This is a genomic window from Paenibacillus sp. S25, assembly GCF_019454085.1.
Lineage (GTDB): Bacteria > Bacillota > Bacilli > Paenibacillales > Paenibacillaceae > Paenibacillus > Paenibacillus polymyxa_B.
Genome location: NZ_CP073683.1, coordinates 3,547,531 through 3,662,873, shown reverse-complemented (window position 1 = coordinate 3,662,873; position 115,343 = coordinate 3,547,531). Strand labels below are relative to the sequence as shown.

The 115,343-nt window shown below is 45.6% G+C and carries 113 protein-coding genes, 1 pseudogene and 1 riboswitch (2 of these 115 only partly in view); of the genes and pseudogenes, 94 read left to right on the top strand and 20 right to left on the bottom strand.

Features of this window, described 5'->3' with window-relative positions:
- The 4 genes from KAI37_RS16145 to KAI37_RS16130 all read left to right on the top strand — a co-directional run.
- On the top strand, positions 1–343 hold the end of the coding sequence (locus tag KAI37_RS16145) for a DAK2 domain-containing protein (protein ID WP_220029822.1). Its footprint begins 1,442 nt before the window's first position; 343 of the gene's 1,785 nt are visible here — the last part of the coding sequence; its start codon lies beyond the left edge, outside the window; it ends in the stop codon at positions 341–343.
- A gap of 49 nt (positions 344–392) precedes the next feature.
- Positions 393–1,262: a DegV family protein gene (locus KAI37_RS16140; RefSeq protein WP_220029821.1), complete on the top strand. Its 870-nt coding sequence runs from the start codon at positions 393–395 to the stop codon at positions 1,260–1,262.
- A gap of 1 nt (position 1,263) precedes the next feature.
- Positions 1,264–3,312 carry an ATP-dependent DNA helicase RecG gene (gene recG, locus KAI37_RS16135; protein WP_220029820.1) on the top strand — a complete coding sequence of 683 codons (2,049 nt, stop codon included), beginning with the start codon at positions 1,264–1,266 and terminating at the stop codon, positions 3,310–3,312.
- Positions 3,313–3,423: 111 nt separating this feature from the next.
- A complete protein-coding gene (locus KAI37_RS16130) occupies positions 3,424–3,711 on the top strand; it encodes a stage VI sporulation protein F (RefSeq protein ID WP_013310877.1) in 288 nt (95 codons plus the stop codon).
- Positions 3,712–3,861: 150 nt separating this feature from the next.
- Here KAI37_RS16130 and KAI37_RS16125 read toward each other — a convergent pair whose 3' ends face one another.
- Positions 3,862–5,130, bottom strand: a complete 1,269-nt coding sequence (locus KAI37_RS16125; protein ID WP_220029819.1) for a DNA polymerase IV — start codon at positions 5,128–5,130, stop codon at positions 3,862–3,864.
- A 215-nt stretch (positions 5,131–5,345) separates the two neighbouring features.
- Between KAI37_RS16125 and KAI37_RS16120 the strand changes: the two genes are divergently transcribed.
- The gene (locus KAI37_RS16120; RefSeq protein ID WP_220029818.1) at positions 5,346–7,871 is read left to right on the top strand and encodes a transglycosylase domain-containing protein; all 2,526 of its coding nucleotides are present in this window, start codon (positions 5,346–5,348) and stop codon (positions 7,869–7,871) included.
- A 14-nt stretch (positions 7,872–7,885) separates the two neighbouring features.
- On the opposite strand, the gene KAI37_RS16115 is transcribed toward KAI37_RS16120, so the two are convergent.
- From KAI37_RS16115 to KAI37_RS16100, 4 genes are all read right to left on the bottom strand, one after another.
- Entirely contained in the window at positions 7,886–9,007 is a 1,122-nt protein-coding gene (locus tag KAI37_RS16115; RefSeq protein WP_071641545.1) for a Ger(x)C family spore germination protein, read from the bottom strand.
- Positions 9,004–10,095, bottom strand: a complete 1,092-nt coding sequence (locus KAI37_RS16110) for a GerAB/ArcD/ProY family transporter (RefSeq protein WP_220029817.1) — start codon at positions 10,093–10,095, stop codon at positions 9,004–9,006. Before KAI37_RS16110 ends, KAI37_RS16115 begins: the two co-directional genes overlap by 4 nt.
- On the bottom strand, positions 10,088–11,551 hold the full coding sequence (locus KAI37_RS16105) for a spore germination protein (protein ID WP_071641542.1): 1,464 nt from the start codon (positions 11,549–11,551) through the stop codon (positions 10,088–10,090). Before KAI37_RS16105 ends, KAI37_RS16110 begins: the two co-directional genes overlap by 8 nt.
- A 218-nt stretch (positions 11,552–11,769) precedes the next feature.
- A complete protein-coding gene (locus KAI37_RS16100; protein ID WP_071641541.1) occupies positions 11,770–12,171 on the bottom strand; it encodes a YhjD family protein in 402 nt (133 codons plus the stop codon).
- Positions 12,172–12,478: 307 nt separating this feature from the next.
- Here KAI37_RS16100 and KAI37_RS16095 point away from each other — a divergent pair, with 307 nt between their 5' ends.
- Together KAI37_RS16095 and KAI37_RS16090 are read left to right on the top strand one after the other, a co-directional pair.
- A complete protein-coding gene (locus tag KAI37_RS16095; protein ID WP_220029816.1) occupies positions 12,479–13,369 on the top strand; it encodes a DMT family transporter in 891 nt (296 codons plus the stop codon).
- A gap of 462 nt (positions 13,370–13,831) precedes the next feature.
- Complete coding sequence (locus tag KAI37_RS16090) at positions 13,832–14,536, top strand: YitT family protein (protein ID WP_013310869.1); 705 nt, start codon at positions 13,832–13,834, stop codon at positions 14,534–14,536.
- Between the two features lie 66 nt (positions 14,537–14,602).
- On the opposite strand, the gene KAI37_RS16085 is transcribed toward KAI37_RS16090, so the two are convergent.
- Entirely contained in the window at positions 14,603–15,052 is a 450-nt protein-coding gene (locus KAI37_RS16085) for a DUF2188 domain-containing protein (RefSeq protein WP_071641539.1), read from the bottom strand.
- 151 nt (positions 15,053–15,203) lie between these two features.
- Here KAI37_RS16085 and KAI37_RS16080 point away from each other — a divergent pair, with 151 nt between their 5' ends.
- On the top strand, positions 15,204–16,007 hold the full coding sequence (locus KAI37_RS16080; RefSeq protein WP_071641537.1) for a lipid II flippase Amj family protein: 804 nt from the start codon (positions 15,204–15,206) through the stop codon (positions 16,005–16,007).
- A gap of 108 nt (positions 16,008–16,115) precedes the next feature.
- Here the strand turns inward: KAI37_RS16080 and msrA are convergent, their stop codons facing one another.
- Together msrA and KAI37_RS16070 are read right to left on the bottom strand one after the other, a co-directional pair.
- On the bottom strand, positions 16,116–17,087 hold the full coding sequence (msrA, locus tag KAI37_RS16075; RefSeq protein ID WP_028540577.1) for a peptide-methionine (S)-S-oxide reductase MsrA: 972 nt from the start codon (positions 17,085–17,087) through the stop codon (positions 16,116–16,118).
- Between the two features lie 179 nt (positions 17,088–17,266).
- Positions 17,267–17,884, bottom strand: a complete 618-nt coding sequence (locus tag KAI37_RS16070) for a TVP38/TMEM64 family protein (protein WP_104496815.1) — start codon at positions 17,882–17,884, stop codon at positions 17,267–17,269.
- A gap of 351 nt (positions 17,885–18,235) precedes the next feature.
- On the opposite strand from KAI37_RS16070, the gene KAI37_RS16065 reads away from it, so the two are divergent.
- From KAI37_RS16065 to KAI37_RS16045, 5 genes are all read left to right on the top strand, one after another.
- On the top strand, positions 18,236–18,925 hold the full coding sequence (locus KAI37_RS16065; RefSeq protein WP_025722249.1) for a TerC family protein: 690 nt from the start codon (positions 18,236–18,238) through the stop codon (positions 18,923–18,925).
- Between the two features lie 163 nt (positions 18,926–19,088).
- On the top strand, positions 19,089–20,033 hold the full coding sequence (locus KAI37_RS16060) for a Gfo/Idh/MocA family protein (RefSeq protein WP_220029815.1): 945 nt from the start codon (positions 19,089–19,091) through the stop codon (positions 20,031–20,033).
- Positions 20,034–20,105: 72 nt separating this feature from the next.
- Positions 20,106–20,426 carry a hypothetical protein gene (locus tag KAI37_RS16055; protein WP_013310862.1) on the top strand — a complete coding sequence of 107 codons (321 nt, stop codon included), beginning with the start codon at positions 20,106–20,108 and terminating at the stop codon, positions 20,424–20,426.
- Positions 20,427–20,522: 96 nt separating this feature from the next.
- Entirely contained in the window at positions 20,523–20,801 is a 279-nt protein-coding gene (locus tag KAI37_RS16050) for a DUF6171 family protein (RefSeq protein ID WP_023989282.1), read from the top strand.
- A 320-nt stretch (positions 20,802–21,121) separates the two neighbouring features.
- A complete protein-coding gene (locus KAI37_RS16045; RefSeq protein WP_220029814.1) occupies positions 21,122–22,606 on the top strand; it encodes an alpha-N-arabinofuranosidase in 1,485 nt (494 codons plus the stop codon).
- Between the two features lie 83 nt (positions 22,607–22,689).
- Here the strand turns inward: KAI37_RS16045 and KAI37_RS16040 are convergent, their stop codons facing one another.
- On the bottom strand, positions 22,690–23,508 hold the full coding sequence (locus KAI37_RS16040; protein WP_023989280.1) for an AraC family transcriptional regulator: 819 nt from the start codon (positions 23,506–23,508) through the stop codon (positions 22,690–22,692).
- A gap of 166 nt (positions 23,509–23,674) precedes the next feature.
- On the opposite strand from KAI37_RS16040, the gene KAI37_RS16035 reads away from it, so the two are divergent.
- The 6 genes from KAI37_RS16035 (at position 23,675) to KAI37_RS16010 (ending at position 29,031) form a co-directional block, all read left to right on the top strand.
- Entirely contained in the window at positions 23,675–24,781 is a 1,107-nt protein-coding gene (locus KAI37_RS16035) for a Gfo/Idh/MocA family protein (protein WP_220029813.1), read from the top strand.
- Between the two features lie 18 nt (positions 24,782–24,799).
- Entirely contained in the window at positions 24,800–25,567 is a 768-nt protein-coding gene (locus KAI37_RS16030) for a sugar phosphate isomerase/epimerase family protein (protein ID WP_220029812.1), read from the top strand.
- Positions 25,560–26,642, top strand: a complete 1,083-nt coding sequence (locus tag KAI37_RS16025; RefSeq protein ID WP_013310855.1) for a Gfo/Idh/MocA family protein — start codon at positions 25,560–25,562, stop codon at positions 26,640–26,642. The genes KAI37_RS16030 and KAI37_RS16025 overlap by 8 nt, the downstream gene beginning before the upstream one ends.
- 77 nt (positions 26,643–26,719) lie before the next feature.
- Positions 26,720–27,688 (top strand): sugar phosphate isomerase/epimerase family protein, encoded by a 969-nt coding sequence (locus tag KAI37_RS16020; RefSeq protein ID WP_013310854.1) that lies wholly within the window; start codon positions 26,720–26,722, stop codon positions 27,686–27,688.
- A gap of 20 nt (positions 27,689–27,708) precedes the next feature.
- A complete protein-coding gene (locus KAI37_RS16015) occupies positions 27,709–28,440 on the top strand; it encodes a ThuA domain-containing protein (RefSeq protein ID WP_071641523.1) in 732 nt (243 codons plus the stop codon).
- A gap of 246 nt (positions 28,441–28,686) precedes the next feature.
- Positions 28,687–29,031, top strand: a complete 345-nt coding sequence (locus KAI37_RS16010; RefSeq protein ID WP_071641521.1) for a winged helix-turn-helix transcriptional regulator — start codon at positions 28,687–28,689, stop codon at positions 29,029–29,031.
- A gap of 125 nt (positions 29,032–29,156) precedes the next feature.
- Here the strand turns inward: KAI37_RS16010 and KAI37_RS16005 are convergent, their stop codons facing one another.
- A complete protein-coding gene (locus KAI37_RS16005; RefSeq protein ID WP_233901737.1) occupies positions 29,157–29,456 on the bottom strand; it encodes a hypothetical protein in 300 nt (99 codons plus the stop codon).
- A 318-nt stretch (positions 29,457–29,774) separates the two neighbouring features.
- On the opposite strand from KAI37_RS16005, the gene KAI37_RS16000 reads away from it, so the two are divergent.
- Complete coding sequence (locus tag KAI37_RS16000; protein ID WP_071641517.1) at positions 29,775–30,542, top strand: DODA-type extradiol aromatic ring-opening family dioxygenase; 768 nt, start codon at positions 29,775–29,777, stop codon at positions 30,540–30,542.
- 139 nt (positions 30,543–30,681) lie between these two features.
- Here KAI37_RS16000 and KAI37_RS15995 read toward each other — a convergent pair whose 3' ends face one another.
- Positions 30,682–31,398: a Crp/Fnr family transcriptional regulator gene (locus tag KAI37_RS15995; RefSeq protein WP_013310849.1), complete on the bottom strand. Its 717-nt coding sequence runs from the start codon at positions 31,396–31,398 to the stop codon at positions 30,682–30,684.
- Between the two features lie 258 nt (positions 31,399–31,656).
- Between KAI37_RS15995 and adhE the strand changes: the two genes are divergently transcribed.
- The 8 genes from adhE (at position 31,657) to KAI37_RS15955 (ending at position 44,461) form a co-directional block, all read left to right on the top strand.
- Positions 31,657–34,269, top strand: coding sequence for a bifunctional acetaldehyde-CoA/alcohol dehydrogenase (gene adhE / locus KAI37_RS15990; RefSeq protein ID WP_071641515.1), 2,613 nt, complete (start codon positions 31,657–31,659; stop codon positions 34,267–34,269).
- Between the two features lie 326 nt (positions 34,270–34,595).
- Positions 34,596–36,857, top strand: coding sequence for a formate C-acetyltransferase (pflB, locus tag KAI37_RS15985; protein WP_071641513.1), 2,262 nt, complete (start codon positions 34,596–34,598; stop codon positions 36,855–36,857).
- A 51-nt stretch (positions 36,858–36,908) separates the two neighbouring features.
- Positions 36,909–37,667, top strand: a complete 759-nt coding sequence (gene pflA / locus KAI37_RS15980; RefSeq protein WP_013310845.1) for a pyruvate formate-lyase-activating protein — start codon at positions 36,909–36,911, stop codon at positions 37,665–37,667.
- A 219-nt stretch (positions 37,668–37,886) separates the two neighbouring features.
- Positions 37,887–40,109: a copper amine oxidase N-terminal domain-containing protein gene (locus KAI37_RS15975; protein ID WP_220029811.1), complete on the top strand. Its 2,223-nt coding sequence runs from the start codon at positions 37,887–37,889 to the stop codon at positions 40,107–40,109.
- Between the two features lie 253 nt (positions 40,110–40,362).
- Entirely contained in the window at positions 40,363–40,854 is a 492-nt protein-coding gene (locus KAI37_RS15970) for a Fur family transcriptional regulator (RefSeq protein ID WP_013310843.1), read from the top strand.
- Between the two features lies 1 nt (position 40,855).
- Complete coding sequence (yidD, locus tag KAI37_RS15965) at positions 40,856–41,146, top strand: membrane protein insertion efficiency factor YidD (RefSeq protein WP_220029810.1); 291 nt, start codon at positions 40,856–40,858, stop codon at positions 41,144–41,146.
- A gap of 412 nt (positions 41,147–41,558) precedes the next feature.
- Positions 41,559–43,577 carry a methionine--tRNA ligase gene (gene metG / locus KAI37_RS15960; RefSeq protein ID WP_071641507.1) on the top strand — a complete coding sequence of 673 codons (2,019 nt, stop codon included), beginning with the start codon at positions 41,559–41,561 and terminating at the stop codon, positions 43,575–43,577.
- Between the two features lie 167 nt (positions 43,578–43,744).
- Positions 43,745–44,461, top strand: coding sequence for a cytochrome c biogenesis CcdA family protein (locus tag KAI37_RS15955; RefSeq protein WP_220031492.1), 717 nt, complete (start codon positions 43,745–43,747; stop codon positions 44,459–44,461).
- Here the strand turns inward: KAI37_RS15955 and splB are convergent.
- A complete protein-coding gene (splB, locus tag KAI37_RS15950; protein ID WP_023989268.1) occupies positions 44,454–45,518 on the bottom strand; it encodes a spore photoproduct lyase in 1,065 nt (354 codons plus the stop codon). The two genes, KAI37_RS15955 and splB, sit on opposite strands and share 8 nt — an antisense overlap.
- A 252-nt stretch (positions 45,519–45,770) precedes the next feature.
- On the opposite strand from splB, the gene mntR reads away from it, so the two are divergent.
- From mntR to KAI37_RS15935, 3 genes are all read left to right on the top strand, one after another.
- Positions 45,771–46,196 (top strand): transcriptional regulator MntR, encoded by a 426-nt coding sequence (gene mntR, locus KAI37_RS15945; RefSeq protein WP_007430946.1) that lies wholly within the window; start codon positions 45,771–45,773, stop codon positions 46,194–46,196.
- Positions 46,197–46,332: 136 nt separating this feature from the next.
- Positions 46,333–48,075, top strand: coding sequence for a family 10 glycosylhydrolase (locus KAI37_RS15940; protein ID WP_076292995.1), 1,743 nt, complete (start codon positions 46,333–46,335; stop codon positions 48,073–48,075).
- Between the two features lie 95 nt (positions 48,076–48,170).
- Positions 48,171–49,160 (top strand): patatin-like phospholipase family protein, encoded by a 990-nt coding sequence (locus KAI37_RS15935; protein ID WP_023989266.1) that lies wholly within the window; start codon positions 48,171–48,173, stop codon positions 49,158–49,160.
- A gap of 117 nt (positions 49,161–49,277) precedes the next feature.
- Here KAI37_RS15935 and KAI37_RS15930 read toward each other — a convergent pair whose 3' ends face one another.
- The 3 genes from KAI37_RS15930 to KAI37_RS15920 all read right to left on the bottom strand — a co-directional run bounded on the left by KAI37_RS15930 (position 49,278) and on the right by KAI37_RS15920 (position 51,850).
- Entirely contained in the window at positions 49,278–49,598 is a 321-nt protein-coding gene (locus tag KAI37_RS15930; RefSeq protein ID WP_023989265.1) for a hypothetical protein, read from the bottom strand.
- 7 nt (positions 49,599–49,605) lie between these two features.
- Complete coding sequence (locus KAI37_RS15925; RefSeq protein ID WP_220029809.1) at positions 49,606–50,598, bottom strand: DUF1385 domain-containing protein; 993 nt, start codon at positions 50,596–50,598, stop codon at positions 49,606–49,608.
- Between the two features lie 250 nt (positions 50,599–50,848).
- Positions 50,849–51,850 carry an ABC transporter substrate-binding protein gene (locus KAI37_RS15920; protein WP_220029808.1) on the bottom strand — a complete coding sequence of 334 codons (1,002 nt, stop codon included), beginning with the start codon at positions 51,848–51,850 and terminating at the stop codon, positions 50,849–50,851.
- Between the two features lie 286 nt (positions 51,851–52,136).
- On the opposite strand from KAI37_RS15920, the gene KAI37_RS15915 reads away from it, so the two are divergent.
- The 33 genes and pseudogenes from KAI37_RS15915 to KAI37_RS15755 all read left to right on the top strand — a co-directional run bounded on the left by KAI37_RS15915 (position 52,137) and on the right by KAI37_RS15755 (position 82,167).
- Positions 52,137–52,718 (top strand): YqhR family membrane protein, encoded by a 582-nt coding sequence (locus KAI37_RS15915; protein WP_071644328.1) that lies wholly within the window; start codon positions 52,137–52,139, stop codon positions 52,716–52,718.
- Positions 52,719–52,799: 81 nt separating this feature from the next.
- Positions 52,800–53,873: a M24 family metallopeptidase gene (locus tag KAI37_RS15910; protein ID WP_053325698.1), complete on the top strand. Its 1,074-nt coding sequence runs from the start codon at positions 52,800–52,802 to the stop codon at positions 53,871–53,873.
- A gap of 33 nt (positions 53,874–53,906) precedes the next feature.
- Positions 53,907–54,464, top strand: a complete 558-nt coding sequence (efp, locus tag KAI37_RS15905) for an elongation factor P (protein WP_023989259.1) — start codon at positions 53,907–53,909, stop codon at positions 54,462–54,464.
- A gap of 197 nt (positions 54,465–54,661) precedes the next feature.
- Entirely contained in the window at positions 54,662–55,915 is a 1,254-nt protein-coding gene (locus tag KAI37_RS15900) for an aspartate kinase (protein WP_028540593.1), read from the top strand.
- A 410-nt stretch (positions 55,916–56,325) separates the two neighbouring features.
- Positions 56,326–57,321 (top strand): stage III sporulation protein AA, encoded by a 996-nt coding sequence (gene spoIIIAA, locus KAI37_RS15895; protein ID WP_071641498.1) that lies wholly within the window; start codon positions 56,326–56,328, stop codon positions 57,319–57,321.
- Complete coding sequence (spoIIIAB, locus tag KAI37_RS15890; protein WP_220029807.1) at positions 57,314–57,832, top strand: stage III sporulation protein SpoIIIAB; 519 nt, start codon at positions 57,314–57,316, stop codon at positions 57,830–57,832. Before spoIIIAA ends, spoIIIAB begins: the two co-directional genes overlap by 8 nt.
- Positions 57,833–57,844: 12 nt before the next feature.
- Complete coding sequence (gene spoIIIAC, locus KAI37_RS15885; RefSeq protein WP_010345636.1) at positions 57,845–58,048, top strand: stage III sporulation protein AC; 204 nt, start codon at positions 57,845–57,847, stop codon at positions 58,046–58,048.
- An 8-nt stretch (positions 58,049–58,056) separates the two neighbouring features.
- Complete coding sequence (gene spoIIIAD, locus KAI37_RS15880) at positions 58,057–58,446, top strand: stage III sporulation protein AD (protein ID WP_013310826.1); 390 nt, start codon at positions 58,057–58,059, stop codon at positions 58,444–58,446.
- Between the two features lie 12 nt (positions 58,447–58,458).
- Positions 58,459–59,649, top strand: coding sequence for a stage III sporulation protein AE (gene spoIIIAE, locus KAI37_RS15875; RefSeq protein WP_023989255.1), 1,191 nt, complete (start codon positions 58,459–58,461; stop codon positions 59,647–59,649).
- 38 nt (positions 59,650–59,687) lie between these two features.
- Positions 59,688–60,458, top strand: a complete 771-nt coding sequence (gene spoIIIAF / locus KAI37_RS15870; protein WP_220029806.1) for a stage III sporulation protein AF — start codon at positions 59,688–59,690, stop codon at positions 60,456–60,458.
- A 16-nt stretch (positions 60,459–60,474) separates the two neighbouring features.
- Entirely contained in the window at positions 60,475–61,116 is a 642-nt protein-coding gene (gene spoIIIAG, locus KAI37_RS15865; RefSeq protein ID WP_071641494.1) for a stage III sporulation protein AG, read from the top strand.
- 62 nt (positions 61,117–61,178) lie between these two features.
- The gene (locus KAI37_RS15860; RefSeq protein ID WP_071641492.1) at positions 61,179–62,003 is read left to right on the top strand and encodes a SpoIIIAH-like family protein; all 825 of its coding nucleotides are present in this window, start codon (positions 61,179–61,181) and stop codon (positions 62,001–62,003) included.
- Between the two features lie 138 nt (positions 62,004–62,141).
- Entirely contained in the window at positions 62,142–62,633 is a 492-nt protein-coding gene (accB, locus tag KAI37_RS15855) for an acetyl-CoA carboxylase biotin carboxyl carrier protein (protein ID WP_071641490.1), read from the top strand.
- A gap of 61 nt (positions 62,634–62,694) precedes the next feature.
- Positions 62,695–64,038: an acetyl-CoA carboxylase biotin carboxylase subunit gene (accC, locus tag KAI37_RS15850; RefSeq protein WP_023989250.1), complete on the top strand. Its 1,344-nt coding sequence runs from the start codon at positions 62,695–62,697 to the stop codon at positions 64,036–64,038.
- Positions 64,039–64,163: 125 nt separating this feature from the next.
- Positions 64,164–64,577, top strand: a complete 414-nt coding sequence (locus KAI37_RS15845) for an Asp23/Gls24 family envelope stress response protein (RefSeq protein ID WP_013310820.1) — start codon at positions 64,164–64,166, stop codon at positions 64,575–64,577.
- A gap of 73 nt (positions 64,578–64,650) precedes the next feature.
- Positions 64,651–65,190 (top strand): alkaline shock response membrane anchor protein AmaP, encoded by a 540-nt coding sequence (gene amaP, locus KAI37_RS15840; RefSeq protein ID WP_071641488.1) that lies wholly within the window; start codon positions 64,651–64,653, stop codon positions 65,188–65,190.
- Between the two features lie 15 nt (positions 65,191–65,205).
- The gene (locus KAI37_RS15835; protein ID WP_023989248.1) at positions 65,206–65,439 is read left to right on the top strand and encodes a DUF2273 domain-containing protein; all 234 of its coding nucleotides are present in this window, start codon (positions 65,206–65,208) and stop codon (positions 65,437–65,439) included.
- A 135-nt stretch (positions 65,440–65,574) separates the two neighbouring features.
- On the top strand, positions 65,575–66,024 hold the full coding sequence (gene nusB, locus KAI37_RS15830) for a transcription antitermination factor NusB (RefSeq protein WP_013310817.1): 450 nt from the start codon (positions 65,575–65,577) through the stop codon (positions 66,022–66,024).
- A gap of 37 nt (positions 66,025–66,061) precedes the next feature.
- A complete protein-coding gene (gene folD, locus KAI37_RS15825; protein ID WP_071641486.1) occupies positions 66,062–66,919 on the top strand; it encodes a bifunctional methylenetetrahydrofolate dehydrogenase/methenyltetrahydrofolate cyclohydrolase FolD in 858 nt (285 codons plus the stop codon).
- A gap of 12 nt (positions 66,920–66,931) precedes the next feature.
- Positions 66,932–68,296 (top strand): exodeoxyribonuclease VII large subunit, encoded by a 1,365-nt coding sequence (gene xseA / locus KAI37_RS15820; protein ID WP_023989246.1) that lies wholly within the window; start codon positions 66,932–66,934, stop codon positions 68,294–68,296.
- Positions 68,286–68,546 carry an exodeoxyribonuclease VII small subunit gene (xseB, locus tag KAI37_RS15815; RefSeq protein ID WP_013310814.1) on the top strand — a complete coding sequence of 87 codons (261 nt, stop codon included), beginning with the start codon at positions 68,286–68,288 and terminating at the stop codon, positions 68,544–68,546. Before xseA ends, xseB begins: the two co-directional genes overlap by 11 nt.
- Complete coding sequence (locus KAI37_RS15810; RefSeq protein WP_076293000.1) at positions 68,518–69,441, top strand: polyprenyl synthetase family protein; 924 nt, start codon at positions 68,518–68,520, stop codon at positions 69,439–69,441. The genes xseB and KAI37_RS15810 overlap by 29 nt, the downstream gene beginning before the upstream one ends.
- A gap of 107 nt (positions 69,442–69,548) precedes the next feature.
- The gene (dxs, locus tag KAI37_RS15805) at positions 69,549–71,447 is read left to right on the top strand and encodes a 1-deoxy-D-xylulose-5-phosphate synthase (protein WP_220029805.1); all 1,899 of its coding nucleotides are present in this window, start codon (positions 69,549–69,551) and stop codon (positions 71,445–71,447) included.
- A gap of 76 nt (positions 71,448–71,523) precedes the next feature.
- Positions 71,524–72,375 (top strand): TlyA family RNA methyltransferase, encoded by an 852-nt coding sequence (locus KAI37_RS15800; RefSeq protein ID WP_025723025.1) that lies wholly within the window; start codon positions 71,524–71,526, stop codon positions 72,373–72,375.
- A gap of 155 nt (positions 72,376–72,530) precedes the next feature.
- The gene (locus KAI37_RS15795; RefSeq protein ID WP_220029804.1) at positions 72,531–73,007 is read left to right on the top strand and encodes a hypothetical protein; all 477 of its coding nucleotides are present in this window, start codon (positions 72,531–72,533) and stop codon (positions 73,005–73,007) included.
- 16 nt (positions 73,008–73,023) lie between these two features.
- Positions 73,024–73,473 (top strand): transcriptional regulator AhrC/ArgR, encoded by a 450-nt coding sequence (gene ahrC, locus KAI37_RS15790; RefSeq protein WP_013310809.1) that lies wholly within the window; start codon positions 73,024–73,026, stop codon positions 73,471–73,473.
- Between the two features lie 56 nt (positions 73,474–73,529).
- Positions 73,530–75,248, top strand: coding sequence for a DNA repair protein RecN (gene recN, locus KAI37_RS15785; RefSeq protein WP_028540598.1), 1,719 nt, complete (start codon positions 73,530–73,532; stop codon positions 75,246–75,248).
- A 123-nt stretch (positions 75,249–75,371) separates the two neighbouring features.
- Positions 75,372–76,532: a SpoIVB peptidase gene (gene spoIVB, locus KAI37_RS15780; protein WP_023989240.1), complete on the top strand. Its 1,161-nt coding sequence runs from the start codon at positions 75,372–75,374 to the stop codon at positions 76,530–76,532.
- Between the two features lie 216 nt (positions 76,533–76,748).
- Positions 76,749–77,551: pseudogene (spo0A, locus tag KAI37_RS15775) on the top strand (sporulation transcription factor Spo0A).
- Positions 77,552–77,977: 426 nt separating this feature from the next.
- Positions 77,978–78,727, top strand: a complete 750-nt coding sequence (locus KAI37_RS15770; RefSeq protein WP_220029803.1) for a class I SAM-dependent methyltransferase — start codon at positions 77,978–77,980, stop codon at positions 78,725–78,727.
- 300 nt (positions 78,728–79,027) lie between these two features.
- Positions 79,028–80,728: a methyl-accepting chemotaxis protein gene (locus KAI37_RS15765; protein ID WP_071641476.1), complete on the top strand. Its 1,701-nt coding sequence runs from the start codon at positions 79,028–79,030 to the stop codon at positions 80,726–80,728.
- A 168-nt stretch (positions 80,729–80,896) separates the two neighbouring features.
- Positions 80,897–81,400 (top strand): hypothetical protein, encoded by a 504-nt coding sequence (locus KAI37_RS15760; protein ID WP_076293097.1) that lies wholly within the window; start codon positions 80,897–80,899, stop codon positions 81,398–81,400.
- 362 nt (positions 81,401–81,762) lie between these two features.
- The gene (locus tag KAI37_RS15755) at positions 81,763–82,167 is read left to right on the top strand and encodes a hypothetical protein (protein WP_071641474.1); all 405 of its coding nucleotides are present in this window, start codon (positions 81,763–81,765) and stop codon (positions 82,165–82,167) included.
- Positions 82,168–82,276: 109 nt separating this feature from the next.
- Here KAI37_RS15755 and KAI37_RS15750 read toward each other — a convergent pair whose 3' ends face one another.
- Positions 82,277–83,053 (bottom strand): sporulation protein, encoded by a 777-nt coding sequence (locus KAI37_RS15750; protein ID WP_220029802.1) that lies wholly within the window; start codon positions 83,051–83,053, stop codon positions 82,277–82,279.
- A 171-nt stretch (positions 83,054–83,224) separates the two neighbouring features.
- Entirely contained in the window at positions 83,225–83,821 is a 597-nt protein-coding gene (locus tag KAI37_RS15745) for a thymidine kinase (RefSeq protein WP_023989232.1), read from the bottom strand.
- A 209-nt stretch (positions 83,822–84,030) separates the two neighbouring features.
- On the opposite strand from KAI37_RS15745, the gene KAI37_RS15740 reads away from it, so the two are divergent.
- The 6 genes from KAI37_RS15740 to lipB all read left to right on the top strand — a co-directional run bounded on the left by KAI37_RS15740 (position 84,031) and on the right by lipB (position 90,191).
- Positions 84,031–84,264 carry a hypothetical protein gene (locus tag KAI37_RS15740; protein ID WP_220029801.1) on the top strand — a complete coding sequence of 78 codons (234 nt, stop codon included), beginning with the start codon at positions 84,031–84,033 and terminating at the stop codon, positions 84,262–84,264.
- Positions 84,265–84,390: 126 nt separating this feature from the next.
- The gene (gene lpdA, locus KAI37_RS15735) at positions 84,391–85,812 is read left to right on the top strand and encodes a dihydrolipoyl dehydrogenase (protein WP_076293005.1); all 1,422 of its coding nucleotides are present in this window, start codon (positions 84,391–84,393) and stop codon (positions 85,810–85,812) included.
- A 140-nt stretch (positions 85,813–85,952) separates the two neighbouring features.
- The gene (locus KAI37_RS15730; protein ID WP_220029800.1) at positions 85,953–86,981 is read left to right on the top strand and encodes a thiamine pyrophosphate-dependent dehydrogenase E1 component subunit alpha; all 1,029 of its coding nucleotides are present in this window, start codon (positions 85,953–85,955) and stop codon (positions 86,979–86,981) included.
- 2 nt (positions 86,982–86,983) lie between these two features.
- Positions 86,984–87,970 (top strand): alpha-ketoacid dehydrogenase subunit beta, encoded by a 987-nt coding sequence (locus KAI37_RS15725; RefSeq protein WP_076293007.1) that lies wholly within the window; start codon positions 86,984–86,986, stop codon positions 87,968–87,970.
- Between the two features lie 88 nt (positions 87,971–88,058).
- Complete coding sequence (locus KAI37_RS15720; RefSeq protein ID WP_071641464.1) at positions 88,059–89,447, top strand: dihydrolipoamide acetyltransferase family protein; 1,389 nt, start codon at positions 88,059–88,061, stop codon at positions 89,445–89,447.
- A gap of 45 nt (positions 89,448–89,492) precedes the next feature.
- Complete coding sequence (gene lipB / locus KAI37_RS15715) at positions 89,493–90,191, top strand: lipoyl(octanoyl) transferase LipB (protein WP_071641462.1); 699 nt, start codon at positions 89,493–89,495, stop codon at positions 90,189–90,191.
- A gap of 120 nt (positions 90,192–90,311) precedes the next feature.
- Here lipB and prli42 read toward each other — a convergent pair whose 3' ends face one another.
- The gene (gene prli42, locus KAI37_RS15710) at positions 90,312–90,416 is read right to left on the bottom strand and encodes a stressosome-associated protein Prli42 (RefSeq protein ID WP_023989226.1); all 105 of its coding nucleotides are present in this window, start codon (positions 90,414–90,416) and stop codon (positions 90,312–90,314) included.
- An 85-nt stretch (positions 90,417–90,501) separates the two neighbouring features.
- On the opposite strand from prli42, the gene KAI37_RS15705 reads away from it, so the two are divergent.
- Positions 90,502–91,635, top strand: coding sequence for a tripeptidase T (locus KAI37_RS15705; protein WP_025723037.1), 1,134 nt, complete (start codon positions 90,502–90,504; stop codon positions 91,633–91,635).
- A 71-nt stretch (positions 91,636–91,706) separates the two neighbouring features.
- On the opposite strand, the gene mciZ is transcribed toward KAI37_RS15705, so the two are convergent.
- Entirely contained in the window at positions 91,707–91,850 is a 144-nt protein-coding gene (gene mciZ / locus KAI37_RS15700; protein WP_071641458.1) for a Z-ring formation inhibitor MciZ, read from the bottom strand.
- Between the two features lie 125 nt (positions 91,851–91,975).
- Between mciZ and KAI37_RS15695 the strand changes: the two genes are divergently transcribed.
- The 7 genes from KAI37_RS15695 to KAI37_RS15665 all read left to right on the top strand — a co-directional run bounded on the left by KAI37_RS15695 (position 91,976) and on the right by KAI37_RS15665 (position 97,583).
- Positions 91,976–92,587 carry an NUDIX domain-containing protein gene (locus KAI37_RS15695; RefSeq protein ID WP_071641456.1) on the top strand — a complete coding sequence of 204 codons (612 nt, stop codon included), beginning with the start codon at positions 91,976–91,978 and terminating at the stop codon, positions 92,585–92,587.
- A gap of 4 nt (positions 92,588–92,591) precedes the next feature.
- The gene (locus KAI37_RS15690; protein ID WP_071641454.1) at positions 92,592–93,788 is read left to right on the top strand and encodes an endonuclease Q family protein; all 1,197 of its coding nucleotides are present in this window, start codon (positions 92,592–92,594) and stop codon (positions 93,786–93,788) included.
- Positions 93,789–93,976: 188 nt separating this feature from the next.
- The gene (spoIIM, locus tag KAI37_RS15685) at positions 93,977–94,630 is read left to right on the top strand and encodes a stage II sporulation protein M (protein WP_023989222.1); all 654 of its coding nucleotides are present in this window, start codon (positions 93,977–93,979) and stop codon (positions 94,628–94,630) included.
- A gap of 99 nt (positions 94,631–94,729) precedes the next feature.
- A complete protein-coding gene (fur, locus tag KAI37_RS15680; protein WP_013310789.1) occupies positions 94,730–95,227 on the top strand; it encodes a ferric iron uptake transcriptional regulator in 498 nt (165 codons plus the stop codon).
- 166 nt (positions 95,228–95,393) lie between these two features.
- Positions 95,394–95,636: a YqzK family protein gene (locus KAI37_RS15675; protein WP_023989220.1), complete on the top strand. Its 243-nt coding sequence runs from the start codon at positions 95,394–95,396 to the stop codon at positions 95,634–95,636.
- Between the two features lie 105 nt (positions 95,637–95,741).
- Positions 95,742–96,686: a site-specific tyrosine recombinase XerD gene (gene xerD, locus KAI37_RS15670; RefSeq protein WP_071641452.1), complete on the top strand. Its 945-nt coding sequence runs from the start codon at positions 95,742–95,744 to the stop codon at positions 96,684–96,686.
- 72 nt (positions 96,687–96,758) lie between these two features.
- Complete coding sequence (locus tag KAI37_RS15665) at positions 96,759–97,583, top strand: purine-nucleoside phosphorylase (RefSeq protein WP_013310786.1); 825 nt, start codon at positions 96,759–96,761, stop codon at positions 97,581–97,583.
- A 123-nt stretch (positions 97,584–97,706) separates the two neighbouring features.
- On the opposite strand, the gene KAI37_RS15660 is transcribed toward KAI37_RS15665, so the two are convergent.
- Complete coding sequence (locus tag KAI37_RS15660; RefSeq protein ID WP_071644326.1) at positions 97,707–98,918, bottom strand: O-antigen ligase family protein; 1,212 nt, start codon at positions 98,916–98,918, stop codon at positions 97,707–97,709.
- Between the two features lie 205 nt (positions 98,919–99,123).
- Here KAI37_RS15660 and KAI37_RS15655 point away from each other — a divergent pair, with 205 nt between their 5' ends.
- From KAI37_RS15655 to ribH, 16 genes are all read left to right on the top strand, one after another.
- Positions 99,124–100,767 (top strand): glycosyl hydrolase family 28-related protein, encoded by a 1,644-nt coding sequence (locus KAI37_RS15655; RefSeq protein ID WP_220029799.1) that lies wholly within the window; start codon positions 99,124–99,126, stop codon positions 100,765–100,767.
- Positions 100,768–100,980: 213 nt separating this feature from the next.
- A complete protein-coding gene (locus KAI37_RS15650) occupies positions 100,981–102,174 on the top strand; it encodes a D-alanyl-D-alanine carboxypeptidase family protein (RefSeq protein ID WP_076293012.1) in 1,194 nt (397 codons plus the stop codon).
- Between the two features lie 96 nt (positions 102,175–102,270).
- Positions 102,271–102,624, top strand: a complete 354-nt coding sequence (spoIIAA, locus tag KAI37_RS15645) for an anti-sigma F factor antagonist (protein WP_013310782.1) — start codon at positions 102,271–102,273, stop codon at positions 102,622–102,624.
- Positions 102,621–103,076, top strand: a complete 456-nt coding sequence (spoIIAB, locus tag KAI37_RS15640) for an anti-sigma F factor (RefSeq protein WP_013310781.1) — start codon at positions 102,621–102,623, stop codon at positions 103,074–103,076. Before spoIIAA ends, spoIIAB begins: the two co-directional genes overlap by 4 nt.
- A gap of 11 nt (positions 103,077–103,087) precedes the next feature.
- Positions 103,088–103,843 (top strand): RNA polymerase sporulation sigma factor SigF, encoded by a 756-nt coding sequence (gene sigF, locus KAI37_RS15635; RefSeq protein ID WP_023989213.1) that lies wholly within the window; start codon positions 103,088–103,090, stop codon positions 103,841–103,843.
- Between the two features lie 176 nt (positions 103,844–104,019).
- Positions 104,020–104,673: a stage V sporulation protein AA gene (locus tag KAI37_RS15630; RefSeq protein ID WP_025723046.1), complete on the top strand. Its 654-nt coding sequence runs from the start codon at positions 104,020–104,022 to the stop codon at positions 104,671–104,673.
- Positions 104,670–105,092 (top strand): stage V sporulation protein AB, encoded by a 423-nt coding sequence (locus tag KAI37_RS15625; protein WP_023989211.1) that lies wholly within the window; start codon positions 104,670–104,672, stop codon positions 105,090–105,092. Before KAI37_RS15630 ends, KAI37_RS15625 begins: the two co-directional genes overlap by 4 nt.
- Positions 105,093–105,118: 26 nt before the next feature.
- Positions 105,119–106,813 (top strand): spore germination protein, encoded by a 1,695-nt coding sequence (locus tag KAI37_RS15620; protein ID WP_220029798.1) that lies wholly within the window; start codon positions 105,119–105,121, stop codon positions 106,811–106,813.
- Positions 106,814–106,923: 110 nt separating this feature from the next.
- Positions 106,924–108,291, top strand: a complete 1,368-nt coding sequence (gene lysA, locus KAI37_RS15615; RefSeq protein WP_076293015.1) for a diaminopimelate decarboxylase — start codon at positions 106,924–106,926, stop codon at positions 108,289–108,291.
- Between the two features lie 161 nt (positions 108,292–108,452).
- Entirely contained in the window at positions 108,453–108,887 is a 435-nt protein-coding gene (locus KAI37_RS15610) for a peptidylprolyl isomerase (protein ID WP_013310775.1), read from the top strand.
- A 251-nt stretch (positions 108,888–109,138) separates the two neighbouring features.
- Positions 109,139–110,152 carry a 2-oxoacid:acceptor oxidoreductase family protein gene (locus KAI37_RS15605; protein WP_023989209.1) on the top strand — a complete coding sequence of 338 codons (1,014 nt, stop codon included), beginning with the start codon at positions 109,139–109,141 and terminating at the stop codon, positions 110,150–110,152.
- The gene (locus tag KAI37_RS15600) at positions 110,152–112,440 is read left to right on the top strand and encodes a thiamine pyrophosphate-dependent enzyme (protein WP_220029797.1); all 2,289 of its coding nucleotides are present in this window, start codon (positions 110,152–110,154) and stop codon (positions 112,438–112,440) included. Before KAI37_RS15605 ends, KAI37_RS15600 begins: the two co-directional genes overlap by 1 nt.
- A 218-nt stretch (positions 112,441–112,658) precedes the next feature.
- Positions 112,659–113,126 (top strand): IDEAL domain-containing protein, encoded by a 468-nt coding sequence (locus KAI37_RS15595; RefSeq protein ID WP_071641441.1) that lies wholly within the window; start codon positions 112,659–112,661, stop codon positions 113,124–113,126.
- 68 nt (positions 113,127–113,194) lie between these two features.
- Positions 113,195–113,367: riboswitch (FMN riboswitch) on the top strand.
- Between the two features lie 331 nt (positions 113,368–113,698).
- On the top strand, positions 113,699–114,364 hold the full coding sequence (gene ribE, locus KAI37_RS15590; protein ID WP_220029796.1) for a riboflavin synthase: 666 nt from the start codon (positions 113,699–113,701) through the stop codon (positions 114,362–114,364).
- A 60-nt stretch (positions 114,365–114,424) separates the two neighbouring features.
- A complete protein-coding gene (ribB, locus tag KAI37_RS15585) occupies positions 114,425–115,108 on the top strand; it encodes a 3,4-dihydroxy-2-butanone-4-phosphate synthase (RefSeq protein ID WP_104496855.1) in 684 nt (227 codons plus the stop codon).
- 77 nt (positions 115,109–115,185) lie between these two features.
- Positions 115,186–115,343: the start of a 6,7-dimethyl-8-ribityllumazine synthase gene (ribH, locus tag KAI37_RS15580; protein ID WP_071641437.1), read on the top strand. Its footprint extends 307 nt past the window's final position; 158 of the gene's 465 nt are visible here — the first part of the coding sequence; the start codon lies at positions 115,186–115,188; its stop codon lies off the right edge, out of view.

Sequence of the window (115,343 nt, the reverse complement as noted above, 5' to 3'; positions counted from 1 at the left end):
TATGCGTGACGCAGTCACCCGGGTGAAGTCTGGGCAAGTGACCTACGCGGTACGGGATACGACGCTTGATGACCTGCATATTACAGCCGGGCACTACATCGGTATTCAGGATTCCAAGATTGTAGCGACCGAGGAACACTTAATGGCAACGTCCCGTCTTTTGCTAGCGAAAATGCTGGTGAATGGCGATGAAATTGTTACGATTCTCACAGGTTCAGACGCGAATCAAGAAGACACAGATCAGCTTGTTGCATGGCTTGAAGAAAATTATGCGGATGCTGAAGTGGAAGTTCATGAAGGTGGTCAGCCGATTTATCCTTATTTGTTCTCAGTGGAAACCTGATGTGCTTTAGCACGCCCATGGAAGTCCACAACAAAAGGAGGTCTGACTGATGAGCAGTACCATCATTTTGACGGATAGCACGGCTGATATTCCACCGGAATTAGCAGACCGTCTCGGTATAGTTGTTGTACCATTGACCGTGATGTTCGGCAGCACAGCTTACCTGGACGGCATTGAGATGTCAGCGTCGCAGTTTTACACCGAACTAGTACGGGCTGATGAGCTACCTACGACATCACAGCCTTCACCAGCCCGTTTTTTGGAGACATACACGACGCTGTTGGAGCAATACCCCGAGAGCCAGGTTATCTCTATCCATTTATCCTCGGGTGTGAGCGGAACGTATCAGTCTGCTCTGCTGGGCAAATCCATGCTGGAGAAGCATGAACATAGAGTGACTGTGGTAGATTCCAAATCAGCTTCATACGGATACGGCATGCTAGTGGTTTATGCGGCAGAGCTGGCGGCTGCCGGGCACTCCCCGGCTGATATCGTTCGGGCTGTGGAACGTCGTGGGGAGCGCCGTCGTTTGTATTTCCTGGTGGATACCCTGGAATACTTACAAAAAGGCGGACGTATTGGCAAGGCAGCGGCAATGGTTGGTACGTTACTTAACATTAAGCCGATTCTTTCGATTGACAAAGAAGGCACTATTTATTCGGTTGATAAGGCGAGAGGGCATAAAAAAGCGACAGCACGTATAATTGAACTACTGGAGCGGGATTTAAAAGGCCAAAAAATTAATATTGCTGTGGGTCATACGGCAGATCGCTCAGCGGCAGAAGCGTTCGTGGCTCAGCTGGCAGAGCATTTTGAGCTGGGAGATCGAATATATACTGAACTTGGCGCTGTGATTGGGACCCATGTAGGGCCAGGAACGATTGGCATTTTTGTATGGCCGGCCGGAGATGAGAGGTAATATGCTGCAATTGGATCAAATACCTTTAAAACAAATACATGGCGTGAGTGCTCTCAAAGAGGGAGAGCTTCACGCTTTTGGCATTTCTAACATACAGGACATGCTGGAATATTATCCGTTTCGGTATGAAGATTACCGATTGCGCTCGCTAAGCGAAGTGAAGGATGGAGATAAGATTACAGTACAGGCCAAAATTATGGGCATTCCGGTGCTTCAGCGTTACGGGCGCAAATCAAGGTTGACTTGTAAATTGATGGCCGAGGATTGGATGTTTACCGCGACGTGGTTTAATCGGCATTTCATGAAGGAGCAGCTAACCTCAGGTCGTGAAATTGTGGTGACTGGTAAATGGGATCTCAAACGGATGCAGATGACTGTTGCAGATTCTGAGTTTTCTGATAAAGGAGTAGCCCGCTCGGGGACACTTCAACCTGTGTACTCTATAGGCGGCAAGATTACGCAAAGCTGGATGCGAAAAACAATGAGCCAGACACTCCAGCAGTTTGGTGAAATGATCCCCGAAATATTGCCTGAGTTGCTTGTGCGTAAATATAGTATGATGCCGCGCAAGCAGGCTATTGCAGGTATACACCAGCCTCAGGACAACCGCGAGGGGCAAGAGGCTCGTCGGCGGATGGTGTATGAGGAGCTATTTTTATTTCAGCTGAAAATGCAGGCATTCCGGGCGCTAAATCGTGGTCGAGCGGACGGGGTGGTACATACCGTGGATAACGCCACGATTCGTGAATTTGTAAGGGCTTTGCCTTTTGAATTAACGGATGCACAGAAGAAGGTAGAGCTTGAAATACTGCACGATCTACGCTCACCTTATTGTATGAACCGTCTGCTTCAGGGAGATGTTGGGTCAGGTAAAACAGTTGTTGCTGCCATCGGTTTATTTGCCACAGTACGTTCCGGTTTTCAGGGAGCGCTGATGGTGCCAACCGAAATATTGGCCGAGCAGCATATGCGATCGCTTCACAAGCTATTTGAGCCCTTTGGAATCAGTGTGGGCCTACTGACTGGGAGTACAACCGGGAAGAAGCGTAAGGAGCTGCTAGCTGCTCTCCAAATGGGTCTGCTGGACATTGTGGTAGGCACCCATGCTCTCATTCAGGAGGATGTATATTTTCGCCAGCTTGGGCTTGTTGTAACGGATGAGCAGCATAGATTCGGAGTGAATCAGCGTAGTGTACTGCGTCGCAAAGGCTATAATCCCGATGTGCTGACGATGACGGCCACACCGATCCCCCGTACGCTGGCCATCACTGCGTTTGGCGATATGGATGTTTCTACGTTGTCAGAGCGGCCGAAGGGGCGTATTCCAATTTCCACCTATTGGGTGAAGCACGAACTGATGGATCGGGTACTTGGTTTTATTTCCCGCGAGGTAGATCAGGGACGGCAGGCTTATCTGATTTGCCCGTTGATTGAAGAGTCGGAGAAGCTGGATGTACAGAATGCCATCGATTTGCATATTCAAATGCAACAGGCTTTTCCACATTACCGCGTTGGGCTATTACATGGACGAATGACTCCCGCAGAAAAGGAAGAAGTAATGCGTTCTTTCTATGCGAATGAGGTTCAGTTGCTCGTTTCAACGACGGTTGTGGAGGTGGGGGTAGACGTCCCAAATGCGACGCTAATGATCATTATGGATGCGGATCGTTTTGGATTATCCCAGTTACATCAATTACGTGGACGAGTCGGACGGGGAGCACATGCCTCGTATTGTGTACTGATCGCTGATCCTAAGTCGGAGGTTGGTCAGGAGCGGATGAAGGTTATGACCGATACGGACGATGGTTTTGAGGTTGCTAGACGCGATCTGGATTTGAGAGGGCCAGGTGACTTTTTTGGCACCAAGCAGAGTGGGCTACCCGAGTTTCGTTTAGCAGATATGGTAGCGGATTTTGAGGTGCTGGAAAAGGCGCGGGAGGATGCAACCGATCTGATCAAGGATGCGTCCTTTTGGACATCTCCGCAGTATGAAGGACTGCGTGGTTATTTGCAAAAAGAACAGATTTTCCAGGGGGATCTCATCGACTAATTCACCATGAATCATGAGGTTGTTCTAAACGTTTTAAACAGATAGGCACAATGGACAGGCTGGCCGTCATATATTTGGGAATGACCGAATGATATGGGAGGTGTGGCAACATTGAGCTATCAGCAATATGGAATCAGTCCGCAACTGGTGGAGCGGATTAAGTTGAAAATGAAGAATCGTGCGCTCAAGGAGCGGGTTAAGCAGCAGATTGAAGGGGTGACTAAAGCGGACCTGCAAAATAAAGCTAAGGTGCGTCATCTTGTGAAGTCCACTTCTGCTATTTTAAACGAGCGTTTGACAGCTGCGCAGGAGGAGCAATTGACCGCCTTCGTATTGGCACAAAAAATTGATCCGTCCAATACATTCCATCTAATCAAGCTGTGGGGAATGTTCCGTTGATTGCTATTTGAAGAGGTGCTTCAAAGCGCTCTCCATGTTTTTTTTGTGAAGCGCAGATAAAAAAAGGATTGCCTGATATCAGGCGATCCTTTTTGGTTTGTATTAGTTCATTCCCCGGGCAATAGCTAGTGTGTGCTTATCATGAGACTTTCATTTGTAATGACCGCCAATTTTAATAGACCGTTCCATGGCCTGCCCGGCATCTGTTAACGACGATGCGCGCATGATGATGGACTGACCGTACCGATACTTTAAAGTGTCCGTCACCTTTTCCAAAGCACGGGATCGCTCCTGATCCTCAAAAAAATCCAGCTGATACAGTTGATCATCCACCAATCCGCTTAAAGTAACCCCTGCGCGCTTCACGGGCATATGATTCCAAAAAGCATAAAAGATTTTTTTAACGGTTTCATATACCTTTTGGGTATGGTTTGTAGGATCGGGTATCTTCATTTGTCGGGAAAATCCGGTTGGTGCCTCGTAGGGACTGCATATACAATGAACAGTCACAACCGAGCCCATATATCCTTTGCGGCGAGCGTCCCGACACACCTCCTCTGTTAGTTCAAGCAGGATGGTTTCCACTTCCGCGGGCTGGAGATAGTCGCGGGGAAGAGTCATCATATGACCGATGGATTTGGGAGGTGTATTAAATGTTTCCGGCTTGACCGGGCTGTGATCGATCCCGTTAGCAGTTCGCCATATCACCTCTGCCTGAATATCGGACTGCTTGCCGAAATGAGACCGGAATCTGTCTTGTAGCCGGGGTAAGGGAGTACGTGCGATATCTCCAATGGTGTGTAGTCCAAGCTTCTCCAAATGCCGTTCCATGCGCGAACCGATGCCGAACATAAGGCGTACTGGCTGAGGCCACAGCAATGCTGCAATATCGGATGTAGGCAACAAGAAAATGCCACTGTCATTTTTTTTAGCCCATATATCTGTTGCGGTTTTAGCCAGCATTTTGTTGGAGCCGATGCCAATTCGAATCCATACTCCTGTTTGTGCCAGTACCTTTTGCTGAATTTCACTTGCAATACTCACCGGATCCCCGAACAGGGAGAGGCTTCCGCTCATATCCAGAAACTGTTCATCAATGCTGAAAACCTCAACCAAATCCGTATATTCATTATAGATTTCTGTTATTTTTAATGAGACATCGATATAATGCTGCATACGTGGGCGTACAATGATAAGGTCAGGACATTTTTTCACCGCTTCTCCCAGACGTTCTGCTGTAGATATACCGTATTTTTTTGCCAGCGGACACGCAGCTAAAATAATGCCTGAACGAAGTGCAGGGTCACCGGCCACAACGAGTGGCTTATGTTGGTATTTGGGATCATCTGCTTTTTCAATGCTGGTATAAAAACTTTGGCAGTCCGATAAGAATATGGTTCTATTTCTGCGTTCCTTCAAAAATCCGACCTCCTCTCCTGATATGTGTGGATCATCCTTCCAAAATATTCTTGAATGTATACTCTTATAGTAGTATTATATACAGAACAAGTGTTCCTAATACAAATGTATTTTTTGGAACGTTACAGTTTACGTAAAACCTAACATGGCGTATCATAATATCTTGAGCAAAAACAAGTGGAAATGAATGCATATTGAGGGGAGAAACCATTTTTATGAACCCAAAACGTCGACCATCATCTCAAAAACGCAGTAGGTGGCGTATTTTTGGCAGAGTTTTGCTTATTAATATCAAGTGGTTCTCGTTTGCGGGTGTACTTGGAGTGCTGTTTGCTGGAGGTCTTATATCCGGTTATGTAGCGGCACTGGTTCATGATGAACCTGTACGATCACGTCAGTTGATATATGAAAAGGTAAATGAGAACGCTCTGACCAGCTTTGTATTTTTTAATGACCAGGTAACTCCGGTTGGAAGAATGCGCATGGAGGAGGATCGACAGCTCGTTGATCTGAAGGATGTTCCTCAGTCTATTGTGGACGCCCTCATTTCAACGGAAGACAGCCAATTTTATGAGCATAGTGGTGTGGATTTAAAGGGAACAGCTCGTGCCGTTAAGCAGAAGCTTTTGAATGAAAACCGCCAAACAGGCGGCAGCACACTGACGCAGCAGGTAGCCCGAAGGGTTTTTCTTAGTCTGGATAAGACGGACAGTCGCAAGGTGAAGGAAATGCTGCTGGCACTGCGTATGGAGCGGTTTATGGGCAAGGATAAAATATTAACGGCTTACTTAAACAAAATGCCTTTTGGTAATGGTTCCGCTGGTTACAATTTATATGGAATCAAGTCTGCTTCGTTAGGGATTTTCAATGTAAGTGATCTACATAAGCTTCATATTGCTCAGGCGGCTTATTTGGCAGGTCTCCCGCAACTGCCATCTGTTTATTCCGCTTTTGATGGTAAAGGGAACTTTGATGAAGAAGGCTTCAATAAAGCGATGGAGCGCCAACGTGTCGTGTTGGGAAGAATGCTGGCAACAGGTAAACTTACGCTATCCGAATATAACGAGGCGCTTCAATTTGATGTGAAAGCCACTCTTGCGCCACATCGCGAAAAAAGTTATAACACATTTCCTTATTTGATGCTGGAGACAGAGCGGGAGGCCGCCCAATTGTTAGCGCTCCAGCAAAATCCCGATATCACGGCAGCCGAGATTTCCAAGCCTGAGCATGCCGAGCTTCTTCAAAATACGCGAGAAGAGTTGCAACGGTCCGGATATCGAATTTATACAACGATAAATAAGAAAATTTATAACAATATGCGGCAGATTGCAGCCAATCCACAAAATTTTTCTCCATACAGCAAGAAGAAGGGATTAGAGCAGATTGCAGCAATCATGATTGATCATAAAACAGGGGCTATACTCGGTATGATCGAGGGCAGGGATTTTAATACCGAGCAAATGAACTATGCAACTCAAATGACACGTCAGCCCGGTTCTGCCATGAAGCCTATTGCTGCTTATTTACCTGCTTTGGAAAAGGGCTACACTCAGCCAGCCGGTCTTATTGATGATTCACAAATCATATTGAAAGACGGGCGTAAAGGTTATCATATTCCTAAAAATTATAACAGACGGTACGAGGGGCTTATGACAGCCCGTGAAGCACTCAATCGGTCAATCAACATCCCTGCGCTGAGGCTGTTCTTATATGAAGTTAAAATTCCAAACGCTTGGAATTTTGTGCGTTCTCTTGGAATTACGACGATTCAGCCGCAGGATGAACATGCTCAGACAGGGGTTTTGGGTGGACTAAGCAAAGGGGTATCCGTGGAGGAACTGACCGCAGCATATGGAACGATTCCCAATATGGGTGTATATAATGCACCTCATCTGATCAGCAAAATTACGGATGCCGACGGGAAGATCGTGTATGAATTTAAACCGCAGACGAAGCGTGTATATTCGCAGCAAACCGCATTTTTGATGACGGATATGCTCAAAACGGTTATATCAGATCCGAGGGGAACTGGTAAACGCCTGCAAAATGCTTTTAAAAGCTACGGTGCCATTGATATCGCCGGTAAAACCGGTACGACACAAAACTTTGGTGATGTGTGGTTTATGGGGTACACACCTGACGTTACACTAGGCGTCTGGGCTGGTTACCGTCAACAGGTTAATACATTATCTCAAGAAGGCCATTCCAGAGCACAGTCAGTGTGGGCACTGATCATGAATGAAGCGGTCAAGGACCAGCCTGAGCTTTTTAAGAATAAGCACTTTATACGGCCGGAAGGTGTTGTAAGAGTTACGGTTTCTAGCCTTACAGGTAAGCTGCCAGGGCGTTATTCCCGCCAATCGGGTCAACTCGTGACTGACTGGTTTAATCAAAAGTATGTGCCTACCGAAGTTGGAAGAGAACAGCTTCCGCGTTCTGCTAGACCAGTGGCCCCTTCCAAACCAGATATCAAGGAAAAAGAAGTCCCAGAGGTTGAGGTACCTGCAATAGATCAAGAGAAAATTCCAGCAGAGGAAACGGATCCTGCTGTTCCTGACGCAGACACAGAGCTAGATATGCCTAATGAGAATAACGATGTGCCATCAACAGATACTTCGCAACCTTCTGTTGAAAACGAACAGGGGACTCCTTCTGAATCGGAAAGCCAGAGTGAGACTCCAAAAACCCAATCTGACGAAGTTATTTATCCAGAAATAATATCTGATCAACCCAAAAACTAAACGACAGGAACGGTTTAGTTTAAAATGCCGTTCCCGACAATGTCTACAGTGACCTGCGGATGAAAACGGACATTGGGGTATTCTTTATTCCAATCCACACTTTTCCATACTGCTGGATGATGGGCGATCAACTGTCTGCCTACGCCAAAGGCATCACATCCATTTTTCTGAAGTGTACGGATAATTTGTTCCGCATCCTGGGTCATGATTTCGGAAAGCTGACGGTTCAGACGCTGTACGTTAGCTTTATCTTGAAGATGGTTTCGTGCATATTCAACAATATTGATTGGCAATTTCAGGTTAAGATCCACATCAATTTGTCCATCGCGCTGAACTTTCACTTTAAGGCTACGTTTGAGATTCTGAATGTTAGCCTGATACGTAATAAAGTTTTGCACATCACCGACAGGTCCTGGATGTATCCTTTTTACAAAGCGAGCTGTATTTTTCCACTTTCCAGTCATCAGGACATATAAAACACCTTGCTCACTACTTAGGCTTCCTGTGAACTTTTGTCCGTGAAATAAGGCAATTCCACGTGCTGTAATATCTTCTCCTTCTTTGGAAAGATAGGGAAGCACAAAATCTTGACCCGGATCTAGCATTGGGGGGAGCAGGGTCTCCAGTGTCATTTCCGGGAACATACACATTTCCTCAAGGCTTCTGATTTTTTTGGTTATAAATTCGCCAATCAAGAGGCTACCTATGCTTTTTTGATCTATTATTTCTCCAGCTAATCCATCTACAATAGCTACCTTGACATGGGAAGTCGGATGGTCAGGCTCACGATACAGCACATCCAGATAGGGATATAGATCTTTTCGGGCCAAGCTTGTACCGTACAAAATAACTCCGTATTTGAAAAAGCGGATATCCCCGGTTACTTTGGCCCGGATTTTGTCTGTACTTTGCCGAACGGAATAGCCGGTGCCTGAATGAATTTCATTGGTGCTTTTACCTTGAGTGTTTTGAGAATCGTCTACTACTTCTAGCGTTTGCAACAACACGCCTTCAGGAGTGAGATCATAAGCCGATGCATTTGCCAATCGGGCATCCTTCAAACTGTCCTGATCCCAGCAGCCTGTTATAAAAATGAGTAGAGTCAGCATTCCAAGCGCTCTGCTCTTTTTTTTCATGTTTCAGGTCCCTCCTTTTTTTTGAAGAGATAGGATAGGATCAGCAGCAGAAAAGGGAGTGCAATTAGGAAAATATAAGCAGAATTATTGGCTATGGAACCAATAAGCTCGAAATCTTCTCTTCGTTGAGGCAAATAGGCAATACAACATGAGGCGAGCACAACAAAGGGAACCGCTTTTTTGTGACTTTTCTGCTTGAATAGATAGCTTATTCCGTAAGACGCCGCATAATAATAACCACTTATAGCGCCAAAGATCGAAATGAGCCAAATCGGCAGAAAAATAAAATCGACCCGATCCATCGTTCCCAGCGGAATGGACCTGAGCAAATAAATGACTGGCTCCGGCATTAATTCAAGCTGTTGGGGGCTGAATACGGTTGTACAGGTAAATACGGTAAAACAATACAATAGTACCACGATCGCGTTAGCTGCCAGGATTGACTTGAGCTTGCCTATACTTTTTCCCTCAACCATGGGAAAGACGACAAGAATGAACTCAAAACCAAACATTGCTAGGAGCGTTTCTTTTGAACCGGCAATAATACGGGGCCATCCCGCCTCAGTCAGAGGTAGCAGATAAAGTGGGTTGGACTGCTTTATACCATAGCTAATTAACAGTATCATGGGCAAAATCAGAAATGAGATTAAAACAAGTACTCGGGCAATCGTTCTTAAATTTTCGCGAACCAGGTATATACTGCTAAACAAAAACAGGGCGAGTATAGCCCAACGGGGAGTATATTGCAGCATCCAGCGGTTAATGACGTCATAAGCGTTCACAAGAACCGAGGTACCCATGAGCAGATAGTAAGCAATGTAAGCCACAGTCAATCCTTTTCCAATCCAGGAACCAGTAATCTGGGTTAATATTTGATAAATCGAAGACGAGGGAAAACGTCTTAGCAGGAGCCAGCACATTAAAATAATGAGTTGAATCAGAAGGCCGCCAATAATGACAGATATCCAACCTCCTCCTTTAGCTGAAAGGTGCATCTGGTAAGGAAGTGACAAAATGTCTACGCCAATCTCAAACTTGATAATGAGAAAAAACAGTTGACCCGATGCAATGGTACTTTCTTTATTCACGTCGTTTCCAGCTCCTAGAGTCGTTCTGCTGCTTCAATTTTTGGGCTTGGGAATCATATGGTCGCTGATGGAATGTCCAAATCGGAAAGCGGATAAAAACATCTTTCATATCACCGAGCCGGAATGGTGCAAGAGGAGCAAAATAGGGCGTACCAAAGGTCTCCAGCTTGCAAAGGTGGATGGTAAGAAAAAGTAAACCGAAAGCAATGCCAATGTATCCAAACAAGGCTGCAGCAATCATCATCGGAAAACGAAGGATACGAACCGCTGAGCTCATTTCATGAGAAGGCACTAAAAAAGAAGAAATGGCTGTTAACGAGACGACGATGATCATCGTATATGACACGAGACCTGCCCGAACGATAGCATCTCCGATGACGAGACCGCCAACGATTCCAATAGTTTGACCAACCCGACTGGGTAGACGAACCCCAGCTTCGCGCAGTACCTCAAAGATCAATTCAAGCAGCATAGCCTCCACAATCGCTGGAAATGGAACGTTTTCCAGTGATTTTTTGATGGTATGCGCCAGCTCTAATGGCAAAATAGCTGAATGAAAAGCAATGGTCGCAATGTAAACGGCAGGCAGCGTAAAAGCGATCAAAAAGCTCATCATTCGAATCGTTCTTAGAAATGAACTAATAATCCAACGACCGTGATAATCATCTGGGCTTTGGTAAAATGCAAAAAAAGAAACGGGAGCTATTAAAGCAGTAGGGCTGCCTTCGGCCAAGATCGCTATTCGTCCCTCCATTAGATTGGCGGTCACACGATCCGGTCGTTCCGTGCTGAGCTGTTGAGGGAAGAGGGAAAAAGGGTTGTCCTCAATAAACTCTTGAATAAAACCGGGGGGGAGCACCATATCGGAGGAGATCGCTTTAATTCTCGTTTTCACTGCTTCCACTAGCTCAGGATTAGCCAAGTCTTGAACATAGACAATAGCGATTTTAGTCCGGGTTTTAGATCCCACATAAAAGTAGCGTACAACCAGTGACGGTGTGACAATTTGTTTGCGAATCAGATTCAGATTAATGGATAACTGCTCAATGAATCCATTGTGCGGTCCGCGAATAACCCCTTCGTTTTCTGGTTCGTCCGTACTGCGAGCATACGTTTTTTCGGAAGAAAGGATAAAAAATTCCTCCGCTCCATTTATCATAAAAATGCAATATCCCTGAATAAGTGAATCAGCAGCATTTTGAAGGTCGGTGTCTTTTTGACTGCTCAAGGTGGTGAACATTTGATGAGAGACTGAATCGATTTTCTCATATAAGGCACTCAGGATATGAGTTTGAATCATCTCCTGATCTACGAGCGAATCCATATAGAGCAGCATACCGTCTTTGCCGTCAACGGAAATCGCCTGCTTTTTTAAATCATCCGTGTAAAAAAGTGCTTGCTCAATAAAGGAAACATTCCTACTTAATTCACCCGAAGCTGCGTCATGTCCAGCCAAGAGAGCACCTCCTTTTTGGATGAGATAGGCATAATGTGTGTCAAATGGATTGAGTTTATCCATGATCTGGTGACTTATCCATTCTCGAATCAACTTCACTTCACGTAACGCAATAGTTTTATACTAGAATTTAGGTTGATAAATGGGAGGTGGGTTGGTTGTTTTGCAGGGATTGAAAATTAATCGTGCAAGAACTAGAGACGAGATTACAAGGGGGCTTAATCTTGAGTGGGGTCAATTCCCAGATAATGTCCCAGTTTCCGTCGGACCTCGCTGCGAGCAAAGGATGAAAGCATGAAAAATCGCCTTTGATAGCCGCGGCACACATACAAAACCTCTATGCCTTCATGATTTCGGATTTCGCTGTAAATTTTAACCCCTAGTGTTTTCATTCGCGCCTTTGTCTCTGCTAATTGAACAGCTACGCGCTGTTGTACTCCAGTCAGGCTACGAACATACAAATCGGGCATTTTTAGGGGAGAGGTATTTATAATACGAATGTCTCGTTCCAGCACATCCAGCACAAGAGTTAGAAGTACACAGATCTTGATCAGCCCTGCGTCTTCTTCAGAAGGCAAAGGAGCTTTATTCTTGTGGTTCAGTATCTTTTGGTTTGGCATAAAAATCTCCTTTACTCCGAGTAAGAATACAATATATAATTAGTATATAGAACATATGTTCTGTTTATGCTTCCCTCATCATAGGAATTTTTCCATTGCTTAAGCAATCATCAATTATTGGAAAAGTGGTAGGGAGCGATATCCTATGTGCCATTGTGTAAAGAATTCATGCGTTTATCGCCAATGACAGTCAAACAGAATTTATGTTAAGCTATTGGATAAAAACTTACATAAAAGGGGAGATCGTTCTGGCTGCGGTCAGCCTTTACTATTTAAATTAAGAAAGTGGAGAAAGAAGGTATACATATTGTCACGTTCGTTATATGCAGCTTTATTATTGTTGAGTCTCATTTGGGGCGGTTCGTTTATGTTTATCAAGGTGTTGTTGCTACATCAAGTAGGGCCGTGGACGATTGTATTTCTCAGATCCAGCTTTGGATTTATTTTTATCGTCTTATTAATGCTACTTATGCGCAGGCCGTTTAAAATCAAAAGCATTCCGTGGAAATCGGTTATTCTGGTAGCTTTGGTCAACATGGTTTTGCCATGGACATTGATCGGTTTTAGCGAGACCAGAATAGCTAGTAGCATGGCTTCTGTATTGAATGCCACCACGCCAATATGGACCATGTTGGTGGGGCTTGTTTTTTTCGGGGCTATTTTTCATCGAATGCAGTGGTTAGGAATGGGTCTCGCTTTTGTAGGAATCATTATTTTATTGGGTATTAATCCTGCATCTATTATTTCTGTTGATCCTGTGGGTTTTGGATGTATGCTGCTTGCGACTCTCTGCTACGGATTTGGAACACAGCTCTCCAAACGTTTTCTCTCCAATCTTTCCATGTATCAGGCTACTTTTTCGACACTGTTTGGTGCTGCGGTAGGGGGTGGCATTATGATGGCAATTGTGGAGAGACCTGATTTGTCGATTGTTTCTGACCCAGGTGTATTGGGTTCTCTTATAGGACTGGGAGTTTTGGGATCAGGAGTAGCATATATTTTGTTCAACTACATGATTTTGCGGGGGAGTGCGGAATTTGCTTCTTCGGTGACGTATTTTGTACCAGTAAGTGCCATTGTATGGGGCTTTTTGCTCTTGAATGAACATATCGGCTGGAACGTTCTGACCGGGTTGGTTCTTATACTTGGAGGCGTGTTTATGGCCAACCAGCGTAAAACCGCCAAATTAAGTGGATAATAATCTAAACAGAAATAAAATACGCTTTGGTTATTATATTAAATGTGCATTCGCCAAACCTTCGGTATAATGCGTTAATTCGCACATACAATAAAGCATGCTCACACATAAAATAAAATATGGTGCAGCAAAAAAGCAAGCTGTTTAGCAGGTGACAAGGTGTGGTATAATAAATTATAGAATTATATGCACCACAGAAATGTCGGAGTTTTATTCCACAAAAGAAAGGATCAGGATACCATGTGTCCCCGAAGGATACTTCCCCAAAGGACGATTTGGAAACGATTTGATCTGTCTTATACTTAGCTTTTCCGCGGAGTAACGTCAAGTTGCGAAAGCCAACTCTGCGGAAGAGGGGATTGTACATGCGAAGGACCAAGTCCTCCAGGCACATCTTATCCGGTAGCTTCCGTAAGAGTGGGTTCATCCACATCAAACTTACGAGAAACCGAGGGAGCCTGTATGAGGAAAACTTACGAATCTATCGTGAACAATGGAGCACTGAGACAGATTGCTGTCATGTTGCTCGGAACATGCATTTTAGCTTTTACGTACTATCACATTAATGCTCAAAATCATTTGTCAGAAGGCGGATTTGCAGGCTTGGCCCTGCTGGGACATTACGCGTTTGGCATATCTCCAGCATGGAGTATGTTGCTGCTTGATATTCCCGTCATATTGCTGGCATGGGTACTGAAGGGCAGAAGATTTATGCTGCTTGCGTTAATCGGAGCCGTCGCTTTTTCACTGTTTTATGCAGGATTTGAGAAGTATTCGACTCTGGTTATAGATCTACATGGAAATCTGCTGATAGCTGCTCTACTTTGTGGGGTGCTTACAGGTTTGGGAGCCGGAATCGTACTGCGATTCGGTGGAGCAACCGGGGGCGATGATATCTTATCTCTGCTGATCAGTGAGTGGCGCGGGTGGAAAATCGGCAACGTGTTTATTGTCAGTGACATCATCGTACTGGGATTATCATTGTTGTATCTGCCTATGAAGGAAACAATGTTTACAATACTGGCTGTGTGGCTTGCCGGAAAAATAATTACATGGACGACCACGTTCCAACTGCACCGACCTGTGAAAAAGGTACTGCCAGCGGCTATTCCCGCTAAAAAGGTGGTTGCCAAAACAGTGCCGGTCGTCCACAGCCTTCGTCAATAAGGAAAGGGTGTTACGTCAGGAGAGAAATCTTCTTACGTAACACCCTTTCGCTGTATTCAGCTTCTATCAGGAAGGCTTTAAAGTTGAATGAATGCGTCCATTCCGGTCATGAATAATTGCAGAAATCTGTTGGCGTTCTACAAAACTTTGAGCTTCGTCAATCGCCTCATTTTTGTGTTTAAAGGTTGAAATGGACTGATTGTGTCCCTCTTCTTTGATTGCCCAGTGATCCTCGTGCGGCACCACATGAATGGGTTCCTTTGCATCGGAAGAAGCGGAATGATGGTTGTGCAGATTTTCGCTTGAATGCTGTTTTTCATGTTTTGTCGGTTTCTCATCTTGCTCGGCTGGATGATTATCGTTCCATTCCTCGGCTTGGGAAGTGGCAATCGCAATCGAGCGCCCTTCTTCATAGCCGTCACGGAGTAGGGCGTTAGCAATATCGACGGCTTTTTCTCGCACACGAGGCTCTAGGTTTTTCATGGACGGAGGGTAATCATGTTTGTTCCAAGGCATAGTTGCACACTCCTTATAACAGATGATGTATTATGTATTACCCGTTGTCGGCTTAAACAAACGGAAATCAAAGAAATGAATATATTGTAAAATGTATCTTGAGAAAAAGCGTATAATGGTGTGCAGAATACCAGAAAAAGGAGTGAAGCATTTGCTTGCCTGGGGTTTTGTTTTTTTGCTGACTATCATCATTCATACTACAGATAGCTTGTCCTATGCTCTTCGGCTTGGTGGTTTGCGAGCGCGTCGGATTGGATTGGCGTTAACCGTTGCGGGAATGCTGCTGTTGGTATCACGCACCTCTAACATGGCGCAGGGGCCTTTACTCGGAGGGATGGTCGATCAGGCTAAAGCTGCAGCACAAGTAGGCGGAACGGATATTAGACTGGAACTATATATGCATGGGGTACTGCTGGCAGCAACCGTTGGAACCGTGCTTGCTATATTACTGTATCCAACAGTGGTACGCATGTCAGCCAGATGGATTGTGCATTTGGAGCATACCGGATCTATTCCGGCTTTGATGCGTCATTTAATGCTGCGAAGTCGCTGGAAACATGCAGGCTACTACATAAAGCGCCCCACCTGGTCAATGCTTACTTCACTGATTAGCGGAGCGATACCCAAGCGTCTAATTATTCTGAATATAGCTGTCACTGCGATTTATACAACAGGAGTAGTATCCGCTTTATATGCATCATTTCTGTGGCCTGCTCAAGGTACAGCAATGTCAATGTCGTCAGGTCTAATCAATGGCGTCGCAACGGTATTACTGACCTTGTTAATTGATCCAAGATTGGCGGTTCTGTCGGAGAAAACACTACGAGGGGAGCTACCCTTAACTCGGATGAACAGCATGTACGGCTGGATGATCATCTCGCGCTTGGCAGGTACTTTATTAGCCCAGCTATTGCTAGTACCGCTAGCAATTTGGCTTGGATGGGTAATGAGTTAAATTGCTAGCTTACGTAATGATGTGCTGCCACATCCCAAAAAAGGCTGGCCCGTGATCATCTATTAAAGATAGATGATCACGGGCCAGCCCCAATGATTCTATGGCTATTTACTGTTCAAATAATGACTTATATGCTCCGTATCCTTCACGTTCCAAGTCTTCTTGAGGCACAAAGCGGAGCGCGGCGGAATTTATGCAATAACGCAAACCATCTGGACCAGGACCATCATCGAATACATGCCCTAAATGGGAGTCGGCTTCACGACTTCGCACCTCGGTACGGATCATAAAATGGCTGAGATCAGTTTTTTCTTTGACATTGTAGCTGCGCAATGGACGGGTAAAGCTGGGCCAACCGCAACCTGCGTCAAATTTGTCCAATGAACTGAACAAAGGCTCTCCTGATACGATATCCACGTAAATACCTTCACCCTCATGATCCCAAAACTCATTTTGAAAAGGGCGCTCGGTCGCGTTTTTTTGTGTTACTTCGTATTGAATAGGCGTCAGCCGATCTTTAAGATCGGATTTATCAATCTTGCCGGACCAATTTTGCTCGATAAAATCTTCACGTCCCGAACCTTTGCGGTAGCGCTTGTAATGAGCGGGGTTCTTCTTATGATAGTCCTGATGATATTCTTCTGCTTCATAAAAAGTGGCCGCAGGCAGGATCGGTGTAGCAATGGGCTTGTCGAAGCGGCCACTTTGAGCCAAAGCTTCTTTAGAAGCTTCTGCCTTGATTCGCTGCTCTTCATTATGATAGAAAATAGCCGTTTGGTAAGATGAACCTCTATCGTGAAACTGTCCACCTTCATCCGTCGGGTCAATCTGCTGCCAGAATAGCTCCAACAGTTTTTCATACGGGAAAACTTGCGGATCAAATGTAATCTGTACGGCTTCCACATGCCCCGTTGTTTCAGAACACACCTCTTCATAGGTTGGATTTTCGGTATGTCCCCCTGTGTATCCAGATCTAACCTTCAAAATACCGGGTAATTCCTCAAAAGGGGAAACCATGCACCAGAAGCAGCCACCTGCAAAAGTTGCTTTTTCTACTGTGTGTGGATTGTTGGTGCTCATATTTGTCACTCCAATCTGAGAATATTTAATTAGTTGTTATTTAAATAGCTTACAATTAAATTATATACGAGATTTTTGCAAAATCCAACGAAACGTCAGAAACCAAACAGCAGTGTAACTGGCTCTGTCCTCAAAAATCGCAACGAAACATCCTACAGAGACGGTGGCAAACTATCGCATTATATTCTATTGGCGCGTTGAAGCCTTTTTCGGTAGAGTATAAAGCCGCCGCCCACCAGTGCAGTATATAGCACCAAAATGAGCAAACCGGTGATTGGATGTTCTGCAAAGGTGCCGCCTGCATAAGCATACACCGCAATTGCGGGAAGCTTGCCAATAGCTGTACCTAGGATAAAACTCCAGAACGGAAACTCTGCTACTCCAGCGTATACATTTACCGCTGCCTGGGGGATGACCGGAATCAGACGAGCCAGCAGCACAGCAGCAAAAGGCTCTTTCTCCATGACCCGATTGAAGCGCTCCAATGCGGGAACCCGCTCCAAATAGGCACGTCCTTTGTCACGGAACAGGGTACGTACGGCACTATAAACGACCAGCGCAGCCAAGGTAGTGCCCAGCCAGCAGATCAGAGCACCTTGCCAGGGGCCTGCGGCATAAGCAATAGAAGCGATAATCAGCTTGTACGGCACAAACGGTATTAACGCGAATAAAAATGCGAGCAGTAGCAGAACTGGAAAGGAGGTTTGCTTGTCCGCCCAGGCGAGCCAATCATACCTGTAGATAAACGCGATGCAAAGCAGCGAAACATAAGCCGCGACGAGTAGCCATTTTTTCATTTACATACCTCTTTCAATATCCCTGTTCGGCTTATCGCTTATACAGAAAAAAATAGGGTTCACATTCCCAATAATGTGTGCTATACTGCCACTAATAGAATAGTTCCCAAAGGGGAGTAGCTCAACGAGTAAAGTCGTCATTACGGGATTTTTAATCCCCGGCTTTATTGGCAACGTAATGTTGTAAGCGAGACCTTTGCCAGGATTTTAGGAATCCGGGTAAATGGTCTTTTTTTGATGCCAAATTTGGGTCAAGCGCCGTTTCCGGATTCCGTGAAATGGCGCTTTTTTAGTATAAAGCGCTGAACTATGTACAGTATAACAAATAAATAAAAAAGGTGGGAGAAACGTATGGATTTTTTGTCAATTGAGTTTTTAACCGCATTAGTATCCATCATTATCATTGATCTGGTGCTAGCTGGTGACAATGCCATCGTAATCGGTTTGGCGGCTCGCAATGTTGATAAGGCCAATCAAAAGAAGGTCATTATTTGGGGGACGGTCGGAGCGGTCATCATTCGTGTGATTGCTACAGTGCTGGTCACGTATTTATTGCAAATTTATGGATTGCGTTTGATTGGGGGACTCGCACTTATCTATATTGCCTATAAGCTGCTGGTCGAAGAGAAAAAACATGAAATTTCAGCTACGAATCAAATGTGGGCAGCGATCCGCACGATTATAATCGCGGATACGATGATGGGCCTCGACAATGTACTTGCTGTTGCGGGAGCAGCTCATGGAAACATGCTGCTTGTTATACTGGGTCTGGCAATCTCCGTTCCAATCATGGTGTGGGGAAGTACGATTATCTTGAAGCTGACTGAACGTTACCCAGTAGTTATTACGATTGGTGCTGCTGTACTGGCTTATACTGCCGCCAAAATGGTGGTGGCGGAACCGCTGATTGCACACTGGTTTATGAACGGGGTCGTTAAATACGGCTTTGAGGTTCTGGTTGTGGTTCTGGTTGTAGCCATTGGGATGCGTGTTAAAAAAATTAAAAGTGAAAAAACAAGAAAGCAAGCGCAGCACGCCTAAGCTAACTTACATTAAGTAAACTTAGCTGAAGCTGAGCGTTCATGCCGTAGAGGCTGTTCTGTTAGGTCCAACTGGACCCGGAGCAGTCTCTTTTCTTTGCTTGTCAGCAGACTTCCATGTAAACTAGACAACAGATGAATGAGTGATTAAAGGTGGGAGCGAAATGGACAAGCAAACGAAGATAAGAGTAGCTATTGCAGGACTGGGTGGTATTGCTCGAAAAGTATACTTACCGTTACTGGCAGCACACCAAGGTATAGACATTGTAGGTGTCATGAACCGTTCACAGAAGCCGGTGAGTTCCATTATGGAGCAATATAGGTTGCCAAGAGGAACGACTGATGTGAAGGAGATGCTAGCATGGGAACCGGAAGCTGTATTTATACATGCCGCGACCGAAGCTCATTTTGATCTAGTTATGGCGTGTATTGAAAAAGGGATTGCTGTGTATGTGGATAAACCGTTGTCCTATGATGTTCGTCAGAATCTGGAAATGACCGCTTTTGCGGAAGCGCAGGCTGTGCTGCTGGCGGTAGGCTTTAATCGACGTTTTGCCCCGCATTATGTAGCTGCTAAAGCATGGTTAGAGGAAGCAGGTGGATTCAGTCAATGTGCGGCCATTAAACACCGCACTGGATATGATCGAAGACCGGCGGCACAGACGGTTTATGATGATTTAATTCACATGCTTGATTTGCTTTTGTGGCTGGGTGGCGATGATTATGAGCTGCTGCATAGTAGTCTGAATACGACGAGTGATGGATATATGGATGCTGCGTTCGGGACCGTACGTTTGGGGAATGCTACCGGAAGCTACAGTATGAGTAGACAGGCAGGGGCTGACATAGAGAAGCTGGAGCTTCACGGGGCAGGACGGTCTGTTGAAGTAATAAATATGGAACAGGCTGTCTTTATGCAAAAAAATCATTCACCGCTAACGCAAGCTTTTGGAAGCTGGGATACGATTTTGGAAAGACGAGGATTCACCGGAGTCGTGAATCATTTTCTGGAGCATATTCATCGTCCGGAGGAGTGTGCTGTACGGGCTGGAAAAGTATTGGAAAGCCATATGCTAGCTGACGAACTGATCAGCCGTTTGAGTGTTTAATATGGAACGTCCGAACGTGATATTAACAGTCCAGACAGACATCAAGAATTAGGTTGAAGGAGAAATGAATGAATGGAAGAAGATAACCGTGGTAAACAGCTAGAAGAAGCCATCATTGAGAATTATAAGCAAGAAGAAGATATGATGATCCTTGTATTTGCGCAATGGTGTATTAATCACGGGTTGGAGCCAGAGGAATTATATCGGGTAGCGTATCCGCATCAGGATAGCAACGAGCGTCTGCTACGAGTACGCAAGTTGACTGTATCGCGTGAAGAAGCGGGTGATATTCCGCTGGATACGGTATTAGGGGTACTGTCCATGTTCGGAAATGAGGACTTGGCGATGGTCGTATCTGAGGCGGCTGCCAGCCTTCCGTCGGAACGGAAATAGGGCTAGCCAGAATAAAGAATATACTGTTATCATTTATGGCATCATGGACTAACTGTATTTACTTAAGACATTGTTGATGAGGAGGGTAAGCTTACGATGGAAGATATACCTATGCCAAGTACCTGTAAAGGCTGTGAAAGAGATATCTCGATATCGGAAGAGCAGATTACCAGAATTCTAACCAACATGAGACCCAAAATGGAATGTGTAAACGATGAAGTGTACGAAGCCAGACTGTTGGCCTGCTCACAATGTGAAGAGTTGATGTCCGGGCATACATGTGGCATCAGCGGAAGTATTGTTCGTGTACGTGCTTTGGCGGCAGCTCAAAATTGTCCCAGTTATCATGGTTCACGCTGGATAGGAACAGCCTAAAAGATACAATGCTCTGGCTCGGCTGAACCTAGATTACGGGTTAAAGTAGTCATACCTTGGTCTGCCTTAATGGCAGGCTTTTTGGTTTGATTGGCCCTTTTCTTAACGATTGACAAAAAGTAGGCAATAAAATATATTAAACACGTGAAATGTTTTTATTTAATCATTAATATTTATATTAATGTTTGCTAGATGTGATGATGCGTAAAAATTAAGATCCAAAGAAGATCGGTGGTATGAGTAATATTTAGACCAAAATGAAAGCGCAAACATTCGTGCGGGTGTTCCAACAATCTTAATATTTTCGGGGAGGGTTTGTTGTGAAGGGTTCTATTGTTGTTAATACCGATTGGAAACAAGGCATTATTAATAAAAATATTTATGGGCAATTTGCTGAGCATCTTGGACGTTGCATTTATGAAGGTATATGGGTTGGAGAGGACTCACCGATTCCAAACACAGACGGAATTCGAAATGATGTGGTGGAAGCCCTGAAAAAGCTGAACATTCCTGTGCTGCGCTGGCCGGGAGGTTGTTTTGCCGATGAATACCATTGGAAAGATGGTATCGGACCAAAAGAAAACCGTAAGAGAATGGTAAATACGCATTGGGGCGGTGTGGTTGAAAATAATCATTTTGGCACACATGAGTTTTTTCAATTGTGTGAACTGTTAGATGCAGAGCCTTATATTTGTGGAAATGTCGGCAGTGGTACAGTTCAGGAAATGTCGGAATGGGTAGAGTACATGACCTTCGATGGAGAGTCCCCTATGGCTAGATGGCGTCAGGAAAACGGTCGTGAGAAACCATGGAAGCTCAAATATTTTGGAGTGGGTAACGAAAACTGGGGTTGTGGCGGTAACATGCGCCCAGAATATTATGCCGACCTGTATCGCCGCTATCAGACATATGTCCGTAACTTTGGCGAGAACCGCATATATCGCATCGCAGGTGGGGCGAATGTGGATGATTATCGTTGGACCGAAGTGTTGATGCGCGAAGCTGGGCATCTTATGGACGGTTTGAGCCTGCATAACTATACGATCCCAGGAAACTGGGAAGGGAAAAGGCAAGCAATCGGCTTTGATGAAGCGGAATGGTTCGAGACGATGAAAAAATCATTGCACATGGATGAATTGATTACTCGTCATTCAGCCATTATGGACCAATATGATCCTAACAAAAGGGTCGGACTGATCGTTGATGAATGGGGAACCTGGTTCCTGACTGAGCCGGGGACCAATCCGGGCTTCCTGTATCAGCAAAACACGATGCGCGATGCGCTGGTAGCTGGGCTTCACCTACACATTTTCCATAATCACCATGACCGAGTACAGATGACGAATATCGCTCAAATGGTCAATGTTTTACAGGCAATGATTCTGACCGAAGGCCCTGCTATGCTGTTGACGCCGACATACCATATATTTGAAATGTTTAAAGTGCATCAGGATGCGCAAGCACTAGCTGTTCATGTAAAGGTGGACGATTATGAATATGATGGGGATTCCATCCCACAAGTAAGCGTGTCCGCCTCCAAGGCGCAGGATGACAATATTCATATTAGCTTTTGCAACGTCCATCCGGGCGAGTCGGCAAACTTAAATTTGGAGCTAAGAGGACTGGAAGAGGTTAAAAAGATCAGCGGTGTTGTTCTTGCCAGTGACGATATGCAGGCACATAATACCTTTGATCAGCCAGAGCGTGTGAAAAAGGAAGCTTTCACATCCTATCAGCTGCAAGGTCAGCATTTGAATGTTACACTGCCACCAATGTCGGTAGTGATGCTGACAATTGCTCCGTAAAAAAGCTGGATCGTGGTATGTAAGCAGTATCCACTATTATTGGTTATGACAAAGAGAGCGTTCAGGTGAACGCTCTCTTTTACCTACAGTTGCTCGCGGTGAATCACCCTGAATTCCTTGGGCGACATACCGAAGCGGGAACGAAATACACGGTGAAAATACGTGTAATTTGCAAATCCTGAAGATTCGGCGGCTTGTTCCAGTGACATGGGACTGAAAATGATTCGTTCTCTCGCCATGTTAAGCCTGATGTCCAGCGTGTACTGCATAATACTCGTATCGAATGTTTCCTTAAACAGATGTACTGCTCGGGATACGCTGATACCTACGTGTGAAGACACGTCATCTAGCTTGAAGTTAGAGGATGCATTTTCTTCAATATAATTTTTAATCTGATAAGCAAGATAGTTATGATGGGTAGCGATAGGATGATCGGATAGCATACGGTCAAACTCCAAACATAAAATGCGCATATAATAACTTGATATTTCCGGGTAAGGATTAGAAATACGTCGTTGCTCCATCACAAGCTGACGAAATAGGCCAAGCAGGGCTTCTGTGAGCTGAACCTTAATTCTGTTGGGTCGTTTATGATGGTTCCACCACTCATCTACCCAGGAACCACCGAAAAAAATGTGATAATCTCCACTTTCCACGACCAGATCTCCCATGGGATTTAACTCACTATGAATATCCAGTTCATAAGGCTCGGTAGGATTGAATAGCAGTAGGTCACCCGCCTCAATCCGTGTCATTTCCCCGTTAATGCGGGCCTGGCAGCGTCCATCTGTTTGCAAACGGAATAAATAATTTTTAATCCCATCAGGCTGGTTCGAATAAAAGGGCTTTCGATGGAAGGAATAGCCTGCGGTAAGAACCTGACAAGGCTCGACGATAGACATGATGATGACTCCTTTGGGCATATGGCTGTTTCAAATATTGACCAGATTGTTCATGTTTTAATCATATTATTCATTTTAAACGAAACAGAAATAGAATACTATGTGAACTGTAAAGCTTACATGTTAGATGAGAAAGTACATGTTGGAGGCCAAGGAGTGTGACGACGTGGAACGAATGAAGGCCGGGATTATCGGATGCGGTACTATTAGCTCGGTATATCTTGAAAATCTCCAAAAGAGCCCACTTATTGAAGTGGTGGCCGTCGCTGATTTACTAGATGAGAGGGCCAAGGAGAGGGCCGATGAATTCAACATTGAAAACGTATACAAGGTGGATGGATTGCTTCGTCAGCCTGAGATTGAGCTTGTATTTAATCTGACCGTGCCTGGCAGCCATGCACTGACAGATGTGGCGATACTAGAGGCAGGTAAGCATGTGTACAGTGAAAAGCCTTTGGCGGTTTCTTTGGAGGACGGAAAACGCGTTCTGGATTTAGCCAAAGAAAGAAATCTGCGTGTCGGCTGTGCTCCTGATACTTTTCTTGGGGCGGCTATTCAGACCGCACGTCATGCCATACAGACTGGAATGATTGGTCAGCCAGTAGCCGCTACTGCCTTTTTAATGAGTAGAGGCCCTGAATGGTGGCATGAGAATCCGGAATTTTTCTATGCAGCTGGAGGAGGACCGATGTTTGACATGGGACCTTACTATTTGGCCTCGTTGATCCAAGTGCTGGGGCCGATCCGGCGAATTAGCGGCTCCGTAGGAATTCAGATTCCAGAACGTCATATACATTTCGGTCCCAAAAGCGGCACGCCATTACGGGTGCAAACACCAACGCACTTGGCCGGGACCATGGATTTTCATAACGGAGCCATCGCAACCTTGATTACCAGCTTTGATATTCAGGGAGCATCAGACCTGCCACGTATTGAAATTTACGGAACGGAAGGGACTTTGAACTTGCCGGACCCGAACTTTTTTAACGGAGATGTCAAAATGCGCCGACCTGGCGAGGAAAACGCAGAGCTGTTAAAGCCCCTTTTTGAATGCGGGAAAAACGAACGTGGAATAGGCGCGGGCGAGATGGTGAGAGCCATACGCAGTGAAAAGAACCATCGTGCTAATGCTGAGCTGGCCTACCATGTGTTAGAAGCCATGCATGCTTTTCAGCGCTCATCATTGGAAGGCAATCACATTACGATGGAAAGCACGTTTAAGCCGGACGAGGATTTGTATTATGGAACAGATATGATGGAAAATTCATCCTAATTAAAGAGGTGAAGGGTAATGGCTAAAGTAGGATTGCAATTGTACACAGTAAGGGAAGAGCTTGAACAGGATTTTGAAGGTACATTGCGCAAGGTAGCTGAGCTTGGCTATAAAGGGGTAGAATTTCATACCTTTTTCGGACGCAATGCCAAGGATGTCAGAGTGCTTTTGGATGAGCTAAATCTGGAAGTTGTCGGAACTCATATACAGTATTCTCGATTGTTGGATCATTTGGATGAGGAGATTGCATACCACAAAGAATTGGGCAATAAGTACCTAATCGTTCCTTATTTAACCGAAGAACAGCGACAGTGGGATGAAATTTTTGCTAATTTGAATCGTATTGGTGAAAAAGTGAAAGAACAGGGCTTGATACTGGCTTATCATAATCATGATTTTGAATTGACAGAAAAAATCAATGATCGCCCGGTATTCGATGCTTTATATGATGCGGTTTCCGATGATTTGTTACAGGTCGAAATGGATACTTGTTGGGTATACTATGGGGGCTATGATCCAGTGGAATACATCGGACGTTATAATGGACGCCTGCCTATCATTCACTTAAAGGATATGGCACGTGACGAGCAACAAAAAGCAGTGACTGTAGAGCTTGGCAAAGGCGAAGTGCAGCTTCAGGCCATTACAGACGCCGCTATTCAGGCAGGTGTGGATTGGGTCGTCGTGGAACAGGATTTCTGCTCAAACCCTCCAATCGAAAGCATTGAAACCAGCATTAAATGGCTCCAACAATACGCAGCTCAGGGAGGAAATATTCATGTCTAAAACACTCAAAATCGGGATTATTGGTTGTGGAGGCATTGCCAACGGCAAACACTTACCGAGTCTTGCCAAGCAGAAGCGTGCAGAAATCGTTGCATTCTGTGACATCATTCAGGAGCGAGCTGAAGAGGCAGCAGAAAAATTTGGAGTTGAAGGGTCGCAAGTTTATAGTGATTACCGCCAGTTGCTAGAAAATAAAGACATTGAAGTCGTACATGTGTGTACACCTAATGACTCGCACTCAGAAATTACCGTAGCGGCGCTTGAGGCAGGTAAGCATGTGCTGTGTGAAAAGCCGATGGCTAAAACTGCTGAGCAAGCACGGGAGATGCTCGATGCAGCCAACCGCACAGGTAAGAAGCTGTCTATTGCGTATCAAAACCGTTATCGTGATGACAGTTTGTATCTGAAACAATTGGTTGAGCAAGGAGAGCTTGGAGACATTTATCTGGGCAAAGCCATTGCTCTACGCCGTCGCGCGGTTCCGACTTGGGGAGTATTCTTGGATGAAGAGAAGCAGGGTGGTGGTCCTCTTATTGATATTGGCACGCATGCACTCGACCTGACACTCTGGCTGATGGATAATTACAAGCCTAAAAGTGTACTAGGTTCAACCTTCCATAAGCTAGGGGATCGTAAAGATGCGGCAAATGCCTTTGGGCCTTGGAATCCTGAGGAATTTAAGGTAGAGGACTCAGCTTTTGGTTTTATTACGATGCAAAATGGAGCTACGATTGTACTGGAATCCAGCTGGGCATTGAACGTTGTAGAGTTTGGCGAAGCGAAGACGCTGTTATGCGGAACCGAAGGCGGAGCCGATATGCAGGATGGATTGCGCATTAACGGGGAAAAGAACAGCCGCTTGTTTGATACGAAAATAGATCTGGATGCAGGCGGTGTTGCCTTTTACTCTGGAGAAACGGAAAATGAAGCAGACCGCGAAGCCCGTCTGTGGATCGAATCTATTCTGGACGACAAAGAACCTCTTGTGAAGCCGGAACAGGCACTGGTTGTTACTGAAATTTTGGAAGCTATCTATGAATCGGCCCGTACCGGGAAAGCTGTCTATTTTGACTAAGCCCGTAATTATCCCGAATAGACCATCATTATAATGAAAGCAGCTTTTTTCACATATGATATAGGGAGGGATTTCTTTTGAAACTTGGAGTATTTATGGTGTTGTTTGGCGGACGTTCGCTGGAGGAGGCGCTGGATTATGTGGCTTCTCAAGGATTGGATGCTGTAGAAATCGGTACAGGCGGCAACCCAGGAGATAAGCATTGTAAGCCGGATGAGTTGCTGGAGAATGATACAGCGCTCAAAAATTTTAAAAAGGCAGTAGAGTCCCGCGGACTAACGATTAGTGCGCTTAGCTGTCACGGCAATCCTCTTCATCCGCAAAAGCATTTGGCCCAAGCTGATCATGAAACGTTTCTTAAAACCGTTCGATTGGCAGAAAAGCTGGAAGTTCCAGTTGTGAACACTTTCTCTGGCTGTCCGGGTGATCATGAGGATGCGAAATATCCAAACTGGCCTGTGGCTCCGTGGCCTAATGATTTTCAGGAAGTGTTGAAGTGGCAATGGGAGAATAAAATTATTCCTTACTGGACTGAGACGGGAAAATTTGCAGCAGATCATCATGTTAAAATTGGGCTGGAGCTACACGGAGGCTTCTCCGTTCATACACCAGCGACCTTGCTTCGTTTGCGTGAAGCTGCGGGAGAGGTCATTGGTGCTAATCTGGATCCGAGCCATATGTGGTGGCAGGGAATTGACCCAGTGCAGGCGGTTCAAATTTTGGGCCGAGAGGGAGCCATTCACCATTTTCATGCCAAGGATACGACGATTGATCCGGTCAATGTAAATAAATATGGACTTACCGATATGCAGGAATATACGAAAATGCTAGATCGCGCTTGGCAGTTCCGTACTGTGGGTTATGGACATGATGTAAAAACCTGGGCAGATATTATTAGTGCTCTGCGTCTGGTGGGATACGATTATGTAGTGAGTATTGAGCATGAAGATGGCCTGATGTCCGTGGAGGAAGGCTTTACTAAGGCTGTCCACAATCTTCGCCAGGTATTGATTGAAGAACCGCTGAGCGAGATGTGGTGGGTCTAACTTAATAGGGGGAAATGTTGATGATTAACGTCACCATTTGGAATGAATTTTTGAACGAAAAGTTGAATGATGAAGCCAAACAGATATATCCTGACGGGATACACAAAGCGTTGGCTGACGGCCTGGCAGGAGAGGGATTTGCCATTCGAACAGCTACTCTTCGTGATGATGCCGAGCATGGTTTGGGAGAAGAGATCCTGAATTCCACAGATGTGCTGCTGTGGTGGGGGCATAAAGCCCACGATCAGGTGAGCGATGAAGTTACAGCGCGTGTTGTAAAGCGAGTGCAGGAAGGAATGGGCTTGATCGTGCTGCACTCGGGCCATTTTTCAAAACCATTCAAAGCCCTAATGGGCACTAGCTGTGATTTGAAATGGAGGGTGGCAGGTGAACAGGAGATTATTTGGTCGGTGAATCCGTCACATCCTATTGCAGAAGGCATAGACGCCAAAATTTTGTTGAAGCAGGAAGAGATGTATGGCGAGTTCTTTGATATACCAGCGCCGGATGAATTGGTATTTATTAGTAACTTTGAAGGCGGCGAAGTATTTAGAACCGGATGTACTTTCCGCCGAGGTAGCGGTAAGATATTCTATTTTCGCCCAGGTCATGAGACCTATCCAACTTATTACCAGCCTGATATTTTGAAAGTTATCGCCAACAGCATTCGTTGGACTTCTCCGACAAGTATTAACAAACCAATATATGGTAAAAGCGAACCTGTAAGACCTCTCGGTGGAGTGTTGGTATAATGACAATCATCACATTTTGATGAGCTGTATAATGAACAGATTGATAGGCGGAACCTCTTGGGATTCCGCCTTTTTGTATTTAACGATTTAGACATATACCTGCTGTGTTGGTTTGTTGTATAATCAGTTTTGGTCATGGCAACTTTATCAGCGCAGGTATTTAATTTAAGAAGAAAGTGTTTTCTTTCGGGATAAAGTATGCTAAAATGATATATACTAACAAAAGGAAAGCTTTATCAAACCGAAATGCAAAAGAAGGTGAAAAATTTGGAGAGTCAACCGCAATGTGCAAAAATGTGTCCGCGTTTTGAAACCGCCTTTTCATGTTTGGGTAAGCGTTGGAATGGATTAATTATTCAATCCATGATGAGCGGTCCTAAGCGGTTTAAGGATATTTCCAATCTGATTCCCACAATGAGTGACAAAATGTTATCAGAGCGGATGAAAGATTTGGAAAATGAAGGAATTCTTACACGTCATGTATATCCGGAAACTCCTGTCCGCATTGAATACGAGCTAACAACCAAAGGCCGTGCACTTCAGCCGGTTATGGAACAAATTCAATTTTGGGCTGAGGAATGGATTAGATGAGCACCAAACTAAATAAGCGTTTCTCATAGCAAAACAGCCTTTTCCTAGGAAAAAGGCTGTTTTTTTATTTTGTGTATAGGACTACTTATCCATTTTACAGAAATGATGTGCATAGGCAGCACGGCTTAATAGCCTTTGATGCGCCCTGCAACTGAGAACAATCCTGCTGTTGCACGGCGGGGCACACGGGTTTGAATATCCAGCGCGGCCGAACGAAATGTACCCAAGCATGAATGGCATAGTCTTCCTGCATAAATGGGGGAACGGCAGGATTCACAAGGATAATCAAGCTGACTGTAGGTGGAGGGAAATTTGCCTGCTCTTACCCAATCTGTAAGCAATTCTATAGGTGTGCCGGTTACGTCACTGAGCTGGCGAGTATGAGTAGAAGGATGCTTCCATAGATAGTTAGAACAGCGGTCCAAGAATATATTTTCTTCCTGAATACAAGAACTACACAGGTTTCTAAGGTTTTGACGAAAAACGGAACCACATTTTGGGCAATTAGAAGTATGTATCTCCATAGAAACCAGTCCTTTGTATCGAAATATAGTGAAATCTTAAAATTTATTAGTTACATATTACTATGACCTTATACCTATATCAATCTTTATTTATGGAACCTCTGATCTTTAAGTGTATGTTGAAATCTGTGTTGACATTACTCTGTTACTTATGTATTATAACTTACATAAAGTTACTTAATGAATAAAGTAAACTAATGATGATAAGGGGATATTTATATGATGCCATCTTTATTTTTGGCCCACGGCTCACCGATGCTTGCTATTGAACAGACGGACTATACTTCATTTTTAGAGCAACTGGGGAAAAGCATTCGCCCTAAAGCGGTTGTTATCTTTACTGCTCATTGGGAAGCGCAAACGTTGACGATCAGTTCGATGGATGACGTGTACGATACCATTTATGATTTTGGCGGTTTCCCACCGGAACTGTACACGGTGAAATATCCAGCACATGGTTCTGTGGAACTGGCCAATAAGCTAGAAAAATTATATGAACAAAAGGGCATTGACGTACAAACTGACCGGGTGAGGGGACTGGATCATGGATCCTGGACATTGTTGCATCGTATGTATCCTGAGGCAGACATTCCGGTAGTTCAGATCTCTGTAAATCCATATCTTTCGCCCAAAGCACAATATGCCATTGGTGAAGTGCTGCGTGGACTGGGAGAACAGGATATTCTGGTCATTGGCAGTGGAGTGACTGTTCATAATCTGCGTATCGTCAAATGGGGGGAAACGAAAACAGAACCTTGGGCTATAGATTTTGATGATTGGATTATCGAAAAAGTGCAAAGTAGAGATATAGAGGCTTTGGATCACTATGAAAGCGAAGCACCTTATGCTCGCCAGGCCGTACCAAGAGCAGAGCACTTTGTACCGTTGTTTATTGCAATGGGGAGTGGCAATCCTGCAAACAAAGCCAAGGTCATCCATAGAAGCTATGAGATGGGGAATTTAAGTTATCTATGCTTGCAGTTTTAAAAAGTGTGTTGCCAGAAGAAAGACTAGTGTTAAAATGCTTCGCAACTGCTTCTGTATAAGTAGAGGAGTGGAAATAAATTAGGGAGTGTTATAAGCTATAATGGCTTATAACACTCCCTTTTACATAAAAAACGATTTATTATATCCGGCAAATCTCACGAGGACACAATTCACAATGACATACGCCTTGCAGCATTTCCAAATCCTTGACAACAATCATGCCATTATCGTATTCTACTGCATTTTTCTTACGTAGATCACTAAGCATCCGGTTTACGCTTTCCCGGGTCGCACCGATCATATTAGATAAGTCAGTATGAGTAATTTTCTTATGAATCAGGATATGTTCGCCGTGAGGCTCACCATAGGTATTGCATAGACGGATGAGTGTTGAACATAAAGCGCCAGGCTTGCCGTACATCATCAAATCGCGGAACTTAGTCTGCGTAATGCGGTGATGCGAACCCATCCATTTCATAAAGTCAATCGCAAAATCACAATGCTGGCAAATAAGCAACTCCAGATCTGTATGATCGATTACGCCAATATCACTGTCTTCCAAAACCTCAGCAGAAAAGGAATGCTTAGTACCGAAAAATGGATCGGCTTGACCAACAAGATCGCCGCTTTGATACATATATAGTATAAGTTCCTTACCCTCATCCGTTGTTTTGGTTACTTTCACGCGTCCGCGCTTAATATAAAACAGCTTATCCGCTGTATCTCCTTCCCAGAACAGATGCGAGCTTTCAGGCATAACTCGATCTTTCATCATCACTTGCAACCGGTTGAAGCTGGCCTCCGAGAAGCAACAGGTGTTGCCGCGGGCTTCCATTACATTTGTAGGGTTTCTCATCGTCCATTTCCCCTTTGTATCCTATGTTTTTTATCTGCAACTTGATCAATTCAAATTCATTATATACCTGCGCAATGCGTTTTTGGGGCAAGAAGAGGGGGTAAAAGTGGCAGAATTCCAAACTTTGTGATTTAATTCACTTCATAAAATAAAATTTTAAATAGATTGTGAAAAAAATCACAATATATCTTGAAAAGCTGTGTTACGATCAGTGCGTGAACAAGAGATAGTACACGAGATAACAGGAGGATGAGGGAAATGGCTGTTAAAAACGAGGTTATCCAAAAAGAGCAAAGCGCAGAGCAGTATATTCAAACGCTGATTGACCGGGGGAACCGGGCACAGCAAGCTTTCATGAGTATGAATCAGGAACAGATTGACGAAATCGTACAAGCTATGGCACTCGCAGGGATGGATAAACACATGTACCTGGCGAAGTTGGCTGTTGAAGAAACAGGACGCGGTGTGTACGAGGACAAAATCACCAAAAACATGTTTGCAACAGAATATATCTATCATAGTATCAAAAATGAAAAAACCGTCGGTGTCATTGAAGACAATGATTTTGACAGTTTTCAAAAGATAGCAGAGCCAGTCGGCATTATCATGGGGATCACTCCAGTGACAAACCCGACTTCGACTACGATGTTCAAAGCGTTGATTGCCATTAAAACACGTAACCCAATCATTTTCGGTTTCCATCCATCTGCTCAATCGTGTAGTGCGGAAGCAGCCCGCGTCTTGCTCGAAGCAGCCGTCAAACATGGTGCTCCAGCTGATTGTATTCAATGGATTGAAGCTCCATCGATGGATAAAACAAATTCACTCATGAATCACCCGGATGTGGCTCTGATTCTGGCAACTGGTGGATCAGGCATGGTTAAGGCGGCATATAGCTGCGGTAAACCTGCTCTGGGTGTAGGCCCAGGTAACGTGCCTTGCTTCATTGAAAAAACAGCAGACATCAAGCAGGCCGTGAACGATCTCATCCTCTCTAAATCTTTTGACAACGGTATGATTTGTGCTTCCGAGCAAGCGGTTATTATCGAAGAGCCAATCTTCGAACAAGTGAAAAAATTGATGATCGCTAACGGCTGCTATTTTGTAAATAAAGAAGAAGCAGCTAAGCTCACTCAAGGAGCTATGAATGTCGAGAAATGTGCAGTGAACCCAGCAATCGTCGGGCAGTCTGCTGTGAAAATTGCTGAAATGAGTGGTATCACAGTACCAGCAGGAACTAAAATTTTAGTCGCTGAGATTGAAGGGGTAGGAACAAAATTCCCATTGTCTGCGGAAAAATTGAGTCCTGTATTGGCTTGCTATAAAGTAAAAAATGCGGAACAAGGTATTCAACGCGCTGCTGAAGTCGTGGAATTCGGGGGCATGGGCCACTCGTCCGCTATTCATTCGAACGATGAGGACGTTATCGCTCGCTTCGCAAACCGTCTGCAAACAGGACGTATCATTGTAAATGCACCTTCCACACATGGTGCGATTGGCGACATTTACAACACCAACCTTCCTTCATTGACACTCGGTTGCGGTTCGTACGGTCGTAACTCGACTTCGTCGAACGTATCGGCAGTCAATTTGATTAATGTGAAAAGGGTGGCGAAACGGACGGTGAATATGCAATGGTTCAAAGTACCTTCCAAAATCTATTTTGAGAAAAACTCGACACAGTATCTTGCTAAAATGCCTGATATCACACGTGTAGCCATTATCACGGACCCTATGATGGTACAACTGGGATATGTAGATCGTGTTATTCATTATCTGCATCAACGCCAAACACCGGTAGCTATCGAAGTGTTCTCTGAAGTAGAGCCAGATCCATCGACAGTTACGGTAGAACGTGGTACAGAAATGATGAGACGTTTCCAACCGGATTGCATCATCGCATTGGGCGGCGGTTCGCCAATGGATGCGGCTAAAGGCATGTGGATGTTCTATGAATATCCAGATACTGATTTCAATAACTTAAAACAAAAATTCATGGATATCCGTAAACGGATTTACAAGTACCCACGTCTGGGCCAAAAAGCGCAATTTGTAGCTATCCCTACAACCTCGGGTACAGGTTCCGAAGTTACATCGTTCGCAGTAATTACGGACAAAAACCTGGGTAACACGAAGTATCCGCTGGCTGACTATGAGCTGACTCCTGATGTGGCAATTATTGACCCAGTGTTTGTATATTCGCTGCCTAAAACAGCTGTAGCGGACACAGGTATGGATGTTCTGACACATGCTATCGAAGCTTACGTGTCCGTAATGGCTAATGACTACACAGATGGTCTGGCAATTAAAGCCATTCAATTGGTATTCCAATACCTAGAACAATCGGCTCTGACTGGTGATAAACTGGCTCGTGAGAAAATGCATAATGCTTCTACACTTGCTGGTATGGCTTTTGCTAATGCATTCTTGGGTATTAACCACAGTCTTGCACATAAATGGGGTGGACAATACCATACAGCGCATGGTCGCACGAATGCCATTTTATTGCCGCACGTCATTCGCTATAATGCGAAAAAACCGACAAAATTTGCTTCGTTCCCTAAATATTCGCACTTTGTTGCGGATGAGCGTTATGCAGAAATTGCACGCATACTGGGACTGCCTGCACGCACCACCGAAGAAGGGGTTAACAGCTTGATCGAAGCGATCCGTAAGATGAACAAAACACTTGGTATCGAGGAATCGTTCCAACAAATCGGTTTCGATGCGAAGGATTTCGAATCACGTGTAGACTATCTGGCTGACCGCGCATTTGAAGATCAATGTACAACTGCGAATCCGAAACTGCCACTGGTTACTGAGTTGGCTGATGTCTATCGCAATGCCTTCTACGGACGTTTTGATCAATAATATAATAGGTACGAAGAGGCTTGTGAAAAAGCATTTTCTCGTTCAATACCGATGCAGGCTCTCTATATAGAGGGCCTGTTGGTTTGGGAAGGGAGGTGAACGGCAAGGCTAAGGATAGGCGCGCAGCTAGGGAAAATAAAGTGATAAAAATCACTCATATTGTGATTTTTATCACATACTACACTCTATCATTATTCTACAATAAGGGTGTAAGAAAGGTCCCGACACTGAGCGTAAGGCATCGGTGAACAGGCCGGGCTCAAGAAATAGCTTTATCGTGAAAAAAATCACAAGTCCGGAAGACCAAACAATTTGGAGGGATTTACATGTCGGTGATTGAGAGAGAATTACAAGAGCAACAATCTGGCTGGAGAGGTTTTAAAAAAGGCAAATGGACTAAAGAAGTCAACGTCAACGATTTTATTGAAACCAATATCTTACCTTATGTTGGCAATGAAGAATTTTTGGTTGGTCCTACCGCCAACACAACTGCATTGTGGGATATTGTATCCGATCTTACCAAAAAAGAGTTGGCAAACGGCGGCGTGCTTGATGTAGACGTGAATACGCCATCCACTATTATTTCACATAAGCCGGGTTATCTGGACCGGGATAAAGAGCAAATTGTCGGTGTACAAACAGATGCTCCATTCAAACGCTCTTTGCAGCCGTTTGGTGGAATTCGGATGATGATCGACGCTTGCAAAGCCTATGGTTTTGAAGTACCAGAAAGTATCATTGATATCTTCACTCATATTCGTAAAACTCACAACCAAGGTGTATTTGACGCTTATACAGATGAAATGAGAGCAGCTCGTAAAGCTGGTATCATTACTGGTCTGCCAGATGCATACGGTCGTGGTCGTATTATCGGTGACTATCGTCGTGTAGCTTTGTATGGTGCAGACTTCTTGATCCAAGATAAAAAAATGCAACTGAAAAGCCTTGAAGTTGATTCCATGGAAGAAGACGTAATTCGTCTGCGTGAGGAAATTTCCGAACAAATTCGTGCTTTGAATGAACTGAAACAAATGGCTGCTGAACACGGTTTTGATATCTCAAAACCTGCTAACAATGCGAAAGAAGCTTTCCAATGGGTATATTTTGGATATCTTGCAGCAATCAAAGAACAAAATGGTGCAGCAATGTCCTTAGGACGTGTATCTTCCTTCCTTGATATTTACTCTCAACGTGATATGGAAGAGGGTACAATGACAGAAGAACAAGCTCAAGAACTGGTCGATCATTTTGTTATGAAATTGCGTATTGTTAAGTTCTTGCGCACACCTGACTATAATGAACTGTTCAGTGGAGATCCAACATGGGTTACTGAGTCCATTGGTGGTATGTCCGTAACTGGAGAAACTCGGGTAACTAAAAACAGCTTCCGTTTCCTGCATACCCTCTACAATCTGGGACCTGCACCGGAGCCGAATCTGACTGTACTGTGGTCGGAAAAATTGCCTGAAGGCTTCAAAAAATATTGTGCGAAAGTTTCTATTGAAACTAGCTCCATTCAGTACGAGAATGACGATCTGATGCGTCCGATTTATGGAGACGATTATGGTATTGCTTGTTGTGTATCGGCAATGAAAATCGGTAAACAAATGCAATTCTTTGGTGCTCGTGCCAACTTGGCTAAAGCTCTGCTGTATGCAATTAACGGTGGTAAAGATGAAAAATCTGGCGTCCAAGTAGGGCCTGAATTCCCAGCCATTACAGGTGAAGTTCTGGAATATGAAGAAGTGTTGAGCCGCTTCAAACCTATGATGGAATGGTTGGCAAAACTGTACATGAACACTTTGAATGTTATTCACTACATGCATGATAAATATAGCTACGAACGCATTGAAATGGCGTTGCATGATCGTGATATTCTCCGCACCATGGCATGTGGTATTGCGGGTCTGTCAGTTGCTACCGACTCCTTGAGTGCCATTAAATTTGCAAAAGTTAAACCAATCCGTAACGAAAAAGGGATTGCTGTTGACTTTGAAATCGAAGGCGAATACCCTTGCTACGGTAACAACGATGACCGTGTAGATAACATCGCTGTGGAACTGGTAGAAAGCTTCATGAGCATGATTCGCAAGCATAAAGCTTATCGTAATGCGGTTCCTACTCAATCTGTACTGACTATTACTTCCAACGTGGTTTACGGTAAGAAAACAGGTACAACACCGGATGGACGTAAAGCAGGCGAACCGTTTGCACCAGGGGCAAACCCAATGCACGGTCGTGATAAAAAAGGTGCTTTGGCATCTCTGAGTTCCGTAGCCAAATTGCCATATGAACACAGTCTGGATGGTATCTCGAACACCTTCTCCATCGTGCCTAAAGCACTGGGTAAAGAAGAAGAAACACGCAAAACAAACCTTGTTTCGATGATGGATGGCTACTTTGGAAGCCACGCACATCATCTGAATGTCAATGTGTTTGCTCGCGAACAACTGTTGGATGCAATGGAGCACCCAGAAAACTATCCACAGCTGACGATTCGTGTTTCCGGCTATGCCGTTAACTTTATCAAGCTGACTCGTGAACAACAATTGGATGTTATTAACCGTACTTTCCACGGTACAATGTAAATAAGTATTACAATGACGCACGCATAGCGGATGCGGGAAGGATGATGCAACATGTTGAAAGGTCACATACACTCATTGGAAACCTTCGGGACCGTCGATGGTCCCGGCATCCGCTTCGTGCTCTTTATGCAAGGATGCTTGTTGAAATGTCAATATTGCCATAACCCGGACACTTGGGCCTTGAATGAAGGTAATCCGATGACGTTGGAGGAGGTATTGGCTGAGATTGAGCCGTATTTAGCCTATTACCGTTCTTCAGGAGGCGGATTGACCGTATCTGGTGGAGAACCGACGCTGCAAGCTCATTTTGTCGCAGAGCTGTTCAAAGAAGTGAAACGTCGGTGGAATTTGCACACGACACTGGACAGTAACGGCTTTAATGACGCGGGCCGTATCCATGAACTGCTGGACGTAACAGACTTGGTGCTACTGGATATTAAGCATATTGACAATGACAAGCATATTAAGCTTACAGGCAAGTCTAACGATCGTATGCTAAGTACGGCTCGCTGGTTGTCTGAGCAAGGGCGCAAAATGTGGATTAGACACGTATTTGTACCGGGTATTCATGATGACGAGCAAGATTTATTGAATTTGGGACGGTTTATCGGAACGTTGAACGGAGTCGAGAAATTCGAAATCTTGCCTTACCATCAAATGGGTGTTTACAAGTGGGAAATGCTCGGTAAGGAGTATCCGCTGGAGGGAGTTCCATCTCCTACAGATGAAGAAGTTCAACGTGCTTACCGACTCATTGAAGAGGGTCGTCTGGAGACTGCAGGAAAGAATGCTGTCTGTCGTCCATCATAATGTAAATGGTTCAAAAGCTATTTCCTAGTAATGAAGCCGCCGCCACATCAGGTCAGATGGGCGGCGGTTTTTTGTTGTTGAATTTTTTGCAGTCACAGGAGAAAGTTCCCTTTTTTTCATGATCAGCAAAATTTCCAGAAACTTTTTAACAACTGACGCGTCTAATAGTATGACTTTTTACGGGAATGATAATAATTTGGTGATAGAAGGAGACAGACAATGAATTTCAAGAAATGGACCATGCTCACCGCCCTTGCGGTGGCTCAGGTGGCTGCAGTAGCCCCTGTAGGAGCAGAAGCAGCATCAACAACCGTTCAATCCACCGATTCGGTTAGCGCACAGCAGGCTCAAACCAATGTTGCTGATTCCAGCGTTCAGAATAGTATCGGAGATCAAGAGGGAACAGGCACACAAAACAACACAGTAACACCTGATAACACAGGCGTATCTAATGATCCATTGACTGGTCTGCCTACAGATACCAACAACGGATCGAACGTGTCCAATGATGTATACGGTGGAGACGGAACGATCACCAATCCTGGTGGAGCTCCAACAACTATGGGTGCTAATCAACTGATTTTGTATTTAAACAGTGCGAAAATGGAACAAAACGGACAGGTGTATACGGCAACTCAGCCGATGACTGTTAAGGATGGAGTCTCCTATGTAGCTATTCGTTCTCTTGTCAGCCGTGTCGGATTGCAGTTTAGTTATGACACTGCTACCAAAGAAACCGTAATCACACAAGGAACAAATGTCATGCGCTTCAAAACAGACAGCAAGGTTTATACGGTTAACGGTGGAGCCAGACAAATGAAGGGACCGGCTTTTCAGCAAAAGAACGTATTTATGGTGCCATTGACCTCGATTACACAGGCCTTAAATATTCCTTATACTGTGAATAATACGACTAAACAAGTTATCATGGATTTGAATCAGAAGCCTAAAGCTTCCTTTACGGTTCAACAAAAAGATATCTATGCAGGCGAAACCCAGGTTACGTATTTGACAAAGGAATCCTCTCCTACAGGTCTACCGATTGTGAACCAACGTTGGGAAGGGAAGCAGGACGTATTCCAGGAGCCGGGTACATATGTAGTTACCTATTCTGTTCTTGACTCTGCTGGGAACTGGAGTGATCCTTACTCAGTTACACTTACAGTAAGACCACCAAATCAGCCGCCAGTGGCTCTGTTTACAACTGATAAAAAAGAGTACAAGATGGGTGAGAAAATCACCATTACCGACCTGAGTACAGATGATGAGAATGCTATCACTAAACGTGATTGGGAGAATAAGAAACTTGCTTTCTTCCAACCAGGTGATGTAACAATTACGCTCACCGTGACTGATAAGCACGGCGCAACAGATACCAAAAGTGAAACGATTAAAATTACGAATGAACTGCTGTATAACGAAGATGATTTTAATAAAATCTTCACACCATATGGTGATAAATATACAGTAGACGGCAGTCAGGTGCCTACCATGGCTACCATTCCATTAACTAGCACGTCTTCACCACGTCTTTTGATTCGTGCTAACAGTCCGGAACGTGTGTTCCAGGATGGTATCGTGTATCAGGAAACCGGATCAGGCAGCACACGCATACTCGTCCATCATGTTAATGAAACGGGTAGAGATGTGAAGATGTACGTGATTGCGACTAACAACAATATCACTCCTGCCAATATAAATGTCGAAAATTCCGGTTTTGCCGGACCATCTGAATTTGCCACGGCTGCAGGTAAAGTTTCGATTCAACGATACTTCCAATCCATGCAAGATGGAAGCAAGCGTTCTAGTACAGTTCTAAATCCTGGCGAAAGCCGCATTGTTTTACAGGATCTGAACGCACAAAAAATCAAACAAAAACAAGTCATTTCTCTGTTATCCGATTTATATACGGATCAACCTATTCAATACACGGTTATTGTGTTAGATGCAAATGCAGATCCGTTGACCGTATTACCTACTTTGGCAAAACTGCCTAAGGACGGTATTCATAACCGTGGAACGTACGCTAATGCGGATATCTCGCTCAATTATACCGAAGAGGTTGGTAAAACAGCTCAACGTATCGTTCTTGGTGATAATAAGGTAGACCCGAACCTGATTGGTACGGACGGTCTGGACGGCTCTTCTGCTTCCAATGCTGGTAATTTTGGTGTTGTATATAAAGTTAAGTTGGATCATGTAGCGCCGTATTCACTGATTACGTTCAACCCGCGTGGGGGCGAATATTCTGGCTATGCGATGGTAAACAATCAGGTTGTGGGTATCCCGACGAACGGCGCAGTATGGGCTCCAAATGAGATGAGTGTGCTGTATCGCACAGGGCATATCGAGGAAAGTGTAGAGATGTATTTCACTGCTGCAGCAGGAAGTAACTTGCCGGTTTCCGTAGTAGTTATGCCTTTACCAGCTATTAAAAATTAATATGAATTAACCGGTGCTGTTTACCGGCTTAGACCTTGGGTCTCGTCATTCACCGTTTAAAAGTCGATGTCACTTGCAGAATATAGGCGTTCTCCTGCTGCGAATTTAATCGTAGCGCCGGAGAGCGTCTTTTTCTTATGTATTGATACGAATATCTCTTATAATATTGACTTTAATCGTGGTATAATAAATAGATGCAAGCCTAAGCCTGCATCAGAAAACCTGAAACTACAGACAGGGGAGGGTGAAACGCATGCTGACAAAGGATGAAATTATTGCAACAATGTCCGCTCAGGGGCTTCGTATTACAGATCAGCGCAAGACGTTGGCCACGTTATTTTCCGAGAATGAAGGGTATCTGTCCCCCAAAGACGTTTATGAATATATGGGTAAGAAGTACAGTGGACTTAGTTTTGATACGGTTTATCGTAATCTGCGTGTAATGCAGGAATTGGGTGTGCTGGAACAGGTATCTTTTGAGGATGGGATGAAGTTCAAGGTGAGCTGTAATGAGCATCATCACCATCACCATATGATTTGCTTGAGCTGTCAGAAAACATTACCGATTTCTTTTTGCCCAATGCAAATGACGGATACAACGGATCAATTCCAAATCGTCGAGCACAAGTTTGAAATTTTTGGTTATTGCAAAGATTGTCAACAGAAGAATGGGCATACTGACAGTAATTCGGATGGGGGATTCAGACAGACGAGCAGTCACACTCACAGCCACGGGGGCTACTGAAATGAAAATCACCACACGCAGAGTGGTACAGGCTCCGATTAAGTTTTATCGTTCCTATATTTCACCGTTAAAGCCGGCTACCTGCCGATTCTATCCAACGTGTTCGGCGTACGCGTTGGAAGCGGTAGAGGTGCATGGTGCGCTCAAAGGTTCATGGCTTGCTGCTAAGCGTATAGCCAAGTGCCATCCCTTTCATCTGGGCGGCGTAGATTTGGTCCCTCCTGCAAAAAAGGGAACAGATAAGTCTAGCGAAGATCGTTTGGTTACCCACTCTGAAAAGGGTCTGACTTGACAGCGCTATGCGGATTTGGTTATATTTTGGTTAATATTGTTTTCCTGCGAAGGGATGAGTAGGGTAAATTGTCCAGTACAGAGAGCCGGGGTTAGCTGCAAACCGGTCTGGAGCGAAGCCTGAATATGGTCCTGGAGGAACCTTTTTCGAGCGTATTTGCCACAGTTATTAGTGTTTGGGAGGCAAGCGTAAGGGGGAGGCGTGTTCCAGCGTTAATGGGCGGTCAGATGTGACCGGTGAAGCCTGTAGTCTGCGAGGATACAGGAAAATTGGGTGGTAACGCGTGAGGTGACTCTCGTCCCATAGGGGCGGGGGTCTTTTTTGTGCCCAATTTGTGCCAAATACATGAATTGGAGTACCATCATGTCAGCAGGTCTTATAGCTGCCGTGAACAAAACAGGAGGCAACACACATGTCCAATGAGAACACATTTTACATTACGACACCGATCTATTATCCGAGCGACAAGCTACATATAGGTCATGCTTACACGACGGTTGCGGGAGATGCAATGGCCCGTTACAAGCGGCTACGCGGTTATGAAGTGCGCTATTTGACAGGAACGGATGAGCATGGTCAGAAGATTGAGCAGAAAGCGAGTGCAGCAGGCAAAACGCCGCAACGTTTCGTAGATGATATTGTGGCAGGTATTCAAGAACTGTGGCGGAAGCTCGACATTTCCAATGATGATTTTATCCGTACTACGGAAGAACGCCATAAGGCTGTCGTACAAGAAATTTTTGATCGTTTGCTGAAGCAAGGCGATATTTACAAGGGAGAATACGAAGGCTGGTACAGCATCCCTGACGAGACGTACTACACAGAAACTCAGCTGGTTGACGTGGTGAAGGACGCCGAAGGCAATGTGGCTGGAGGAAAAAGCCCGGATAGTGGACACCCTGTAGAACTGGTTAAGGAAGAGTGTTACTTTTTCCGTATGAGCAAGTATGCTGATCGGTTGCTGCAATTTTATGAAGAGAATCCGCAGTTTATCCAGCCAGAATCACGTAAAAAAGAGATGATCAATAACTTCATCAAGCCGGGTCTGGAGGATTTGGCTGTATCTCGTACTACCTTCGATTGGGGCATTAAGGTGAAGGGGGATCCGAAGCATGTCGTGTATGTGTGGATTGACGCACTTTCCAACTACATCACAGCCTTGGGTTATGGCTCTTCCAATACCGAGCTGTATGATAAATTCTGGCCTGCAAATGTGCATATCGTAGGTAAAGAGATTGTAAGGTTCCATACGATATATTGGCCGATCATGCTGATGGCGCTGGATCTTCCGTTGCCTAAAAAAGTATTTGCACATGGTTGGCTGCTCATGAAAGACGGTAAAATGTCGAAATCTAAAGGCAATGTTGTAGACCCAGTGACGTTGATTGACCGTTATGGTCTGGACCAACTTCGATACTACTTGCTGCGCGAGGTGCCTTTTGGGGCAGACGGAACCTTTACACCAGAAAGCTTTGTAGATCGAGTTAATTCGGATTTGGCAAATGATCTGGGCAACTTGTTGAATCGTACCGTGGCGATGGTAGATAAATATTTTGATGGCAAGGTTCCGGCTTATGAAGCGAATGTAACAGCATTCGACGGAGCTTTGGAAGACATGGCAACATCGACTTATAGTAAAGTAGAAGAAGCCATGGAAAACATGGAGTTTTCCGTGGCATTAACGGCGATTAGCCAATTTATTAGCCGTAGCAACAAGTATATTGACGAGACGCAACCATGGAATTTGGCTAAGGATGAGGCAAAACGTCGCGAATTGTCATCTGTTATGTTGCATTTGGTAGAAAGCTTGCGCATCGCTTCCATCTTACTCCAGCCATTCTTAACCCGTGCTCCTCATAAAATTTGGGAACAGCTCGGTATTAGCCAAGGTGAGTTGACTACATGGGATAGCGGCAAGCAATTTGGTCGTATTCCGGAAGGAACGCAGCTGGTCAAAGGTAATCCGATCTTCCCGCGTCTGGATTCAGAGCAAGAGGTTGCTTTTATCGTGGAAGCAATGACTGGGGGTAAGAAACAGGAAGAAGCTACAGCACAAGTTCAACCGCAGAATGCATCTGAGGCGAGCCAGGAAGCGTCGGAGGTAAAGGAAGAGATTGGCATTGAGGATTTTGCCAAGGTAGAACTGCGCGTTGCTCAGGTCGTCGCCTGCGAGCCTGTGAAGAAGGCCGATAAACTGTTGAAGCTCCAACTTGATCTTGGTTATGAGCAGCGGCAGGTAGTATCAGGGATTGCGAAGTTTTATACACCTGAAGATATCATTGGGCGCAAGGTGATCTGTGTGACCAATCTGAAGCCAGTAAAACTTCGGGGAGAGTTGTCGCAAGGTATGATTTTGGCAGCATCACATGGAGATCAGCTTACGCTGGCCACCGTACCGGAAGGTATGCCGAATGGTGCAGTTGTAAAGTAGAACGCTATGTAGAAATAAAAAGAACGTAATGAGCGTATGTCCGGGAATCATTCTTCCTGGGCATACGCTTTTTGGCTTGCATCATATTTTGCTCCCGCTATACGTATGTTTTAGTAGGTAGGGCTTGTTTGCTCGTGTTTACTTAAGACAGGTGGGAGGAAATGATGATGACAAATATCAACGCCGGGTTGGCGATCATAGCCGGACTGGTTTCTTTTTTTTCACCGTGTTGTTTACCGCTGTATCCATCTTATTTATCGTATATGACAGGGATGTCTGCGCGTGAACTGGCTGAAGGACGGCACAAGGCTGAGGTTCGTTATCGTACGATGGGACATACGCTTGCTTTTGTATTGGGCTTTTCGGTCGTTTTCTATTCACTGGGTGCAAGTGTCGGGTTGCTTGGAGACTGGTTTGCCAATTATGGGGATGCGCTAAGAGTGGTAGCGGGGTTACTTATTTTACTAATGGGACTGGTATCTCTTGGTGTGGTGCGTCCTTTGATTTTAATGAGGGAGCATAAGCTTCGCTGGACATGGAAGCCTGCCGGGTACGCCGGTTCCTTTGTAATCGGAATTGGGTTTGCGGCAGGCTGGTCGCCCTGTATCGGTCCCATGCTAACAGCTATTATCGCTTTGGCGGCAGTAGAGCATCACATTTGGTTCAAACTGATTACAGGCTATGCACTTGGCTTTGCGATTCCATTTTTTGTATTATCTTTGCTGGTAGGTTCTGTTCGACTATCCTCTCGCTATACCTCCATCCTCATCAAAACAGGTGGCATACTACTAGTTATTACGGGCATTTTACTGGTAACGGATCATATGACCGATGTAACGCTATTTTTACAACGGATTACCCCAGATTGGATGCTAGTTATGTGAAATATTCAATACGACTTAAAGGGAAATGTTCAAAAATGCGCTCTGTGATAAACTCTCGCAGTGCATTTTGCTGTTCATCGGGATAAACATATTTGTTTTGTCCCCAGCGGCCCCATTTTTTCTTTCGTTTCTCTATGTCCATCTCCAGCTTGGTTTTCGGATAACGTTTCTCGATGACAGCTTTGGATGTTTTGGTGAACCGATGCTGAATTAATTCGAACGTCAAATCTTTTGTAGCATGCTGTGGCAAGGTTTCTCCCAATTTGCGCAGCAACTCGCCGTAACCTTCTTCCCAGCCGTCATACCAGATGATGGGTGCGATGATGAAACCCAGTGGATAACCGGCTCGTGCGATTTTGCCAGCGGCTTCAATACGTTCCTCGAAGCGTGAGGTTGCAGGTTCAAACTGTTTAATAACATAATCGGAATTAATGCTAAAGCGGATGCGAGTATGACCATTATGTTTAATATCTAGCAATGGATCAACATGATGATATTTAGTAACAAAACGCAGACGACCAAATTCTTCATCTGCCATGAAACGAATCAAGTCTCCAAGCGTTCCGGTGATATGCTCCAAACCAACCGGATCGGAGGTGCAAGCTGCTTCAAAACGGGTAATTTCAGGCGCACGCTCCTCGATATAAGCTTTAGCTGCTGATAAGATATCGTCAGTGTTGACATATACACGAATATACGGCTTTGCTCCCAAGGTTGTTTGTAAATAACAGTAGTGACAATGCCCCATACAACCAGTCGAAATGGGGATGGCGTATTCGGCAGAGGGCTTGGATTGGTCAAAAGTTAACGTTTTACGGATACCGACTACCAAAGTTTTTTTTGCCATTCGGTACTTTTCAACTTCAGTTTCACCTGGTAAATTGGTAATTCGATTGTGAGAGGTAGTCATCCGATACGGAATATCCTTGGCTTTAACCCAATCCATAATACGCTGGCCCTTGGGATAATTCAGTGCGTCTGGCTCAAAAAACACCAGGTCAGGCAAAAATGGCTTGGTTCCTCTGGTTTGGACAGGAGTACGCTCAAGCGTAGACATGGCTAACGCTCCTTTCGAAATAAATCCACAGTGCTCTGGTGTCCAACTTTAACATATTGCCGCAGAAATAAACGATACAGGGACGACGATATTAGTGTGCCCCGCTTAAATTGAACAAATCGTGGCAATAGCTGTGAGTGGAGGGATGAGACTTGCCAATGGGCAATGATAACATGTATCATTACATAGTAGGTTTAACGCAGGAAATGAAGGCGGTAAGCGCCCGTTCAATAACAGAAAAGAGGGAAACAAGTGCCAACGCCAAGCATGGAAGATTATTTGGAACGCATTTACCAACTGATTGATGAGAAGGGATATGCTCGTGTCTCGGATATCGCAGAGGGTTTAGAGGTGCATCCTTCGTCCGTCACCAAAATGATTCAGAAGTTGGATAAGGACGATTATCTTGTATATGAGAAGTATCGGGGACTGATTTTGACACCGAAAGGGAAAAAGGTCGGCAAACGGTTGGTTGATCGCCATCAGTTATTAGAGCAATTTCTGGATATGATTGGGGTTGACAAGGACCTAATATATAAAGATGTGGAAGGTATTGAGCATCATTTGAGCTGGGATTCCATCACCCGTATCGAAACATTGGTTGAGTATTTTCGTCGGGATGAAGATCGCTTGCGCCAGCTTCATGACATACACAAGGAATTGAGTGGAGATTCCTAAAAGCATCTGTCCTTACGGACGATGCTTTTTTATTTGTACCGACCGCAACAAATATCCGGTTATTAGCGTCTATCCATTATATAGCAGGACAAGATAGGGGTTAAAATTAACAGGGTTAGCGGAGGATTGTAATAATATGAATCGAAAGAAAATAGTGGCATTGGCTGCAGGCCTACTCTTAGCAGTGCAGACTGCCATCGTTCCTGGAGTTCAAGCAGCTCCAACTGGTGATATTGAAATTATATTGGACGGACAGTCCCTGCAAAGTGACGCGTCACCGTATATTGTACAGGGAGCCAATGTTACGATGGTTCCTTTGCGAGTGATTAGTGAGGGATTGGGCGCTCAGGTCAACTGGTCGGAATCGTCCGGTACGGTAACGATTACAGCACAGAACAAAAATATATCTATGGAGAACGGTGCACAAAGCGCTACGGTGGATGGCAAGTCAGTTCGACTGGATGCATCTGCCCGTATGACAAGCGGGAGAGTCATGGTGCCTCTGCGTTTTGTTGGGGAAGAGTTGGGATTAAAAGTGGATTGGCAAGCTTCAGAGCGAGTCATTACGTTAAGCAGTGTTAAGGAAGGTGTCTCTACTGGCGGCAACACTTCTTCGGGAAGCAGCGGCTCTATATCAGATACGTCTTCATCTGGCAATCAGGACAGTGTAAGTACAGATCAGGGAGCCATCGATGATGAGCAGGCGGTTGTCGCTTCACCGTCAACGTCTACTAGTGAGAACGGTTCAAGTTCTTCACAGGCAAATGTGGTTCAGGTAAAGGCTTCAACTTCCATGCGTGGAGCATGGATTTCTACCATTAACGGAGATTGGCCTTCTTCCGCTGCCCGAAGCAGCTCCGAGAAGCAAAAGCAGGAGTTTACTAAAATGCTCGATGATTTGCAGGGGATGGGCATCAATGCGGTATTTGTTCAGGTTCGTGCCAGCGGTGATGCGCTCTATCCATCGAGTCTTGTACCATGGAGCAAGTATTTGACCAACACGCAAGGAAAAAATCCAGGCTATGATCCCTTGAAATTTATGATTAGCGAATCGCATAAGCGAGGGATGGAATTCCATGCCTGGTTTAATCCGTTCCGTGCGAATTCTACAGGAACAACCAGCGGTTTGGCTGCAAACCATGTGGCTAATCAACATCCGGACTGGATTGTTAAGAATGGTAGCCAATTGTACATCAATCCAGGAATTCCGGCTGCACGTCAGCATGTCATTGCGGCGATTATGGAGGTCGTGAACGGATATGATATTGACGGCGTCCATTTGGACGATTATTTTTATCCTTACAGCGGGACTTTTGATGATGATGCGACCTTCAAAGCATATAATGCCAACAAAATCTCTAACAAGGGCGACTGGCGTAGAGATAATGTGAACAGTTTTGTTCGCGATTTGGGCAAAAGCATTCATGCCAGCAAGTCTAAAGTTCAATTCGGAATTAGTCCTTTTGGGGTATGGCGTAACAAATCTCAGGACTTAACGGGTTCAGACACGAAGGCAGGCGTTACAGCGTATGATACGACGTTTGCGGATGTAAGAACCTGGATTAACAAAGAGTGGATTGATTATGTAGCCCCACAAATTTACTGGAGTATCGGTTTCCCAGCGGCGGGATATGACAAGCTTGTCGCATGGTGGTCCAATGAGGTCAAAAACTCAGATGTTAAGCTGTATATCGGTCATTCTCCTTATAAGATAGGCACCCCTGAAAAGGGCTGGCAAACGGCTCAAGAGCTAATTAAGCAGCTTGAACTGAACGAAGATTATAAACAGGTTAAAGGGGATATTTACTTTAGTGCACAGCATTTGCGTAAAAATCCATACGGACTCATTCAGCTTCTTCAAAATTATTATCAAATGTGATATAAATTGGATCATATAGGTTCTATTTGGGCCTCCGTTCTCATACATAAGCAGTAGAACTGCTTACTCCCAAGAGAACGGAGGTTTTTTGATCTATGCTGATCAATGCTGTGTTCCAGGGTGGAGGGGTTAAGGGAATTTCGCTGGCGGGTGCAGTTAAGGCTGCGGAGGAGCATGGAATTGTATTCAATCGTTTGGCAGGTACATCATCAGGTGCTATTGTAGCTGCTTTATTGGCTGCGGGATACTCTGCGGATGAAATGAAAGCTGTAATTGAGAAAACCCCTCTGGTCAAGTTGTTACGACGTTCTCCAGTGTTCAATATTAAGTGGGTTGGACCAGCAGCTCGTATCTTTCTTAAAAAAGGGCTCTACTCAGGGGAGGCACTGGAGCACTGGGTACGTGAGCTGTTACGAGCTAAGGGAGTGCGTACGTTCGCGGATTTACCTCCTGGCAAACTGCGCATTATTGCATCAGATATTACGAATGGACGCATTCTGGTGCTTCCTGAGGATATCAAACGTTTTGGTATCAATCCCTCTTCACTGGAGGTAGCTAAAGCCATTCGCATGAGCACAAGTATCCCTTATTTTTTTGATCCCGTTATGTTAAGGCTTGATTCTGCACTTGCCAAGGGAAAGACTTTTTCTCAGCAATTTGTATTTGTAGTTGATGGGGCTTTACTAAGCAATTTGCCGTTGTGGCTTTTTGATGAGCCTGTAAATGAACGTGAGGCCAAAACGATTCCAACGGTAGGGTTTCAAATGGTGGGCAAAACGGGGACGGAGACCAAAGTTTCTTATATACGGGGTCCATTGACCATGCTGCAGGCTATTTTTGATACCATGCTATCAGCGCACGATGAACGATATATTGAGCAGGAGAATCGGTATCGGACGATAAAAATTCCAACATTGGGTATCCGCACTGCACAATTTAACATTTCTACAGAGCAAAGTGATTTGTTGTATGCTTCTGGTGTGCAGGCAGGGGATGCTTTTTTCCACAAATGGAGCATCACTTCTTACCAGCAGCAGTATAGCAAGTACCAATTGATGAAGGATACCATGTACGCTATGAAATAAACACTAACTCGCAGTTAAAGTTAATTTAAAAGGGTGTAAAAAAGGAGCCTCTTCCCGGTCATATTTGAATACGCGGGTGACGGCTCCTTTGTGCTACATTTTAAAGGATGATTATCATTAATGATATTTAGGTTGTTCTTCTTCATTTTTGCCCTTGGAACCTTCAATCACATGAAAAGGATACGCTTTGCGCTTGCCTGTAGTCTGCTGCTTACGTGCGTTGGCTGTTTTGGCCATGGTGCGCACAGAGGGTTTGATTTTGGGAGTACGATTGCGTTGCCCTGGCAGGTATTTGTATAGCAGAAATATAACTGCAAAAACAAGGACGGGAATTAGTAAACTCATGAGAAAGCCCCAGCTTCCTCTCCATAGCATATCCACAATCCCATATGCACCCAAAGCAAGGGTAAGCCAGAAAATAACGGCATGTCTGTTCATTATTCACTCATCCTTTCACAGGATCAAGGACCGGACTGTTGAAGGTCTCCTTTACAGGTACGTTTTCCAACTCAGCATCCAATTCAAGCATACGCTTAAATGAGGCAATGGATACCTCCACTTGATCATCAGTCGGTTCTTTGGTGGTAAGTAGTTGCAGCCACAGACCGGGGTAACCTAAATAACGAAGTACCGGAATTTCACGAAGAGCATTGGTCAGCTTGAGAAATTCAAAAGAAAGCCCCAGTACGATCGGAAGCAGTAGAAGCCGTTGCCCCATGCGTTCCCACAGATTATCGTAGGTAAATAAGGAATAGACAAGCACCCCGATGATCACAGTCAGCATAATAAAGCTACTACCGCACCGGTAATGCAGACGGCTGTATTTTTGCACATTGACCGGGGTTAGTTCTTCTCCAGCTTCGAATGCCGTAATTACTTTATGCTCTGCTCCGTGATATTGAAACAGTCGTTTGATCAATGGAGTTTGGGAAATGCCCCATAAATAAGCCAGCAGCAGAATCAGCTTAATGGCTCCTTCGGCGAGGTTATGCAAAATTTGACTGTGAAACAAGCCGTCGAACAGGAAGTCTTCTACAACAACCGGAACGAGGGTTAACACAATTTTGCCGAACAAAAAGGAGATAATCCCGACTGCCGCTACACCGATCATCATACTCAGACTCCAACGGGACTCTTCTTTTTTCTTTTGTTCAGCGCGTTCTTCCGGATCTACTTCATCATCAGCATACGCATCGGCTGAATAGTTCAAATGCTTGGTACCCTTGGCGCTGGAGTCGATGATGCTTACAATCCCCCGCAATAAAGGAATTCTGCGGAATTTGGATACCCAGGATTGCTCCTTGCGTGGTACTTCCAAATATGTGATTTCGCCAGTTTTGCGGCGAACTGCCGTGACATTGACACGCTTGCCGCCGAACATGACACCTTCAATGACTGCCTGACCGCCGTAGCTCACAGGCTTGGATGCTTGTGACAACCGTCTCACCTCTCTTAATACATGCTTTTTTGTATATTGTATCGAATTTGGAAGGGAATATCTAGTTAGATGAAACTGAGTGTAGTAATTAGGCCGCTCCAAGCTAAGATTCTGCTTTTAACGGAGAGGGTAGAAATTCTTATCGTAGAGAAAGCTCATGCCACAGGCTTATAAAAAAAGCATTTATGGAGCTCAGACTGCTCACATAAATGCTACTCATTATAAAACCGAATGAATATTCGGAGACAACTTATTGCGTAATTGCCCCGACAACCTGGTCAACCAGCCCTTTTGAAGAGAGAGGGCCGCCAAATGTCCATGTCGTACCGCTCAGTGAATAGGTACGTTTTTCTTTAACGAAATTCAGACCATTCCAGACCGAATTATTTTTCATGGGTGCGCCGAAAACATTATCGTCCGGCTGAACAATATAGATAAAGTTGCTGTCCTGAACGGCAGACAGAGCTTCAATGCCTACGGTTGAAAAGCCATACTGTTCAACTTTGCTCGGTTTCCAATCGTTAATCATGCCGATCTTCGCCAGTGTTGCCACGACGACTGAATTATCTGAAAACATACGAAGGCTGGCCGCATTTTGCGAAGTGAAAGCCTGTGTCAGTATATAATGATAATCCGACTTGCCAGCAGCGGCGAGCTTTTCTTTGGCTTCAGCATAATGCTGATCCAGTTCGGCAAGCACCTGCTTAGCTTTGTCTTCTTTTCCAAGAGCACCTGCGATGCTATTAAAAATTTCTACCATTTTATCATGATCGTAGCCGTTACCATCGTTCAGATTAAATTCGATCGTCGGAGCGATGGCCTTGAGTTGCTCATAGATAGCTTCATTCCCATCAACATTGGAAATGATCAGATCCGGCTTTAATGCAGCAATCGCTTCCAGATTCGGCTCGTTACGCGTGCCGACATCGACCACGCTACTATCGAGAGCCGCCTCCGGTGTCACGTACACCTTGTAGTTGGCATTGTCTGCATTACCAACCGGCTGAACGCCCAGCGCAATCAAATCCTCTGTAAATGTCCATTCCAGCACTACGACACGCTGTGCGGGCTTGTTGAGCGTGGCCTCACCACGATTATGCTTTACCGTCACAGGACCAGTCGCTGTGTCAGTCGGTTTGCTATCCGACGTGGCTGCCTGATCTTTATCCGATGCTTTGTCGGCTGCTCCGCAACCTGCCAGAGTGAGCGTAAAAACCATTAACAATAAAATCCCGATTAATCCCTTTTTCATAGAAGCGTTCTCCCGTATATAGGTTTTTATAAAATGATAATGATTATCATTTTCATCATTATATTATGATAGAGGATTGAAATTTTGTCAATGTATAAAACGGGTCCGTACCCTCAATTGGAAAGCTGCCATTATTCAGCATTCCTGTTCATTGTTAAACTATTCCCCCTTGGAGCATACTACTTAGCAAAATGGAATGCAGAATCCGGTGGACGTACATGCATTTCCGATTGCAATTGTCTTTACGATGGGAAAAAGTTTGCATTTTGAAAGGGGATTAAACAACATGAGTGAAACCTACTCTATACCCAAGATAGGACATGAACAGGAGCAGTCTCGCGGATCTCAGGATCAACGTAATCATAACGACAGTGGCAGAGGCAGGCAGCAATCAGGCAAAATACATACGCCTCTCATTCCTTTTGCACTTGAGTTGGGTTTTTTTGCGGGTTTGCTCTGGGGATTGCTGCGCTGGCTGTTTTATAAGTTGCACTTTACGGTAGTAGCGCCTGGCTTTCTCGCAGAGCCTTTTTTCAAGCATTCGTTTATGAACACCATGGCGGGACATCTGGTAGGGCTACTTTTTTTTATTGGATTATCCGTCGTAGCTTCACTGGTGTACACTCTGTTGCTGCGCAGATTTAAGGGTCCTATACCCGGAATTGTGTATGGTCTGATTTGGTGGGTTGTTTTATTTGTATTAACAGGTCCTAAGCTAGGGATGATGAATGCTCCTGATCGGTTAACATGGAATTCCTTATATACGGAAATTTGTGTGTTTATACTGTGGGGACTATTTATCGGATATACCGTTGCTGTCGAGTATACGGATGAAAGAAAGCGCGAGCCTGAGAAAGCTGAGGGCTGAACGTAACAAAAACTTCTCAAGCGCCTATCCCCTGTGTTAAAATAGCATTTGGTTATTTGACAGAGGGGAGCGGAATGAAAGATGAAGAATGACCGGGTGTTAAAGCTGCGGCAGGCGCTGGGCGAGCATAATCTGCGGGCTATGCTGATTACTAGCCCTGTCAATCGTCGATATTTGACAGGCTTCACAGGTTCGGCGGGTTATGTGCTGATTACGGAATCCCATAGCTATTTGCTGACTGACTTTCGCTATATGACACAAGCGACCGAACAAGCCGAAGGCTTCACGGTGGTGCAGCACGCTGCACAGGTCATGGAAACGGTGAAAGAATTGCTGTCTTCCCATCAGATCAGCGAAACAGGCTTCGAGCAAGACGCTGTAACTGTTGCGACGCATAAAGCTTATAGCGAAGATTTGTCACCTATTTCACTGGTTCCGGTGTCGGGCATTGTGGAGAAGCTACGGGTGTACAAGGATGCAGAAGAGCTGGAAGTGATGCAGCGGGCAGCGGATTTGGCAGATGCTACATTTGCACACATTTTACCTTACATCAAGCCAGGTGTCAGCGAGCGTGAGCTGGATCTGGAAATGGAATTCTTCATGCGCAAGCAGGGAGCTACATCCTCTTCATTTGACACAATTGTGGCTTCCGGGGTTCGTTCGGCATTGCCTCATGGCGTAGCCAGTGCTAAGTTAGTACAAGCAGGCGAGCTAATTACGTTTGATTTTGGTGCGTTGCTGGATGGCTACTGCTCCGATTTGACACGTACAGTGGCTACACAAGGGGATTTAGCGCCTCAGTTGCGTGAGATCTACGATATTGTACTTAAGGCGCAGCTTCACGCACTCGAACATATTAAGCCGGGCATGACAGGCCGTGAAGCGGATGCACTGACCCGGGATATTATTGCTGGTCATGGCTATGGAGACAATTTCGGTCACAGCACAGGTCATGGTCTGGGTCTGGAAGTACATGAATCTACCCGCCTGTCGAAGGCAAGCGATGATATTCTGGAGCCGGGCATGGTTGTAACGGTCGAGCCAGGTATTTATGTGCCTGGATTGGGCGGTGTACGGATCGAGGATGATATCGTTATTACAGATAGCGGCATCAAGGTATTAACACATTCGAGCAAAGAATTTACAGTCGTTTAATAACGATAACAGTCCTGTAGGAGGGGTATTTTAGTGATTAATGTTAATGATTTTAAAACAGGATTGACCGTCGAGGTAGACGGAGATATTTTTACGGTGCTGGATTTCCAACACGTAAAACCGGGTAAAGGTGCGGCATTCGTACGCTCCAAGCTTAAAAACCTGCGTAACGGCAACACTGTTGAACGTACATTCCGTGCGGGTGAAACGATCGGCCGCGCGCAAATTGAAAACCGTGGTGTGTCTTACCTCTATGCGAGCGCAGACGAGCATACATTCATGGACAACGAAACCTACGATCAATTCACACTTTCCAGCGATCAACTGAAATGGGAACTTAACTTCCTGCAAGAAAACATGAATGTAAACATCATTAGTTATAATGGTGAAATTCTCGGGATTAACCTGCCTAACAGCGTAGAGCTGAAGGTTATTGACACTGAGCCGGGTATTAAAGGTAACACCGCTACAGGTGCTACTAAAAATGCAAAAGTTGAAACAGGACTGAATGTTCAGGTTCCATTGTTTATCAACCAGGACGATGTATTGCTGATTGATACACGCGATGGTAAATACATTTCCCGCGCATAAATTTTGCAGCTTTTAGATATCCTCTGTCCTTGTTAAGGGCAGGGGATATTTTTATAAACATTAATATTAAAAAACAATGGCTCCGCACAGCACTTTCGTATTATACTGTACTAAAGTTATGCCGCAGGATGTCACGTTCAAGTCGTTTGGTGCCATCTCAAGGTTACATACTGTTGAGTCTGAAGGAGTGAATATCGTTGTCATTGTATGTCATGAAATTCGGAGGCAGTTCCGTCGGTGACACGGAGCGCATGAAACGCGTGGCAAAACGCGTTGTGGAGAAACAGAGTGAAGGGCATCAATGTGTAGTGGTCGTTTCCGCAATGGGAGACACGACAGACGAACTGATTGACCAGGCCAAATTGTTGAATGAGCAGTTGCCTGCACGTGAGTTGGATATGTTGATGACGACAGGTGAGCAAATTTCAATCGCCTTGTTGTCGATGGCTATTCAGCAGTTGGGTCATGAAGCGGTATCGTTTACGGGATGGCAGGCTGGTTTCCGTACTGAATCTGACTTTGGTCGAGCACGGATTACGGATATTCAACCTCAGCGTGTGCTGGATGCACTGAGCAGCAACAAGATCGTTGTTGTAGCTGGTTTCCAGGGGATGTCTGCAGAGGGAGACATTACGACGCTGGGACGTGGTGGATCTGACACGACGGCGGTTGCGCTGGCGGCAGCGATTCAAGCAGATGCCTGTGAAATTTACACGGATGTGGACGGCATATATTCAACAGATCCACGGATCGTGAAGGTTGCTCGTAAGCTAAAAGAAATTTCTTATGATGAAATGCTGGAATTAGCTAATCTGGGTGCCGCTGTATTGCATCCTCGTGCGGTAGAATATGCCAAACATAACCGGGTACCGCTGATTGTGCGGTCCAGTTTTAACCATAATGAAGGAACGGTCGTAAAGGAGGATGCAGTAATGGAACAAGGCGTTGTAGTCAGTGGGATTGCATATGATAAAAATGTAGCAAGAATCAGTATTTTGGGCGTCGCCGATATCCCCGGTGTACTGGCGAAAGTATTTGGAACACTGGCGGCAGCCAAAATTGATGTAGACATTATTGTACAAAGCGGGGTTGAAGCTGGTAAAGCGGATTTCTCCTTTACAGTAGCTCTGACGGATCGTGAAGCAGCACTGAAGACGCTGGAAGGTATTCGTGGAGAGCTTCCGTACCGTGAAGTAACGTCTGAGGAAAACCTAGTGAAGGTATCCATTGTAGGTGCAGGAATGGTTAGCCATCCGGGTGTTGCTGCGCAAATGTTTGCCGTACTGGCAGAGCAAGGCGTTAGCATTAAAATGGTAAGCACATCGGAAATTAAAGTATCGTGTGTAATTGAAGCGGGTAAACTTCATGAGGTTATTCAGGCGTTGCATACAGCTTATAACCTGGACACCGAGGAGCAAGCGTTTGTGGGTGGACCGCAGGATCGTCGTTAATAACTGCAACGTGAGATCTAGACACTGAATATGTCTAATGTGAACGATGCTTATGATAGGTAAAGGTTGATACAGGCCCTCTATTTATAGTTTGATAAATCATAGAATACAGCAGTAGGTTAAGAGGTTGTTCCATCAGTGAGAGTTAGACTGAGGGGCAGCCTCTTTTTTTGCTGAATCTATCTTTTCTACCCAAGGGTATCCCTTAGCCGACAAGGCTTTGAGAGGCCCTTTTTTATTTGTGCGAATTAGAGAATGGTGCGTAAACAAGCGGGAGAAAGGTCTGTTGAGTGTTGATAGGAGTTAGCAAAAGTTTGCCTAGGTTTTCAATATATTTTCGGCATAAAAAGCGAGAGTCAACCATAGACTTGTCTTAAAGAAAAGGACAACTGTGAGGGGGCGGCATCGGTATGGAATGGCTGGAATTATTTCCCGAACCGCTGCACGGTATACTCGGAAGGCTTCCAGAAACGGTATTTAAGCAACTGGAAGAAGTCCGGGTCAGGGAAGGAAGGCCGTTGGAAATTAATGCAAATGGTGATCATCATTTTGTAACGTCTGCTGGTCGGCTGACTTTGAACCATGTGGAAGCCTATAAGCCTGACCGTGAGGATGCCCACCGACTGCTGGATTTTATCAGCAATCATTCCCTGTATACCATGGAAGAGGAGCTTCGTAAAGGGTTTATTACGATCCCTGGCGGTCATCGTATTGGCTTGGCAGGAAGAACCGTGCTCAACCGAGGACGAGTGGAGCATTTGAGGGATATAAGCAGCTTTAATGTAAGAATTGCTCGTGCAATTCCCGGTATAGCTGATCGGATATTGCCTTATGTAGCAGATCGAATGTCCGGGAAAATCCGGCACACCCTCATTTTGTCCCCTCCTCAGCATGGCAAAACGACACTGCTTAGGGACTTGGCTCGGCAACTCAGTTACGGAGGGATGGAAAGCAATGGGGGGCGACGGAATGGACTCAAGGTAGGCATTATAGATGAACGCTCTGAGATAGCTGGTAGTCACAAAGGTATCCCCGGTTTTGATGTCGGGCCTCGCACCGATGTATTGGACGGATGTCCAAAAGCAGAAGGCATGATGATGATGATCCGCTCGATGTCACCGGATGTCCTCATTGTTGATGAAATCGGACGACCGGAAGATGCGGAGGCGGTGCGCGAAGCGCTTCATGCAGGCATTGCAGTCATTGCTTCCGCACATGGTCGCGATGTGGCTGAAATGGCGACCCGGTCTGCGTTTGCTGGATTAACTACAGGACAAGAGCTGTTTCAACTCTACGTCATGCTGGAGCGGACGAGCCGGGGCGTCTCATTTCGACTGGCAGATGCCAAGCAGCGCAGGCTTACACTGCCTGGAGAAGGGCAGAATGGAGGCATCTCCTATGCTTAAGCTGCTGGGTGCATCCTTGGTTATACTGGCCGCTACGCTGGCAGGCTGGCAGCGGGCAAGGCAGTTTGCGATGAGGCCACGGCAAATCAGGGAGTTGATTCTTGCGCTGCAAAGATTGACCACCGAGGTTTCCTACGGGGTGTCTCCGCTACCAGATGCTTTCGCCAAGACAGGAGAGCCCTTGCGAGAGCCGCTGCGCACTTTGTTTCAGCAAGCCTCACGCTGGATGCACCCCTCTTTTGGCCTGACTGCCAGAGAAAGCTTGCATAAAGCCATTGAAGACTCGTGGAGCCGTTCCTCTATGAAGCAAGCCGAGAAGGAAGCGATGCGGCAGCTTGCCTACAGTCTTGGAACCAGCGACCGTGAAGACCAGATCAAGCACATTGCGCTGACCATCCAGCAGTTATCCCATGAGGAAGCGCAGGCGCAGGCAGATCAGGTGAGGTACGAGCGTATGAGCAGGAGCCTGGGACTGCTGATCGGAGCATTGATCGTCATTTTGATCTATTAGCGGGGTGCTCGAATGAATTTAGAAGTGAACGCAATTTTCCAGATTGCCGGAATTGGCATTATTATCGCTATGATTCATACCGTATTAAAGCAAATGGGCAAAGAAGACATGGCCCACTGGGTAACGGTCATTGGTTTCGTCGTGGTCCTGTTCATGGTGGTGCGAATGCTGGATAACCTTCTGCAAGAGATCAAATCTATCTTTCTTTTTCAGTAGGTGGACACATGGAAATCATTCAGGTGGTGGGCTTCGCCCTCATTGCCACAGTCCTCATTTTAGTCATTAAGGAACAGAAGCCAATGTTTGCCTTTTTGATTGCAACAGCTGCTGGAATCGTCATTTTTTTGCTGCTGATTGGCAAGATCGGATCTGTGGTTGCTGTACTGGAGCGACTGGCCCGGTCTTCAGGCATGGATATGATCTATTTTAAAACCGTATTGAAAATAATTGGTATTGCTTATATTGCTGAATTTGGAGCGCAAATCGTTCGGGATGCAGGACAAGACGGGATTGCTTCCAAAATTGAGCTTACCGGAAAGGTACTCATTATGGTGCTCGCAATCCCGATTATCAGCATTATTATTGATACCATTCTGAAGCTGATGCCCGCCTGAGGGGGTGATGCCATGAAAAGGCTAGGGGGCATGCCGAATCTCAAAGTAATTGCAATGTTGTTGCTATGCCTCTGGTGTGCCTCAGCTGCGGTCCTCTTTGCAGATACACCGACAAACGAATGGATCAGACAGCAGGCAGAGCAAATGCCCAAAGATGAAGTAGAACATTATTGGGACGGGCTCATGCAGCAATACGGCGGATTTTTCCCTGATCAGAAAACGCCTTCCTTCATGGACATGCTGCTTCCAGGCGGTGAAGGGTTCAGCATAAAGGGTGTATTGAGCGCTATAGCTGATTTTTTCATCCATGAAATCCGGGTAAATGCCAAGTTGCTCGTCACCATCGTCATGCTCAGCATTATGAGTATGGTGCTGGAAACGCTGCAAAGCGCTTTTGAAAGCAAACAGGTCAGCAAAGTGGCCTACGCTATCGTATACATGGTCATTATCATTCTGGCGATTAATAGCTTTAGTGTAGCGATTGGTTATGCCAAAGAAGCGATTGATAGCATGATTCACTTCATGATGGCAATGTTGCCTTTGTTGTTTACCATGTTAGCCTCGATGGGCAACGTCGTAACAGTTTCGGTGACCCACCCGCTGATTGTATTTATGATCAACACGGTTGGAACAGTCATTCATACGCTGGTTTTCCCGCTGCTGTTCTTCTCGGCTGTGCTGTACTTGGTCAACTCGCTGACGGGCAAATACAAGCTGACCCAGCTAGCCGATCTGTTGCGGAACGCTGGAGTAGCAGTGCTGGGAGTGTTGCTGACCATATTTCTAGGAGTCATTTCGGTACAAGGCTTGACATCGTCAGTTACTGACGGATTAACGATCCGCACAGCCAAATATATTACAGGTAGCTTTGTTCCGGTGGTCGGCAAGGCGTTGGCAGATGCGACAGATACAGTCATTTCGGCTTCGCTGCTCGTTAAAAATGCCATTGGTCTGGTAGGAGTCATTATTATTTTGTTCCTATGCGCATTTCCTGCTCTCAAGATTCTGACACTGGCTCTCATTTATAAAGTGACAGCAGCGATCATGCAGCCTTTGGGTGATACGCCTATCGTGGAATGTCTGGATGCGATCGGCAAGAGCATGATTTATGTTTTCGCGGCACTGGCGGCAGTGGGATTAATGTCCTTCCTTGCGATTACAATCATGCTCGCAGCAGGCAATATGACGGTCATGATGAGGTGAACCATTGCACGTAAACCAACAAGGGGGAGGGGAGTGACGTGACCTGGCTGGGAGGTTGGCTTAAGGAACTGGTGCTAATCGTGTTGCTGGCTTCTTTTGTCGATATGATCTTACCGAGCCGATCTATGGAAAGGTATGTCAAACTCGTTCTCAGCCTGCTTATTCTGCTGACGTTGCTGTCCCCGGTCGTGCGCTTACTGAGCAGCAGCCCCTCCGAGGTTTTAGGGCGAGCATTGGATCTTCAACGTCAGGCTGAGACAGGCAAGAGGGAACCGACATTGGAAGAGATTTTGGCAAAAGGCAGCCAGTTAAAGCAACAGCAAGAGAAAAGCTCCATGCAATGGGCTGGCAAAGAGGTAGCTAAGGAAATGAAAGGACAATTGGAACAGTATACTGGGTTAGCAATTCAGTCGGTCCAGGTTACCCTTGCAAAGATTCAACAGAAGGAATCGGGGCTGGAGGCAGGAACGGGTGTCCAGTCGGTAGTGGTCAAATTGGCGGAGCAGCAGCAAGAAAAAGAAAAGAAAAACACAGACGTCTCGCCTGGTGCAGATGCCAAGCCGATTATGGTGGAGCCTGTGGCCGAAAAGACAGTGAATATTCTTGTGGAGCCGACACATACAAAAACTTCAGATTTTAATGAAGGAACACGAGAAGATGATCGTAATCCTGATATAACTGCTGAGGACGGAAAGCCAACGGATACGAAAGCTTTTGGCTTAATTACAGGACTTCTACGTGAAAAATGGGGGATAGACAGCAAAAATGTTAAGGTGGTTTCTTCGCAGGATAGAACACATGAATGGTAACAGGAGGTGAGCAGAAATGAGCAAATGGCTGAAAAAGCTGGAGCAATTGCTGGGTGGAGGGGCGGATGGGGCGAAAAGATTCAACTCATTTCGTTGGCTGCTTATTCTTGGCCTTATCGGTGTAGCGATCATGCTTTTTAATTCATTCGTTAATGTGAAAAAGGTCGATCCAGAAAACGTAGGGCGTGAGCCGCCTGGTGTAATGAAAAATGAGCCTACGTTAGAGACATCAACAGGTGAAGAAAGTTCCTTTGCCGGGATCGAGAAGGTTTTTGAGGACAATATGAAACAGATGCTGGAGCAGATTGTTGGCGTAGGAACCGTCGATGTCATGGTTACGGTAGATTCCACCGAAGAAGTTATCGTTCAACGCAATGTAAAAGATATGCAGGAAGAGAACAACGAAACAGACGCCAATGGTGGACAACGGCACACTACTCAATATACACGTGATGGCGAGATTGTCACCTATGAGTCATCAGGTGGTCAGCATACCCCGATTGTGACAAAAAAAGTAAAACCGCAGGTGAGGGGAGTGCTTGTTGTGGCTATGGGGGCAGAAAACCCTACAGTGAAGCAGCTAATTGTCGATGCTGTACAGAAGGGACTAAATGTACCTTCCTACAAAATTTCAGTCGTACCGCGCAAACAGGGATAATTTAGAATTTATGAACAAAGAAGTTTATATTTTAAACCATTAATGAATATGGAGGACGGAACATGAATAATAAAAGACAAACCGTTTGGCTGGTGTCCATGCTGAGTTTAATGGTCGTGCTGTCTGCGTATTATTTGTTTACGGAGGACTCGAGCCCTGCAAATCCACCAGTAGCCGATAGTGAGCAAGTGAGCAAGGTTAAGCAGGATGCCGCACAGGAAGCAACGACGAAGGCAGAGGAACAATTGAACGAACTGAAGGTAAATGAAGTAGTGACGAATGGAGAAGTAACTGATGGAGCATCAGCAACTTCCACAAAATCGGATACGGCTTCCACAACTGACCCAGCAACGGAAAACTCAAAAGGCGATAAAGATACGGCAGCTGCCCCTACTACTGAACCGGCGACATCCGATCAAAACACAACTGCGACGAAGACGGACGCGACAGCACAAAGTGACGACAAAGCAGCCTCTGCAGCCAAAACCGATCAGCAGGTACTGGATAAAGTGGCAACCGATCAAGCTGCCCAACCTACAGCAGCAGCTGTGATTGACAACTATTTGCTGGAACGGGATGTGGAAAATCAGAAGAAAAATGATGAACTGACTACCGCAATGAATGACAGCACACCAAAGAAAGCTGCGGAGGCTCAAAAGGAATTACATGTACTTGAAGATAAGCAGGCTAAAATTACTGGAATTGAAGAAGAGCTTCAGCAGCAGTTCGCCAATGCGGTCGTCCGTGAGGAAGATGCTGATAAATACAAAGTAGTAGTTCTGAGTGAAAAATTGGATGCTAAGCAAGCGGTAACAATTGTCGATAAAGTCATGAAGGAACTGAATGTAACGCAGGATAAGATCAGTGTCCAATATGTTACACAATAAGACAAAAAACGCGAAAAAGCCCGGATTTCTGCATTATTCCGGGCTCTTTCTATTTTTAATGATTGTGATATAATACATAAAGCTGTTTCAACAATGTTATCAGCAACCGGCAAAATGCTGAAGGAGTGATTAATAAAGATGTTTAAATTGAGCGAGATTAAGGAATTGATCAAGCTGGTGGATGAAACGTCTGTGCATGAGCTTGAAATTGAAAATGAAGGAACTCGCCTGTTGATCCGGAAACCGGGCAAAAGCGAGATCGTTACGGTACAGGCTCCTGTGGCAACACCTGCTTATGCAGTGGCACCACAAGCTGTTATTCCAAATCCACAAGTACAGTCCGATGTTGGATTTGCAACTGCTGGGGAATCGAGGGAATATGCAAGCAATCTACATAAAATCGTATCTCCGATGGTAGGCACTTTCTATAGTTCTTCATCTCCGGATACGGCTCCGTATGTGAGTATCGGCAGCAAAGTGGGCGAAAAAACAACGGTATGTATCATTGAAGCGATGAAGCTGATGAACGAGCTGGAAGCTGAAGTGAAGGGCGAAATTGTGGAAATTTTGGCCGAAAACGGACAGTTGGTTGAGTATGGCCAGCCATTGTTCCTTGTGAAACCGGAGTAAAAAGCTTGTTTGAACCCTCTTTCGAGGGTTCGGCAAGACTGCTCCCAGGGAGGATAAAGTCATGACATTTCAAAAAGTATTGATTGCGAATCGTGGAGAAATTGCGGTTCGTATCATTCGCGCTTGCCGCGAAATGAATATTTCGACAGTTGCCGTATATTCGGAAGCTGACAAGGATTCGTTACATGTGCGTCTCGCAGATGAGGCTTACTGTATCGGACCGACGCTGTCTAAGGACAGCTACCTTAATTTTACGAATCTGATGAGCGTTGCTACATTGACTGAATGTGATGCCATTCATCCAGGTTACGGATTTTTGGCGGAAAACGCAGACTTCGCTGAAATTTGCGAATCGTGTAATATTACGTTTATTGGTCCTTCTCCTGAAGCCATTAACAAAATGGGAGATAAGGCGGTAGCCAAGCAGACCATGAAGGATGCCGGAGTTCCGGTTATTCCGGGTTCAGACGGGCTGGTTGAGGATTTGCAGGATGCAATCAGCATCGCACGTGATATCGGATATCCGGTAATTATCAAGGCCACAGCAGGCGGCGGAGGTAAAGGTATTCGTATCGCCGAAGATGAGGATAACCTCATTCAGCAAATCACTACTGCTCAGCAGGAGGCGCAAAAAGCATTTGGCAATGCGGGTGTGTACCTGGAAAAATACTTGACCGGTATGAAACATGTGGAAATACAGATCATAGCGGACAAGCATGGTAATGTTGCCCATTTGGGCGAACGGGACTGCTCTGTGCAGCGTCGTCGTCAGAAGTTATTGGAGGAAGCACCATGTCCTGTACTATCGCAGGATGTTCGTGAAGAAATGGGTCAGGCAGCTGTTCGTGCAGCTTTGGCCGTTCAATACTCTGGTGCAGGTACTCTCGAATTTTTGCTTGGCCCGGACAATAATTTCTATTTCATGGAAATGAATACACGTATTCAGGTAGAACATCCAGTAACAGAAATGATTACCGGTGTAGACCTGATTAAGGAAATGATTTCTGTCGCTGAAGGACATCCGCTTTCCTTTACGCAGGAAGAAGTCACCATCAATGGTTGGGCGATAGAGTGCCGTATTAACGCTGAGGATCCGGATCGTAATTTTATGCCTGCACCGGGTAAAATCGGATTTTATCTGCCTCCAGGAGGTCCTGGAGTACGGGTAGACAGCGCAGCATATCCAGGTTATAGCATTCCTCCTTATTATGACTCTATGATCGCCAAGCTGATTGTGTGGGCACCTACACGGCAAGATGCAATTGCCAAAATGAAGCGGGCTTTGTCTGAGTTTGCTATTGAGGGCATACCCACAACGATTTCTTTTCATCAGCGCTTGCTAGAGCATCCGACCTTTATTAAAGGCGATTTTGATATTAAATTTTTGGAGGAAAACGAAGTTTAATCGGTATATTTCCTCAGTTTGTCATAATGAACGCCAAATGATATAGTATGGATAATAAGTGAGCATGTCTGCTTTGAAATCCAAAGCTGGAATGAAACTTATTTTGACCGAAAGGTGTTGAAGGTATGAGCACAGTGCCAACCGAATTCGAACGTACAGAAATTGGGGAGATTCAAATTGCCCCAGAAGTTATTGAAGTCATTGCCGGACTGGCTACCGTTGAGGTACCGGGCGTTGCGGGAATGAGTGGCGGATTTGCTGGTGGGTTTGCCGAATTGCTAGGCCGCAAAAATTTATCTAAAGGTGTAAAAGTGGAAGTCGGACAGCGTGAAGCTGCTGTAGACGTCTCCGTCATTATTGAGTACGGTAACCGTCTGCCTGAGGTGGCTGCTGCTATTCAGCATAATGTTAAGCGTTCGATTGAGAACATGACAGGTCTTAACGTTGTTGAAGTGAACGTGCAAATTCATGATGTTCAATTCAAAAATGCCGAAAAAGTAGAAGAGCCGGAAGTGCTGGGCGCCGGACGGGTTAAATAGAGCGATACTTTGTACAAACCCCCGACCCTTATGGGTCGAGGGTTTACTCTAATTTAAGGAGGCTGTGCGTTTCGTGGCTAAAGTTATGGACAGACTTCTGCTGTTCTTGTACAGCTTAAGTATCGGAATTATTTCCATTCTCGCCATCCTCCTCCTGAGCGGGGCCATTCCGTATGTTTTAAGTATTGAGGATGAGCGAGTGGTGTGGTTTACCAGCCTGATTATTGCAGGGGTTTTGTTGTTATTGAGTCTTCGCTTTTTTTATATCTCTATTCGACGGAACCAAACCGTACAGCATTCTATTGATCAACGAACGGAATATGGTGACATTCAGATTTCAGTGGACACCATTGAAAATCTGTGCCTCAAAGCAGCTTCCCGATTTCGCGGGATGCAGGATTTGAAAGCACGCGTTCGCGTGTTGGAATCGGGACTTGATATTACGATTCGGGCGGTTGTAGACGGGGAAAGCTCCATTCCGGTGTTAACCTCCGACGTACAAAAGGGGGTACACGATCATGTGGAAGAAATTACAGGAATTCCTGTGTCCAATGTGTCGGTGTACATCGCTAATGTTTCTCAGTCACCCAGCTTTAAGAGTCGTGTGGAATAGAGGTGATTTTCCCTGATGCCCTGGAAAGAAATATGGGGAAGTTACAAGGGCCGGATCATGGGGATCACGGCTGGTATTTTTTTCGGTTTTATTTATTTGTGGGCAGGCTTTTGGAATATGTTGTTCTTTGCATTGATGGTGTTCATCGGATATACGCTAGGAAGACGTAGCGATTCAGCGCTTGGTTCATTCCTCCCTTGGAAGGAATGGGGCGATTGGTTGTCGCAACGTTGGCGTCCTTTTAAATGAACCCTGTGATACGTGTTCTCCAAAATAGAGCTGTAGCTTCTTTGCGCCCAACGTTTTGGAGGATGCGTTCACAGGTTTTTTTGTGGAAATTGGTTAGAATGAAAAATAGATATAGGCAAGCGTAGGAGGCAGGGCATGAAAAGACGTCTGGCGAGGGAATTAGCGGTACAGAGTATGTACCATATGGAAATGAATGAAGTGGATGCGGCAGCAGCCGTAGACATGTTGCTTCAGGAAGCCGCTGAGGAAAACGAAGCGGAAGTTGTCGTTAAAAACGCGGCAGTGTTAAGAGCTTATGTTTTGGAGCATGTGCGGGGTACGTGGGAGCACAAGGAAGCCATTGATGGGCTGTTGGTGGATTATCTTAAAGGCTGGCAGATCAGCAGACTTTCACGTGTAGATCGTCAAATTTTGAGACTTGCGGCATATGAGATGATTTTCCGTGAGGATGTTCCAGCTAAGGTAGCTGTTAATGAAGCGATTGAGTTGTCGAAGCACTTTGGTACCGAGGAATCCGGTAAATTTGTTAATGGTGTACTGGGACGAGTGATTCAAGAACTGGAGCAATTGAAAGCACGTTTTTAAGTAGAGACTACTGAATCAGGTTGGAGAGTGGTTAAACATGTCAGCACCGATCATTGATGGTAAACAAATCTCTCAGGATATTCGCGCAAACATTCAGCAAGAGGTCATTCGTCTGAAAGAGCACAGCTTTCAACCCGGACTGGCTGTTGTATTGGTTGGCGAAGATCCCGCTTCGCAAGTGTATGTTAAAAACAAGGAAAAGGCGTGCCATGATCTCGGCTATTACTCAGAGGTTCACCGGTTGGCAGCAGATACTTCGCAGGAAGCATTACTGGAACTAGTGGACAAGCTGAACCATCAAAGTACTATCCATGGGATTTTGGTTCAACTGCCGTTGCCAAAGCATATTCATGAAAAAGCTGTCATTGACGCGATTGCAGTGGAGAAGGATGTGGATGGATTCCACCCGGTGAACGTAGGGAATTTGGTCATCGGTGACGATAGTCTATTGCCTTGTACTCCTGCTGGAGTTATTGAGTTAATCAAGCGTGCTGGAGTGGAGATAGCTGGTAAACATGCGGTAGTTATTGGTCGCAGTAATATCGTAGGCAAGCCAGTGTCTTTATTGTTGCAGCGTGAAAATGCTACGGTTACGATGTGCCACTCCCGTACAGCGAATATCGCGGAACTAAGTCAACAAGCGGATATCTTAGTCGTTGCGATCGGCAAAGCCAACTTTATTGATGCTTCGTTCGTGAAGCCCGGAGCGGTAGTAATAGATGTGGGGATGAACCGTCTGGACAACGGAAAGTTGGCGGGGGACGTTGATTTTGAGAGCGTGAAGCAAGTGTCTGGTCCGATTACGCCTGTTCCCGGCGGAGTAGGCCCGATGACAATTACGATGCTGATGCAAAATACGCTTGTAGCGGCCAAGCGGTCGCACGGTTTGGCATAAGGGCAGCTGCCTGTGGCTGAACAACGTATTTACTCTATAAAGGACCTGAATCGTTATATCCGGATGAAACTGGAATCGGATCAGGTGCTGTCTGATGTATGGATACGCGGGGAAATTTCTAATTTTACGCATCATTCGAGTGGTCACATGTACTTTACGCTCAAGGATGAGGGGAGCCGCATACGTTCGATTATGTTTGCAACCCATAATCAGCGGCTCCCTTTCGTACCGAAAGAAGGTACGCGTGTTATTGCCCGGGGAAACGTATCCGTGTACGAACGAGATGGACAATATCAGTTTTATGCAACTCAAATGCAGCCTGACGGCATAGGAAGTCTTTATCTGGCTTACGAACAGCTCAAGCAAAAGCTGGATGCAGAAGGACTGTTTGATACTGCTCGTAAGCGTAATCTCCCTGCCCATCCGGCAACCATAGGCGTGATTACGTCACCGACCGGAGCGGCTGTGCGTGATATTATTACGACACTTCAACGGCGATACCCGCAGGCTGGAATTGTGTTGTATCCTGTGCTCGTACAAGGAAAAGGTGCCGCACCCTCGATAATCAAGGCAATTGAAGCTATGAATCGTATGCAAGAGGTTCAGGTGATGATCGTCGGACGTGGAGGTGGCTCGTTGGAAGAACTGTGGGCGTTTAATGAGGAAGCGGTTGCGCGCGCCATTTACGCATCGGTCATTCCGGTTATTTCGGCAGTTGGACACGAAACGGATTTTACCATTGCCGATTTTGTGGCTGACTTGCGTGCGGCAACGCCAACCGCAGCAGCCGAGTTGGCTGTGCCTAATCAGGCAGAGCTACGGGATCAGCTACTCCAGCGTGAGCAACGGTTGCGCAACGCCCTCCGGCAGCGGCTGGAAACCAGCCGTGAACGCTTGGCAAGGCTTCAGCGTTCACCGGTCCTGCTGCATCCACGCCGCTATATGTTACAGCATGCAGAGCGAATGGACATGCTGCATCAGCGGCTAATCCGCGCAGCGGGTAACCGTTCGCGTTTGAACGCAGAAAAGAACGCACGTATGCGTCAGGTACTAGAGCGGTTTAATCCGCGTGAACAAATTCGTTCGGCACGCAAGCAGACGGATATGGCGCAACGTCAGCTGGAGTCTGCGATGCGTGCTATTACGAAAACGGGACGGCAGCAGTTGCACACGGGAATTCGTCAGCTGGATGCGCTGAGCCCACTCAAAGTCATGGCCCGAGGCTATAGCTTGGTATACGATGAGCAGGAGAAACGGCTGATTAAGTCGCTCAAAGACGTACAGCCGGGAGATTCCATCAAGATTAAAGTAAGTGATGGGCAGTTGGACTGCCAAGTATGGGGAATGAAGGAGGACGCGAAGCACGGTGGCGAATGAAACGGAATTGAATTTTGAAGCGGCTATGGCCGCTCTTGAAGAAATTGTCGGACAACTGGAGCATGGAGACGTTCCTCTGGAGCAAGCCATTGATTTGTTCCAGCGGGGGATGAAGCTGTCTCAGCTTTGTAGTCAGAAGCTGGAGCAAGTTGAACGTAAAATTGAAATGATCGTGGAAGAGGATGGAGATTTGCGCAAGAAGCCTTTTGGCGGTGGATTGGATGAAAACGGCGGTGAAGGGCTTGAATAGACCGTCGTTCAAGGAATATTTGACCGGGACAACGGATGCAGTTTCATCCGCACTGATCGAGCAGTTCCCGGCCGATTGGAACATTCCCGCTGTTCTTCGAGAATCCATGAATTACTCACTCACCGCAGGCGGAAAACGGCTGCGGCCTCTGCTTGTGATTGCTGCTGCTGAAGCATTCGGTGGAAGCAGGGAAGCTGCGCTGCCAGTGGCATGTGCGGTAGAAATGGTACATACGTACTCCCTCATTCATGACGACTTGCCAGCCATGGATGATGATGATTATCGGCGAGGCAAGCTGACGAATCATAAGGTATACGGCGAGGCGGTTGCCGTCCTTGCGGGTGATGCTTTGTTGACCCATGCCTTTTACAGCATTGTGCAAGCAGGACGGCGCCACGGTGTTTCATCCGATGCGCTATTGTCCATTGTTGAGGATTTGTCCGAAATGAGTGGCGCGCGGGGCATGGTAGGCGGACAGGTCGCCGATATGTCAGGCGAGCAAGGAATGACGGGGATCGAGGAACTGGAATATATCCATCTTCATAAAACTGCTGATTTGATTATTTTCTCGCTCTTGGCAGGTGGACGGATTGGTGGGGCGGACAAGAGTCAATTAGAGGCGCTTAGCCGCTTTGGACGAGACTTGGGGCTGGCTTTTCAGATACAGGACGATATACTGGACCTCATAGGCGATGAGAGCAAAATGGGTAAGAAAACGCAAAGTGATGTTGAACAGGAGAAGGTTACCTATCCGTATTTTATTGGTATGGACGCATCTTTGCAGCAGGTTGAGGAACTCACCGCATCTGCTAAAAAAGTGATAACAGAGAGCGGTATTCCCGATTCTTCTCGTTTGTTGGAGATAGCTGATTACCTGATGAAGCGTGATCATTAGTTGCGTTAGAGCCGTTTTGACTTGTCTGCGTTTAAGCACAGTCAAAAAGTGTGATATAATACTTGTTAACTTTACACACAAACTTAAAGGAAAGCGGGGAGATATGCGTGCTGCTTCCACACATAAAGCAACCAGGCGATCTGAAATCACTGTCGGTTGAGGAGCTGGCTTCTCTAGCCGAGGAAATCAGGAGCTTTTTGATTGAGAAGCTGTCCGTGACTGGGGGGCATCTGGCATCGAATCTGGGAGTGGTTGAGCTCACGATCGCCCTGCATTATTGCTATAACAGTCCGAAGGACAAGATGATTTATGACGTTGGGCACCAAGCCTACGTACACAAAATATTGACAGGGCGAATGGACCGTTTTGATACACTTCGTCAGCGTGATGGACTTTGTGGTTTTGTAAAAAGAAGCGAGAGTGAGCACGATGTTTGGGAAGCCGGTCATAGCAGCACTTCTCTGTCGGCCGCAATGGGAATGGCTTTGGCTCGAGATTTGAAGGGCGAGGACAATAAAGTCATTGCAATGATCGGAGACGGCGCGTTGACTGGGGGGATGGCCTTCGAAGCGTTGAATCATATCGGACATGAGCGTAAAAATTTAATGGTCATTCTGAATGACAACGAAATGTCCATAGCGCCTAATGTAGGGGCCATGCATAATTATTTGAGTAAAATCCGCTCGGACCGCCATTATTTACGAGCAAAAGATGAGCTGGAAGTTTTGCTGAAAAAAATACCCGCGATCGGCGGTAAACTTGCCAAATCGGCTGGCCGTGTCAAGGACAGTCTTAAATATATGATGGTGCCTGGTGTACTGTTTGAGGAGCTGGGACTTACGTATCTCGGTCCAGTGGACGGACATGATTTGCCGAAGCTAATCGAAACCTTCCAGCAGGCTGATAATGTCACTGGCCCTGTATTGGTGCATGTCGTAACCACCAAGGGCAAGGGCTATAAACCTGCAGAGGCAGATTCACACAAATGGCACGGAATCAGCCCTTATAAGATTGAATCGGGTCAGGTACTCAAAGCTGTAGGTAATCCGATGTATACGGAAATTTTCGGCCGAACGCTGATTGAGCTGGCTGAGCAGGATGAGCGCATCGTTGCGGTCACGCCTGCTATGCCTGGTGGATCAGGACTGGTACCGTTTAGTAAAGAGTTTCCTAGCCGTATGATTGACGTCGGCATTGCTGAACAGCATGCAGCTACCATGTGTGCTGCGTTGGCAATGGAAGGGCTGAAGCCGGTGTTTGCGGTGTATTCGACTTTTATGCAGCGTGCTTATGACCAGATTGTGCATGATATTTGTCGTCATAATGCGAACGTAATGTTCGCGATTGACCGTGCAGGTTTTGTTGGGGCTGACGGAGAAACTCATCATGGCGTGTTTGATGTGGCATTCTTACGTCATATCCCGAATCTTGTGCTTATGATGCCAAAGGATGAGAACGAGCTACGCCATATGATGAAAACAGCGCTCGACTATGATGACGGTCCAATTGCTTATCGTTACCCACGTGTTAATGTGGTTGGCGTGCCGTTGGATAAAGAATTACAGGCGATTTCCATCGGCAGTTGGGAGCTCCTGCGTAAGGGTGAGGGCTTTGCTGTAATTGCATCAGGACCGATGCTCCAGGTGGCGACAGAGGCTGCGGAGGCGATGAAACGTGAAGGGTTGCAAGTGGGCGTCGTAAATGCCCGTTTCATGAAACCTTTGGACGAGGATATGTTGCGTGAGCTGGCTCGTCAGCATACGAAGCTGATCGTTTTGGAAGAAGCTTCTGAAGCAGGAAGCTTGGGCAGCGCTGTACTGGAATTTTACGCCAAAGCCGAAATCCAAGAGGCGCAGGTGCGCTTAATGGGGATTCCCGATCTCTTTGTGGAGCATGGCTCTATCAAAGAGCAGCGTGCTGAAGTAGGTCTTACCATTGAAGATGTATGCTTAAAGCTGCGTAAATGGGCTACTGAACCAGCATATGGCATGGGACAATCCGTATAGGGTAACTTGAAGCGAAGACCATGACATTTATAAAAAGTATGACAAGAGCAGCCTGGCTGCCTAAAGGGAGATTAACATGTCTGTTCCGAAGGAACGCATTGATGTATTACTTGTAGAACAAGGCTTTTTTGAAAGCCGTGAAAAAGCAAAAGCTGCGATTATGGCTGGTCTAGTGCTGGCGGACAGCGAACGGATCGAGAAAGCGGGCATGAAGGTACCACGCGCCAGCGAGCTTAAAGTTAAGGGTTCGGTGCATCCGTATGTAAGCCGTGGAGGATTAAAGCTGGAGAAGGCCATCCGTCAATTTGAGCTGAATATGAAGGGCAGGACAATGCTGGATATCGGCTCGTCCACTGGAGGTTTTACGGATTGTGCACTTCAGCATGGAGCGGAGTACGTATACGCCATTGATGTGGGTTATAATCAGCTGGATTGGTCGCTTCGTAATGATGAACGAGTATGCGTAATGGAGAAAACGAATTTCAGATATATGACACCTGCGGATTTGAATGGTTCTGTCCCGAATTTCGCAAGTATCGACGTTTCGTTTATTTCATTACGTATTATTTTGCCCCCGTTGCTTGCCTTGTTGCATCAACCTGCTGATATTGTAGCTCTAATCAAGCCGCAATTCGAAGCTGGACGCGAAAAGGTCGGAAAATCCGGTGTGGTCCGTGATCCTGCTACGCATAAAGAAGTGTTGCAGACCATTCTGATGTTTGCGCATGAGCTTGGACTTACGCTGCAAGGTTTGGCTTATTCGCCTATTACAGGTGGAGAAGGCAATATTGAATTTTTAGCGCATTGGCGTTTGGATGGGCTTCCTGCTGCAGAATCGCAGCTGGAGAAGATGGATTTCAGACCACTAATTGAACGTACCGTTCAGGAAGCAGGTCAGACTTTTAATAATGGTCCATCGCGTAAGTAACATTCAGGGGTTCTCCATGAGTTCTGTGAACTTAAGGGAACCTCTTTTTGGTGTGAGGGATTGATTATAGAACTCACGTTCGCCTATAATGAGATGTACAAAGGAAAAGGAATTTTACATCTTGTCCTAGAATATGTCCATGAGGTGATCGGTCCATGGACACAAGATATGATACGATTATCATCGCTGTAATCGGGGTGATATTAGGGATATGGGCTTTATATAGCCTGCGTGCCTGGTTGAAGGAACCAGAGCCGCTTGTGCTAAAGACGATACCGATTAACGAGGATTTGGATGAAGGGCCTGCTATAGACATACTCGAAGAAGCAGGATATGAAGTAGTGGGTGGGAAAATGAAAATACCGCTTGCTTTTAAAGTGAATGCACATACCGTGTATAGCCGTTTGTTTATAGACTACGTGGCTGTACGAAACGGTTCGACATATATGGTCAAAACGTCACGCCGCAAGAAACCAATGGAGTGGAGTGGTCCTGATTTACGGGACAGGCTCATGCTGTATTTGTTGCTCTATCCGGGTTGCGCGGGTGTATTGTACGTTGATACGGACGAGCGAAGTATTCGCCTTATTACATTAATGGAAGACCTCGAAGAAGAGGAATATGAAGGTTAATCCATAGGAGGATTATATGAAGGGTCAACGACATATTAAAATTAGGGAAATTATTTCACAACATGAGATTGAGACGCAGGATGATTTGGTTGAAGCATTGCGTAAGGCTGGTTTTCAGGTCACACAGGCGACCGTATCGCGTGATATCAAGGAGCTGCTGCTGATCAAGGTTCCAATGGACGATGGCAGATATAAATATTCAATGCCTTCAGATCAGCGCTACAATCCGGCCCAGAAACTGAAACGTACGTTGGTCGATAACTTTTTGCATATTGACTACACAACCAATCTGATTGTGATGAAATGTCTGCCGGGAACAGCCAACTCGATTGCTGCTTTATTGGACAATATTGAATGGTCCGAGATTATGGGTACGATTAGCGGAGATGACACCATTTTGATTATTTGCCGATCGGAAGAAAACAGCGAAGCTATCGTGAATCGTCTTATGGGCTACATTTCCTAATTATAATGGCTGCATATTAGGCGTTTTAATTTGTACATCATAGAGGTGAAAGAACGATGCTGGTCACTTTGTCTATACGGAATTTGGCGGTCGTAGAGGCCGTCGATGTTCATTTTTATAAAGGGTTTCATGTCTTGAGCGGGGAAACAGGTGCTGGTAAATCCATTATTATCGATGCGCTTGGGCTGATTGCAGGCGGTAGGGGCTCTGCTGATCTAGTGCGTTACGGTTGTGATAAAGCAGAGATGGAAGCCCTGTTTGAGCTGCCGGTGAAACATCCAGTTTGGAATACACTTGAGGAACAAGGGATTAAGGCTAATGCGGAGGAGCATTTGCTGATTCGTCGTGAACTTACGGTTCAGGGGAAAAGCTCTTCTCGAATTAACGGTCAGATGGTTAATTTAACGATGCTGCGTGAGGTAGGTGAGCAACTCGTCAATATCCACGGGCAACATGAGCATCAAAGCCTGCTACGTGCAGATCGCCATCTGGCGCTGCTGGATACGTTCGGTGATTCGGTGATCGGTCCAGTCAAAACGCTTTACCGTGAGCGTTACAATGCTTTTGTCAAAGCGGAAAAAGAAGTAAGAGAACTGCAAAGCTCCAGTCAAAAGGCTTATCAGCTTTTGGATATGTACCGATTTCAATTAGAAGAGATCGCTGCGGCGGAGTTGAAATTGGGAGAAGATGAATTATTGGCAGAGGAGCGGGTCAAGCTATCCCATAGTGAGAAAATGATGGATGGGATATCAGGAGCATACGAACTACTAAGCGGCAGAGGTGGTCTGGATACGATCAATAACGTATTGTCCAGATTGAACGATGTCCAAAGTTATGACAGCAAAAGCCTTCAGCCCATTGCGGAGCAGATTCAGTCAGCTTTTTACCAGTTAGAGGACGCAGCATTCCAATTACGTTCTTATCGTGAGGATATTGAATTTAATCCAGGCAAGCTGCATGAAGTGGAGCAACGTTTGAATCAAATTACTGGATTACAGCGAAAATATGGTGATAGTATAGAGCAGATTTTGGAATACTATAGCCGTATTGAGCAGGAAACCGATCTGCTGGAAAATAAAGATGAGCGGCTGGAGCAGCTCATTGCAAAACGGGATGAGTTGCTTTCCGATTTGCTGGAGATTTCGGAAGAGCTTACAGAAGCACGTGAAATTTGTGCTGAAGAGCTTGCAGAGCAAGTGGAGCAGGAGTTAAAAGACCTGCAGATGGAAAGAACGTCACTCAAGGTGCGCATTGATCCAATTGAAGATCCACGCGGATATGAGTATAAAGGTCTGAAGGTAAGACCTACCAAGCAAGGCATTGATAATGCGGAATTTCTTATTTCCCCCAATCCAGGTGAGCCACTACGTCCACTTGGTAAGATCGCTTCAGGCGGTGAGCTATCACGTATCATGTTGGCGATGAAAAGTATTTTTGCGCGTCATGATCAAATTCCAGTACTCATTTTTGACGAGGTGGATACCGGGGTGAGTGGTCGTGCAGCTCAATCCATTGCCGAGAAGCTATATCGTTTATCTTCCGTTTGTCAGGTGTTTTCCATTACTCATTTGCCACAGGTGGCATGTATGGCAGATCATCAGTACCTTATTGAGAAAAATGTTCATGATGGACGGACCATGACTCAAATTGAGGGACTTACGGAGGACGGGCGTGTCAAGGAATTGGCACGGATGCTGGGCGGCGTGGAAATTACCGAAAAAACATTGCATCACGCACAGGAAATGCTGAATTTGGCGGAAGGAAAGAAAGCCTGAAAAGAGCGGCTGGCGTAATGTTTAACAGTTATAAAAGCCTGGGGGCAAGGTTACCTTATAGGTACGCAATTGGCGACCACCTTTACTCGTCAAGCGAAAGAAGCAAAGGGAGCGTGACAGCCATTGAATTTTTACTCCAGGATCAAATTGCTCGGTCTTTTGCTTGTTTTTCTTATGTGTTCTATCGGTAACGCTCAGTATGTGCAAGCAGCGCTGCCTCCACAAGCTTCTTTGGATTTGTTCGGCTCTAAAAGCATGAGGACAACCCAAGAAAGTGTAGTTCCCGATTTAAAAGTATACCCGGGAGGGCAGACGATTGGGGTCAAAGTAAAATCTTCAGGAGTGCTTGTCGTCGGTCACCATATCATTCAGGAAAGTAATGATCGTAAGGTGTCGCCTGGTGAAACAGCAGGGATTCGCCTAGGGGATCGAATTACACACATGAACGGCAAGCCACTCAATAGCCTGGCAAGGGTTGCTGAGGCAGTAGACGAAGCAGGTAAGAATAAAAAACCGCTCGATATCACGCTATGTCGAGGGGAGCAGACCATTTCCACCAAGTTAACACCAGCATATGATCAAGATGATAAAGCGTGGCGGCTTGGGTTGTATATTAGGGACTCGGCTGCAGGTGTAGGTACATTAACGTTTTACGCACCGGACCAGGGTGTATACGGGGCCTTGGGTCACGTAATTACCGATATGAATACCCAAACCCCTATTGTCGTGGGGAGCGGAGAGATTGTGCAATCCAATGTGACGTCAATTGCGAAAAGCCAAAGTGGGGAACCAGGAGAAAAACGTGCTCATTTTCTCAAAGATCATCGGGTATTAGGAAATATTGAACGAAATACGAATTTCGGAATTTTTGGGAAAATGTCAGATGAGCCGCAATATGGATTGTATTCGACTCCTATTCCGGTGGCCCTTGCGAATGAAGTAAAAGAAGGACCAGCAGAAATTTTGACTGTGCTGGAAGGTCAACAAATTCAGCGGTTTCAGGCGGAAATTGTACACATCTCTCAGCAGGACAAACCAGCAACCAAAGGACTTGTGATACGCATTGTAGATCCAAAGCTGCTGGATAAGACCGGGGGAATCGTGCAAGGAATGAGCGGTAGTCCGATTATCCAAAATGGTAAGCTTATCGGGGCTGTGACACATGTATTTGTGAATGATCCTAAATCAGGTTACGGTTGTTTTATCGAATGGATGCTGCGCGATGCAGGAATCATGCAGAATAACGTAAGCTTGAAATCATCTTCTAATCTTAAGGCGAGCTAGTGGCCTTAAGATTTTTTTGTCGAAAAGCAGGGGAATGACTCATAATTGCAAGATAAAGAATCAATTATAATAGAAACTCTAAAAAAAATAAATAAAAATAATTTTCGACAGAAGGAATTCATAATTCGATGTCGAAATCATATACTCCGACAAGAAATATTTATATACTGTAAACAGATATCACAATGGAATATCACTCAATGAGGAGGAAGTACATTGCAAAAAATTGAGGTATTGTTGGCTGATGACAACCGGGAATTTACGAATTTGCTTGCTGAATATATTTCCGATCAGGAGGATATGGAAGTTACAGGAATCGCCTATAACGGCGAAGAAGTGCTCCAACGCATCGCAGAATCCCGCAACATACCTGATGTACTTATTTTAGATATTATTATGCCTCACCTGGATGGTCTCGGTGTGTTGGAGCGTTTGAGAGAAATGAACCTGACTCCACAGCCGAAAATCATTATGCTGACTGCATTCGGTCAAGAAAATATTACACAGAGGGCCGTACAGCTCGGGGCATCTTATTATATTTTGAAGCCGTTTGACATGGAAGTGCTGGCTAACCGTGTTCGCCAATTGGTGGGACCGCAGTTAGTTAGCAGCAGTCCGGTGACCATTTCATCCATGCGGTCCAACGTAGTACCTATGGGTAAAACGAAAAACCTGGATGCCAGTATCACGGCCATCATACATGAAATTGGTGTACCCGCTCACATCAAGGGATATCAATATTTACGCGAAGCCATTACGATGGTGTACAATAATATCGAATTTTGGGAGCCATCACCAAAACATTATATCCGGCAATCGCCGAAAAGTTCAAAACGACGGCATCTCGCGTAGAACGCGCCATTCGTCATGCTATCGAGGTAGCATGGACCCGTGGAAATATCGACAGCATTTCACACCTGTTCGGTTACACCATTAATATCAGCAAGTCCAAACCAACTAATTCAGAGTTCATAGCGATGGTGGCAGATAAGCTGCGGATTGAGAATAAGGTGTCCTGAAAGGGTAAGAATGATTGATAAGTAGACAACTAATACCGCCTTTTTATTGATTCTTCCAAGAACCAATAAAAAGGCGGTATTTTTATGAACGATTTTCAATTTCAACTGGACAATTTAAAGTTTTCTTCAATTATCGTCATTTCATTGCTATCAGTCGTCGTTCTACCAAGGGAGAGAGTTGGAATTATTATTGAACTATTGCTTGATCGACAAGCTCTATAAGAAATATAATTAAAACAATCTTTCAAATGAGGTGAATCGGATGTCATTCCGTATTGTTCGAAGTATTTAGTTTCCGGGCTGGAAAAAACGCGTACCAGCCGTCAAGGGGGGAGGTCTATCCTTTTGACTACAAAAACTAAAATTCTGAATGATATCGGTCTGCTAACCCGTAGTTTTTATCCTTAATTGGAAGGTGGAAGAAAAATGAATTCAATAGAGTATAAAGAGTTTTATGATAAGGTTGGAAAAATCAATGGATGGGATTTCAGCAAGGTGAAATGTATCTCCAAAGGAGTAAAATGGGACTTCTACAATGAAGTAGCGAAGACATGCAAGAAGTCTGATATATTGCTTGATATCGGTACTGGCGGCGGGGAAGCAATTTTATCAATAGCATATTCTGCATTACTTCTAGTTGGGATTGACCATTCCACCGGAATGATTGAAACAGCAACCAAGAATTCTGCTGAATCAGACATAGCAAATGTTCGCTTTCTCCAGATGGATGCTGGAAATCTAAATTTTCCTGAGAACTTCTTTAATGTAATCTCTTCTCGACATTCATGTTTTTATGCAAAAGAAATAGCAAAGGTGTTAGCAAAGGGTGGAATATTCCTGACACAGCAAGTAAGCGAAAACGACAAATTAAATATTAAAGAAGCGTTTGGAAGAGGACAGGCATGGGGTGCTAAGAAAGACTCGTTAAAAGCTAAATATATTACCGAATTAAGTGATGCGGGCTTTAACGATATACAGTCATTTGAATTCAATGCAAACGAATATTATCAGACTCCTGCAGACTTAATATTCCTCTTGAAACACACTCCAATTATTCCTAACTTCGGAGAAAAAGAAATTGATTTTCAAATAATCCAACAATTTATTGTGGACAATCAAACCGAAATAGGAATAAGAACAAATTCAGAACGATTTATGGTGATTGCTAGGAAGTAAAACATAAAGGGATACCCGTTTCTGGGTATCCTTTTTTTAGAACTTATAAGTTTGATGGAATAAGTGAATAAAGATTTTCAGCATCTCCCTCGCTATATGACGATACAATTGTTGGGGATTCTAAAACATAATGCTCTCCACGAGGTTATAAAATAGACCCTGAATCAGTTGCAACATCCATCACGAAGAAAAATTTTCCTTTTGTAAACAGTTCTGAAATTCTCTTTAATTTTGATATAAACAATGTGTCGTTTCTTGTCGATATAGTATCTAATATAAAGAGAACTGAGGAGCGAATATATGAAATTTAACATCCGAACAAAATTGATATTGGGTTTTCTTGCGGTAATAGTCCTGTTGATCGTAATTAGTACAGTATCTATCTCAAAAATGAAAAACCTAGGCGACACTTCGATGGAAATTGATAGCCATTGGATGCCTAGTGTGACCATCCTGGGAACACTAAATGGTGATGTATCTGATGTTGAACGGCTCTCATTAAATATTATTGTAGAACGTGACCCAGAGGAAATGAAGAAGGTTCAGGCCGAATATGATAAGGTTTTAAAAAAGGTTGAGGACGGCCGGAAAACATACGAAAAATTAATTGCTACCCCTAAAGAACGCGAAATGTACGAAGAATTCTCCAAAAATTATACGGAGTATTTGGCTAAGTTGCCAGAAGTGATTGAAGCGGGGAAAGCTAATGATTACACTCAATCAAGCATCCTTCATCAAGAGTCCTATAAGTTGTGGTATAGTTCAAACGATATGATCAGTCAGCTCATTAAATTGAATGCAGATGGATCTAAACAGACTACGAAAGAAGCTGTTGACAACTTTATTTCAGGGAGACAATTGGTCATCTTTTTGAGTATAGCAGCCGTTATATTAGCATTGATCATGGCAATCATCATAGCTCAAATTATTTCTAAACCTATCTTGCGAATCAGTCGTGCGGCTGAAAGTATCGCATCGGGTGATCTTACAAGTGAAGCTATCATTGTGAAGGGCAAGGACGAGATCAGTACGTTGGCACATTCCTTCAATGTTATGGTTGAGAACCTTCGTCAACTGATTCAATCAGTGAGTAAAACGACTGAGTTGGTAACCACTTCCTCAGAGGAATTGACGGCAAGCGCAGAGCAAAATAGCCAAGCTTCTGCACAAATAACCGAAACGGTGCAAGAAGTAGCTACTGGAACGGGAGACCAGGTAGATATGGTGACGAAATCGTCCCAAGCTATTGAAGAAATGTCTATCGGTGTTGAGCAAATCGCCATCCGCGCGCAAAATGTATTCGCATCTGCGCAAGATGCGGCCCATAAATCGGCTGAAGGTAATCAGATGATTCAACAGGCAGTTACGCAGATGAATGCCGTGAATGATTCGATGAATGGATTGGCAGATCTCATGGCTGGATTGGGAGAGCGCTCAGACGAAATTGGCAAGATCATTGATGTTATCACCAATATTTCTAGTCAGACCAACCTTCTTGCCTTGAACGCTGCGATTGAAGCGGCCCGCGCAGGGGAACATGGTCGCGGATTTGCTGTGGTTGCAGGCGAAGTTCGCAAGTTGGCCGAACAATCGGCTCATTCTGCCCAACAAATTACGGAGCTTGTGGGATTGATTCAAAAGGATACTACCCATGCTATTGAGGCGGTAGCGTCCAACGGGAAGGATGTCATGACAGGTCGTGAAGTTGTACAAAATGCAGGCGCATCCTTTGAACTAATTCAGGAAACCGTAAATAAAGTGGCCAGTGAAATTGAAGAGGTTTCTGCGGGATCAGAACAAATGTCTGCAAGTACAGATGAGATTGTTGGTTTTGTCAGACAAATTTCAGCGATTGCTGAGGAAGCCGCAGCAGGGACACAACACGTATCTGCCGCAACTCAGGAACAGCTGGCGTCCATGGAGGAAATTGCTTCATCTGCAAGAAACCTGTCTACGATGGCAGAGGACCTGCAAGGGCAAATTGGTAAATTCAAAGTATAATTCGTATACTGCTTTTTATGTTTCAGAGGAACTAGCTGCTCTATTGTGAGCAGCTTTTTTCTTTTTTTTTTTATTAATATATTGTGATGAGAGGGTGGAGATATGAGGAATCTGTAATTAGAAAGATATGATATAATGGTGGGAAATTCTTTGGGTTGGAGTGACATCATGGACAATAAGACTGAACTTAAAGCAAGTGACCTACGTCAGTTAGCGATAGAAAAAATCATAGCTACACCATTTTTGAATGATTTTAAATATCTGAAAAGCAGAAAAGTTTTGAAAAAAGAAACCAAGGAATTTACATTTGAAATTTGTTTTGGTGCAACTAAATATGGTGCATTAAAAATTTATATTATAGTGGAATCCAAAAGAATAAAAAAGAAGTACAGTACTGGGGCTTGTTTTCACAGTGAGTTGATTGCTCTGACCAAGAAATATACGGGAAACAGGGATTACCTTGTGTCCACAGAAGCAGAAAGAGAACGGGTGATCGAAGAGATTATTGAAGATATCTACAATTTCGCGTTGCCCTTTTTCAAGCGTTTTGAACACGTAGAAACACTAGCAGAACAAGTACATAAGTCAGGCTTTTTACCGCATCGCAAACGCTTTGATAAGTTTAATCCGTTGACGAAAAGATTCATTGATTTTTATTATCAAGGGGAGTAATGTAGCCATCTGGGACATTTTTGTTCTCACCATTGGCAGTAGATAAGCATTTTGATAAGGAGAACGAATTCCATAGAGGGGATATTATCGTTTTTCAAAAGGATGATGTACAATTTGTAAAACGGGTCAATGTACCCCTCAGGAAAAGATGATTTACCTAACATGCTCTATTTCTTGCTTAGAGGCGAGTCGGATGTTGCACTGGAGGGTACGGTTTTTATATGGGTAGACAATTGGATGAACAGCACAGAGGCTGTATAACGGGTATATTTCAATGAATAAAGCTATAGGCTAAGTCATCGCATTGAACGGGCTAGTGGTATTAACCCAATTGATTCTAAAGCAAAGGCAGGGATGAGAGCATGTGGAATAGTCTGACTTGGGTGTTCTTTGGCGTGTTGTTGGTGACGTTGGGTTGGATTGTTAAAGCAAGGCGTAGTCGCAGCAGCAACAAACAAGTGAATGAACAGCGGGGCAGTAATGTGGTTGAATTTCGTCCTCGTAAGTCCGCTCGACAATCTCGCACCGGAAATGAATCTAAGTCTAAAGTGTCTTCTGGCTCACGCGCGAATGCAAAAGCAGCAGGTATTCAGGCCCAAGCTGGATTTGGACTGTCTGACTCTATCCAGGGCACAGGCAAGCAAAAATGCTCCTTTTGTAAAAAAGAAGACAAATTAACCTTCTATGCGGATGACAATGGATCGCTGTATGGGGTATGCAAAGAGTGTAAGCATAAGGCGGAAAGACAGGATATGTTGCCACTTTAGTTTATACAGACGAGTGAGGACCATCATAAAAGAATTCTTATAGTTAATAAAAACTCCCAACCGTATGTAAGTAAATTGGTTAGGAGTTTTTTGTTTGTGTTTTACAGTGCTATCTAATTTGCCTGTCAATCAGTTCCTCGAGCGCATCCGCTATGTGATCTGGTCCATAGGATAGCTCTTCCCGGCTTAAGCTCAACCAGGCATGACGCTCATCCATATCAAAGGCAGTCTCAAGCCAACCAGATAACCCTCTGCCCCTGCGGTCTACTTCTACAAGCACATGCACACCCTCGGGTTCCAACTGCATAATCAGCTCCAGCTCCTCGATATCACGTGCATATTCTGATCCGGGCGTAAATTCAAATTCCTGTACATACGGAACACCGCGTCCCAGCTTAGGGTGACGTTCGCAGGTGGAGGAGCGGAATCGGAAGCCCAACAGGTGAACCGCCTCAAACACTGTATTCATATAGGGATGTGGCTCGATTTTGAGTGAATCACGATCGGTCGGGTCCAAAGCCATGCCAATATCTAATGATGTTTCCAACCAGACGGGCTGTTTGGCGTGAGTAACAGGAGTTTCCAACGGCAATCTGAAGGAAAAAGGAATTTCAAGCTCCTGTCCTTGCTCTAGATGAAAGCCGTCAGATACCTTGATCCGTGCAATGCAGCAGGTGGTGGTAGTTTTTTTATCATCGTGCTCTACGATATATTCAGTCTTGAGCTCAATGTCAATTTTGCCGATTTCCTGATCAATTTTGCCGCCTTTGATGCGCATGATACCACTAAGTTCTTCCCCAGGTACATATACGGCTTGATCTACCAGCGTATCGACTTTAGCTGAACCGATTCCTGCGCTTGCTAAGATTTTGTTGAAAAAACTCATTATTCCGTCCCCCCAGATAACCTCATGGTCATGATATACAAACGAAAACTAAAAACTTGTACAGCTTAACCGGATATACGGGGCAATGGTTCAAATCGTTCCAAAAAAATGCAAGAAAAAAGTCACTGGTACTCACGTAGGCATATTGCAGCTTGTCGATCTATCTGTCTACTAATCGCAGTTCACTTTATGAGGAGGTATAAAGCAGTTTCGACAGCGAGGCTCATAAGCCTCAGAGTCACCGATCATCACAATAGGGCCTACAGTGGAAGGTTTACCATTTACCATACGTTGCGTAAATACTGCTTCCGAGCTACCGCATACAGCGCAAAAGGAAGTCAGCTTCTCGATGTCATCCGCCATGGCGAGCAGACCACCGACATAGCCGAACTCTTTGCCTCGATAATCCAGATTCAGCCCATCGGCAATTACATGCTTGCCGCAATAAGCTAACTCTTGTACGAGCGACATAATATGACGACTGAAAAACTGGACTTCGTCAAAGGCAACCACGTCGGCATCTTTTGTTTCTTGCAAAATACGCTGAACGAGCTCATCCGTGAGTTTTCTGGGGATAGAGATAGCGGGCAGCCGATATCCGATCCGGCTTACTATTTCGTCCTCGGCATAGCGGTTATCTTCAGCGGGTTTGTAAGCGACCACTTTACGATGCCCGTATTGGATTAGTTTTTGACAGCGGCGAATCAATTCGCCGGATTTTTCACTGAACATGGGGCCTGTAATAATCGTAATTCGTCCTGTAGGCAAAGCGAATTCCCCTCTCTGTAACATGTACATAACACTGTAAATCTTCTTCTCCGAAAGAAAACGCCATTATAGATTACCATAACCAGCCGCATACAGACTAGAGAAAATATATTGTTTTTTCGACATGTTGTTGTATGTCTATTCCTAAAACGTAAATGTGGTCGTCATTGCTCTGCCGCCTCTGGCATGATATGGTGAAGCGTAGTGGAATGAAGGGAAGAGTGAAAGGCATGGACGAAAAAAATACGGATTATAGTGCCAAAAAAGGAGCATTACTGGAGCAAGGGCTGATCAGTCCGCAAGCTCTAAAACTCATCACTGAGCTGGAGACAGAGCTGAACTTTCTGCGCAAGCAAAATGAATCATTTCGCAAGGCGCTGCGAGCCAAATCAGTGCAAAATCCCAGGATGTCTACCAAATTACGAGATGCGCTATATGAATGATATGGAAAGATATTTGGATTGAAGGATTAGCTTTTTTGTAGCCTATGCCTAAATGCTATATTTTGTACAGTGAAATAAAGAGAGTACAATAAGCTATATATAATCAATTGTTAATGGAGGAGAAACATGACTATACATTGTGATGTCGCTATTTTGGGTGGAGGAACCGGGGGGTATGTAGCAGCCATTCGTGCCGCCCAGCTAGGCAAGGAAGTGGTTATCATCGAAAAGGACAAGCTTGGTGGAACCTGTCTGCACCGTGGTTGCATTCCGAGTAAAGCCTTGCTGCGCAGTGCGGAAGTATATGCGACGATTAAGGAAAGTGCACAATACGGTATTGAGACATCGGGAGCACAACTTGTATTTCCTAAGGTTCAGGAGCGTAAGGAAGCCGTTGTGGAGCAGCTGCATCAGGGCGTTCAATTTTTGATGCGTAAAAATAAAATTACGGTGCTGAGTGGTAAGGGACGCGTGATTGGGCCGTCTATATTTTCTCCAAAAAGCGGGGCAGTTGCTGTGGAACTAGAAGATGGTGAGATGGAGACGATTGTTCCTGCACATCTCATTATTGCAACGGGATCACGCCCGCGTGTGCTGTCCGGACTAGAGCCAGATGGCGAATTTATTCTAAGCAGTGACGAAGCGTTAACCATGGAGGAGCTACCAGCATCCCTGATTATCGTGGGCGGTGGTGTTATTGGCGTAGAGTGGGCTTCCATGCTAAATGATTTTGGCGTGGAGGTTACGGTAGTTGAAGCCGCGAATCGGCTTATTCCCACGGAAGACGAAGACGTTTCACGTGAAATGCAGCGCTTGTTAACCAAGCGTGGTGTCAAGGTGCTGACGGGTTCACAAGTGCTGGCTAAAACATACGGCAAAGATGAGGAAGGCGTACAGATTGACGTGCAAAAAGGGGAAGAAACCGAAACCCTCAGCGCTTCCAAACTGCTCATTTCTGTAGGGCGTCAGGCAAATGTGGAAAATATCGGGCTGGAAAATACGGATATCCGCGTAGAGCGTGGCTTTATCTCGGTTAATGATCATTTGCAGACGAATGAACCACATATTTACGCCATTGGAGATTGCATCGGCGGCTTACAACTGGCGCATGCGGCGAGCCATGAAGGTTTGCAGGCGGTTCATCATATGGCGGGCGAAGAGTTTCACAGTGTACCTAACCATCTGATTCCGCGGTGTATTTATACACGTCCTGAAGCCGCGAGCGTCGGCTTAACGGAGCAAGAAGCCCGTGAGCGTGGACATCAGGTGAAGACAGGAAAATTCCCTTTTCAAGCTATCGGAAAATCGCTAGTATACGGTAGTCGGGACGGCTTCGTCAAAGTAGTGGCCGACGAGAAGACCAATGATATTCTCGGTGTACATATGATCGGTACGCATGTGACGGATCTGATCAGCGAGGCCGCTCTTGCGCAACTACTGGATGCTACGCCGTGGGAAGTCGGACAGCTTATTCATCCGCATCCGACGTTGTCGGAGATTTTGGGAGAAGCGATGCTGGCCGTTGATGGACAAGCGATTGGCATATAAACGTTTCAAATAAATCGGTGCTTTTCTTTTTGGGGAGAAAAGGATTATAATGGGGTTAGCCAGAGTTTAGTACCAGGTTTTAAGACAAGATGGTACTAGGTACTGGAAGTAGGATGTTTGACACTTAAGGAGGTGCCTCAATGAGTTCTAAAGGCGCTGTAGACGCTGGCTTCAGACATGAACAGCTGGGACTTACTCACGGACAAGTTATTGATATGTACAGATATATGTTGCTCGCAAGAAGATTTGACGAGCGCAACATGCTCCTGCAACGGGCAGGGAAAATTAATTTCCACGTTTCTGGCATTGGACAGGAGGCGGCACAAGTAGGTGCAGCTTTTGGCCTTGACCGGGAAAAGGACTATTTTCTTCCCTATTATCGGGATTATGGATTCGTGCTTGCGGTAGGAATGACGCCGCGCGAACTGATGTTGTCGGCATTTGCCAAGGCAGATGATCCCAATAGCGGTGGTCGCCAGATGCCAGGACATTTTGGTAGTAAACGGTTGCGTATTGTGACTGGCTCCAGCCCAGTAACGACACAGGTTCCGCATGCAGTAGGTGTAGCTTTGGCTGCCAAAATGCAGAAAAAGGATTTTGTTTCGTTTGTTACGTTTGGGGAAGGCTCCAGCAACCAGGGAGATTTTCACGAAGGCTGTAACTTTGCTGGTGTACAGAAGCTGCCCGTCATCATTATGTGCGAGAACAATCAATATGCGATATCGGTTCCGATTCATAAACAGTTGGCAGGCAAGGTAAGCGACCGTGCTTTGGGATATGGTTTTCCAGGGATTCGAGTCGATGGTAATGATGCGTTAGCGGTATATGCGGCGGTGAAGGAAGCACGGGAACGTGCTGTTCGCGGTGATGGTCCTACGCTGATCGAAGCTATGATGTACCGTCTGTCTCCTCACTCCACCTCGGATAATGATCTGGCTTACCGGACCAAGGAGGAAGTGGATGAGAACTGGGCCAAGGATGGCGTAGCCCGTATGAAAAACTACTTGATTGAATGCGGCATTTGGGATGAGGCCAAGGATGCGGATCTGTCGGCTGAGCTGCTGCTCGAAGTCAAGGAAGCGATTGAATATGCAGATAAAGCGCCTTTTCCAAAGCCCGAAGATACGCTGCTGCATGTGTATGCGGATAGCGATGGGGAGGGCCGGTAACGATGGCGATTATGGAATATATTGATGCGATTCGTCTTGCCATGAAAGAAGAGATGGAGCGGGATGAAACGGTTTTTGTATTAGGTGAGGATGTCGGGGTGAAGGGTGGCGTCTTTACAACGACAAAAGGGCTTATGGACCAATTCGGTGAGCAACGTGTCATGGATACGCCATTGGCTGAGTCGGCTATTGCCGGGGTTGCGATTGGTGCAGCCATGTACGGAATGAAGCCGATTGCCGAAATGCAATATTCGGACTTCATGCTTCCGGCTACGAATCAGATTATTAGTGAAGCAGCTAAAATCCGTTACCGCTCTAACAACGATTGGAACTGTCCTGTGGTAATCCGCGCGCCAATCGGTGGTGGTATCTTTGGTGGTTTGTATCACTCTCAGTGTCCAGAATCTATCTTTTTTGGTACGCCGGGTTTGAAAATTGTTGCTCCATTTACACCTTATGACGCAAAAGGATTGTTGAAAGCAGCCATTCGTGACCCTGATCCAGTGCTGTTTTTTGAAAATAAAAAATCCTACAAGCTGATCAAGGGTGAAGTGCCTGAGGATGATTATATCGTTCCGATTGGCAAGGCTAATCTATTACGTGAGGGTGACGATATTACGGTCATCGGATATAGCCAGCCTTTGCATTTTGTTATGCAGGCTGCTGAGGAATTGGAGAAGGAAGAGGGCATTACCGCACATGTTGTGGATTTGCGCACACTCCAACCGCTGGATCGCGAAGCCATTATTGAGGCTGCACGACATACAGGTAAGGTATTAATCGTGCATGAGGACAACAAAACGGGCGGCATCGGTGCCGAGGTATCGGCAATTATTAACGAGGAGTGTCTGTTCGAGCTGGATGCGCCGATTGAGCGTCTATGTGCTCCTGATGTACCAGCCATGCCGATCAGTCCACCGATGGAGAAGTTTTATATGTTAAACAAGGATAAAGTTAAGGAAGCCATGCGCCGTCTTGCAATGTATTAATATAGGGCAGATTGGACGAAAGCATTCCAAAAGTATAGCGGGGGCAGCGGTAAAACGCGCCCTCCTATAATGTTAAGGAGTTGAAAAAATGTCAGACCAAACACAATGGAACGACGTGACCATGCCACAATTGGCAGAATCGCTCGTATCAGCGACAATTGCCAAATGGCTCAAACAACCTGGTGAAACGGTAGAGCAATTCGAGCCGATTTGCGAGGTTATTACAGATAAAGTGAATGCAGAAATCCCATCCACATTGGACGGCATTATGGGTGATCTGTTGGCAGAGGAAGGTCAGACAGTAGCGGTAGGCGAGTTAATTTGCCGTATCCAGACGAAGTCGGCTGCACCTGCGTCGGCATCAGGAGCGACACCTGCTGCACCAGCATCTCAAAGTACCGTGCAAACACAATCTCAGCAGAGTGCTGGGTCGGACCAGTCCATGAGAGGACGTTTTTCCCCAGCGGTGCAAACCCTGGCTGCTGAGCATAATGTCGACTTAAGCCAAGTACCAGGCACGGGCATGGCGGGAAGAATTACCCGCAAAGACGTGCTGAATTATGTGCAGCAGGGCGGTTCTGCTCCCACTGGAGTATCTGGACAGCCGACTGCGACAACATCAGGACAAGGCTCTCCTTTTGCAGGAAGACAGCAGTCTGCCACTCAGCACAATACACCGATTCAAAATATGGACCCTGCTATTCCGGTTCGTAACAGTGGGATTCATTTGACGGAGGCTCCAAAAGCTCCTGTGATCGAAGTTGAGGGTGGCAACAACAGATCCGAGTATTTTATTGATGTTACACCCATTCGCAGTGCAATTGCTCGCAATATGCGACAAAGCGTTTCCGAAATTCCACATGCATGGACGACAATTGAGGTGGATGTGACCAACCTGGTAATGCTCCGCAACAAGATCAAAAACGAGTTCAAGCAAAAAGAAGGCATCAATATTACGTATCTGGCTTTCCTCATGAAAGCAGTCGTGAATGCAATCAAGGAATATCCGATCATGAATTCGGTGTGGGCTGTGGACAAAATTATCGTCAAAAGAGATATCAATATTTCGCTAGCCGTGGGTACAGAGGACTCCGTTCTTACTCCTGTTATTAAAAAAGCGGACCAGAAAAATATTGCTGGATTAGCTCGTGAAATTGATGATTTGGCACGTAAAACCCGGGAAGGCACGCTCAAACTGGACGACATGCAAGGCGGAACGTTCACTGTAAACAACACAGGCTCCTTTGGTTCGATTTTATCTTATCCGGTAATTAACTATCCGCAGGCTGCAATTCTTACCTTTGAATCCATTGTCAAAAGACCAGTGGTTATTGATGATATGATTGCGGTTCGCTCGATGGCTAATCTGTGCTTGTCGCTGGATCATCGCATTTTGGACGGAGTGATTTGCGGACGATTCTTGCAACGGGTTAAAGAAAATCTAGAAGGCTACACCTTGGATACGAAGCTGTACTAATCATCCGAACAGTGGGGGAAATGTACGGAGAGGAAGTGACAGGCCGTGAACAGACGACCGCTTGATGTAACCTATACGAATAGGATGGAATATGCCCATGCATGGGATGTCCAGAAGGAGATTGTGGGAAAGCTGGATGCGGGAGAGGCAAGAGAAACGCTTATGCTTCTCCAGCATCCGCCGACCTATACGATTGGTTCTCAGCGGCATCCTGAACATTTGCTCCTTACACCAGAGCAACTGAAGGAGCAGGGAATCAGCGTCTTTCAGATTGACCGTGGGGGAGACATTACATATCATGGGCCGGGGCAGCTTGTCGGATATCCTCTACTTATGCTCGGCAACCGGGAGGCGCTGAATCTGCACGGATACCTTCGAAGTCTGGAAGAAGTGATCATTCGGTTGTTGGCATCTTATGGGATTGAGGGAAGTCGTAAGCCTGAATATACGGGGGTATGGATCGGGAATCTTAAAATTGCGGCCATTGGCGTCAAATTCAACAAGTGTAAGCACCGTCGGGGCTTCGTAACCAGCCATGGCTTTGCCTTTAACATCAAATCAGGAATACAGCATGAGGGCTTTGAGGGCATTGTCCCGTGCGGAATTCAGGAATACGGTGTGACATCATTGGAGGACTGCATACAGAATCCTATGTCGGTGGAGCAGATTGCGAAGGAAATTGTACCGTTCTTTGAACAGCAATTTTCATTTGCCGCGCAATGGCAAACGCATTCTTTCCAATAAAGGTAAGGCGGGCTATTGTGTATCTACACGGAAGCCCGCCTGTTTGCTTTACGTAACAGCTCGTCCACTTAAGGCTTCAACAGTGCCTTAAGTGGACGGATACCTTGAGCGGTATAGTTATTATAGTGGCATAATAAACGGCTCAATTACCATGAACAGCGTAGAACCAATCATAGCTGCGAGCATAATGTAGACGAAAAAACGAACCCATTTTTTGTTCGACATGTGTAACTCCTTTAGGATAGGTTTAAGTCATAGATAAGAACATCTATCCGTATTGTAGCGTAATCGGGAAAGAGAGGAAAGTTTAATGACAGTAAAAGTAGTAAAAGACCGAATTGTACAGGAATTTATGGAACTCGTACAGGTGGATAGTGAAACGAAAAATGAGCAGGAAATATCACGTGTTTTAAAAGAAAAGTTTAATGCACTCGGGCTGGAAGTAATGGAAGACGATTCTCGTGAAAGAACCGGACATGGTTCAGGCAATCTGATCGTCACCTGGAAAGCGGAAGGTGTGGAGCAAGCACCTAAATTATTTTTTACCTGCCACATGGATACCGTTACTCCAGGTAAAGGCATTAAGCCACAGTTGGGCGAGGATGGCTGGATTCGTAGTGACGGTTCAACGATTCTGGGGTCTGACGACAAGGCGGGAATTGCTGCTTTGTTCGAGGCGATCCGTGTCGTGCGCGAGCAGAATATTCCCCATGGTCAAATCCAGTTCGTGATTACGGCTGGCGAGGAATCTGGTTTGATGGGTGCACGGGCGATGAAGCCTGAAGTGCTAGATTCTGATTTCGGATATGCTTTGGATTCGAATGGTGAAGTTGGCTCTATTTGTATAGCTGCCCCAACGCAGGCACGTATTGAAATGAAGATAACTGGGAAGTCCGCTCATGCGGGGGTAAATCCCGAAGATGGCATTAGTGCCATTCAGGTCGCTTCTAAAGCCATTTCTAAAATGAAACTAGGACGGATTGATAAGGAAACGACCGCTAACATCGGCAGTTTCGAGGGCGGCGGCGCGACGAATGTGGTATGCGATTTTGTATTAATCCGTGCAGAGGCACGTAGTATTGTGCAGGAAAAGGTTAATCATCAAATCCAGCATATGCGTGAAGCGCTGGAAACCACCACACGCGAATTTGGTGCACAGGGAGAGTTCCGCAGTGAAGTCATCTATCCGGCATTCAGCTTTACGGAGCATGACGAAGTTGTACAGGTTGCACAGCGTGCAATTCAAGGACTGGGACTGGCAACGTCCACCTTCCATTCCGGTGGTGGCTCAGATGCTAATGTATTCAACGGGCTTGGAATTCCAACGGTGAATTTGGCTGTGGGCTACCAGAACATCCATACAACAGAGGAAAAAATCAAGGCCGATGACCTGGTGAAGGTTGCTGAAGTTGTCATAGCTCTGATTCAAGAAACCACAAAATAAACTTGTATCATACACTTGCAACATACTGAAAAAAGGTTCAGGTTAAAGACAGGAACAGCGTTCCTTCGTCTTTAGACCTGAACCTTTTTTGAAACAGCTAGCGAAGCGATGGTGGCGGTAGGTCCGTGTTCCTTTTGCCACTGACGCAAGAGTGCTTGAATCTGCCAGGCTTTACCAACGATATGGAGGGTGCTTTCAGTACGGTAGCTTTTCATTTCTGCATCTCCTCATGACAGGAAGTTTGTTATCCTACCACCAGCATATGTACAAAGTGGACAAGTTAGACTAACTTTGGTGATAATTAATAAAGAAAGATAGATATGAAGGAGGAAACTTACAGATGAACGAGCAAACGAACGGACAATTAAACAAACCAACAAACGATGCACATCGCAAGCCTTATTCCAATCCTGCGCTGGAGGAAAAGACCGTGTCTACACAGCCTATCTTTGAGGGGAAGGTCATTACATTACAGGTAGACACGGTAGAGCTTCCCGACGGCTCCACTGGAAAGCGTGAGATCGTAAAGCATCCAGGAGCGGTGGCTGTTTTGGCTCTACATGAAGGGAAAATGCTGGTCGTGGACCAGTACAGACAGGCGATGGGGCGCTGTGAGGTAGAAATTCCTGCAGGTAAGCTAGAGCGGGGGGAAGACCCGATGGAAGCAGCGGGGCGTGAGCTGAGAGAAGAGACAGGTTATACTGCCAAGTCGTTGAAGCTGCTGCACTCCTTTTATACCTCTCCTGGCTTTGCGGATGAAATCATTCATCTGTATGTGGCCGAAGAACTGGAGTTAGGTGAGATGGAACCGGATGAGGATGAATTTCTGGAGTTGTTTGAGGTGACGCTGGAAGAAGCACAGACGCTCATTCGTGAAGGACGGATTAGTGATGCTAAAACGATTCTGGCCGTCTATGCATGGCAACTCCGCCAACATACAGGGAGCTTCTAAGCGGATGGATGAAAATATAGTAGAACTTAACGACTACTTTGCAGACTTGCATATTCATATTGGCAGAACAGAGAAGGGAAATCCGGTCAAAATTAGTGGCAGCCGCGATCTGACCTTTGCCAACATAGCTAAGGAAGCCTCCGGTCGTAAAGGAATTGGGCTGATCGGTATCATTGACTGCCATGCACCTAATGTACAGGAGGATATTCGTACCTATTTACATACGGGTGAAATGAAGGAAATCAGCGGCGGCGGTATCGCTTACCGGGATACGGTTATTCTCCTTGGCACGGAGTTGGAAATACGTGCTGAAGGTCGCCCTGAGGCGCACGTACTGGCCTATTTTCCAGATCTGGCGGAGATGGAGGATTTTACCCAATGGCTGGCCCGGCATATGAAAAATGTTAATCTTAGCTCACAACGAATCTATGCGCCGCCACGCGAGTTGCAGCAGCAAATTTACGGACGTGGAGGCATTATGGTGCCTGCACACGTGTTTACTCCTCATAAGGGCATATACGGCAGCTCAGCGGCCCGTATGGAGGAACTGCTGGATATGGAGCTCGTTAGCGGGGTGGAGCTGGGGCTGAGCGCAGATTCATCTATGGCCGGTTTGATTTCGGAACTGGATCGCTTCAGCTTTCTCACGAATTCAGATGCCCATTCACTTGGGAAAATCGGACGAGAATACAACAAATTATCACTGGCAAAGCCGTGTTTTGATGAATTCAGAATGGCTTTGGAGCGGCGGGAAGGACGACGGGTGCGTGCCAACTACGGATTAAATCCGAAACTGGGCAAATACCATCGTTCTTACTGTCAAAGCTGCGGTACGATTATTGACGAGCAACAGATGGCGGATGAACGTTGTCCCGACTGTGGTCATACCAAGCTGGTGCGAGGTGTGCTGGATCGAATATGGAGCATTGCCGACCGTGAACAGCCCATGATTCCTTCCCATCGTCCGCCGTACATTTACCAGATTCCACTGGAGTTTATTCCAGGTCTGGGCAAAGCCAAGCTGAACCAGCTATTGGCTGCATTTGGAACAGAAATGAATATTTTACATGAGGTTACACAGGAGGAGTTAGCAGCAGTCGTCGGAAAAGTGCTGGCAGAGCAAATTGTGCTTTCACGCGAAGGGCGACTGTCGCTTGTATCCGGTGGTGGTGGAACATACGGCAAAATAGCTAAGTCCTAGTAAAGTCTTGTCCCTCTAAAGGCATATCAGTGTCTGCTTGTTCATAACCATAAATTATCTATGCCGCTGGCTTGGCACATCATTCGTGATGCTTGATCTGCAGTGAAAGCTGCCCCATTTCTAGCCATCAGCCGTCGGATTACGGTTGTTTTTTGGACAAACAAGCAGATGAAAGGGGCAGGACGCCGATGCAATGGTTTCGTCATACGTTAAAAGATCAGACGCCGTATTATGTTTTCTTGGCTGTGCTGTTTCTGGTGGGAGTCGTCTTTGGCGCACTTATGGTAAACGCGCTCTCGCTGGAGCAGTTACAGGATTTATCCCGTTACCTGAAGGATTTTTTTGTAACGGTCAATCAAAACGAACAGGGCTTCGCTGATTCGCAAGCGGCTTCGACCTTTTGGGATAGCGTATCTTTACATCTGAAATGGGTCGGCCTAATTTGGGTGTGTGGCCTTTCGGTTATCGGTCTGCCGGGCATTCTTGTATTGAATTTCCTCAAGGGTGTGCTAATCGGATTTTCAGTAGGTTATATGGTGGGGCAATATTCGTGGAAAGGACTGCTATTTTCTTTGGTTTCAGTTGCACCCCATAACCTGCTCGTCATTCCGGTACTGCTCGTCTGCAGCGTGGCTGCGATGACTTTTTCCATCCATATGATCAAAACCAAAATACTCGCTACCCGGCCGTCAGACGGGATGCTGCGTCCGTTGCTGTCTTATGCAGGATTGACTGCTGTGATGATGGTGCTTCTTATCGGTAGCGCGTCCTTTGAAACTTGGATCACCCCGGTTATGATGCAATGGGTCACTCCTATGCTGACAGCTTCCGTATCATCTTGATCCGTTTCAAAATGTTTGACTTTATTTGTATAGACCCCCTATAATAATAGGAGTGAAAAAAGTGCAGTAGGCAGTAGCTTTGCAGGGGGAGGGAGACACATGGAAGCACGGATCGAAAAAATTAAGCAGCAGCTGCAATCCCAGGGCTACAAACTAACGCCTCAGCGGGAAGCCACCGTCAGAGTTTTACTTGAGAACGAAGATGATCATCTGAGTGCGGAAGATGTATTTATGCTCGTCAAAGAGAAAGCTCCCGAAATCGGTCTGGCAACCGTATACCGTACCCTAGAACTGCTAAGTGAACTGCATGTCGTGGAGAAAATTAATTTTGGTGATGGCGTTGCGCGTTATGATTTGCGCGGCGATACAACCAAACATCACCATCACCATTTGATATGTGTGCAGTGTGGCAGTGTAGATGAAATACTGGAAGATTGGCTTGGACCATTGGAGGAGCGTCTGGAACGGGAATATAATTTTACCGTAGTGGATCATCGTTTGGACTTCCACGGTATTTGTTATCGTTGTAAGGCGAAGAACGATACGACGGCTCAGAAATCTTTGGGCAAATCCAGAAAAAACAAATCTCAGGACTAAAAGCTGACTACCCAAGCTCTCACCGACGAAGATGCGTTCGGGAGAGCTTTTTTGGTTCGGAATCTGTTGTTCGGGATTAAGCGGTATAAAAAGGAATAGCTTGTCATACCCTTCCATAGAGAGTCCTAATAGAGACTATATTCTGGGGAAAAGGCGGCTGATCCACATGGTACTATCGTTGCGGAGAGGACTAAAATGGCTGCGTTTGGTAATATTGTTCGGTGTGCTGGCATGTATGTTCTTTTATAGCCTCAGGCTGTTTACAGATTGGATAACACCTGTAGATCATTACCGAATACCGGAAGGACATGCAGTTAAGGTATTTGGCGGACAAAAAGTAAATGAAGGGTCCGAGCATCGAATAGCAGTGTTGGAACGTTTACGTTTCTTTTACTGGTATGGTGAATAGTCTAAGTAATCGGTCTTGATGAGCTTATGATATGAACGCAGCACACGAAGAAGCAGACGCTGAGACTGAACCGCTGTATGCAGAACAAGGAGACTTTTGGAACTCATGAAAATGTACATTCAACCTTTCGTTCAATATATGGATGAGGAAAAGGGCTTGTCGCGCAGCACATTGGAAGCGTACCAACGGGACGTACAGCAGTTTACCGAGTTCGCAGAAAGCTGTGGTATTGAGCAGCCGGATAACGTCCAACGGTCACATCTGGTACTGTATTTGAGCCGTTTGAAGGAACAGGGAAAAGCTGCGGCGACGATATCACGTAGCGTCGCCTCCATTCGCTCCTTTTTTCATTTTCTTATTCGGGAGGGAATTACGATCCATGATCCGTCCGTTCTACTGGAGCTGCCCAAAGCGACTAAAAAGAAGCCCTCGGTGCTAACGCAGGATGAGATAGAGCGTTTGCTGGACGCGCCGGATGTGACTGCCCCGCAAGGGGTGCGAGACAAGGCGATGCTGGAGTTGCTATATGCGACGGGCATTCGTGTATCGGAGCTGATTGCCCTAAACGTGCGTGATGTCCGCACCGATCTGCGCTTTGTGCACTGTGGCGGCGAGGCAGGCAAGGAGCGTGTTGTACCGATCAGCCGTGAGGCATCACAGTGGGCACAAGCCTACATGGACGAGCAGCGTCTATTATTGCTGAGATCCGGGCAGGGTGAAGAAGCTCAAGTAGAGCAGGAAGCCATGTTCCTGAACGTATCTGGTCAGCGTCTCAGTAGACAGGGCTTCTGGAAAATGATTAAGAAGTACGGCCAGGAAGCAGGCATAAGCGAGGATATCACGCCCCATACGTTGCGGCATTCCTTTGCGGTACATATGCTGGAGGGCGGAGCGGACTTACGCTCTGTACAGGAAATGCTGGGTCATGCTGATCTGTCAACGACGCAGGTATATGCGCAGACGGCCAGACGGAATATGAAGGAAGTATATGAAAAGCATCACCCGCACGGCGGCAACCGCACTTCTCATGAAAGCAAAGATCGAACGTAACGATACTTTGCTTTCATAGAAAATGTGATAATGACTATAACTTTACGATTGTACAAGTCAGGAGAGATATTAATGTCAACAGCCAACCAAGCTACAATTCAGGAAGCAGCAGATTATATCCGTGCCAAGAGCGGAATACGTCCAGAGATTGGTCTTATTCTGGGATCAGGTCTCGGTATTCTAGCCGATTTAATTCAGGATGGAATTAGTATTCCTTATCAGGATATTCCCCATTTTCCTGTATCGACGGTAGAAGGTCACGAGGGAGAATTACTGTTAGGCACGATTGAAGGTCGCGCTGTCGTCATGATGAAAGGGCGCTTTCATATGTATGAGGGCTATGGCCCGCAGCTGACGGCTTTCCCAGTTCGGGTGATGAAGCAATTGGGGATTCAAAGTCTGCTGGTGACGAATGCAGCAGGTGGTGTAAACACTTCTTACGAAGCAGGCGATCTGATGGTCATCTCCGATCATCTTAATCTGACAGGACAAAATCCATTGATCGGACCGAACGATGCTGGTCTGGGCGTTCGTTTTCCAGACATGTCGGAGGCGTACAGCCGCCGCTTGCGTGAAATTGCCAAGCAAACGGCTAACCAACAGGGCTTCAGTCTGCAAGAAGGTGTATATGCTGGATTGCTGGGACCTAACTATGAAACGCCTGCTGAAATCGTTATGCTGCGTACACTGGGTGCAGATGCGGTGGGTATGTCGACCGTATCTGAGGTTATTGTAGCCCGTCATGCAGGTATTGAGGTACTGGGCTTCTCCTGTATCACGAATATGGCCGCAGGCATTCTGGATCAGCCTTTGTCCCATGGTGAAGTGATGGAGACGGCAGAGAAAGTACGTGAGCAATTTTTAAAACTTGTGCTAGCGATTATTCCACAAATGTAGATTGGGGATCATGTTCAACCGAAGCGGTGGACATATATCCCAAGAACCCCATATCCGATCGCCTTTTGATGGCGTGGGTATGGGGTTCTTTTTTACATCAGCGGTTGAGCTGAGTATGATCTCCTAATGAAGAGGGGGCGTGCTCAATGCAGTTGATTTCGCTTTTTCTGCTACAGCCAGTTTATGTCGTTCTTGCACCTTGATCACAATAACCATAAAAATGATCCAGTAAATGGCTAGCGAGTTCAGGAAACGGCTGTCCGTTATATTGTTCAATACAATAAATAGGAAAAAAACTGCTGCCGTCAGCCATGTATACATATCTGCTTTGCCAATTCTGAATTTAAATAAAGTTGTTATGGCGAGTGTAATTGTTGCCAGTAGTCCTGTAAGGCCCACATCGATCCACAGATCACGGAAACCGCTATGGCTGCTTGTCAGATCAAATCGAATTCCGTTCGCATAGATACTGGGTCGGGCTGCCCAGTAGGAGCCGTAACCATGTCCGAACCAGTAATGGCTCTGAATAGCACCACCAATCCCCTGCCAGATTTCCGTTCTTCCAGTTAAGGTCGTTGTTTTTCCGAATTCCGACGCAATTGCATCTCCATAAGTAAAGGTGAATACCAAACCCAAAAGAACGAGCAAGCAGGAACCGCTAATGAAGAAACCGCGCAACGCAATGCTTCGGATTCTCTTGAATAGCAGTATAAACAATATAAATACGAAGAGCGAAGATGTCAGTACCAAAGAGGTGGTAGATTGGCACTCGATAAGCAATAGGGCATTGAGTAAGATAAAGCCGATATGCAAAACTTTACGTTTACCCCTGAAAAAATAAATGACATGTGAAACAAAACTTAACAGAGAGAGAGTTCCAAGTGTATTTTTATGACCAGAGATGCCCTTCCATAGCCCAGTATGTTCTACTCCACCATGAATGGCAAAGGAGGGAACGAGCAAAACGGCGAGTAGATTGAGTATGCTCAAAATACTTAACGTAACGACTAAGAGGCGAATGCAGCCCTGAGTTGTATAATGGGTGACCAAATAGAGCCCAAAGGTAGAGAAGGCAAGGAATTTGAGAACCATCAGCAAGGAAGAGGTCTGTTCTTGTTCAGCCCATAAACAGGAGGCAGCGATGTACAGCGTGAGTAAAGTCAGTAACGGATTGTCGGCTAAGGTTGCGATCAATGACTTGAGTGAAGGTAGTAGCATGGTATAGCTGAACAACAGGATAAGCACGGAAATCGTGATAACTCTGGGGGACAAACCCTGACAAGCATAAGGAATCGAAAAAGCCAGTAAACCAGCTACTGTAAGTACATGTTTCACGATTTCACCGCCTAGATACATTATGTATCTATAATATACAAAACGTATCTTCTTGTACAATAATAATAAAATATTTATTTTCATTTTTCTCAAGCCTAGAGCAAGCCCTCTTGTGCATATACTCAGTCCATGCTAAGAAAATGAAGAATTCTTCGGCTTGGTCAAAAAAGGAACTTTTTATGTTTTTAAACATGGGGGTGTTCGAGTGGCGGATCATTTTACAGACCGTTTGAAGTTGAATTTGAGTGGTACGGGCAAAGAGTTAACGCCGCAGCAATTAAATGAAAATTTTAAAACCATTGAAAAAGAATTCATTGAACGCAGTGTAAACGTAAGCTGGTTTGGAGCTGCTGGTGATGGTATTCAGGATGACACGGCAGCTTTGCAGGAAGTGATTAATAAGACCCCCGATTATTCCATTCTTCACATCCCCAGTGGACGATACAAAATAACCTCTACCTTACAGATTCGCAAGCAGGGTGTGCGCATTTTTGGCATTCATAAGGGCAGATACCGACAAGGCAAAGGTGTTACGTCGATTGAATATTATGGTACGGGTCCTTGTTTTCAAATTGGAGATGAAAGTCTACCATCGTTTAGCGGATATCAAAATGTGCAGTTTCATGACTTATCGATCCGGTACGAGGGGGCTGACAGAGCCACATTAAATAATCCGTTTTCGCAGTCAGTGAAGCGTGGATATTATGGCAAAGGTACTTTGGGTATTCAGGATTGGAAGGGTGGCGGAGTTGTCCTGGATAACGTCCTAATTGAGCATTTTGAAACGGCTTTTTGGGGCTACGAAAGTGATGTGAATTTATTTAAATGCACGGAGATTAATTACAATAAAACAGGGATTCACTTGCAGAACAGAAGTTCACAGTTTACTAGCATAGCGCTTTTTACATTGGGGAACGATACGGCATTGGATCTGAATAGCTCCAATGGGGCCAGATTTTTGGCTAGCCAGCATATTAAGGATGGAAGTTCCAATGATATTCCCATTCTAATTAATGATTTTATGAACGCTGAATTTATAGGCTGCTGGTTTGAGGGACTAAGCAGAGAGCATAAGATGACAGTGCCTTCTTTTATTCAAATTGGTGCTACCAAAGAAACAAAAAATGTGGCCTTGCGTGACTCCATTTTAGCGATAGCGGACAAATTCGATGACACCCAATCCGTATGTAACTATTTTGTGGATGTGGTCATTGGCAAAAAAGTTTTGGTGGACGAGGTGGGAGGGTATCCCCGTAATCTAAAGCAGCTTATTTCTTTCTCTGGTAGCTCTTCCACACAGCAGGTGACACTTCGCTCACATTTGGATTTTAGCTATAGCAACAATCGTTATGACGAGAATAATGGGACAGGGCAGGCTTTGCTGCTTGTCGAGAAATACTCGAACAACGGGATTGAGCATTTGGACGAAACCTTTGTTAAAGCCTACCTGGGAGCAAGGCAAAATCTTCCCGCAGGTAGCTGGCAGAAGGTGAAGTTCAATCAAATCAACCATGATGAGCTGATCGAATTCGATGCGGTGAATAGCCGATGGCGAGCCAAGCGAGCTGGGAAATACAGAATACAAGTCTACATTTCGACCGATCCTCAAGTGGCTGGCAATCGCACACGGCTGGCACTTCACCTGAATGATGAGCAGCTTGCCGGGAGTTCCGCCTATGCTTATCTCGATGATAGGGTAATTGGCGGACTGAACTATAGTGCATTGAGTGGAGCAATGGAACTTAGACTGGAAGCGAATTCTTTTATTGATATATGGGTGTTCAGTCAAAATACAATGGATATTCTACCGGGTGGAGGAATCACATATTTCACCGTAAGCCGAATTTAAACAATTATTTCACAGACGATAGATGTTCTGTCATTTTATATATTGGAAAATGCGCACCATGCTGACTCAGCTTGGTGCTATTTGATGTTTTTATTCATATGGAATATTTTTCTTTCATTCTGACGACAATGGTTAGCAGCACGCGAATAGGCCGGAGGGGTAAGTAAATGGGCTCCGGTGCTTTACGCCAATATGTTGAGGAGGGAACCGATTGTGAAGAAAAAAGTGGTGGCGTTCATCCTGGCTTGCCTGGTAGCCTTGACTGCCGTCCCTGTCGGCGGTTGGGCCGAAGAAAGCAGACCTGAAAGCAAAACCAAAGAGGGATCAGCGGCTGAGCTGGCTCCCGAGGCTCTCTCGGCGATCCTGATGGACGCAGATACGGGCACAGTCATCTATGAAAAAAACAGTCGTGAAAAGCTTCCTCCAGCGAGCATCACCAAAATTATGACGATGTTGCTGACAATGGAGTCCATTCAAGATGGCAAGCTCAAGCTGACCGATAAAGTTCGGGCCAGCGAATATGCGTCTTCAATGGGAGGCTCGCAAATTTTCTTGGAGCCCGGAGAAGAAATGACGGTCGATGAGATGCTGAAGGGAATTGCAATGGCTTCCGGCAACGACGCCTCTGTGGCGATGGCTGAGAAAATTGCAGGATCTGAACAGGCTTTTGTCGAGATGATGAATGCGAAGGTGCAGCAGCTCGGGCTCAAGGATACGCATTTTGCCAATTGCAACGGTTTACCCGTAGAGAATCACTATTCTTCTGCGCATGATATTGCGGTTATGAGCCGGGAGTTGTTGAAATACCCGCAAATTACGAAATATACGGGAGCCTATCAGGACTATTTGCGCAAATCCTCAGTCAAACCCTTTTGGCTGGTGAATACGAATAAACTTGTCCGTTTCTATACTGGAGCAGACGGGCTGAAAACAGGCTATACGGCAGAAGCAAAGTTCTGTCTTTCCGCTACTGCGAAGCGTGATGGCTTGCGTGTCGTAGCTGTGGTGCTCGGGGAGCCCAATACGAAGATACGCAACAATGAAGTATCTTCCATGTTCGACTATGCATTTTCTCAATATACAATGAAATCCATATACAAGCCGGGTGAATTGCTGGGCAGCGTAAAAGTTGAAAAAGGCGTATTGCCAGAGCTGAAAATTCAGGCTGACCGTTCTTACAGTGTGCTGGTGAAAAAAGGTGGCAACAAACAAACGTTGCGTCATGAATTGCAACTGGCCCCAAGCCTCAAAGCTCCTGTCCGGGCTGGTGACCCAATCGGTAAGTTGGTCGTCTATCAGGATGGACAACGGCTTAAGGAATTTAATATCACTTCGCCTGTGGCTATCGAAAAAGCCGGATGGTGGAAATTGTTTAAACGTACCATGTCGAACCTATTTTCTTTGTAGATTTTACGGGGTTTTCTTCTAGTTTTGTCGGAGGGCAGGAATCGTCTGCGGCTACGTAGAAATCCTTGTCCAAGACCGGGAGGAGAGTGAGTAAGCATGAACCTGCAAATTGAAATGGAGCATCACCGGGGGGTACTGATTGTAAGGCTGTCTGGTGAGCTTGATCACCATACGTCGGACATGGTCCGTATGCAAATGGACGAGGCGATTCAGCGCCGGCAATGCGAGCATATTGTGCTCAGTCTGAAGAATCTTCAGTTTATGGATAGCTCCGGCCTTGGCGTTATCTTGGGACGGTACAAACTGATCAAGCAAAAGGGCGGAAAAATGGCAGTCTGTGATGTCAATCCGCCAGTACACCGACTGCTGGATATGTCAGGGCTGTTCAAAATCATGCCCATATATGACAACGAGGGAAATGCGCTCACGGAACTGGAGGTTGTGTCATGAGAGAAGGCACGGGAAACAATTTCATGAGCTTGCAGTTTGCTGCCAAATCGGAGAATGAAGCATTTGCTCGTGTGGCTGTCGCTGCCTTTATTTCCAGGCTTGATCCCACAATGGATGAGCTAAGCGATTTGAAAACTGTGGTGTCTGAAGCGGTGACAAATAGTATTATTCACGGTTATGACAGCGACCCGTCAGGTGTCGTAACGATCAAAGTCGGGATTGAAGCGGACGTGATCACGTTGGTTGTTGAGGACGCAGGCCGAGGAATTGAGGATCTAGAGCTGGCCAAGCAACCTCTATACACGTCCAAACCTGAATTGGAACGCTCCGGCATGGGCTTTACGATTATGGAAAATTTCATGGATGAGTTTGAAGCAGTCAGTGAGCCGGGCGGAGGCACGTCGGTCCGGATGAAGAAAAGGATTGAATCCAAGAAAGCTTTATATAATTAGGAGTTGATCCTATGGAAGCAGGAGGAAAAAAAACTTCGCACAGCTATTTGGAGGATGCGGAAGTCAAGCGGCTTATTGCACTGAGTCAATCCGGTGATAATGAGGCTCGTGAGACACTGGTCAATAGTAATATCCGGCTCGTCTGGTCTGTCGTGCAGCGCTTTATGAACCGGGGGTATGAACCTGACGATCTGTTTCAAATTGGTTGCATCGGCTTGTTAAAATCGGTGGATAAATTCGATCTCAGCTACGAAGTCAAATTTTCAACATATGCAGTACCGATGATTATCGGTGAGATTCAACGGTTCCTGCGTGATGACGGTACACTCAAGGTTAGCCGTTCCTTGAAGGAAACGGCCAATAAGGTCCGTAAAATGAAGGACGAGCTATCCAAACGGCTCAACCGCCTGCCTACAGTCAAGGAAGTTGCTGATGAGCTGGGAGTGACACCGGAGGATGTTGTTTTTGCGCAGGAGGCCAATAAGCCGCCTACTTCAATTCACGAAACGGTGTTCGAAAATGACGGTGATCCGATTACACTTATGGATCAGATTGCTGACGAATCACAGGAAAGATGGTTCGACAAGCTGGCACTCAATGAGGCCATTGGCGGACTATCTGAGCGTGAGCGGTTGATTGTGTACCTGCGCTATTACCGGGATCAGACTCAATCAGAGGTTGCAAGTCGGCTTGGTATTTCTCAGGTGCAGGTATCACGGCTGGAAAAAAAGATTTTACAACTGATCCGCGATCAGATTGCCCAATAATAACAGTCAGGATCTTAGTGAAATCCTTATGCTTACGTATTTATAAAGGGTATTCCAAAGCCATTTTAATGGCCAGGGGTACTCTTTTTTGCGTGGAATAAAAGACAATACACAGAATAGGTTTCCTTGCTTCGTTCCATACTAACCGATAATTACGAGGATAAGGAGGGGATCGGATGACTCATAGTCCGGCTCCTACAGTAGCTCCTATTGTCTACTTGCGGCTCCGCAGCCGTGTCCGCATGATACAAGGGCAGGATTTGCATTTGGGTGATGTAGCCCATCTGCTGACTAATCCTGAATGGGAAAAGGATCTGCTTGAGCTTGTTCTCAAGCGGCCGCAGCACCAGGACGGTAATCTGATACTGATAGACATGCTGCAGATCATAGCAAAAATTAGAGATCATATTCCGGGGGTCGTAGTTGAATCTCTGGGGAAGCCGCATGTACTTGTGGAACTCGTGGAGAAACCCCGTAAGCCGTCCAAAATACTGTTTGTTTTGGTATGGGTGCTTCTGTTTTTTGGCTCTGCACTGACAATTATGAATTTTCATGCCGACGTTAGCATGATGGAGGTACAGGTTCGGATTGTAGAGATGATTACGGGACGTAAGGATGAGCATCCGTACCTGTTTCAAATTGCTTACTCGATTGGCATCGGCTTTGGCATGATCGTTTTTTTTAATCACTTGTTCAAGAAAAATTGGAACGAGGAGCCGACGCCGCTGGAGGTGGAGATGTATCTGTACCAGGAAAATGTGGATCAGTATGTTGTGGCAGAGGAATATGAAAAGATGGCCCGTCTGCAGACAAAGGATAAGAAACCATGATATTTGTACAGGCTGCACTTCAGATTATTTTAGGTATTGCTGGGGGCCTTGCGGTGGGTAGCGGTGTAATTGCTTTTTTTATTGTGCTGGATATCATGCCGCGATTAGCACAACTCACCCGTACGTATAAAAAATCACGTGCATACGAAAAGGCAATGATTGTAGGTTCAGTACTGGGAACTGTGGTCGATTTTTGGAACATTTGCTTGCCACTACCGGGCATATTTACATGGATACCTGGGTTATTTTGCGGAGTGTTTATTGGCTTGCTCGCCGCGGCTCTAACGGAGGTATTGAATCTCCTGCCCATACTCGCCAAGCGACTCCACATGACCGTGTATATGCTCGGTCTGTTAATGGCAATGGTGCTTGGGAAGGTGACGGGTTCCTTATTTGACTGGTTTGTATATAACCGTTAACAACGAAAGTGAAGGGGGCAAGGAATATGGATCACAGAACGGATCAAGAGCATCAGGAGCAGCATCAAGAAGATGGAGTTATTGGAAATAAAAACCATACCGGCGGAGAAGAGTTGAGTCCATGGCAGGAAAAGCAGGCGCAGGAATCAGCACGTTTTCAACACAAAAAAGAGAGTGAGCGGTCTGATAACGTAGAGGAGTCCGTTCGCTACTGGCAGGCCGAAGATGATATATCGCCGAGGATGAAGGATAATAAGAATACACTTGAAACAGTATTAGGTTTGGGGGAGACCTTTGATGTGGTATTCAGGGAAATGACACTGGGTGGACGTCATACCGGATATTTGTTCCTAAATACCTTTGCGAAGGATCAGATCATGCTTGAAGTGCTAAAGCGGCTCACCTATCTGACGCCGGATAATCTCTCTTCGGATGGACTACAAGCGTATTTCGAAAATTTTATTCCACATATTCAGGTGGAGAAGACAGATAAGATGTCTGTCGTCATTAACAAGGTGCTGACAGGGATGAGTGCCTTTTTCATGGAAGGCGAGCGTTTTTCCCTTATTCTGGATACACGTAATTATCCGGTGCGTAGTCCGGAGGAACCTTCTTTGGAGCGGGTTGTGCGCGGTGCCCGCGACGGGTTTACTGAAACAATGCTTACAAATGTAGGTCTGGTGCGCCGGCGTTTGCGGGACCCAGGACTTAAATTTGAGGCTATGCAGGTCGGACGTCGAACTCGAACAGACGTTTGTTTGGGTTACATTGACGATATTGTGGATAAGGTGATGGTGGATACTGTACGAGACAAAATTAAAAATGTTAATTTGGATGGTATTCCGCTGGCCGACAAGCAATTAGAGGAGACGATTATCAATAAAGGTTGGAATCCATATCCATTAGTACGATATTCGGAGCGACCAGATGTCGTGGCATCGCATATCATGGAAGGAAGGCTCGTTATTTTCGTCGATACCTCACCCAGCGTGATGATTTTGCCTACCACTTTTTTTGACTTGTGTCAGCATGCAGAAGAGAATCGACAAACCGCTTTTATGGGAAGTTATTTGCGCTGGGTACGTTTTATAGGTATATTCGCCTCGATGTTTCTGCTTCCGATGTGGCTGCTAATGGTCATCAATCCCGAATTAAAACCGGCGTTTCTTGATTTTATTGGTCCGCAAAAGGAAGCACATCTTCCGCTGATTGCCCAGTTTATCATTGTAGAACTAGGGGTCGATCTTATGCGAATGGCGGCTGTGCATACTCCGACACCACTGGCTTCTGCTATGGGCTTGATCGCAGCGATTCTGGTCGGTGATATAGCGGTTCAGACGGGACTTTTCGTGAATGAGGTCGTGCTGTATATGGCTGTCGCTGCCATAGGAATGTTCGCAACACCGAGCTACGAGCTGGGGTTGGCGAATAGACTAATTCGACTATTCCTGCTGGTTGCTGTTGCAATTTTTCACGTACCGGGCTTTGTCGTGGGTACGACACTGATCATTTTGATGCTGACGCTGCATCGGTCATATAATTCTTCGTATTTGTGGCCGTTCATTCCTTTTAATGCCAAAGCGTTAGCTTCCATCTTGTTCCGTATGCCTGTACTAGATGCGCCTAACCGCCCGTCATCTAACAAAACGAGGGACAATACGCGTATGCCCCATACGGATGCCGACACAGATTCGAACTCAGGCAATGGACAGGAGCATTAATATAAATGATCTGCATAAAAATCCATTGTTCTTGATGTTTTTTTTGCTATACTGGTGTAAACATTCGATGGAATATGACTAGCTTGTTCCAGAAAGAGAGGCGCCAGAACATGTATTTGCATGGAAGCAGTAAAATTAACAGCAATGGACATTTGGAGATCGGTGGTTGTGATACAACGCTTTTGAAAGAGCGTTTTGGCACGCCGCTATATATTGTTGACGAACAGTTAGTCCGCCGGCGCTGCCGGGAATTCATAGAAGCTTTTCGTGAAACCGGATTGAAGTTTCAGGTTGCTTATGCAAGCAAAGCGTTTTGTGTTATGGCGATGTGTGCTTTAGCTGCTGAAGAAGGGATGTCGCTTGACGTAGTTTCCAGTGGAGAATTGTTTACTGCGCTACAAGCAGGGTTCCCGGCAGAGCGAATCCATTTTCACGGCAATAACAAAACACCGGAAGAAATTGAAATGGCGTTAGATGCGCAAATTGGCTGCTTCGTCGTCGATAGCGAAATGGAGTTGCATTTGTTGCAGGCCCTTGCCTCCGAGAAAGAACAGCAGGTGAATATCTTACTGCGTGTTACACCAGGGGTTGAGGCGCATACGCATGAATATATGGCCACAGGTCAAGAAGATTCGAAATTTGGCTTTGACATTGGGAATGGTACAGCACGCCAAGCTGTGGAACAAGCTATCGAGCTGGACCATCTTAACCTGTTAGGGGTACATTCTCATATCGGTTCGCAAATTTTCGAAGTGAATGGCTTTCAAATGGCTGCTGAACGAGTTGCAGCTTTTTCCAGAGAAATTAAAGAACAGCTTCAGTTTTCTTTCAAAGTGATTAATCTGGGTGGGGGATTTGGCATTCGCTACACAGAGGAGGACACACCGCTGAAAGTATCCACCTATGTGCAGGCTATCGGCGAAGCGGTGAAAACCTATTTTTCAGGACTTTACGATGAACTTCCAGAAATTTGGATTGAGCCGGGACGCAGTATTGTAGGCGATTCAGGCACGACCTTATATACGGTAGGAAGCATCAAGAATATTCCGCAGGTACGTAAATATGTCTCGGTAGATGGCGGGATGACAGATAATCCACGCCCTGCACTGTATCAGGCCAAGTATGAAGCGATGCTGGCTAATCGAGCGCAGGATACGAACGAAGAGACGGTGTCCATTGCAGGCAAATGCTGCGAAAGTGGCGATATGCTTATTTGGGATGTAGAGCTGCCTCGTATAAATAGCGGCGACTTGCTCGCTGTTGCCTCAACCGGAGCCTACAATTACTCCATGGCGAGTAATTATAACCGAATACGTCGACCAGCAGTTGTATTTGTCAACAACGGTGAGGCCGAGTTGGTGGTGCGTCGGGAAACTTACGAGGATATCGTACGCAACGATGTTGTGCCACAGCGTTTGATTCGTGATCAAGCCAGTCCAGCGGTTCAGCCAAACGCCAAGATTACGGTTTCGTCCTGATTTTAGCATTGTAAGATCAAGCAGGCCATTGAGTCGGTAGTAATACACCGGGGACAATGGCCCTTTTTTTGGACAAGACTTTGCTAAGAGCGGCAATTCATAGTAAACTGGAACTTGATGTTATTTAGTTCTCAAAACAGGTTGAAAAGGAGATACAAACAATGAAAAAAGGTAGAATAGATCTTGAAAACGGCGGTATCGTCGAAATTGACTTTTTCCCAGAAGAAGCTCCAAACACCGTTGCTAACTTTGAAAAGCTGGCAAACAGCGGTTATTACAACGGTTTGAGCTTCCACCGTGTCATTCCGGGCTTTGTGGCTCAAGGTGGTTGTCCAATCGGTAACGGTACAGGCGGTCCTGGTTACACGATTGACTGTGAAACAGCTACGAATACAACAAAGCATGCCAAAGGCGTTCTGTCCATGGCTCATGCAGGTCGCAACACAGGTGGCAGCCAATTCTTTATCTGCTACGCTCCACAACCACATTTAGATGGAGTACATACTGTATTTGGTAAAGTAACCAAAGGTATGGAATTCATTGATGCTGTAAAACAAGGCGACAAAATGAAAGAGGTTAAAGTATTTGACGTGTAATTTTACCGTTAATTACATGATCTTTTTTAAATAGCGTTGCACCTAAGCCGTTCTGTCTTTGGACAGGGCGGCTTTTGTTGTCTTTTGTTTGACGGTTTATTAATTTTCGCAATCACGTAGGCATTACAGTGCGTAAGATCACATTCGAAAAGTAAGTGTTGTGATAGCCTTTTCATAAGAATGCATTTTCCATTTATTTTATATGAGTATTGAAACTCAGTAGGGATTGGAAAAGAAGGGGGCTTATCACATTGTCTATTTTAACGCGCACAAATCGACTCGGATTTTTTGAAATCCGGCTGGAATCCATTGGTGGACTCGGCGCTAATCTGGCTGGCAAAATGTTGGCCGAAACCGGGGTGCTTGGTCTGGGGCTGAATGCTTCAAATTTTTCGTCCTATGGTTCGGAAAAAAAGGGAACTCCGGTTAAAAGCTTCGTCCGCTTCTGTGAGCCGGAGGTCGATATTCGGGATCACAGTCCGATTGAGCAACCGCATGTGGTAGGCATTTTCCATGAAACGTTATACAAAACGGTAAATGTAATCAGCGGACTGCCAGCGGATGGGATTGTAGTGGTTAATTCCACGCGTCCAGCAGAAGAAATACGGGCTGATTTGGGCCTGGTATCCGGTACATTAGCGGTGGTGGATGCGATGGGCATCGCACTGGAAGAGCGAACCAAACTAAATACGTCCATGCTCGGTGCCTTGTTCCGTGTCTGTGATTTCCTGGACCCAGAAGCGATGAGATCGGTTATTCGCAGTACCTTTGAAAAGAAAAATCCACTGTTAGTGGAACCTAATCTGCGTACGTTTAACCGTGGTTATGATGAAATGGAACTGCACGTATATCCGGTTACTGATGACGCAGAGGATCGGGTTTTTGAACGTCCGCAACCATTGCTGGGATACGAAACCCAACTACTGGGGGGCGTTATTGCAACTCAGGGAAACAGCATGACGAGAGATGTTAGTGGTTCACGTCAGGGGTATGTGCCTGAATACGAAGCTGATAAATGTACCCATTGTGCCAAGTGTGATTCGATTTGCCCGGATTACTGTTTTGTATGGGAAGAGCAAGCAGACAAACGCGGAAGAATGATGCCATTTTTGCAAGGGATTGATTACCAGTATTGCAAAGGATGTCTGAAATGTGTAGATATTTGCCCGTCAGGGGCATTAAGCTCGCGTCGTGAACAATGGGGATGGGCGGAACAGAATCGAGTTGCCCACCAATTTCCGGCATATGAAGGAGGGCGTGCGTAATGGCAAAACTGGAGGAAGAACTCAAACAGACAGGCGCCGCGCAAGTGACAACGTTCGAATCCGGTAATGAAATGGCAGCTACGGCGGCTGCACAGATTAATTATCATATGATGGGATATTTCCCGATTACTCCATCTACCGAGGTAGCGCAGTATCTGGATCAGATGAGAACGAGAGGTCAGCATAATATTAAGCTGGTTGCAGCAGACGGAGAACACGGATCGGCAGGGATTTGTTATGGAGCTGCCGCAGCGGGAGCGAGGGTTGTGAACGCCACCAGTTCGCAAGGTTTCCTGTACATGCTGGAGCAGTTACCTGTTCAGTCAGGTACCCGTTTTCCTATGGTTATGAATCTGGTGACACGAGCTGTCAGTGGTCCCCTGGATATTCGCGGGGATCATTCGGACCTGTACTATGGTTTGAATACAGGCTGGGTCATTTTGACGGCAAGTACACCACAGGCTGTGTATGATATGAACATCATGGCACTAAAAATCGCAGAGCATAGCGATGTTCGGCTGCCTGTAATGGTCGCATATGACGGTTTTTATACGTCCCATCAAAAACGTAAAGTGCAATATTTTGCCGATGCTGAGACCGTGCGCGGTTTTGTTGGTCCTAACCCGAACTTAAATTATCCGAATATTACGGATTTTGATCATCCTGTTACCGTGGGTGCGCATATGAACGGTGATGACCTGACGAATAATCATGTTCAGCTATCCGAAGCACTGAAGCTGTCAGAAGGAGTATATGAGCAGGTAGCAGCAGAATATGCCGCTTTATCCGGTCGGGAATACCCGATTTTGGATCTGTATCATATGGAGGATGCTGAGGTTGCGGTCTTCCTGTTGAATTCTGCGGCTGAATCGGCCAAGGATGTGGCGGATCAACTCCGTGCGCGCGGGATTAAAGCTGGTGTGATACGTCCGAATATCATCCGACCGTTCCCAGCCGCACAACTGCGGGAAGCATTACGCGATGTCAAGGCGCTGCTGGTAGGTGAACGTGCAGATTCGTATGGAGCAGACGGCGGTAATTTAACGCATGAAATTAAAGCGGCCTTACAGGAGGACCCGCTGAACCGGACACTCGTGTTGAGCCGTATCTTTGGCTTGGGCGGCAAGGATTTTTATGCGGAAGATGCAGAGGCGTTCTTCCAGCTTGCGATTGAGGCGGCAGAGGCCGGACGAGCCGAGAAGCCCTTTGATTATTACGGAATTAATCCGGGTTCACCGGACAAGGTGATGCCGCAAGTTATGCAACCGCCACGTGGCAATGCATACCGTACGGGTCTGATTCAGGTTACGCCGGACGAGGCGACCGGGAAGCTCAAAGTCAAGGTACCACCCCTGCGGTCGTTGACGACCAAACCACGCCGTCTTACACCAGGTCACGGGGCTTGCCCAGGATGTGGGGCATTGTCTGCGCTGGAACTGTTTTTTAAAGGTATTGAAGGGGATATTGTCGTGCTGTTCCAGACAGGCTGCGTATATGTGACGACGACAGGGTATCCGTATACATCACACAAACAACCGATGATCCACAATCTTTTTCAAAACGGGGCCGCTACACTTTCGGGAGCGCTGGAAGCTTATATGGAAATGAAGCGCCGCAATGAAATTGAGATGTCGGACGATCCGACCTTCATCATGATCAGTGGTGACGGTGGGATGGATATTGGTATGGGTTCTGCGATTGGTGCGGCTCTGCGTAATCATAAGCTGATCATGCTGGAATATGATAACGAAGGGTACATGAATACAGGTTCACAGCAATCGTACTCCACTCCGCTCGGTCACATGACCAGTACGTCGGGTGTAGGGAAAATGCAAAAAGGAAAGCAAGGGCATCACAAGGATACCGTACAAATCATGGCTGCTTGTAACATTCCGTATGCTTTTACGGCAGCTGAAAGTCATCCGCAGGATATGCTGCGCAAAGCAGCCAAGGCTCAATGGTATGCGAACAACGTGGGAACGGCCTATGGTAAGATCCTGTGCGCCTGCCCGCTGAATTGGAAATCTGAAGACAGACTGGGCACCAGCATTGTGGGCGCCGCAGTCGAGTCCTGTTTCTTTCCTTTGTACGAAATAGAGCAAGGCAGTACGACGATTACGTATAATCCGGAAGACAAGGGAAAACGGATTCCAGCTGCAGAATGGTTGAAATTAATGGGTAAAACGAAGCATCTTCTCAAGGAGGAGGCTACGCTGGCTAACTTTGAGCAGGAGATTGAGCGTCGCTGGACTACCCTAAAAAAGAAACATGAAATTTCAGAGCTATAATTCTGTTTTTTGCATAATCATCGATTAGCATTGTTAGCCGCTGTTACTGTAGTGGTTCGATCAAGATTCTTTGCGCTTATTGCGCAAAGAATCTTTTTTGTTGTTTATGGGTTGAAGCATAAAAAAACAGGTAATGATTTCCGATATAGGAGTGGAGGCCTATAAGAGGCACGTTAAAAAGTTTTCTTCTGAATTTAAGATGCAATGAGGTGCAGGTAATGATTAAGCTGAATACAGTTGAAATAATCGAAATTATAAAGAAGCAGATCCCTAAGGTTATGAACATCAAGCCCGTAGAACTAAAGTTTACGGACGATTTTGGACGGGCATCGCTAGCAGCGACAGAACACAAATTCACGCTGACGAACCAGCACTATTCTGCGAAGGTGATGGATTGCGTGTTAGAAACACAGGTACGCCCCATTTTAATGTGCGAAATTATTTATTTTCTGAAATGCGAGTTTATTGACGGACATGTTGATGTACGACTGGATTATGAAGCATGTTCTGAGGAAGGGCGGGGACCTGTTGCTTCAGCCGTAATTACCTTTGATCATGCAACAGTGTTGGGAGTCGAGGAACTGGCTGATCTGATTGACTTGGCGCTTCATATGAATGATAAAACCTGGTTTGAAGAACTCTCCAGCCAATATGTCAAAACCAAAGCAGGCGCTTCTATTAGATAACTTGCTTTTTTTAGAAGTCGGTGCTAATATACGTAACAAGTTTAATGTTAATTCAATTAAATAAGAGCAAGATCCTTCGGGGCGGGGCGAAATTCCCCACCGGCGGTGATGACATGTTTGTGGATCGTTTTGTGAGAAACAGCATGGCTTAGTCCGTGACCCGGATGCTGAATGATCAGCAGAAGGTGGACCTGGTGCAAATCCGGGACCGACAGTATAGTCTGGATGGGAGAAGGATACGAAGCGCATGTGCATGACGTGACATGTGCCGATTTTTAGCATACCCAATTGTGCGTACGGCTTATTTCGTTGTAGGATAGCATCGGGCGATAGCTTTCTTAAGCTTTCTTTTTGATGCGTGTTCTGAGCGTATTTGGCTGTATCCTCAGTCATGCTTTCTATTGGCAAACCTATGATTTCATGTCGTCTTAAGATGCATATGAACTGCGCTTGTATACTACAAATGTGACTCTCATCACCCCCATGACGGATTGAATCCGAACTGGGGGTTTTTTGCGCTTATAGCTGATGAATTAGGGATAAACTGAAATGTAGTGGAAAGGAGTGAAGGCATGTTTACCGGATTAGTTGAGGAAGTGGGTCGCATTCAAACTATTTCCAAAAGCAGTGAAGCGATGGTGCTGGGGATTTCGGGTTCCGTGGTGTTGGGCGATTTGAAAATAGGAGACAGTGTCTCGGTGAATGGCGTTTGCTTGACCGCGATACGGATTGGTTCGAAAGACTTTAAGGTTGATGTGATGCCGGAAACCTTTCGCAGCACTAATCTGAAAGAGTTGAGATCCGGCAGCCGAGTCAATCTGGAGCGAGCAATGGCGGCGAGCGGAAGGTTCGGAGGACACATCGTGCAAGGACATGTGGACGGGACGGGAACGATTCGCGGGGTGACATCAGACCAGAATGCAGTTGTGTTCGAAATTGAGCCTAAAAATCAAACATTATTTAAATATATTCTTCTCAAAGGGTCAATCACAATTGATGGTATCAGCCTCACAGTCGCACAGCGTACGGGAGCTACCTTTGCCGTATCCATTATTCCCCACACCTTATCCGAAACGGCCTTACAAGCCAAACGTGAGGGGGATACCGTCAATATCGAATGTGATATTTTGGGCAAATATGTAGAACAGCTTTTAAATTACAAAGGTGCAGCGGAGGCGGAGAGAGTAGAAAAAGCTCCTCTCAGTTTGGACTATTTGGCGAAACACGGCTTTGCCTGATATTGAATGGTAAACCTGTTTAGGAGCATTCGTGGCACAAGACATAAGGAGGAAAGTGTTATGGATAGAGGTAGCCAAACAAGTGCAATGGCAAACGTCATAGAGCATGGCGAGTTGGAACATGACGAAGAGATTCGTTTGGATTCCATCGAAGAAGCGTTGGAGGACTTAAAAAACGGTAAAGTCGTTATTGTAGTGGATGATGAACAGCGCGAAAATGAAGGCGATTTTATCGCTTTGGCTGAAAAAGCGTCGCCTGAGATCATTAATTTCATGATTACAGAAGGTCGCGGGTTGGTCTGTGTGCCAATCACACGACAAAGAGCCGAAGCCTTGGAATTGCATCCAATGGTAGAGCAAAATACAGATTTCCACGGTACTGCCTTTACGGTATCGGTAGATCATATGGAGACAACAACGGGGATTTCAGCGGCCGAGCGCTCCTTGACTGTACGCGCCTTGGCAGACGAAGCAGTCACAGGAAGTGATTTCCGCAAGCCTGGTCACATGTTCCCACTGATTGCTCGCGATGGTGGTGTCTTGCAGCGTGCTGGTCACACTGAAGCGGCTGTTGATCTGGCCCGACTCAGTGGCTTCAAGCCTGCTGGGGTCATTTGCGAAATTATAAAGGAAGATGGCTCAATGGCCCGCCTGCCTGATCTGGCAGTGGTCGCCAAGCGACATCAATTGAAGCTGATCAGTATTCAGCATTTGGTGGACTACCGTCGTCGTTTGTCATTGTAAATACGTCTCGGTTCCAAGTAAATCTGAAGTATTATCCAAAGTACCTAAATAATTAAACAAAGAGAGGTTGATTAAACATGGCACGTTTTCTAGAAGGTAATCTCGTATCGAATGGTTTAAAATATGGTATTGTGGTGGGCAGATTTAATGAGTTTATTACGAGCAAGCTGTTAAGCGGGGCAATTGATGCCCTTCAACGACATGGTGCGCAGGAAAATGAAATTGATGTAGCCTG

Coding starts and splice junctions, on each gene's coding strand:
- KAI37_RS16140 (WP_220029821.1), top strand. CDS start 393: ATGAGCAGTACCATCATTTTGACGGATAGCACGGCTGATATTCCACCG.
- recG (WP_220029820.1), top strand. CDS start 1,264: ATGCTGCAATTGGATCAAATACCTTTAAAACAAATACATGGCGTGAGT.
- KAI37_RS16120 (WP_220029818.1), top strand. CDS start 5,346: ATGAACCCAAAACGTCGACCATCATCTCAAAAACGCAGTAGGTGGCGT.
- KAI37_RS16115 (WP_071641545.1), bottom strand. CDS start 9,007: ATGAAAAAAAAGAGCAGAGCGCTTGGAATGCTGACTCTACTCATTTTT.
- KAI37_RS16100 (WP_071641541.1), bottom strand. CDS start 12,171: ATGCCAAACCAAAAGATACTGAACCACAAGAATAAAGCTCCTTTGCCT.
- KAI37_RS16090 (WP_013310869.1), top strand. CDS start 13,832: ATGAGGAAAACTTACGAATCTATCGTGAACAATGGAGCACTGAGACAG.
- KAI37_RS16085 (WP_071641539.1), bottom strand. CDS start 15,052: ATGCCTTGGAACAAACATGATTACCCTCCGTCCATGAAAAACCTAGAG.
- msrA (WP_028540577.1), bottom strand. CDS start 17,087: ATGAGCACCAACAATCCACACACAGTAGAAAAAGCAACTTTTGCAGGT.
- KAI37_RS16070 (WP_104496815.1), bottom strand. CDS start 17,884: ATGAAAAAATGGCTACTCGTCGCGGCTTATGTTTCGCTGCTTTGCATC.
- KAI37_RS16065 (WP_025722249.1), top strand. CDS start 18,236: ATGGATTTTTTGTCAATTGAGTTTTTAACCGCATTAGTATCCATCATT.
- KAI37_RS16060 (WP_220029815.1), top strand. CDS start 19,089: ATGGACAAGCAAACGAAGATAAGAGTAGCTATTGCAGGACTGGGTGGT.
- KAI37_RS16055 (WP_013310862.1), top strand. CDS start 20,106: ATGGAAGAAGATAACCGTGGTAAACAGCTAGAAGAAGCCATCATTGAG.
- KAI37_RS16050 (WP_023989282.1), top strand. CDS start 20,523: ATGGAAGATATACCTATGCCAAGTACCTGTAAAGGCTGTGAAAGAGAT.
- KAI37_RS16040 (WP_023989280.1), bottom strand. CDS start 23,508: ATGTCTATCGTCGAGCCTTGTCAGGTTCTTACCGCAGGCTATTCCTTC.
- KAI37_RS16030 (WP_220029812.1), top strand. CDS start 24,800: ATGGCTAAAGTAGGATTGCAATTGTACACAGTAAGGGAAGAGCTTGAA.
- KAI37_RS16025 (WP_013310855.1), top strand. CDS start 25,560: ATGTCTAAAACACTCAAAATCGGGATTATTGGTTGTGGAGGCATTGCC.
- KAI37_RS16015 (WP_071641523.1), top strand. CDS start 27,709: ATGATTAACGTCACCATTTGGAATGAATTTTTGAACGAAAAGTTGAAT.
- KAI37_RS16010 (WP_071641521.1), top strand. CDS start 28,687: ATGCAAAAGAAGGTGAAAAATTTGGAGAGTCAACCGCAATGTGCAAAA.
- KAI37_RS16000 (WP_071641517.1), top strand. CDS start 29,775: ATGATGCCATCTTTATTTTTGGCCCACGGCTCACCGATGCTTGCTATT.
- KAI37_RS15995 (WP_013310849.1), bottom strand. CDS start 31,398: ATGAGAAACCCTACAAATGTAATGGAAGCCCGCGGCAACACCTGTTGC.
- adhE (WP_071641515.1), top strand. CDS start 31,657: ATGGCTGTTAAAAACGAGGTTATCCAAAAAGAGCAAAGCGCAGAGCAG.
- pflB (WP_071641513.1), top strand. CDS start 34,596: ATGTCGGTGATTGAGAGAGAATTACAAGAGCAACAATCTGGCTGGAGA.
- pflA (WP_013310845.1), top strand. CDS start 36,909: ATGTTGAAAGGTCACATACACTCATTGGAAACCTTCGGGACCGTCGAT.
- KAI37_RS15975 (WP_220029811.1), top strand. CDS start 37,887: ATGAATTTCAAGAAATGGACCATGCTCACCGCCCTTGCGGTGGCTCAG.
- KAI37_RS15970 (WP_013310843.1), top strand. CDS start 40,363: ATGCTGACAAAGGATGAAATTATTGCAACAATGTCCGCTCAGGGGCTT.
- yidD (WP_220029810.1), top strand. CDS start 40,856: ATGAAAATCACCACACGCAGAGTGGTACAGGCTCCGATTAAGTTTTAT.
- metG (WP_071641507.1), top strand. CDS start 41,559: ATGTCCAATGAGAACACATTTTACATTACGACACCGATCTATTATCCG.
- KAI37_RS15955 (WP_220031492.1), top strand. CDS start 43,745: ATGACAAATATCAACGCCGGGTTGGCGATCATAGCCGGACTGGTTTCT.
- splB (WP_023989268.1), bottom strand. CDS start 45,518: ATGTCTACGCTTGAGCGTACTCCTGTCCAAACCAGAGGAACCAAGCCA.
- KAI37_RS15940 (WP_076292995.1), top strand. CDS start 46,333: ATGAATCGAAAGAAAATAGTGGCATTGGCTGCAGGCCTACTCTTAGCA.
- KAI37_RS15935 (WP_023989266.1), top strand. CDS start 48,171: ATGCTGATCAATGCTGTGTTCCAGGGTGGAGGGGTTAAGGGAATTTCG.
- KAI37_RS15930 (WP_023989265.1), bottom strand. CDS start 49,598: ATGAACAGACATGCCGTTATTTTCTGGCTTACCCTTGCTTTGGGTGCA.
- KAI37_RS15920 (WP_220029808.1), bottom strand. CDS start 51,850: ATGAAAAAGGGATTAATCGGGATTTTATTGTTAATGGTTTTTACGCTC.
- KAI37_RS15915 (WP_071644328.1), top strand. CDS start 52,137: ATGAGTGAAACCTACTCTATACCCAAGATAGGACATGAACAGGAGCAG.
- KAI37_RS15910 (WP_053325698.1), top strand. CDS start 52,800: ATGAAGAATGACCGGGTGTTAAAGCTGCGGCAGGCGCTGGGCGAGCAT.
- spoIIIAA (WP_071641498.1), top strand. CDS start 56,326: ATGGAATGGCTGGAATTATTTCCCGAACCGCTGCACGGTATACTCGGA.
- spoIIIAB (WP_220029807.1), top strand. CDS start 57,314: ATGCTTAAGCTGCTGGGTGCATCCTTGGTTATACTGGCCGCTACGCTG.
- spoIIIAC (WP_010345636.1), top strand. CDS start 57,845: ATGAATTTAGAAGTGAACGCAATTTTCCAGATTGCCGGAATTGGCATT.
- spoIIIAD (WP_013310826.1), top strand. CDS start 58,057: ATGGAAATCATTCAGGTGGTGGGCTTCGCCCTCATTGCCACAGTCCTC.
- spoIIIAE (WP_023989255.1), top strand. CDS start 58,459: ATGAAAAGGCTAGGGGGCATGCCGAATCTCAAAGTAATTGCAATGTTG.
- spoIIIAG (WP_071641494.1), top strand. CDS start 60,475: ATGAGCAAATGGCTGAAAAAGCTGGAGCAATTGCTGGGTGGAGGGGCG.
- KAI37_RS15860 (WP_071641492.1), top strand. CDS start 61,179: ATGAATAATAAAAGACAAACCGTTTGGCTGGTGTCCATGCTGAGTTTA.
- accB (WP_071641490.1), top strand. CDS start 62,142: ATGTTTAAATTGAGCGAGATTAAGGAATTGATCAAGCTGGTGGATGAA.
- accC (WP_023989250.1), top strand. CDS start 62,695: ATGACATTTCAAAAAGTATTGATTGCGAATCGTGGAGAAATTGCGGTT.
- KAI37_RS15845 (WP_013310820.1), top strand. CDS start 64,164: ATGAGCACAGTGCCAACCGAATTCGAACGTACAGAAATTGGGGAGATT.
- KAI37_RS15835 (WP_023989248.1), top strand. CDS start 65,206: ATGCCCTGGAAAGAAATATGGGGAAGTTACAAGGGCCGGATCATGGGG.
- nusB (WP_013310817.1), top strand. CDS start 65,575: ATGAAAAGACGTCTGGCGAGGGAATTAGCGGTACAGAGTATGTACCAT.
- folD (WP_071641486.1), top strand. CDS start 66,062: ATGTCAGCACCGATCATTGATGGTAAACAAATCTCTCAGGATATTCGC.
- KAI37_RS15810 (WP_076293000.1), top strand. CDS start 68,518: ATGAAAACGGCGGTGAAGGGCTTGAATAGACCGTCGTTCAAGGAATAT.
- KAI37_RS15800 (WP_025723025.1), top strand. CDS start 71,524: ATGTCTGTTCCGAAGGAACGCATTGATGTATTACTTGTAGAACAAGGC.
- KAI37_RS15795 (WP_220029804.1), top strand. CDS start 72,531: ATGGACACAAGATATGATACGATTATCATCGCTGTAATCGGGGTGATA.
- ahrC (WP_013310809.1), top strand. CDS start 73,024: ATGAAGGGTCAACGACATATTAAAATTAGGGAAATTATTTCACAACAT.
- recN (WP_028540598.1), top strand. CDS start 73,530: ATGCTGGTCACTTTGTCTATACGGAATTTGGCGGTCGTAGAGGCCGTC.
- KAI37_RS15770 (WP_220029803.1), top strand. CDS start 77,978: ATGAATTCAATAGAGTATAAAGAGTTTTATGATAAGGTTGGAAAAATC.
- KAI37_RS15765 (WP_071641476.1), top strand. CDS start 79,028: ATGAAATTTAACATCCGAACAAAATTGATATTGGGTTTTCTTGCGGTA.
- KAI37_RS15760 (WP_076293097.1), top strand. CDS start 80,897: ATGGACAATAAGACTGAACTTAAAGCAAGTGACCTACGTCAGTTAGCG.
- KAI37_RS15755 (WP_071641474.1), top strand. CDS start 81,763: ATGTGGAATAGTCTGACTTGGGTGTTCTTTGGCGTGTTGTTGGTGACG.
- KAI37_RS15750 (WP_220029802.1), bottom strand. CDS start 83,053: ATGAGTTTTTTCAACAAAATCTTAGCAAGCGCAGGAATCGGTTCAGCT.
- KAI37_RS15740 (WP_220029801.1), top strand. CDS start 84,031: ATGAAGGGAAGAGTGAAAGGCATGGACGAAAAAAATACGGATTATAGT.
- lpdA (WP_076293005.1), top strand. CDS start 84,391: ATGACTATACATTGTGATGTCGCTATTTTGGGTGGAGGAACCGGGGGG.
- KAI37_RS15730 (WP_220029800.1), top strand. CDS start 85,953: ATGAGTTCTAAAGGCGCTGTAGACGCTGGCTTCAGACATGAACAGCTG.
- KAI37_RS15725 (WP_076293007.1), top strand. CDS start 86,984: ATGGCGATTATGGAATATATTGATGCGATTCGTCTTGCCATGAAAGAA.
- KAI37_RS15720 (WP_071641464.1), top strand. CDS start 88,059: ATGTCAGACCAAACACAATGGAACGACGTGACCATGCCACAATTGGCA.
- prli42 (WP_023989226.1), bottom strand. CDS start 90,416: ATGTCGAACAAAAAATGGGTTCGTTTTTTCGTCTACATTATGCTCGCA.
- KAI37_RS15705 (WP_025723037.1), top strand. CDS start 90,502: ATGACAGTAAAAGTAGTAAAAGACCGAATTGTACAGGAATTTATGGAA.
- mciZ (WP_071641458.1), bottom strand. CDS start 91,850: ATGAAAAGCTACCGTACTGAAAGCACCCTCCATATCGTTGGTAAAGCC.
- KAI37_RS15695 (WP_071641456.1), top strand. CDS start 91,976: ATGAACGAGCAAACGAACGGACAATTAAACAAACCAACAAACGATGCA.
- KAI37_RS15690 (WP_071641454.1), top strand. CDS start 92,592: ATGGATGAAAATATAGTAGAACTTAACGACTACTTTGCAGACTTGCAT.
- spoIIM (WP_023989222.1), top strand. CDS start 93,977: ATGCAATGGTTTCGTCATACGTTAAAAGATCAGACGCCGTATTATGTT.
- fur (WP_013310789.1), top strand. CDS start 94,730: ATGGAAGCACGGATCGAAAAAATTAAGCAGCAGCTGCAATCCCAGGGC.
- KAI37_RS15675 (WP_023989220.1), top strand. CDS start 95,394: ATGGTACTATCGTTGCGGAGAGGACTAAAATGGCTGCGTTTGGTAATA.
- xerD (WP_071641452.1), top strand. CDS start 95,742: ATGAAAATGTACATTCAACCTTTCGTTCAATATATGGATGAGGAAAAG.
- KAI37_RS15665 (WP_013310786.1), top strand. CDS start 96,759: ATGTCAACAGCCAACCAAGCTACAATTCAGGAAGCAGCAGATTATATC.
- spoIIAA (WP_013310782.1), top strand. CDS start 102,271: ATGAACCTGCAAATTGAAATGGAGCATCACCGGGGGGTACTGATTGTA.
- spoIIAB (WP_013310781.1), top strand. CDS start 102,621: ATGAGAGAAGGCACGGGAAACAATTTCATGAGCTTGCAGTTTGCTGCC.
- sigF (WP_023989213.1), top strand. CDS start 103,088: ATGGAAGCAGGAGGAAAAAAAACTTCGCACAGCTATTTGGAGGATGCG.
- KAI37_RS15630 (WP_025723046.1), top strand. CDS start 104,020: ATGACTCATAGTCCGGCTCCTACAGTAGCTCCTATTGTCTACTTGCGG.
- KAI37_RS15625 (WP_023989211.1), top strand. CDS start 104,670: ATGATATTTGTACAGGCTGCACTTCAGATTATTTTAGGTATTGCTGGG.
- KAI37_RS15620 (WP_220029798.1), top strand. CDS start 105,119: ATGGATCACAGAACGGATCAAGAGCATCAGGAGCAGCATCAAGAAGAT.
- lysA (WP_076293015.1), top strand. CDS start 106,924: ATGTATTTGCATGGAAGCAGTAAAATTAACAGCAATGGACATTTGGAG.
- KAI37_RS15610 (WP_013310775.1), top strand. CDS start 108,453: ATGAAAAAAGGTAGAATAGATCTTGAAAACGGCGGTATCGTCGAAATT.
- KAI37_RS15600 (WP_220029797.1), top strand. CDS start 110,152: ATGGCAAAACTGGAGGAAGAACTCAAACAGACAGGCGCCGCGCAAGTG.
- KAI37_RS15595 (WP_071641441.1), top strand. CDS start 112,659: ATGATTAAGCTGAATACAGTTGAAATAATCGAAATTATAAAGAAGCAG.
- ribE (WP_220029796.1), top strand. CDS start 113,699: ATGTTTACCGGATTAGTTGAGGAAGTGGGTCGCATTCAAACTATTTCC.
- ribB (WP_104496855.1), top strand. CDS start 114,425: ATGGATAGAGGTAGCCAAACAAGTGCAATGGCAAACGTCATAGAGCAT.